At 41.4% G+C, this 115,343-nt stretch carries 94 protein-coding genes, 3 tRNA genes and 4 pseudogenes (1 of these 101 running past the window's edge); 47 read left to right on the forward strand and 54 right to left on the reverse strand.

Going from position 1 to position 115,343, the window contains the following annotated elements:
- Positions 1–280: pseudogene (locus FTU82_RS02590) on the reverse strand (IS4 family transposase); the annotation flags it as partial.
- Between the two features lie 396 nt (positions 281–676).
- Between FTU82_RS02590 and rlmH the strand changes: the two are divergent.
- The 3 genes from rlmH to FTU82_RS02605 all read left to right on the forward strand — a co-directional run bounded on the left by rlmH (position 677) and on the right by FTU82_RS02605 (position 2,952).
- A complete protein-coding gene (rlmH, locus tag FTU82_RS02595; RefSeq protein ID WP_180085185.1) occupies positions 677–1,159 on the forward strand; it encodes a 23S rRNA (pseudouridine(1915)-N(3))-methyltransferase RlmH in 483 nt (160 codons plus the stop codon).
- A gap of 110 nt (positions 1,160–1,269) precedes the next feature.
- Positions 1,270–2,046: a dioxygenase gene (locus tag FTU82_RS02600; RefSeq protein ID WP_180085183.1), complete on the forward strand. Its 777-nt coding sequence runs from the start codon at positions 1,270–1,272 to the stop codon at positions 2,044–2,046.
- A gap of 132 nt (positions 2,047–2,178) precedes the next feature.
- Positions 2,179–2,952 (forward strand): META and DUF4377 domain-containing protein, encoded by a 774-nt coding sequence (locus FTU82_RS02605; protein WP_034609074.1) that lies wholly within the window; start codon positions 2,179–2,181, stop codon positions 2,950–2,952.
- Positions 2,953–3,017: 65 nt separating this feature from the next.
- On the opposite strand, the gene gdhA is transcribed toward FTU82_RS02605, so the two are convergent.
- Complete coding sequence (gene gdhA / locus FTU82_RS02610) at positions 3,018–4,361, reverse strand: NADP-specific glutamate dehydrogenase (RefSeq protein ID WP_074383062.1); 1,344 nt, start codon at positions 4,359–4,361, stop codon at positions 3,018–3,020.
- Positions 4,362–4,708: 347 nt separating this feature from the next.
- Between gdhA and FTU82_RS02615 the strand changes: the two genes are divergently transcribed.
- A complete protein-coding gene (locus FTU82_RS02615) occupies positions 4,709–5,500 on the forward strand; it encodes an RnfABCDGE type electron transport complex subunit B (protein WP_100328793.1) in 792 nt (263 codons plus the stop codon).
- 4 nt (positions 5,501–5,504) lie between these two features.
- On the forward strand, positions 5,505–6,218 hold the full coding sequence (nth, locus tag FTU82_RS02620; RefSeq protein ID WP_100328794.1) for an endonuclease III: 714 nt from the start codon (positions 5,505–5,507) through the stop codon (positions 6,216–6,218).
- 117 nt (positions 6,219–6,335) lie between these two features.
- Here the strand turns inward: nth and FTU82_RS02625 are convergent, their stop codons facing one another.
- The 4 genes from FTU82_RS02625 to FTU82_RS02640 all read right to left on the reverse strand — a co-directional run bounded on the left by FTU82_RS02625 (position 6,336) and on the right by FTU82_RS02640 (position 9,273).
- The gene (locus FTU82_RS02625; protein WP_100534398.1) at positions 6,336–6,551 is read right to left on the reverse strand and encodes a hypothetical protein; all 216 of its coding nucleotides are present in this window, start codon (positions 6,549–6,551) and stop codon (positions 6,336–6,338) included.
- An 86-nt stretch (positions 6,552–6,637) separates the two neighbouring features.
- Positions 6,638–7,297: an adenylate kinase gene (adk, locus tag FTU82_RS02630; protein WP_005096329.1), complete on the reverse strand. Its 660-nt coding sequence runs from the start codon at positions 7,295–7,297 to the stop codon at positions 6,638–6,640.
- A 75-nt stretch (positions 7,298–7,372) separates the two neighbouring features.
- Positions 7,373–8,689, reverse strand: coding sequence for a hypothetical protein (locus FTU82_RS02635; RefSeq protein ID WP_180001165.1), 1,317 nt, complete (start codon positions 8,687–8,689; stop codon positions 7,373–7,375).
- A gap of 65 nt (positions 8,690–8,754) precedes the next feature.
- Positions 8,755–9,273 carry a hypothetical protein gene (locus FTU82_RS02640; RefSeq protein WP_180001164.1) on the reverse strand — a complete coding sequence of 173 codons (519 nt, stop codon included), beginning with the start codon at positions 9,271–9,273 and terminating at the stop codon, positions 8,755–8,757.
- A gap of 238 nt (positions 9,274–9,511) precedes the next feature.
- Between FTU82_RS02640 and mrdA the strand changes: the two genes are divergently transcribed.
- Positions 9,512–11,563, forward strand: coding sequence for a penicillin-binding protein 2 (gene mrdA, locus FTU82_RS02645; RefSeq protein WP_005171906.1), 2,052 nt, complete (start codon positions 9,512–9,514; stop codon positions 11,561–11,563).
- Position 11,564: 1 nt separating this feature from the next.
- Positions 11,565–12,122 carry a 16S rRNA (guanine(966)-N(2))-methyltransferase RsmD gene (rsmD, locus tag FTU82_RS02650; RefSeq protein ID WP_005096323.1) on the forward strand — a complete coding sequence of 186 codons (558 nt, stop codon included), beginning with the start codon at positions 11,565–11,567 and terminating at the stop codon, positions 12,120–12,122.
- Between the two features lie 92 nt (positions 12,123–12,214).
- Here the strand turns inward: rsmD and FTU82_RS02655 are convergent, their stop codons facing one another.
- Positions 12,215–12,433, reverse strand: a complete 219-nt coding sequence (locus FTU82_RS02655; protein WP_005171910.1) for a hypothetical protein — start codon at positions 12,431–12,433, stop codon at positions 12,215–12,217.
- 245 nt (positions 12,434–12,678) lie between these two features.
- Here FTU82_RS02655 and FTU82_RS02660 point away from each other — a divergent pair, with 245 nt between their 5' ends.
- The 3 genes and pseudogenes from FTU82_RS02660 to FTU82_RS02670 all read left to right on the forward strand — a co-directional run bounded on the left by FTU82_RS02660 (position 12,679) and on the right by FTU82_RS02670 (position 14,729).
- A complete protein-coding gene (locus tag FTU82_RS02660; protein ID WP_180001163.1) occupies positions 12,679–13,413 on the forward strand; it encodes a sulfite exporter TauE/SafE family protein in 735 nt (244 codons plus the stop codon).
- Positions 13,414–13,512: 99 nt separating this feature from the next.
- Positions 13,513–14,274 (forward strand): annotated as a pseudogene (locus tag FTU82_RS02665) (3-oxoacyl-ACP reductase).
- A gap of 134 nt (positions 14,275–14,408) precedes the next feature.
- On the forward strand, positions 14,409–14,729 hold the full coding sequence (locus FTU82_RS02670; RefSeq protein WP_159516441.1) for a hypothetical protein: 321 nt from the start codon (positions 14,409–14,411) through the stop codon (positions 14,727–14,729).
- 78 nt (positions 14,730–14,807) lie between these two features.
- On the opposite strand, the gene FTU82_RS02675 is transcribed toward FTU82_RS02670, so the two are convergent.
- Positions 14,808–15,356, reverse strand: a complete 549-nt coding sequence (locus FTU82_RS02675; RefSeq protein WP_171294118.1) for a 1-acyl-sn-glycerol-3-phosphate acyltransferase — start codon at positions 15,354–15,356, stop codon at positions 14,808–14,810.
- A gap of 362 nt (positions 15,357–15,718) precedes the next feature.
- On the opposite strand from FTU82_RS02675, the gene FTU82_RS02680 reads away from it, so the two are divergent.
- Positions 15,719–16,882 (forward strand): lipocalin family protein, encoded by a 1,164-nt coding sequence (locus tag FTU82_RS02680; RefSeq protein ID WP_180085181.1) that lies wholly within the window; start codon positions 15,719–15,721, stop codon positions 16,880–16,882.
- Between the two features lie 38 nt (positions 16,883–16,920).
- On the opposite strand, the gene FTU82_RS02685 is transcribed toward FTU82_RS02680, so the two are convergent.
- Entirely contained in the window at positions 16,921–18,075 is a 1,155-nt protein-coding gene (locus FTU82_RS02685) for a LuxR C-terminal-related transcriptional regulator (RefSeq protein ID WP_180085179.1), read from the reverse strand.
- Between the two features lie 228 nt (positions 18,076–18,303).
- Here FTU82_RS02685 and FTU82_RS02690 point away from each other — a divergent pair, with 228 nt between their 5' ends.
- Complete coding sequence (locus FTU82_RS02690; RefSeq protein WP_005096313.1) at positions 18,304–18,798, forward strand: copper resistance protein NlpE; 495 nt, start codon at positions 18,304–18,306, stop codon at positions 18,796–18,798.
- 67 nt (positions 18,799–18,865) lie between these two features.
- On the opposite strand, the gene groL is transcribed toward FTU82_RS02690, so the two are convergent.
- From groL to FTU82_RS02710, 4 genes are all read right to left on the reverse strand, one after another.
- The gene (gene groL / locus FTU82_RS02695) at positions 18,866–20,500 is read right to left on the reverse strand and encodes a chaperonin GroEL (RefSeq protein WP_005096312.1); all 1,635 of its coding nucleotides are present in this window, start codon (positions 20,498–20,500) and stop codon (positions 18,866–18,868) included.
- 66 nt (positions 20,501–20,566) lie between these two features.
- Positions 20,567–20,854 carry a co-chaperone GroES gene (gene groES, locus FTU82_RS02700; RefSeq protein WP_005096311.1) on the reverse strand — a complete coding sequence of 96 codons (288 nt, stop codon included), beginning with the start codon at positions 20,852–20,854 and terminating at the stop codon, positions 20,567–20,569.
- Between the two features lie 168 nt (positions 20,855–21,022).
- Positions 21,023–21,799 (reverse strand): metallophosphoesterase, encoded by a 777-nt coding sequence (locus FTU82_RS02705; RefSeq protein ID WP_005096310.1) that lies wholly within the window; start codon positions 21,797–21,799, stop codon positions 21,023–21,025.
- Positions 21,780–22,718, reverse strand: a complete 939-nt coding sequence (locus FTU82_RS02710; protein ID WP_180077224.1) for a diacylglycerol kinase family protein — start codon at positions 22,716–22,718, stop codon at positions 21,780–21,782. The genes FTU82_RS02705 and FTU82_RS02710 overlap by 20 nt, the downstream gene beginning before the upstream one ends.
- A 415-nt stretch (positions 22,719–23,133) precedes the next feature.
- Between FTU82_RS02710 and FTU82_RS02715 the strand changes: the two genes are divergently transcribed.
- Complete coding sequence (locus FTU82_RS02715; protein ID WP_100355272.1) at positions 23,134–24,963, forward strand: phosphoenolpyruvate carboxykinase (GTP); 1,830 nt, start codon at positions 23,134–23,136, stop codon at positions 24,961–24,963.
- A gap of 135 nt (positions 24,964–25,098) precedes the next feature.
- On the forward strand, positions 25,099–25,521 hold the full coding sequence (locus FTU82_RS02720) for a hypothetical protein (protein ID WP_180085177.1): 423 nt from the start codon (positions 25,099–25,101) through the stop codon (positions 25,519–25,521).
- Between the two features lie 73 nt (positions 25,522–25,594).
- Here the strand turns inward: FTU82_RS02720 and FTU82_RS02725 are convergent, their stop codons facing one another.
- The gene (locus FTU82_RS02725) at positions 25,595–26,263 is read right to left on the reverse strand and encodes a methyltransferase (RefSeq protein WP_180101000.1); all 669 of its coding nucleotides are present in this window, start codon (positions 26,261–26,263) and stop codon (positions 25,595–25,597) included.
- Between the two features lie 135 nt (positions 26,264–26,398).
- Positions 26,399–27,247 carry a bifunctional methylenetetrahydrofolate dehydrogenase/methenyltetrahydrofolate cyclohydrolase FolD gene (folD, locus tag FTU82_RS02730; RefSeq protein WP_180085173.1) on the reverse strand — a complete coding sequence of 283 codons (849 nt, stop codon included), beginning with the start codon at positions 27,245–27,247 and terminating at the stop codon, positions 26,399–26,401.
- A gap of 153 nt (positions 27,248–27,400) precedes the next feature.
- Here folD and FTU82_RS02735 point away from each other — a divergent pair.
- Both FTU82_RS02735 and FTU82_RS02740 read left to right on the forward strand, forming a co-directional pair.
- A tRNA-Cys gene (locus FTU82_RS02735) sits at positions 27,401–27,474 on the forward strand.
- 10 nt (positions 27,475–27,484) lie between these two features.
- Positions 27,485–27,570: transfer RNA gene (locus FTU82_RS02740), tRNA-Leu, on the forward strand.
- Between the two features lie 152 nt (positions 27,571–27,722).
- Here the strand turns inward: FTU82_RS02740 and FTU82_RS02745 are convergent.
- The 3 genes from FTU82_RS02745 to FTU82_RS02755 all read right to left on the reverse strand — a co-directional run bounded on the left by FTU82_RS02745 (position 27,723) and on the right by FTU82_RS02755 (position 30,189).
- Positions 27,723–28,625, reverse strand: coding sequence for a YafY family protein (locus tag FTU82_RS02745; RefSeq protein ID WP_180085171.1), 903 nt, complete (start codon positions 28,623–28,625; stop codon positions 27,723–27,725).
- A 154-nt stretch (positions 28,626–28,779) separates the two neighbouring features.
- Positions 28,780–28,983, reverse strand: a complete 204-nt coding sequence (locus tag FTU82_RS02750; protein ID WP_180085169.1) for a hypothetical protein — start codon at positions 28,981–28,983, stop codon at positions 28,780–28,782.
- 213 nt (positions 28,984–29,196) lie between these two features.
- The gene (locus tag FTU82_RS02755; RefSeq protein WP_180085168.1) at positions 29,197–30,189 is read right to left on the reverse strand and encodes an NAD(P)H-quinone oxidoreductase; all 993 of its coding nucleotides are present in this window, start codon (positions 30,187–30,189) and stop codon (positions 29,197–29,199) included.
- A gap of 127 nt (positions 30,190–30,316) precedes the next feature.
- Here FTU82_RS02755 and FTU82_RS02760 point away from each other — a divergent pair, with 127 nt between their 5' ends.
- A complete protein-coding gene (locus FTU82_RS02760) occupies positions 30,317–30,661 on the forward strand; it encodes a co-chaperone YbbN (RefSeq protein ID WP_005171940.1) in 345 nt (114 codons plus the stop codon).
- A 76-nt stretch (positions 30,662–30,737) separates the two neighbouring features.
- On the opposite strand, the gene FTU82_RS02765 is transcribed toward FTU82_RS02760, so the two are convergent.
- The 3 genes from FTU82_RS02765 to cysD form a co-directional block, all read right to left on the reverse strand.
- The gene (locus FTU82_RS02765) at positions 30,738–31,007 is read right to left on the reverse strand and encodes a hypothetical protein (RefSeq protein ID WP_180075190.1); all 270 of its coding nucleotides are present in this window, start codon (positions 31,005–31,007) and stop codon (positions 30,738–30,740) included.
- A 142-nt stretch (positions 31,008–31,149) separates the two neighbouring features.
- Positions 31,150–32,766 carry a sulfate adenylyltransferase subunit CysN gene (gene cysN / locus FTU82_RS02770; protein ID WP_100328810.1) on the reverse strand — a complete coding sequence of 539 codons (1,617 nt, stop codon included), beginning with the start codon at positions 32,764–32,766 and terminating at the stop codon, positions 31,150–31,152.
- Between the two features lie 138 nt (positions 32,767–32,904).
- Positions 32,905–33,819: a sulfate adenylyltransferase subunit CysD gene (gene cysD / locus FTU82_RS02775; protein ID WP_005096294.1), complete on the reverse strand. Its 915-nt coding sequence runs from the start codon at positions 33,817–33,819 to the stop codon at positions 32,905–32,907.
- A 311-nt stretch (positions 33,820–34,130) separates the two neighbouring features.
- Here cysD and FTU82_RS02780 point away from each other — a divergent pair, with 311 nt between their 5' ends.
- The 7 genes and pseudogenes from FTU82_RS02780 to FTU82_RS02810 all read left to right on the forward strand — a co-directional run bounded on the left by FTU82_RS02780 (position 34,131) and on the right by FTU82_RS02810 (position 42,241).
- Positions 34,131–34,673 carry a hypothetical protein gene (locus FTU82_RS02780; protein ID WP_180085166.1) on the forward strand — a complete coding sequence of 181 codons (543 nt, stop codon included), beginning with the start codon at positions 34,131–34,133 and terminating at the stop codon, positions 34,671–34,673.
- Positions 34,674–34,981: 308 nt separating this feature from the next.
- Positions 34,982–35,617 (forward strand): YqiJ family protein, encoded by a 636-nt coding sequence (locus FTU82_RS02785; protein WP_005096292.1) that lies wholly within the window; start codon positions 34,982–34,984, stop codon positions 35,615–35,617.
- Between the two features lie 37 nt (positions 35,618–35,654).
- Positions 35,655–35,807: pseudogene (locus FTU82_RS02790) on the forward strand (band 7 protein); the annotation flags it as partial.
- Positions 35,808–36,028: 221 nt separating this feature from the next.
- Positions 36,029–37,333 (forward strand): site-specific integrase, encoded by a 1,305-nt coding sequence (locus tag FTU82_RS02795; protein ID WP_180101002.1) that lies wholly within the window; start codon positions 36,029–36,031, stop codon positions 37,331–37,333.
- Positions 37,334–37,349: 16 nt separating this feature from the next.
- Positions 37,350–39,743, forward strand: coding sequence for a hypothetical protein (locus FTU82_RS02800; RefSeq protein ID WP_257221889.1), 2,394 nt, complete (start codon positions 37,350–37,352; stop codon positions 39,741–39,743).
- 8 nt (positions 39,744–39,751) lie between these two features.
- Entirely contained in the window at positions 39,752–41,755 is a 2,004-nt protein-coding gene (locus FTU82_RS02805) for a site-specific integrase (RefSeq protein ID WP_180101004.1), read from the forward strand.
- Positions 41,756–42,241 (forward strand): hypothetical protein, encoded by a 486-nt coding sequence (locus tag FTU82_RS02810; protein ID WP_180101005.1) that lies wholly within the window; start codon positions 41,756–41,758, stop codon positions 42,239–42,241.
- A 68-nt stretch (positions 42,242–42,309) separates the two neighbouring features.
- Here FTU82_RS02810 and FTU82_RS02815 read toward each other — a convergent pair whose 3' ends face one another.
- Positions 42,310–42,543, reverse strand: a complete 234-nt coding sequence (locus FTU82_RS02815; protein ID WP_180101006.1) for a helix-turn-helix domain-containing protein — start codon at positions 42,541–42,543, stop codon at positions 42,310–42,312.
- A gap of 80 nt (positions 42,544–42,623) precedes the next feature.
- Between FTU82_RS02815 and FTU82_RS02820 the strand changes: the two genes are divergently transcribed.
- A complete protein-coding gene (locus FTU82_RS02820) occupies positions 42,624–43,106 on the forward strand; it encodes a hypothetical protein (protein WP_180101007.1) in 483 nt (160 codons plus the stop codon).
- 198 nt (positions 43,107–43,304) lie between these two features.
- Here the strand turns inward: FTU82_RS02820 and FTU82_RS02825 are convergent.
- From FTU82_RS02825 to FTU82_RS02845, 5 genes and pseudogenes are all read right to left on the reverse strand, one after another.
- Positions 43,305–44,344, reverse strand: a pseudogene (locus FTU82_RS02825) (IS481 family transposase).
- 103 nt (positions 44,345–44,447) lie between these two features.
- Entirely contained in the window at positions 44,448–46,376 is a 1,929-nt protein-coding gene (locus FTU82_RS02830; RefSeq protein WP_180101008.1) for an AAA family ATPase, read from the reverse strand.
- Between the two features lie 11 nt (positions 46,377–46,387).
- Positions 46,388–49,546 (reverse strand): type I restriction endonuclease subunit R, encoded by a 3,159-nt coding sequence (locus tag FTU82_RS02835; RefSeq protein ID WP_180101009.1) that lies wholly within the window; start codon positions 49,544–49,546, stop codon positions 46,388–46,390.
- A 10-nt stretch (positions 49,547–49,556) separates the two neighbouring features.
- Positions 49,557–50,693 carry a restriction endonuclease subunit S gene (locus FTU82_RS02840; RefSeq protein WP_180101010.1) on the reverse strand — a complete coding sequence of 379 codons (1,137 nt, stop codon included), beginning with the start codon at positions 50,691–50,693 and terminating at the stop codon, positions 49,557–49,559.
- Positions 50,677–52,260, reverse strand: a complete 1,584-nt coding sequence (locus FTU82_RS02845; RefSeq protein WP_180101011.1) for a type I restriction-modification system subunit M — start codon at positions 52,258–52,260, stop codon at positions 50,677–50,679. Before FTU82_RS02845 ends, FTU82_RS02840 begins: the two co-directional genes overlap by 17 nt.
- A gap of 255 nt (positions 52,261–52,515) precedes the next feature.
- On the opposite strand from FTU82_RS02845, the gene FTU82_RS02850 reads away from it, so the two are divergent.
- The gene (locus tag FTU82_RS02850) at positions 52,516–54,126 is read left to right on the forward strand and encodes a flotillin domain-containing protein (protein ID WP_180101018.1); all 1,611 of its coding nucleotides are present in this window, start codon (positions 52,516–52,518) and stop codon (positions 54,124–54,126) included.
- Positions 54,127–54,190: 64 nt separating this feature from the next.
- On the opposite strand, the gene sucD is transcribed toward FTU82_RS02850, so the two are convergent.
- The 9 genes from sucD to sdhC all read right to left on the reverse strand — a co-directional run bounded on the left by sucD (position 54,191) and on the right by sdhC (position 66,239).
- Positions 54,191–55,081 (reverse strand): succinate--CoA ligase subunit alpha, encoded by an 891-nt coding sequence (gene sucD / locus FTU82_RS02855; RefSeq protein ID WP_005096290.1) that lies wholly within the window; start codon positions 55,079–55,081, stop codon positions 54,191–54,193.
- Positions 55,082–55,093: 12 nt separating this feature from the next.
- Positions 55,094–56,260 carry an ADP-forming succinate--CoA ligase subunit beta gene (gene sucC, locus FTU82_RS02860; RefSeq protein WP_005096289.1) on the reverse strand — a complete coding sequence of 389 codons (1,167 nt, stop codon included), beginning with the start codon at positions 56,258–56,260 and terminating at the stop codon, positions 55,094–55,096.
- Between the two features lie 172 nt (positions 56,261–56,432).
- Positions 56,433–57,863, reverse strand: a complete 1,431-nt coding sequence (gene lpdA, locus FTU82_RS02865) for a dihydrolipoyl dehydrogenase (protein WP_005096288.1) — start codon at positions 57,861–57,863, stop codon at positions 56,433–56,435.
- Between the two features lie 95 nt (positions 57,864–57,958).
- Positions 57,959–59,176, reverse strand: coding sequence for a 2-oxoglutarate dehydrogenase complex dihydrolipoyllysine-residue succinyltransferase (gene odhB / locus FTU82_RS02870; protein ID WP_180085164.1), 1,218 nt, complete (start codon positions 59,174–59,176; stop codon positions 57,959–57,961).
- Positions 59,177–59,194: 18 nt separating this feature from the next.
- On the reverse strand, positions 59,195–62,017 hold the full coding sequence (locus FTU82_RS02875; protein ID WP_005096285.1) for a 2-oxoglutarate dehydrogenase E1 component: 2,823 nt from the start codon (positions 62,015–62,017) through the stop codon (positions 59,195–59,197).
- Between the two features lie 822 nt (positions 62,018–62,839).
- Positions 62,840–63,550, reverse strand: coding sequence for a succinate dehydrogenase iron-sulfur subunit (locus tag FTU82_RS02880; protein ID WP_005171970.1), 711 nt, complete (start codon positions 63,548–63,550; stop codon positions 62,840–62,842).
- Positions 63,551–63,564: 14 nt separating this feature from the next.
- Positions 63,565–65,463, reverse strand: coding sequence for a succinate dehydrogenase flavoprotein subunit (sdhA, locus tag FTU82_RS02885; RefSeq protein ID WP_005171973.1), 1,899 nt, complete (start codon positions 65,461–65,463; stop codon positions 63,565–63,567).
- Between the two features lie 12 nt (positions 65,464–65,475).
- Complete coding sequence (gene sdhD, locus FTU82_RS02890) at positions 65,476–65,841, reverse strand: succinate dehydrogenase, hydrophobic membrane anchor protein (protein WP_005096282.1); 366 nt, start codon at positions 65,839–65,841, stop codon at positions 65,476–65,478.
- Positions 65,841–66,239: a succinate dehydrogenase, cytochrome b556 subunit gene (gene sdhC / locus FTU82_RS02895; protein ID WP_074383085.1), complete on the reverse strand. Its 399-nt coding sequence runs from the start codon at positions 66,237–66,239 to the stop codon at positions 65,841–65,843. The genes sdhD and sdhC overlap by 1 nt, the downstream gene beginning before the upstream one ends.
- A 1,008-nt stretch (positions 66,240–67,247) precedes the next feature.
- On the opposite strand from sdhC, the gene gltA reads away from it, so the two are divergent.
- From gltA to FTU82_RS02910, 3 genes are all read left to right on the forward strand, one after another.
- The gene (gene gltA / locus FTU82_RS02900; protein ID WP_005096279.1) at positions 67,248–68,522 is read left to right on the forward strand and encodes a citrate synthase; all 1,275 of its coding nucleotides are present in this window, start codon (positions 67,248–67,250) and stop codon (positions 68,520–68,522) included.
- Between the two features lie 151 nt (positions 68,523–68,673).
- Complete coding sequence (locus FTU82_RS02905; RefSeq protein ID WP_074383086.1) at positions 68,674–69,177, forward strand: hypothetical protein; 504 nt, start codon at positions 68,674–68,676, stop codon at positions 69,175–69,177.
- Positions 69,178–69,549: 372 nt separating this feature from the next.
- Positions 69,550–71,175 (forward strand): NAD+ synthase, encoded by a 1,626-nt coding sequence (locus FTU82_RS02910; protein ID WP_180085162.1) that lies wholly within the window; start codon positions 69,550–69,552, stop codon positions 71,173–71,175.
- 214 nt (positions 71,176–71,389) lie between these two features.
- Here the strand turns inward: FTU82_RS02910 and FTU82_RS02915 are convergent.
- Positions 71,390–71,466, reverse strand: a tRNA-Met gene (locus tag FTU82_RS02915).
- A gap of 176 nt (positions 71,467–71,642) precedes the next feature.
- Here FTU82_RS02915 and FTU82_RS02920 point away from each other — a divergent pair.
- Positions 71,643–72,047, forward strand: a complete 405-nt coding sequence (locus tag FTU82_RS02920; RefSeq protein ID WP_005171986.1) for a hypothetical protein — start codon at positions 71,643–71,645, stop codon at positions 72,045–72,047.
- A 240-nt stretch (positions 72,048–72,287) separates the two neighbouring features.
- Complete coding sequence (locus FTU82_RS02925; RefSeq protein ID WP_005096273.1) at positions 72,288–72,728, forward strand: universal stress protein; 441 nt, start codon at positions 72,288–72,290, stop codon at positions 72,726–72,728.
- Positions 72,729–72,781: 53 nt separating this feature from the next.
- Here FTU82_RS02925 and FTU82_RS02930 read toward each other — a convergent pair whose 3' ends face one another.
- Complete coding sequence (locus FTU82_RS02930; RefSeq protein WP_005096272.1) at positions 72,782–73,078, reverse strand: MGMT family protein; 297 nt, start codon at positions 73,076–73,078, stop codon at positions 72,782–72,784.
- Between the two features lie 198 nt (positions 73,079–73,276).
- Positions 73,277–74,776, reverse strand: a complete 1,500-nt coding sequence (locus tag FTU82_RS02935; RefSeq protein WP_005171990.1) for a sodium:proton antiporter — start codon at positions 74,774–74,776, stop codon at positions 73,277–73,279.
- Positions 74,777–75,005: 229 nt separating this feature from the next.
- Between FTU82_RS02935 and FTU82_RS02940 the strand changes: the two genes are divergently transcribed.
- A complete protein-coding gene (locus FTU82_RS02940) occupies positions 75,006–75,560 on the forward strand; it encodes a hypothetical protein (protein WP_005171992.1) in 555 nt (184 codons plus the stop codon).
- 243 nt (positions 75,561–75,803) lie between these two features.
- On the opposite strand, the gene FTU82_RS02945 is transcribed toward FTU82_RS02940, so the two are convergent.
- Both FTU82_RS02945 and FTU82_RS02950 read right to left on the reverse strand, forming a co-directional pair.
- The gene (locus tag FTU82_RS02945; RefSeq protein ID WP_100328816.1) at positions 75,804–76,709 is read right to left on the reverse strand and encodes a neutral zinc metallopeptidase; all 906 of its coding nucleotides are present in this window, start codon (positions 76,707–76,709) and stop codon (positions 75,804–75,806) included.
- 49 nt (positions 76,710–76,758) lie between these two features.
- Positions 76,759–77,685, reverse strand: a complete 927-nt coding sequence (locus tag FTU82_RS02950) for a DUF808 domain-containing protein (RefSeq protein WP_074383090.1) — start codon at positions 77,683–77,685, stop codon at positions 76,759–76,761.
- Positions 77,686–77,874: 189 nt separating this feature from the next.
- Between FTU82_RS02950 and trpS the strand changes: the two genes are divergently transcribed.
- On the forward strand, positions 77,875–78,888 hold the full coding sequence (trpS, locus tag FTU82_RS02955; protein WP_005172000.1) for a tryptophan--tRNA ligase: 1,014 nt from the start codon (positions 77,875–77,877) through the stop codon (positions 78,886–78,888).
- 352 nt (positions 78,889–79,240) lie between these two features.
- On the opposite strand, the gene lysS is transcribed toward trpS, so the two are convergent.
- Positions 79,241–80,770: a lysine--tRNA ligase gene (lysS, locus tag FTU82_RS02960; protein ID WP_180085160.1), complete on the reverse strand. Its 1,530-nt coding sequence runs from the start codon at positions 80,768–80,770 to the stop codon at positions 79,241–79,243.
- Positions 80,771–81,152: 382 nt separating this feature from the next.
- Between lysS and FTU82_RS02965 the strand changes: the two genes are divergently transcribed.
- A complete protein-coding gene (locus FTU82_RS02965) occupies positions 81,153–81,647 on the forward strand; it encodes a YqiA/YcfP family alpha/beta fold hydrolase (RefSeq protein WP_180001518.1) in 495 nt (164 codons plus the stop codon).
- A 40-nt stretch (positions 81,648–81,687) separates the two neighbouring features.
- Here the strand turns inward: FTU82_RS02965 and FTU82_RS02970 are convergent, their stop codons facing one another.
- Positions 81,688–82,230, reverse strand: a complete 543-nt coding sequence (locus tag FTU82_RS02970; protein WP_005096259.1) for an adenine phosphoribosyltransferase — start codon at positions 82,228–82,230, stop codon at positions 81,688–81,690.
- Between the two features lie 488 nt (positions 82,231–82,718).
- Here FTU82_RS02970 and rubA point away from each other — a divergent pair, with 488 nt between their 5' ends.
- From rubA to FTU82_RS02995, 5 genes are all read left to right on the forward strand, one after another.
- On the forward strand, positions 82,719–82,883 hold the full coding sequence (gene rubA, locus FTU82_RS02975) for a rubredoxin RubA (protein WP_005096258.1): 165 nt from the start codon (positions 82,719–82,721) through the stop codon (positions 82,881–82,883).
- Between the two features lie 96 nt (positions 82,884–82,979).
- Entirely contained in the window at positions 82,980–84,158 is a 1,179-nt protein-coding gene (gene rubB / locus FTU82_RS02980) for a rubredoxin reductase RubB (protein ID WP_100328821.1), read from the forward strand.
- Between the two features lie 57 nt (positions 84,159–84,215).
- Positions 84,216–85,154, forward strand: coding sequence for an esterase EstB (estB, locus tag FTU82_RS02985; RefSeq protein WP_218947722.1), 939 nt, complete (start codon positions 84,216–84,218; stop codon positions 85,152–85,154).
- A 13-nt stretch (positions 85,155–85,167) separates the two neighbouring features.
- A complete protein-coding gene (gene oxyR / locus FTU82_RS02990; protein ID WP_005172010.1) occupies positions 85,168–86,076 on the forward strand; it encodes a LysR family transcriptional regulator OxyR in 909 nt (302 codons plus the stop codon).
- A gap of 254 nt (positions 86,077–86,330) precedes the next feature.
- A complete protein-coding gene (locus FTU82_RS02995) occupies positions 86,331–86,912 on the forward strand; it encodes a response regulator transcription factor (RefSeq protein WP_180085157.1) in 582 nt (193 codons plus the stop codon).
- 61 nt (positions 86,913–86,973) lie between these two features.
- Here the strand turns inward: FTU82_RS02995 and ppk1 are convergent, their stop codons facing one another.
- Positions 86,974–89,055, reverse strand: coding sequence for a polyphosphate kinase 1 (gene ppk1, locus FTU82_RS03000; RefSeq protein ID WP_005172015.1), 2,082 nt, complete (start codon positions 89,053–89,055; stop codon positions 86,974–86,976).
- A gap of 111 nt (positions 89,056–89,166) precedes the next feature.
- Complete coding sequence (mtgA, locus tag FTU82_RS03005) at positions 89,167–89,841, reverse strand: monofunctional biosynthetic peptidoglycan transglycosylase (protein WP_005096252.1); 675 nt, start codon at positions 89,839–89,841, stop codon at positions 89,167–89,169.
- 78 nt (positions 89,842–89,919) lie between these two features.
- Between mtgA and FTU82_RS03010 the strand changes: the two genes are divergently transcribed.
- Positions 89,920–90,738, forward strand: a complete 819-nt coding sequence (locus FTU82_RS03010) for a rhomboid family intramembrane serine protease (protein WP_180085155.1) — start codon at positions 89,920–89,922, stop codon at positions 90,736–90,738.
- A gap of 51 nt (positions 90,739–90,789) precedes the next feature.
- Here FTU82_RS03010 and FTU82_RS03015 read toward each other — a convergent pair whose 3' ends face one another.
- Together FTU82_RS03015 and FTU82_RS03020 are read right to left on the reverse strand one after the other, a co-directional pair.
- Complete coding sequence (locus FTU82_RS03015) at positions 90,790–93,282, reverse strand: ABC transporter permease (protein WP_180085154.1); 2,493 nt, start codon at positions 93,280–93,282, stop codon at positions 90,790–90,792.
- A gap of 1 nt (position 93,283) precedes the next feature.
- Complete coding sequence (locus tag FTU82_RS03020) at positions 93,284–94,009, reverse strand: ABC transporter ATP-binding protein (RefSeq protein WP_180085152.1); 726 nt, start codon at positions 94,007–94,009, stop codon at positions 93,284–93,286.
- Between the two features lie 11 nt (positions 94,010–94,020).
- Between FTU82_RS03020 and FTU82_RS03025 the strand changes: the two genes are divergently transcribed.
- Positions 94,021–94,650, forward strand: coding sequence for an arylesterase (locus FTU82_RS03025; RefSeq protein WP_005096245.1), 630 nt, complete (start codon positions 94,021–94,023; stop codon positions 94,648–94,650).
- 43 nt (positions 94,651–94,693) lie between these two features.
- Here the strand turns inward: FTU82_RS03025 and FTU82_RS03030 are convergent, their stop codons facing one another.
- Positions 94,694–95,308, reverse strand: a complete 615-nt coding sequence (locus FTU82_RS03030) for a carbonic anhydrase (protein ID WP_005096244.1) — start codon at positions 95,306–95,308, stop codon at positions 94,694–94,696.
- 309 nt (positions 95,309–95,617) lie between these two features.
- On the opposite strand from FTU82_RS03030, the gene FTU82_RS03035 reads away from it, so the two are divergent.
- On the forward strand, positions 95,618–96,655 hold the full coding sequence (locus FTU82_RS03035; RefSeq protein WP_180085150.1) for an alpha/beta fold hydrolase: 1,038 nt from the start codon (positions 95,618–95,620) through the stop codon (positions 96,653–96,655).
- Positions 96,656–96,669: 14 nt separating this feature from the next.
- A complete protein-coding gene (locus tag FTU82_RS03040) occupies positions 96,670–97,671 on the forward strand; it encodes a hypothetical protein (protein ID WP_180085148.1) in 1,002 nt (333 codons plus the stop codon).
- A 37-nt stretch (positions 97,672–97,708) separates the two neighbouring features.
- On the opposite strand, the gene FTU82_RS03045 is transcribed toward FTU82_RS03040, so the two are convergent.
- Both FTU82_RS03045 and nfuA read right to left on the reverse strand, forming a co-directional pair.
- Positions 97,709–99,808 (reverse strand): TonB-dependent receptor domain-containing protein, encoded by a 2,100-nt coding sequence (locus FTU82_RS03045; protein WP_180085146.1) that lies wholly within the window; start codon positions 99,806–99,808, stop codon positions 97,709–97,711.
- Between the two features lie 193 nt (positions 99,809–100,001).
- The gene (gene nfuA, locus FTU82_RS03050; RefSeq protein WP_005096238.1) at positions 100,002–100,640 is read right to left on the reverse strand and encodes a Fe-S biogenesis protein NfuA; all 639 of its coding nucleotides are present in this window, start codon (positions 100,638–100,640) and stop codon (positions 100,002–100,004) included.
- A 159-nt stretch (positions 100,641–100,799) separates the two neighbouring features.
- Between nfuA and FTU82_RS03055 the strand changes: the two genes are divergently transcribed.
- Together FTU82_RS03055 and FTU82_RS03060 are read left to right on the forward strand one after the other, a co-directional pair.
- The gene (locus tag FTU82_RS03055; protein ID WP_005096237.1) at positions 100,800–101,417 is read left to right on the forward strand and encodes a rhomboid family intramembrane serine protease; all 618 of its coding nucleotides are present in this window, start codon (positions 100,800–100,802) and stop codon (positions 101,415–101,417) included.
- Between the two features lie 219 nt (positions 101,418–101,636).
- Positions 101,637–103,178: a hypothetical protein gene (locus FTU82_RS03060; RefSeq protein WP_180085144.1), complete on the forward strand. Its 1,542-nt coding sequence runs from the start codon at positions 101,637–101,639 to the stop codon at positions 103,176–103,178.
- Between the two features lie 163 nt (positions 103,179–103,341).
- Here the strand turns inward: FTU82_RS03060 and FTU82_RS03065 are convergent, their stop codons facing one another.
- The gene (locus FTU82_RS03065; RefSeq protein ID WP_005096235.1) at positions 103,342–104,961 is read right to left on the reverse strand and encodes an inorganic phosphate transporter; all 1,620 of its coding nucleotides are present in this window, start codon (positions 104,959–104,961) and stop codon (positions 103,342–103,344) included.
- Positions 104,962–105,494: 533 nt separating this feature from the next.
- On the opposite strand from FTU82_RS03065, the gene metH reads away from it, so the two are divergent.
- Complete coding sequence (metH, locus tag FTU82_RS03070) at positions 105,495–109,181, forward strand: methionine synthase (RefSeq protein ID WP_180085142.1); 3,687 nt, start codon at positions 105,495–105,497, stop codon at positions 109,179–109,181.
- A 55-nt stretch (positions 109,182–109,236) separates the two neighbouring features.
- Here metH and FTU82_RS03075 read toward each other — a convergent pair whose 3' ends face one another.
- Entirely contained in the window at positions 109,237–111,351 is a 2,115-nt protein-coding gene (locus FTU82_RS03075; protein ID WP_180085140.1) for a nuclease-related domain-containing DEAD/DEAH box helicase, read from the reverse strand.
- A gap of 286 nt (positions 111,352–111,637) precedes the next feature.
- On the opposite strand from FTU82_RS03075, the gene dhaK reads away from it, so the two are divergent.
- Positions 111,638–113,368, forward strand: coding sequence for a dihydroxyacetone kinase subunit DhaK (dhaK, locus tag FTU82_RS03080; RefSeq protein ID WP_180085138.1), 1,731 nt, complete (start codon positions 111,638–111,640; stop codon positions 113,366–113,368).
- A 117-nt stretch (positions 113,369–113,485) separates the two neighbouring features.
- Here dhaK and FTU82_RS03085 read toward each other — a convergent pair.
- Positions 113,486–114,561 (reverse strand): IS3 family transposase gene (locus FTU82_RS03085; protein WP_104487443.1). Its coding sequence is split into 2 segments (ribosomal slippage): positions 113,486–114,309 and positions 114,309–114,561, totalling 1,077 coding nucleotides; the frame shifts between segments, so codons are not numbered across the junction.
- Between the two features lie 85 nt (positions 114,562–114,646).
- Positions 114,647–115,343, reverse strand: the 3' portion of a protein-coding gene (locus FTU82_RS03090; protein ID WP_180085136.1) for a glutaminase. The gene runs 578 nt beyond the window's last position; 697 of the gene's 1,275 nt are visible here — the last part of the coding sequence; its start codon lies beyond the right edge, outside the window; it ends in the stop codon at positions 114,647–114,649.

Consider the following 115,343-nt stretch of genomic DNA (forward strand, 5'->3'; position numbering starts at 1 on the left):
TTCTATCTAAAGTCAGTTGCACTTGGTCGAATGAAAACATATTGAAAATCAACTGAGAAATTTGACGATAATCAAAATACTGACCTGCAAAGAAGCGCTGCATACGTCGATAAAATGATTGTGGTAAACACTTGATGGGCAAGGCTTTAGATGCAGAAGAAAGATTACATGTTTGCTTTAAAATAATCACAAGCATGATGAGCGCAAAGCACTTTAAATGTGACTTGTTCCATTTTAGAGATTTGTTTAAGATAAGATATAACTCATTGAGATGTGTCATAGTATTCGTCGTTAGAAAACAATTATTGTGACATTATTTCAATGAGTTATCTATTTTTGTCGTGTACAGAGAACATTCTTGTAATTTCGAAATTCATCGACACTCATGATCTGGCTGAAAAACAATTCCAGATGAGAAATTTGAGCGCGTGTGTTGGTATTGGCAGCACTGAAACTTGAGCCGATTAGACCGGTGACCAACAGCAGCAAAGTACAACATCCTTTTATGATGACCTTAGTCCGCATTTATTATTATCCATTCCTTTATCAAGCGGAGACTTGAACTCAGGACATTAAAGCAGCACTAAATCCTTCATTTCAATTTCAATTTGTTTCCTGACTCAACTTCGTGTTGTTTGATCGTTATAATGAAGTATCCAATTATTGATCTGTCTGTATGAAAATCCGTATCCTGACCATTGGTCAAAAAATGCCAGCATGGGTGCTGACTGGTTTTGAAGATTATTTCAAACGTATTCAGCCTTTTGTGCAGACCCAGATTATTGAACTGCCAATGGCCAAGCGTGGTAAAAATGATTCTGAAGCGGATGTTCTGAAATACCGCAATATTGAGGGCGACAGCATTTTAAATGCGCTCAAGCAGAATGAAACCCTGATTGCGCTTGAAGTGGGCGGACGCGAATTCAGTACTGAAAAACTGGCTGAAACCATGAAAGGCTGGATGCTGGAAGGCAATGATGTAGTACTTGCGATTGGCGGGCCGGATGGTCACTCAGAAGCCGTACGTAAAGCCGCGGCATGGCACTGGTCACTTTCCAAGTTAACCCTGCCGCATCCACTGGTACGTGTCATGCTGATCGAGCAGCTTTATCGTGCTATGAGCATCAATAACAACCATCCTTATCATCGGGCAGGCTAATGATTTTGCTGAAGCGTTCTTTATATGCAACGTGTTGTTGAATAATCTCTCCTGCTCTTATTTCTATTTTTCATGCATTATTGAGGCATCTTCCAGATGTGGTTTGAATTATGAACTTACAAACGTTGCCCGGCTTATTTATTTCTCATGGCTCTCCTATGCTGGCGCTGAATCCTGAGCAAGTGGGTCCTGCCTTGCATCGTTTGAGCGAAAATCTGCCACGCCCGGAAGCGATTATTATCATGTCAGCGCATTGGGAAAGTGATGCGCTGGAAGTCAGTAGCGCAATTCGCCCAGAAACCTGGCATGATTTCCGTGGTTTCCCGCCAGAGCTGTATCAATTACGCTATCCTGCACCGGGAAATCCTGAACTGGCCGAGCAGATCTTGGGTTTGCTGGCCAATGCCGGTTTTGCCGCACATGCCAATAGTACTCGTCCACGTGATCATGGCGTGTGGATGCCGCTGCTGCATATGTATCCGGATGCGGATATTCCAGTGGTTGAAATTTCCTTGCCCATGTCGATGAGTGCCGATGAAATCTATAAAATTGGTCAAAGTCTGGCACCGCTACGTGAGCAGCAAATCCTGCTGATTGGTTCAGGCAGTATCACGCATAACCTACGTGAACTGTCTTGGGATGGAACGGCGGCTGATGTACCGGTATGGGCATCAGATTTCCGCAATTTTGTCGTCCATAAACTGGCCCATAGCGATTATGATGCGATACTGGACTGGTCCAATATTCCACACATGGCGCGTAATCATCCAACACTGGAGCATTTTGCCCCGATCTTCTTTGCGATGGGGACCGGAAGCCGTTTTAGTCTGGTACATAGCAGTTTTAGCATGGGTTCTCTGGGCATGGATGTTTACCGCTTCGATTAATCTTGATTGAAAACTTAAAATTTTAACTTTTAAATTTGGATACATTTTGCAACCAAAATCTGCGATATGTATCCATATCTTTTAGAAATGCATCCGTTATCATTTCAATTCTTTGTTCTTTATTATAAATCCATGAAATTAAAATTTATTGTACTGGCATTATTACCTTTAACTTTTGCAGCCTGTCAGTCTGGTGATATTCAGCAGGCTGGAGATCGTACAGTGGCTACCCTACAACAAAAAAGTGCAAATCAGCTTCTTTCTGCCTACCACTGGCAACTAGATCGCGGGCTGGAACGGCCAATCGTGCTCAGTTTCGATGCTCAAGGCCGCCTGAGTGCCGTGACGGGCTGTAATGGACTCAGTACAAACTGGTCAGTGAAAGATAATATTATCAGCACCAGCGAAGTCATAGGAACCGAAATGGCCTGCGATACCGCACTGATGCAACAGGAACGCTTTGTCAGCCAGCTTTTACAAAAACGTGCAATTCCTTTTGCGCTCAATACCACGAACCTTGACCAGCCGACCCTAACGCTTTCCGCTGCCGATGGTCAAAAATATGAATTTACCGGGAAAATGACTCCGGAAACCAGATATCAGGGGCAAGCTGAAACAATTTTTCTGGAAATTTCCCCAGATACCAAATCATGTACCGGTGTGGCTCAGCAAAGCTGCTTGCAAGTTAAACAGGTTAAATATGATCAAAACGGTCTGAAGACCCAGGTCGATAAGGACTGGACATTATTCTATGACCAGATTGAAGGTTTTCAGCATTCACCGAATGAACGCCAGATTATTCGGCTAAAACGTTTTGAAATTAAGAACCCTGCGGCAGATCAATCTAAATATGCTTATATTTATGACATGGCAGTCGAGCGCGAAGCCGTGAAAGGTTCATTATAAAATATCTATCCATAAAAAAACCGAGGCTATGGCCTCGGTTTTTTTAAAGCGACACTCAATCAGACTTAGAATACGCCTTGAGCAAGCATTGCATCAGCCACTTTTACGAAGCCTGCAATGTTGGCACCGTCTACATAGTTCACAGTACCGTCTTCTTTGGTACCGAATTTTACGCAGTTACGGTGAATTTCTTTCATGATCGCATGTAAACGCTCATCAACTTCCTCAAAGGTCCAGCCTAAACGCAATGCATTTTGCGACATTTCCAGACCAGAAGTGGCAACACCACCTGCATTTGATGCTTTACCTGGCGCATAAAGCGTTTTCGCTTCAATGAATTTCTCTACAGCAGCCAAGGTTGAAGGCATGTTTGCACCTTCAGCGACACAGATCACGCCATTTGCGAGAAGCTTTTCAGCATCCTCCGCATCCAGTTCGTTTTGAGTCGCGCATGGCAGTGCGATATCACATGGAATACCCCAAGGACGTTGTCCTTCCAGATATTCAAAACCATGTTTAGAGGCAAATTCTGAAATACGACCCCGTTTTACGTTTTTAAGTTCCATCACTTCAGCAAGCAATGCTTCAGTGAAACCGTCTTTGACGTGAACCGTACCCGCAGAGTCAGAAAGTGAAACCACTTTCGCGCCCAGATACAACGCTTTGTCAGCAGCATATTGCGCAACGTTACCAGAACCTGAAATTGCGACAACTTTGTCTTTGAAGCTTTCGCCACGAGACTTGAGCATTTCCTCAGCGAAATACACAGTACCGTAACCCGTTGCTTCCGGACGCGCCAATGAACCACCGAAGGTTAAACCTTTACCGGTGAATACACATGCAGTGTCGTTACTTAATTTTTTCATCATGCCGGCCATATAGCCCACTTCACGACCGCCCACACCAATATCACCTGCAGGGATATCTGTGTTCGCACCCAGGTGACGATATAGCTCGATCATTAAAGCTTGGCAGAAACGCATGATTTCGCCTTCTGATTTGCCTTTAGGGTCAAAATCAGAACCGCCTTTACCACCACCCATAGGAAGTGTGGTTAAAGCATTTTTAAATGTTTGCTCAAAGCCTAAGAATTTTAGGATTGAAAGATTCACTGAAGGGTGGAAACGCATACCACCTTTAAATGGACCGATCGCTGAGTTGTATTGTACGCGGAACGCACGGTTTACCTGAGTTTGACCTTGGTCATCTACCCAAGAAACTCGGAACTGGATCGCACGTTCTGGCTCAACTAGACGTTCTAGCAAACCATGTGCTGCGTATTGTGGATTCTTTTGAATGAATGGCCACAAACTGGTCATCACTTCTTCGACAGCTTGAAGAAATTCTGGTTGGTGTGCATCACGTGATTTTACGTAATCTAGGAACTCATTAAGTGTGTTGTATTTCAACGCTTAATCCTCAGCAGAAAATGGATCAAAATTGGTCAAATTTACAATCAATGTTAAATTTTGGCGCAAAATATTAAATATCTTTTGTAACTAATCTACAATACTTTTTTTGAAAATACTTTAAAATTAATTTGATAACAAATATTTATATTGATTATGAATATTTTTTCTATGTCAGGAAATGCCAATTGAATCAAGGCTTAGATTCAGATTTATGCCTAGTAATAAGGCATAACTTGACCCTTAATTGCGCACGACTTAGGAGTTTAAAAATATGTTAAAATGCATAACTCGACATATTTTGTTTCACTTACTGCAAAGCTCAGCATGAGCAGCTCTGGTTATTCATGAATTCGCCAATTTCTCTGGTCCAATCGATTGATGCTTTACTCCCTCAAACCCAATGTGGACTCTGTGGTCATCGTGACGGATGTTTACCTTATGCCCAGTCGATTGCTGAGGGTGAAAATGCCAATAAATGTGTGCCAGGCGGACAGCCTGTTGCCGATGCTTTGGCTGCATTATTAAATCGTCCTGAACTTGTGGCAGAAGAAAGTGTCTGGCCCATTCAAGCCGACGGTCGCCCGCAGCGCATCAAAGCCGTAATTCGTGAAGATGAATGTATAGGCTGTACCAAATGTATTAGCGCCTGCCCGGTCGATGCGATTATTGGCGCCGGCAAACTGATGCATACAATTCTGACCGATCTGTGTACTGGCTGCGAACTGTGCATTCCACCGTGTCCGGTTGACTGTATCGATCTGGTCGAAGACCCACAGCCTTTGCCGACTGAAGCACAGCGTATTGCTGAGCAGGACGATTTACGTCAGCGCTATTATGCGCATATCCAGCGTGAAGAAAAACGCCGTACTGACCGCAAGGGCCCAGTCGTCCGTGCAGAAATCAATACTGCCCTGTTTGCCCAGTTCTCTGCTTTAAATGAGCAGCTTCCTGTGATTGAAGTTGTGAATAAGCCGGCGAATACTCCGATTACGCTAGATTCTAAAACCACGATTGAACTGGCAAAACTACGCACCCAAATTAAAAAGCTGGAAAAACAGCTTTCGGTTCGTGAAGATGCCAGCAAACGCCTGCAACTGACAGAATTAGCTGAAAAATTACAGACCTTACAGGGATAAGTACATGACCACTGCGAGCACAAAACCTGTAAAAAACATGACCAAAAAACAGATTCAGACCTTTTTTGAACGCCTGCGTGAACAGCGCCCCAATCCGAAAACCGAGCTGAATTATGCCAATCCCTTTGAATTACTGGTCGCCGTGACTCTGTCTGCCCAAGCCACCGATGTCAGCGTGAATAAGGCCACGGACAAACTGTTTCCAGTCGCCAATACACCGGAAACGATTTATGCGCTTGGTGTGGATGGTTTAAAGGAATATATCAAGACTATTGGTTTATATAACTCAAAAGCAGTTAACGTAATTAAAGCCTGTGAGATGCTGATTCAGAAGCACAACAGCGTGGTACCGGATAATCGTGCGGATCTGGAAGCCTTGCCGGGTGTGGGACGCAAAACGGCCAATGTGGTGCTGAATACTGCCTTTGGTCAACCGACCATGGCGGTGGATACACATATTTTCCGGGTTGGTAACCGTACCGGATTGGCTACAGGTAAAAATGTGCTTGAAGTTGAGCATCGACTGGTCAAAGTGATTCCGAAAGAATTTATCATTGATTCTCATCATTGGCTGATTTTACATGGCCGTTATTGCTGTATTGCCCGTAAACCGAAATGTCATGAATGTGTGGTCGCCGATGTGTGTAACTGGCCTGATCGTTTTGAATTTGGTGCAGCGCGCGCAATTGCAGTGAAGAATATCGCTATTTCTGAATAGAATTGCAGAACTAAACTAAGACCGAAAAAAAGGTGATCAATACCTCACCTTTTCTACAATTTTCAACATACCGCTTTTATTTAAAACTGGACTCAGCTTCCACTAAAGCATGCCGAATTATTTATTCTGATCGTGTTCAGCCTGTTCCTGTTCTTTTTTGCGCTGTTCAAGCTCCGCCTGCAATTTCGGGTGCAATTGGCGTTGTGGATGCTTGGCTGCATTTTCTGCACGTTCTTCCTGACGTACTTTATTCAGTATTTTAAAACTCATATAGAACAGACCCACCAACACTGCCAGAAATATAATCATTAACACCAACACGCCAAATTTCATAGCCACAGCACCTGTTCAAATACGCAATAAAAAAGAGCCCTAATATGACTTAGGGCTCTTCGATTGTCAAAATCATCGTTAGCCGATTATTTTGCTTGATCCAGAATCGCGAAAAGCTCAGTCTGAACCTGATCGATTGGACGCAGACCGTTTAACTTGTTGTAAGTCGGTGCATTTTCACCTGATGCTGCACGGCCTTGGTAGAAGCCCACCAGTTGCTCAGTTTCAGTATGGTAAGAACCTAAACGTTTACGAATTGTCGCTTCCAGATCATCTGGACGCTGAACCAGATCTTCACCCGTTTCGTCATCTTTACCTTCCACTTTTGGCGGGTTGTAAACGATGTGATACACACGGCCAGATGCCGGGTGCTGACGACGGCCAGAAAGACGTTGTACGATCTCTTCATCTGGAACATCGATTTCAATCACGTGATCGATGTTGATACCTTCGTTTTCTAAAGCTTCTGCTTGAGGAATGGTACGCGGGAAACCATCAAAAATACAGCCATTTACACAATCAGGTTGCGCAATACGCTCTTTGACCAGACCAATGATCAACTCATCAGAAACCAAACCGCCATTGTCCATGACACTTTTAGCTTGTAGACCTAATTCAGTTCCTTCACGAATTGCAGCACGGAGCATATCACCGGTTGAAATTTGTGGGATATTGTAGCGCTTACAGATCAACTGAGCTTGTGTACCTTTACCTGCTCCAGGTGGTCCGAGTAAGATAATGCGCATATATAAACATCCTCATTTAAACAATATGTATGACGCCACGACCACAATCGCCCGATTGTGTCCCCCGGCATCTCATTATAAGAAAGCCACAAACAAATGGATTAAACCCGCGACAAAACCGGTTACCCCACCCAATAAAATCAGAATCCATTCATCTTCCTGAAATGCAGGACGTAAAAGATTCTGAAACTCCTTCGGAGTCAACTCGCGTATGCGGTCTCTAAACATTTGATAGATTTTCTGTGCACGGCTCGCATTAAATGCTGGGTCGCATACAGGCACCATCGTAATTTCAATCGAGCGATCGATCAAGTCCGTCTTGAGTTTTGCATACTCTTTTGGCCCTAAAGACAGCTGTAAAGAGGTCCGAACCAGGGGTGTTTCCATAATTTCATTAATATGACGTTTGACAATGCGGCGGGTTTTGTCTTTTTTCCCGCCATACATCATCTCGGTCATGATCGATTTTAACGTAATCAGATCTTCTGTGACTACACTTGCGAAAACATCAGAGACTTCATCCTGACGTTTCATAAATGCGCCTTGTATGTTATAGGTGCCAATACGCGGAATGACAGGTTTAATCCATGGAAACTGGCGACTTGTGGTACGGCTAAAGAATTGCGGGTACTTTACCGGGTGCGGATAGAGCGGGTTGAATACCATCCAGATTGCAATCCAGTTGGTCAAAAAGCCCCAGATGGCAGCCCAGAACGGGACAGTCCAGTGCCACGGCACCACGAACCAGACAATCATCTGGAAAATACCAAAGAACATGCCGATGAGTGCACTGATATGCCAAATAAAATTGATTTCTTTTTGGCCCACTTTCAGGAACATACGCACCATTAACCGACGGTCACCTTCCATCTGGCTGACCACCATTTCACGCATATCGACAAGTGACTCGACGTTCATGGTCAGCTCGGTCACCAATTCACGCAAAATTGCCGGCATTTGTTTTTGTGCCTGTGCATAAATTCTGCGTTTGATGGCAAAAGGCAGGTTTTCCCAAAGGACTGCATTACGATCCATCATCACTTCATCAATCAGATGTTCAAGTTCGAAACCGACCTGTTCACCAATGATCCGTGCCATATCATCTGGATCCATCGCCTCTAAAAACTCGCGGATGGAACCTAGTTTAGACAAAGTGTTATCGGTAATAATGCCTGAAATACGGCCAGCTTTGCGTGGCACGATCCCCTGCCAGCCGACAGGTACAGGACCGAGATGGACACCCCAAAAATTGATCGGATAAAACACCATTTTCAGTGCCATCCAGACGTGAGCCCACGTTACAAATGCGGTCACCGGAATAATGCTGAGCACGGCCCAAAAATCCGGGCGATTCACAAAGGTTTGCCACAATTCGTTGACGTACTCAAGCATGCATAAGTTCCATATTTAATTTTTTGTTCACAGAATACACATATTTATAAGGTCAAATATTTTGTCTATAAACCGATACTTAAAGTATAGGAAAATTGTAGTCGCGGTTCAGTTTCGGCCACCACACGACCATTTTGATCTTCAAATTTCTCTCCGGCACCAATGCCGACACTAAAACTGCTGATTCGCTCTGAACTCAACAAAACATAGGCCAAATCAATTCCAGCACCTAAGCGGGCCTTGTATTCATTGTCGACGCGTTTGCTTTCAATATGACCCGCATAGCCTCCGACATAATACCCATTTTTATCCTTGCCGGTCAGATGTGCAGGATAACGAAAGCCTACTTGTCCCCCTATCGTTCGATCATCATCCAGAAAAACCCCACCTTTCACATAAGCAATCCCATAAGGATTAACCCATTCAGTATTTAAATGTACCAGCTTCCGGGTAAAACCAGCCCCAACATTAAAGGCTTTTGCCTGAGTAGCTTCTACTTTATCTGCAGTATTATTGATTTGATCATGTGCATAGGCCCCGTTCGCCCACAATGCAAACGCCAACAAAGGGTAAACCTTGTTCATTCCTTCACCATCTTCCTTAATTATAGTTTTTGGTATAGTCCTATTTTTATTCGATTTTACTGTATCAGAATTATCACAACTCTTATATACAGCACTTTACAATTTTCATGTCTGCAAAGTCAAAGCTTAAAGGAACTGATCGTAATGGCAGTTTTTCATTATCAAATCAAGTCCAGTTGCGTTAGAATATTCCACTTTGATTCTTTCCTCCTTTCCTCAGGTCTCAAGTCGATCGCGTATGAAGCAGCACTTTCCTTTAAAAAATGCACAACAAGAAAAGCGCATCTATCGTAGTCGAGTATGGATTTCTGTTGGAATAGTCATCTTTTTTATGCTGCTGCTGGTTAGCCGCTATGCCTATTTACAACTCTTTAATTTCGAGACCTTCAGTACCGCTTCTGACCAAAACCGGATTCGTCTGCAACCTCTGCCTCCAGCGCGCGGTTATATTTATGACCGTAACGGCGTATTGCTGGCCGATAACTACCCGGTTTTTACCGCAACTTTAAGCCGCGCCGATGTGCAGGATATTGACCAGACTTTGGAACGTCTGAAGCCTATTCTGGAGCTGACTGAAGAAGATATTGAACGCTTCCAAAGCCGGATCAAAACAGCACGTAGAACCGAACGGGTTTCGATCAAGCTCAACCTGAATGAAAATGATATTGCCCGTTTTAGCGAGGTCAAATATCAGTTTCCGGGCGTGAATATTGAAACCCAGATGACCCGCTATTATCCGCATGGCGACCTGTTTGCCCATGTGATTGGTTATGTGGGCCGGATTAATGACAAAGAACTCAAAGCCATTGACAAGGATCTTTATGCCGGGACCAACCTGATCGGGAAAATTGGGGTAGAAAAATCCTATGAAGAACTTCTGCATGGGGTGCCAGGAAATGAATCGGTAGAAGCGGATGCTTTTGGTAATGTGCTACGGCATTTGGGCCGTAAGGATCCGGTGCGCGGTAATGATCTGTTCTTGTCACTGGATTATGGTTTGCAGGTGGTGGCTTCAGAGCAACTGGCTGGACGCCGTGGTGCGATTGTGGCGATGAATCCGAAAACTGGGGAAATTCTGGCGCTGGTTTCCAGCCCAAGTTTCAATCCAAATCTGTTTGTGACCGGTATCAGTCATAAAGATTATAGTGATCTGCGTGATAATCTGGATCAACCTTTATACAACCGCGCCGTGCAAGGGGTTTATCCTCCTGGTTCAACCATTAAACCGATGTTTGCATTGGGCGGCCTGCATTATGGTCTGGTGGACTGGGATACCACTATTTCTGATCCGGGCTATTTCAGTCTGCCGGGCGATAGTCACCGCTTCCGTGACCATAAAAAATCCGGGCATGGCGCAGTCAACATGCACAAAGCTCAGGTCGTTTCTTGTGATACTTATTTCTATGTCATGTCCTACCGCATGGGCATTGAGAAAATGAACACCTGGATGCGTCAGTTTGGTTTTGGTGAAAAAACCGGCGTGGATTTACCAAGTGAAAGCTCAGGACTGTACCCGAACCCGGAATGGAAGATGCGTACCCGTAACGCCAAATGGTTACGAGGTGAAACTATTTCGGTGAGTATCGGTCAGGGGGCTTTCACTTCAACGCCGTTACAACTGGCCATGGCAACGGCCATTACCGCCAACCATGGCAATAAAGTCATTCCGCATGTGTTACGTGAAAGTCGCGGTGCCAAAACGTTCAAGGTACATAATGGTACCCACGGCAAAATCGATTTTAATGGTCAGGAAGAAGACTGGATCAAGATGCGTGATGCCATGGTCGACGTGATTCAATCTGGTACAGGCCGAGGCATCAAAAGTGGCTTACAATATTCCATTGCAGGTAAAACTGGTACAGCTCAGGTGAAGAGTATTGCTCAAGGCAAGCGTTATAATGAATCCTTATTGACCGACCGTCAGCTGGATCATGGCCTGTTTGTCGGTTTTGCACCTGCTGAAAATCCTGAAATTGCGATTGCGGTCATTCTGGAAAATGGTCGTGGCGGTAGTGCAGCCACTGTGCTGGCTCGTCCGATTTTTGATTACTGGTTGCTGCATAAAGATAAGAAGCCGGTACGCCCGCAAGGTCATCAGCTCAGTGGTGGTCTGATGACAGCCGGAATCAAGCCTGCTGAATTGCCAAGTGGTGCAGGCATGTTGAGTCAAGATGCAGCAACTGTAGCTCCAGCCAATATTCAGCCACCAGATCCTGCCACCAATCCATCTGCAAATGCAGCTGCTCCAGCTGTAGCGCCTCCTGCTCCCACACCGGTAGAACGAGACTAAAATGAAAAACCAACTTCGAATTATTGGGGGTGACTGGAAACGTCGTCAACTACCTTTTGCCAGCATTGAGGGTTTACGCCCGACGCCTGATCGAGTACGCGAAACCCTGTTTAACTGGCTTATGTGGGACGTACAAAATGCACAGGTTTTGGACATTTGTGCAGGATCTGGTGCCTTGGCTTTTGAAGCCTTATCGCGTGGTGCGGCCTCAGTCGTCATGATTGAACCGGATCGTACTCAGGCACAATTCCTGACCCAGAATCTTGAACTATTACAAGTCACCAAAGCACGCGCCCAATTGAAAATAGCAACGGCGCAGCAAGCTTTAACCAGCCTGCAAACACAATTTGATCTGGTTTTTCTCGATCCACCGTATAGCCTGAACTTATGGGAAGAGCTGGCATTACAGGCGGATCATCTGGTGAAAAATAATGCTTATATTTATGTGGAAGCAGACCGTGATCTACAGTTGCTTAAATTACCAGCGTCATGGCGACTCATTAAAAATACCAAAGCCGGCACAGTGCGTGCAGGGCTTTATCAAAAAAGTGTTTCTTAAATAAAGTTACAATTAAGACCCATTAAAAAAGGATTCCACCGCGGAATCCTTTTTTGTCAATAATAGTCAAACTGAAAGATGCGAGAATCATTTTAGTCACGATCACGGCGCCAATCACGGTTGTCACCTCTGTCACGCTTCCAATCCCGATGATCTCTATGCTCCCGATTTTTCCAGTCACGATCCTTGTGGTCTCGATCATAATGTCCGTTGCGATCCCGGTGATCACGAGAACCATCATCCCATGGATCAACCACACAACCAGTTAATGACACTGCCAATACAGAAAGTAAAATCGCTTTTTTAATCATGTCCCTAATCTCTTTACTGCACCCTATCAGTATCAGGCGAGTTCATGGAGACTAAACGAACTCATTGTTGCTCTGTTGTAGTGATTTATGCATTTTTTATGCAGGAATAAAAAACTCATTCCTTATTTTCGTTTTAATATTTTACGCACATTTGAACTTTAATTTGCATAAATACAGCTAACTAAAAGCTTGGCTTTTTCCCTGATCTTTAGAATACTGCTGCCTTTCCTTCTGACCTTACCTTTATGACCTGGCTGTTATTTATTCTTGGTGCAATAGTCGCTGGTTTCGTACAGGGGCTGACCGGTTTTGCCTTTGCCCTGATCGCCATGTCTTTCTGGGTCTGGGTGCTGCCTCCGCAACTGGCCGCGCCCTTGCTGGTATTTGCCTCGATCTGGAGTCATGTGATTTCACTCAGTCAGGAAAAAAAGCAGCTAGTTTTATCCAGGCAGTTGGTGCTGCCTTATCTGATTGCTGGTCTGATTGGCGTGCCGCTGGGTACTTATCTGTTGCACATCATCCAAGCTGATACATTTAAACTGGTTTTGGGCATTTTTCTGGTGCTCTGGTCTCCGCTGATGCTGCTCAATCCACAAATCAAAACCATTCAGCGCTCGGGAAAGATAGCCGACAGTAGTATCGGATTGATGGGTGGAATATTAGGCGGACTTGGTGGTTTTTGTGGAGCCGTCCCTTCAGCATGGGTGATGTTGAAACAACTCCCGAAAGCCCAGCAACGCTATATCTTGAGGCATTTTAATTTTGCAGTTCAGGTCTTCGCACTCGGTACCTATCTATGGCAAGGTATGATCGATCAAAGTCATTTACCCTATATGGCAGTGTTAATAGTTTTTGTCAGTATTCCGGCCATTTTAGGGGCAAAACTCTTCTATAAAATTTCTGAACTGCTGTTTAAACGTATTATCCTAAGTTTGCTGTTCAGCGCCGGCTGTTTTCTTATAGCGTCCCAATTCATTTAAGCCCAATCTCATGCAGAGTTGGTTTACTTTGCCTCAGGCTTGAATCCGCTGACATAACTGCTATGTTAGGGCCAATATTTCGTAATATAGATCATCATTATGCAGATTCGTGATCAGATTGTTCTCGTTACCGGCGGAGCACGTGGCTTGGGCTTGGCGATTACTCAAGCCCTATTGGCAGAAGGTGCTCGCGTCGTCGTCAATTATCATAGCAGTCAGCAAACCGCCGAATAGCTCGCGCAGCAGTATTTCGAGCAGGTCTTTATTTATCAGGCCGATGTCACTCAGGCTGATCAGGTACGGACTTTATTTGCTGCGGCAAAAAACCATTTCGGGGAAGCGATTCATGCGGTCGTCAATAATGCGCTGATTCAGTTTGAATTTAATGGGGATGATCGTCCTAAGGTTGAAGATTTGACTTGGGAGACCATGTCACGTCAATTCAGTGGTGCAGTACAGGCCGCCCTCAATACCACACAAGCCGCACTAGATGATATGAAGCACGCGGGTTTTGGCCGGATCGTGAATATTGGTACAAACCTGGTGCAAAATCCGGTGGTTCCTTATCATGACTATACCACCGCCAAAGCTGCATTATTGGCCTTTACCCGCACCACGGCGCAGGACTTGGGACAATATGGCATCAATGTGAATATGCTCTCTGGTGGCCTGTTACAAACCACAGATGCCAGTAAGGCCACACCTGACATTGTCTTTGACCTGATTGCTCAATCAACTCCTTTACGCCGCGTGATTACACCAGAAGAGTTTGCTGCTGCAATCCTGATGTTTTTATCGCCTTATTCACGTGCAGTAACCGGACAAAACCTGATTGTGGATGGTGGCTTGGTTAAAGGTTAACTGACCAGAGAATAGACCGGGATTTTTAGATTCTATTGTTCTATTTTTTGACCATCTGGTAGATTAAAAAGGTTTTGTGACCGGGTTTTACTTCTACAATACGGTGTTCCCATAAAACCTTTTGTCTATTTTCTATGAAATTTATCACGACATTGCTCAGTACCTTATTGCTGGCAAGTTGTATGTCTAGCGATCTGAAAAAATCGGAACAGCTGCTGCAAAATTTCCAGTGCTCCCAGATCGAGATGTCACAGATGTCGCATACCAGCATGACCGATTATTATCAGCATTCGCTCTATAGCACAAAATCCAAGGCCGAAGCGTATATCGAGCATTATCACCAAGGTGAAAAGTTATTTGATATTCCCTTATCGGAAGTTGTGCAACAGCAATATGAGCTGTATAAAAGTGCCTGTCAAAGCCTCGGTGGAATTTTACCCGCTTCTGAAAACTAAGTAGTATTTGTCTGATATTCTTAATTCTTAGGCAATAAAAAAGCAGGGAAAATACCCTGCTTTTTTTACAATGCAATTTTAATTCTGATAATAACGCTGATCGACACTGAAACATTCAGGGAATTTTGGCTGAATATCTGCATAAAATGCCATAATTTCCGCCATATCTTTTTCATAATCCCCTGTCGGATAAACAATTTTACCTACACCAGTTTTTTTCTTGGCATAGTCCATATAAGCCAAAGCAATCGGTACACCCGCATTGATGGCAACATGATAAAAACCGGTTTTCCACTGTTCCTGTTTGGCACGCGTTGCTTCTGGTGTGACCAGCATGACCAGTTTGGGATGGGTCTTAAATAAATCCGTCATCACCTGTACCATGCTCGGACGCGGTTCACCCGGCTGCTTAGGTCGACGGTCAATCCCGATTCCGCCCATCGCCCGTACAAAAGGCCCCAATGGAAATTTCATATAACTGTCTTTAATGGTTAAGCGAACATTCACACCTAACGCTTTCAAAGCCAGACGCGCATAGAGTGCATCCCAGTTACTGGTATGAGGAGCAGCAATCATGACACATTGCTCTAAATCTAGTGGCCAGTGATTATCAATTTCCCAACCCATCATATTCAGACTTTGTTCTGCTAACTTCTCAAACACCTTATGCACCAGTTCTATTCAAATCTGCGCGAATTTTAGCAACCTCGGCAAATATAGATAGTGCTCTATGATCAATAAATAAACAATTAATCTATATTTGTATAATTAGAATTTTTAAATGAATAGTTGATTATTTTTTCCACCTTCAACTTATCTCATACATCAATTTACGGATAGTTCAGATTGCTTCCCCATATAAATAGGAATTTCTTTCCAATATAAAGGATTCATACATTAAAAAGCTCTTAACCTCCTAATTTTGGGATATGGCAAATATGAGGGTCTTTTTATACTGAATCCACATTATAAATTTCAGGAAGATTCTAATGAAAAAAACTTTACTTTGCCTTGCTTTAGCGGGGTTACTTAGTGCCTGCGGCGGTTCGGATGATAACTCAAGTACACCTCCTGCAAGTAATATTGGAACCCAGACAGGGGTGCTGACGGATGCTGTGATTTCTGGAGTACGCTATGTCACAAGTAGTGGTGCTACAGGTTTTACCAATGACAATGGTGAATTCAACTTCAATGAAGGAGAAACGGTTAAATTTTATATTGGTGATGTTCAACTCGGTGATGAAATTGAAGCCAAAGAACGTGTTACCCCTTTGGATTTAGCTGAGACTGAAAATGCTCGCCTTAACTTACTGGTATTTTTACAATCCTTAGATGGAGATGATAACGATGACAAACTTCAAATTAGTACGGCCACTACAGATGCCTTAAAAAATCAGAGTATTAATTTTGACCAACCTTATAATGACTTTAAAAATGAAGCTATTGTCAAAACAGTAATTCCTGAAGAAAAGTTAGTGAATGAAGAGGATGCTAAAGCACACTTTCAAGCGACCTTCTACAAAGATATTGCCGGTACGTGGGAGATTAACCGTACCGATAACACTGCTGTATTGATTCACATTCTGGAAGATGGACGCTATGCACTAGGTGAAGCAGAAGCCAAAGATGAGAGTGGTCAAGCAGGTATTGAAATGGGCCGCTTAAAATGGAATGCAACAACAACCGTGATTGAACCGGAAATCCTGCTTGACACCAATGGTGAATGGGGACTTTCACATCCTGCCGAGAATAAACCTTATTCTTTAAACTTTAATGGAACTCAATTAATTCTTACTGAACCGGGCGTTAATACTGAATACCGTTTAAATCGAGTTAAGCAGTCTAATAGTCTCGTCGGCACGTGGCGACTCAATGAAACGCACCTATTTGCTTTCTTTGATAATAACTATTATTTCTTCCTAGACACTGAAGGCGGAGATGATTGTGGTTGGCCAGGGATTGAATATGGCAAATATACATTGTCAGCAAATACTCTCACCACCACTGAAGTCTTATTCGACACCAATGAGTGTGGCGGATTACAAGACAGTTGGGATGGCAGCAAAACGATTGCATCTATTAATATCTCTGGCAATACCCTTGTCCTCCACCCGCAAGGTGAAGGTCCTGTAAGCTTGCAACGCGTTAAATAACCCATATAAACCGGCTTGAATATGAAATTCAGGCCGGTTTAATCAATATGTTCAAATTGAATGGTACAACCCATCAATAAATGCATCAGTTCGATTTGCGAACAACATTGGGTTTTTTCATAAATATTTTTAAAATACGTCCGTACCGAACTCAACGTAATGCCACACTGTTCTGCAATATCTTCTATTTTATAACCATTAATTAACAACTCGCATAAATCAAACTCTCTTTTGGAAAGCTGGTAACACTGTTGTAGGTAAGCTCTTGACAGGGAATAATGCTGGTTTTTATCTGTCATAAATAAGGCAATCTGATGCTGAGCAGACTGTAAATGTTGCATATTTCTTAATTTTTTAAATGGCACCACCGTCAGCATGAATTGTGAGCCTGCCCCATCACTCAACGCCAAGACTCCACCTACTTCAGTCTGAATGGTCGTATCTTCCAGCAAAGCACTTTCCAGAAGCTGATCAAAACGTACCTGCTGAGCATAATTGGTTTTTAGACGGTTATGTATATCGAGATCCAGACATGAACTCTGATCAAGCATCTTTTGCGCAACAGGATTGGAATAACTTAAACACAGGTTTTGATCGAGCAGTACAATCCCGGTTTTTAAACTATCCAATACGGTATACAAGCTTAAATTATCTTGTTGAATCAAGTTGATTTGCCGGTGAATTTGCAAAGCCCGGCGTAAATGAATACTGATGCGTCTTAGAAAATCCAGCTCTGCCTGTTCAAAAGGCTGCACCTCAGGCGCACGATGGATACCGAGTACGGCCCAGCGATAATGACCTCGATCGAGCAACACGCCTGCCAGATAGCAGACACCTGTTGGCTTTAAACATTTTTCATAAAATACATAATGATCCGTACCGGGCCGCTCTGCATAATGCTGACAATTCTGATTTAGCGCATCCCCCATCTCAATATCATTCCATAAGGGCATATGGAGCTTCATATCAATCACTCTGATACGCTCATCCTGATAGGCAGCCAAACTTTCATTCGGGATATTATACGTGTGAACAAAATCATAGCCTGGATTAAGCTGATCCAGACCGGTAAAAATTGCACTCTTACTTTTAGTATAGCTCACGATATCTTTGATCACGTCCAGCCACAGAGATGGCAATACAGCAGCATCATAAATTTTTGCAATCAGATTATTTTCTTGTTCTAATTTCATTATCCCCTCCGCATTATCATTATTTTCTAATCATAGCGTTCAGAATTAGTTAACGAAACAGCATAAAGTGACTTTAAACTTGACTAAAAATTCTTAAGTCCTGCTCACTTATCAATAACTCTGGCCTGATTCACCTAATGAATCAAACTTTAACAAGATTGCCCTATTTATCTGTACTGACTACTTTTAATGTAATTAGCTAACAAATAAATCCATAGGATCAAAACAATGAAGAAATTTATATTCACCGCTGCGATGGCAGTCGCTATTTCATCAACGTTGACAGCATGTTCAAAACAGAATGACAATGAGCCAATGAATCATAATGCACCATCCAGCCCAGCGATGACGGAGCAAAATAACCCCGGTACCAATCTGACTCGGGCTGATAGCGCAGAGACCTCATTAGATTGGGCAGGTGAATATGAAGGTGTATTTCCTTGTGCCGACTGTGAAGGCATTAAAGTCGAGTTACAGCTTAATTCAGATAAGACTTATGAACTGAGTGAAGAATATTTAGGGAAAGCTAATAATAATGAATTTGAACTCAAAGGCAGTTTTAGTTTTGATCCTCAGGATCCGTCACTCATCACATTAGATAACAAAGCTGAAAACCGTAAATTCTTTGTTGGCGAAAATTTTATCGAAGCACGTGATGTTGAATCAGGTAAAAAAATTGAGAGTAATTTAAATTATAAATTAGTTAAAAAGTCTTCATCATAATTTTGTAAAGAATAAAAAAATCCCCGCTATTGCGGGGATTTTTTTAAGATCGGATGATCAACATGAATTACATCATGCCGCCCATACCACCCATGCCGCCCATATCAGGCATTGCAGGCTTGTCTTCTGGAATATCCGTAATCATACATTCAGTTGTCAACATTAATGCAGCAACAGAAGCAGCATGCTCAAGTGCAGAACGCGTTACTTTTGCTGGGTCAAGAATACCCATTTCGAGCATATCGCCATAAACACCTGTTGCCGCGTTATAACCGAAGTTGCCTTCGCCATTTTTCACAGCATTGATCACCACTGAAGGCTCATCACCCGCATTCGATACGATTTGACGAAGCGGCGCTTCAATCGCACGACGTAGAATGTTGATACCTACATTTTGGTCATCATTCGCGCCAGTTACGTTATCCAATACTTTCGCTGCACGTACCAGTGCAACACCACCACCTGCAACCACACCTTCTTCAACCGCAGCACGCGTTGCATGAAGTGCATCGTCTACACGGTCTTTCTTCTCTTTCATTTCAACTTCAGTCGCAGCACCGATTTTGATCACTGCAACACCGCCTGCCAATTTAGCAACACGTTCTTGAAGTTTTTCTTTGTCATATTCAGACGTAGATTCTTCAATTTGCGCACGGATTTGCTGAACACGTTCAGAAATTTGACCTGCATTACCCGCACCATCCACAATCACTGTGTTTTCTTTAGATACAGTCACTTTATGTGCAGTACCTAAATGTTCAAGTGCAGTTTGATCTAGCTGCATGCCAATTTCTTCAGAAATCACCGTACCGCCAGTCAAGATCGCAATATCTTGCAGCATCGCTTTACGACGATCACCAAAACCAGGTGCTTTAACTGCACATACTTTGATAATGCCGCGCATGTTGTTGACAACCAAAGTTGCCAACGCTTCGCCTTCAACATCTTCAGCAATGATCAAAAGCGGTTTACCAGTTTTCGCGACAGCTTCAAGTACAGTGATCAATTCACGAATGTTGCTGATTTTTTTGTCAACCAGAAGAATGAACGGATTTTCAAGCTCCGCAGTTAACGTGTCTTGCTTGTTTGCGAAGTATGGCGAGATGTAACCGCGGTCAAACTGCATACCCTCTACCACATCTAGAGAATCTTCAAAGCCTGAACCTTCTTCTACAGTGATGACGCCTTCTTTGCCCACTTTTTCCATTGCTTGCGCAATCAGTTTACCTACAGTGGTGTCAGAGTTTGCAGAGATCGAACCGACTTGTTCAATCGCTTTAGAATCAGACGCAGGTTGAGCAGTTGCTTTAATTTCAGCAACCAAAGATTTAACTGCAATATCAATACCGCGTTTCAGGTCCATTGGGTTCATACCCGCTGTCACTGACTTGATGCCTTCGTTCAAAATTGCTTGAGCCAATACAGTTGCAGTGGTTGTACCATCACCTGCGATGTCATTGGTTTTAGAAGACACTTCACGAACCAGCTGAGCACCCATATTTTCGAATTTATCTTTTAGGGTGATTTCTTTGGCAACCGTTACACCATCTTTGGTGATGTGCGGCGCACCGAAAGAACGGTCGATCACAACGTTACGGCCTTTAGGACCTAGTGTTACTTTCACTGCATCTGCAAGGATGTTCACACCAGCAATCATTTTGCTGCGCGCTGAATCACCAAATTTTACGTCTTTAGCTGACATTTTTGACTCCAAATACTTTTAATATCTTTTAAATTCTGATGAACATAAGACGACTTTAAACGGAAATTAAGCAAATACCGCTAAAATGTCAGATTCTTTCATAATAAGAAGTTCTTCGCCGTCAACTTTCACAGTTGTACCCGCATACGTACCGAACAATACTTTATCGCCAACTTTTACATCTAGTGCACGTACACCATTGTCAGTGATTTGACCATTACCTACAGCAATGATTTCACCTTGAGCTGGTTTTTCTGCAGCAGAACCAGGAAGTAAAATACCGCCAGCTGTTTTAGTTTCTTCTTCAACACGACGAATAACAACGCGGTCATGTAATGGACGAATGTTGCTCATATTTAACTCCATCAGACTAAGTCTTCTTTAGGTCACTGATGACGACTTAATTATTCCATGGGTCATCATCAAAAATTTTTGATGTCACTTTTATGGAGATGGAATAAAACGCTTCAAGGGCAAAAATGAAAAAAAATTGCTTTTTTTTAACGAATACTGATTTTTCGTCTATTTATTCAACATATCAGGCTTTAACAGAAAGGACTGGGTCACGTCATCGAATAAATACTGGGAAATTTTTCCTGATGCATCAATCAGATTAAAACTATTTGGCTCTTTTTTATGTAGCCGATGCGAGGCTGAAGTACCTGCATGTACATCATAAACAGGATGATCTGCCCCTAACTCAAAGATCAGGTTCAAATCATAAACCGCAGGTTGATGCAGATGTCCATGCAAGACTGCAAACAGGCCATGTGCTGCCCAAGCTTCTAAAGCAATTTTGGCCATCAATGGACTATCCTTAAAACCGCGCTTATTTTGAAAAGGCACATAGAACGGTTGATGGCTGACAATAATTTTTAATTTGGAAGAAGGCGCTTGGCCTAATTTCCGATCAATACGCTGAATCTGCTCAAGCGATAAATGCCCTTTGGTGTGATAGCGGCGCCGGATTGAGTTCACACCCACCAGATAAAAGTTGTCTGTTTCAAGTGTGGGTTCAAGTTCACCAAAAAAAAGCTGATAACGGGTAAATGGATTGAACAGCCGATTCCATAAATGATAGAGCGGAATATCATGATTACCCGGAATTACCAGATAAGGTGTCTCAAGCTGATCTAAAAACCGTTTACAGGCCAAAAACTGGCTTAAACGTGCGCGTTGGGTCAGATCACCACTGACGACGACCGCTTCCAGAGGATGAGTCTGACAGAACTGTCGAATTGCCTCTAAACACTCGGGTTTTTCTGTCCCAAAATGCAGATCAGACAGATGCAGGATCATGCGGCACCCTTACACTCAGGCTGTTTTTTAAAACAGAAATATTGAGGGGCGGCGCCATTTCTACGATTTCGCCATCAATCGCCACCATCAATTTCTTGGATCTAGATTCGATACGGACTTGATCGGCTGCAAAACTGTAAACATCCGAAGCCTGATCAATCTTGCCACGAACCAACTGATACACAAGCTTAAATAAAGTTAGCTTATCACTTTTAGAAACCACTACTCCTGCGACTTTACCCTGCTCTGCTGCTTTGGCAATCTGCATTTTCATATCTGCCAGTTGCAAGGGATTGTTGCCAAAAAAGATCAGGGGTGTTTTTACCGGATATTTCTTGTGATCTACCCAGATTTCCAGTTTCAGTTCCTTACGGTCGCGAATCAGCACATCCAGTGCGGAAGTATAGGCATGTAACGGCAATCGACCAAACCGCCGGTTATAATCTTCACGTTTTTTGATAAATAAGGGATACAGACCCAAACTGGCATTATTCAGATAAATATCCTGATTAATTTGGGCTACATTGATACGTTTAGATTGTCCCGTGGCAATCACTTTAGCGGCTTCAATTAAATCCAGGGGAATATCTAATAATTTGGCTACATAATTAAAAGTACCCAAGGGTAAAATTCCGACAGAAATTTGCGTATTCAATAAATGTTTGGCGACTGTATTTAAAGTACCATCCCCACCTGCTGCCACCACGATGCCTGCTTCATCCGACGCTAAATGTCGTGTCAACACCTCCGCCATAACGTGATCAAATTGCTGTGAATCATTGATTTCATAAGCTTTAGTCTGATAACCTTGCGCTGAAAATATTTCAGTCAGTTGTTCATAGATCCCTTCTGGCCCTTGTATGCGAAAACCAGCATTATGATTATAAATAAGCGATAAGGGTTTAGATTGATTAGACATTTTTCGCACAACTTTATGAAGCCTATTGGCATTTTGTCCAATTCATAGACAATTAACAGTAGCTTTATGTAAAATTCAAATGGCAACCATTTATTTAATCAATAACGAATATGAGACGTGCTATAAAATTAATAAATTGATTTTATTAATAATTTTTAAAATAAATACCACACATAATTAAAATGAATAACCAAGGTAATTCAAATATTTAGTTTTATCTTATTGTTTTCATTATATTTACAAATAAAATAGCATTATATGCCAAAAGAAATCTAGTGCTTCTTTGGTCTTATTTTTTTTATCATTTTATGCTTTAATACAGCCACTTTTTTTCATATATCATCCGGGCAACATTTTTATTGCTCGGATTGTACTTTGTACATCCTTTTTGTACACATTTGAGATAGGCCTCACCATGACCCAAGTGAACGCACCAGAATTCGTTCGTCACCCTAAGCTTATTGCTTGGGTGGAAGAGATTGCTAAATTAACAAAACCAGCAAAAATTGAATGGTGTGACGGTAGCGCAGAAGAATATCAACGTTATATCGACTTGATGATCGCTAACGGCACAATGCAAGCACTGAATCAAGAAACTCATCCTGGTTCTTATCTTGCGAATTCTGATCCTTCTGACGTTGCTCGTGTTGAAGGTCGTACTTACATTTGCTCTGAAAACAAAGAAGACGCTGGCGCAACCAACAACTGGGAAGCACCTGCTGAAATGCGCGCTCGCCTCAACGGTTTGTTTGATGGTTCTATGAAAGGTCGTACTTTGTACGTTGTGCCTTTCTCTATGGGGCCTTTAGGTTCTCATATTGCACACATCGGTATCGAATTAACAGATTCTCCTTACGTTGCTGTAAGCATGTCTAAAATGGCTCGCATGGGTAAAGCTGTTTATGACGTTCTAGGTACTGATGGCGAATACGTTCCATGTGTACATACTGTGGGCGCTCCGCTAGAACAAGGCGAAAAAGACGTTGCATGGCCTTGCAACCCTGAAAAATACATCGTGCATTATCCAGAAACTCGTGAGATCTGGTCTTACGGTTCTGGTTACGGCGGTAACGCATTGCTTGGTAAAAAATGCCTGGCTTTACGTATTGCATCATTTATGGGTCGTCAACAAGGCTGGTTAGCTGAACACATGCTGATCCTTGGCGTGACGAATCCACAAGGCGAAAAACACTATATCGCAGCGGCATTCCCATCTGCATGCGGTAAAACAAACTTCGCGATGTTGATTCCACCAGCGGGCTACGAAGGCTGGAAAATTGAAACTGTAGGTGACGATATTGCTTGGATCAAACCAGGTGAAGATGGTCGCTTATATGCAATTAACCCTGAAGCTGGTTTCTTCGGTGTAGCGCCGGGTACAAATACCAAGACCAACCCGAACTGTATGGCAACATTAACTAAAGATGTGATCTATACCAACGTTGCTGTAACTGACAACGGCGAAGTATGGTGGGAAGGTCTTTCTAAAGAAGTACCTGCTAACCTGACCAACTGGAAAGGTCAACCTCACACTGGCGAAGAAAAAGCTGCGCATCCAAATGCTCGCTTCACTGTTGCTGCTGGTCAATGCCCTTCGATTGACGCTGACTGGGAAAATCCAGCAGGTGTTCCAATTTCTGCGTTCATCTTCGGTGGTCGCCGCGCGGACACAGTGCCTCTAATTTCAGAAGCATTTGACTGGGTTGATGGTGTTTACAAAGCTGCAACCATGGGCTCTGAAACCACTGCTGCTGCTGTTGGTCAACAAGGTATTGTTCGTCGTGACCCGTTCGCGATGCTTCCTTTCGCTGGCTACAACATGGCGGATTACTTCACGCACTGGTTAGAAATGGGCGAGCAAGTTGCTGAGAAAGCTGAAGCTGCTGGCAACAAACTTCCTGGGATCTATAACGTGAACTGGTTCCGTCGTGACGCTGAAGGTAACTTCGTATGGCCTGGTTTCGGTCAAAACATGCGCGTTCTTGAGTGGATCATTGACCGCTGTGAAGGTCGTGCAACTGCTGTTGACACACCAATTGGCCGCGTTCCAACTTATGAACAATTGAACTGGACTGGTTCTGACTTTACTAAAGAACAATTTGACCTTGTGACTGCTCAAGATAAAGATCAATGGATCAAAGAGCTTGAAAGCCATACTGAATTGTTTGACAAGCTGGGTGAGCGTTTACCGGAAGCGTTAAAAACTCGTCAAGCAGAACTTATTGCTGCGGTTAAATCTGCTTAATTGCTGATTTAATTCCAAAAAGGTCGCGTAAGCGGCCTTTTTTATTAAATGGATAAACAATTGATCACAATTGACCAGAGCAGCAGTTGAAGCAAACTATGGCATAATTAGCGCAAGACTTCAGGAACTATAAATATGAAAAGAACAACAGTCATTTTAGCTCTGGCTGCAAGCAGCTTCATGTTGAGTGCGTGTCAGACTGCACCACATCAGTTCAACGGAAAAAGTGGCTATGAAATTCTGGAACGTTCAGGCAATACAGCAACCTTGAGCTATACGCTTTCAGGACGACCAAGCCAGGATGAAAACCGCTTGCAAGCTGCCTGCAGACACGTATTAGGAAATTCCAAAACTTACAATATCCAGATTTTAAGCACCAATGAAATTTCCAATCCAACTGCGGAACAGGAAAATTATGGCCGCCAACTGGGTAATAGCCGCACGCAAATCAGCTTAAGCAATACGCCTGATTTACATAATAGCCAGAACCCGGGTGCACGCGAAGCCTTAGAAGCCCGCCCAACAACCATGCGCGTTATTCGTTATACCTGTTCTTAACATCTGATACTTAGTTACTTAATCAGAGTAAGACAATCAAAAAGGGCTAACTGCCCTTTTTGATTGTCCAACTTTAACGTGTTTTATAGAAACTGACATTACGAAATTCTGGTGATTCATCCAGGTCTGGCCAGGTCGTCGCGCTACGTTCATCCAGCTTTATATACTTTGGATGACTAAAATTTTTGACTCGACTGTCTGCCACCCATACTTCAGGTGCAAATTTTAAAAATTCATCCAAGAAAAAACGGTTACACTGGTCATAGAGCACATCTGCGGCTAATAAAATATCCACCTTCTCTGCCTTATATAGGTCATCCAGATATTCAAGCTCGACATCATTTAGCTCTGCATTGGCACGACAGGCATCCAGACTAACTTGATCGATATCACAGCAGATCACACGTTTTGCACCTGCCATTTTCGCCGCAATGGCAACTACGCCCGATCCCGCCCCAAAATCCAAAACTACTTTGTCTTTAACATGATGCGGCTCTGCCAATAGCCACTGCGCCATCGCCAAGCCTGAGGCCCAGCAAAAGATCCAGTATGGTGTATCATTCCAAATGCGACGAATCACCTCATCATCCAGCTTATCTGTTGGGAATACTGGCGGAATCAGCCACAGGGAAATGGGTGTATCCGGCAATTGCTGTGCATGTAGCTCACAGTGTGGAATCACATCATGCAAGGCTTTTAGTAGATGTTCTGGGGCTTGAGGGAGTCGGAAGGTGCAGCTCATTAGATTTCTTTTAATTAGTATTAATGTCTTTGAAGAATCTCCCCTAGCCCCTCTTTAAAAAAGAGGGGGAAACTCCATCCAAAAATAGTGATCAGAGTTCCCTCCTTTGAAAAAGGAGGGTTAGGGAGGATTTGATTAACCTAAAGCTTTTTCAGCAGCTTCAACCGTTTGACGGATTAAAGTGGTAATCGTCATTGGACCTACACCACCCGGAACTGGTGTGTAAGCAGAAGCAATTTCTTCAATGCCAACAAGTTGGATATCACCTACCCCACCGCCATCACGTGGATGGAAACCAGCATCAACAACCACTGCACCTTGTTTGATCCAGTCTTTTTGAATTAATTCTGCTTTACCTACCGCACCGACAATGATATCTGCTTGCTTAACAAAGCTTGCAAGATCTTGAGTACGTGAATGGCAAATGGTTACGGTTGCATTCGCTTCTAGCAGCATCGCAGCCATTGGTTTACCCAAAATTGCAGAACGACCTACAACTACCGCATGTTTACCCGCGATTTCAATGTTGTTCTCTTTCAGGATAGTCATAATACCCGCAGGCGTCGCTGAACCATAGGCTGCCTCACCCATTGCCATACGACCATAGCCCAGGCAAGTGACACCATCTACGTCTTTTTCAAGCGAGATTGCATCGAAACAGGCACGCTCATCAATTTGCGCAGGAACCGGGTGCTGAAGCAGAATACCGTGCACATCAGGATTTGCATTTAATTTTTCAATTTCAGCCAATAATTCTTCAGTTGTGGTTTCTTTAGGAAGTTCCACTTTGAGTGAATCCATACCAACACGGCGGCAGGCATTGCCTTTCATGCGAACATAAGTTGCAGATGCGCCATCGTCACCTACCAAAATCGTCGCAAGAATTGGAGTACGACCTGATTTTGTTTTCAGCGCTTCTACGCGAGTAAACAAGTCAGCTTCAATTTGCTTCGCCAATGCACGACCGTCTAGAACTAATGCCACGGCACTTCTCCCAAGTGTTGATATGAATCAATTTTGCACATTCTACATGAATAATTTAAATATTTTCCGCCAGATGATGTTTTTATGCGCATACAGATGAATACACTATTGTTTTTTTTTCTGAGCTTGCTAATATACGCATCAACAAGACGCGGCGGGGTGGCAGAGTGGTCATGCAGCGGACTGCAACTCCGTGGACGCCGGTTCGATTCCGACCTCCGCCTCCATCTTGTTAAAGCCCGAGTGGTGAAATCGGTAGACACAGGGGATTTAAAATCCCCCGCCCACAAAGCGTGCCAGTTCGAGTCTGGCCTCGGGCACCATTCTTCTACTATAGAAAGATGGTGCAAATAAAGAACCCAGCGAAAGCTGGTTTTTTTTATGTCTGTAATTTAGTTAGTCAAAAAATAAGTAAATTAAATTTCCATTTAAAGTGTCATCATTAATCAGGCCCTCCTGCTCTGCTTTCTCAATATCATCCAGCTGAACGTAAATATCCTTGCAAATCCTGTTCCAGTTTTTGCTGGAAATGAATCGGCTCAATAATTTTCACGTATGGCAACCAGTAACGTACCAAAGGCAATAACTGCATTTCGTGACGAATCTGGCAACTGATCACTAACTCTCCAGTCTCGGCTTCCTGCTCAATCTGCTGTTCTGGAAATAAACGGCGCTCTTTAAAAAAAACCGTGACTTCAGGTTGTACCCTGATTAAGACCTGCTGCTTTTGCTGTCCAAACCAGATGCTGTCTTCATCTGCCAGCATTTTCAGCACTTCAGGATCATGCGCAAAGCTCTCCGCCTCAAAAACCAGCTCGAGCTGTTGTAACTGACTTAAGCGGTAAGTGCGCAGCTTGTTTTCACTCACAGCAGCCAAGTACCAGATGCCATGATGGTGAATCAGACGATAGGGCTGGATGATTCGCAATTGATCTGAATATTGCAGCTTAACCTGCTGACGTTTATAGATTGCGCCTGCAAGCAGCTTGAAATGCTCGGCAAACTGTTTGGCATCCTCAAAATGATAGCCTTTGGCAGAAAAAACCAGATTGGCGCGATCATCCAGCAATTCACGTAAAAAGGACATATCTAGTGCGGGATAAAGCTCACTGATCCCGGAAAGCTGGGCAAAGGTCTGGATATCCTGCAATTTAAAGCGCCCTAAATAAGAGGGTTCCAGATAATATCGTTTCTGCTCATCTTGAAGTAAGGGCAAGTAAGAGCCTAGACGATCAAAATCACGCTCAATGGTGCGGGTGCTGACCTGAAATTCTGCAGCTAGCTCTGCAGCCCGGAGTTGATATCCGACATTTAATTTGGTCAAAATTCTGGCTAAACGCTCTGCAAGACGCTCATGTGTTGAAGCTGGGCGCTTCATAAATCCCCACTTAATACATTCACATGTACTTATTTATCGCTAGATACTTAATGATTATACTAAATACCAATAAGTGAATCATATTAGGACAAAGTCTAAGATATTTTTTGAGATCAGATCTTGACCCTTTATTCCCCTCTAAAAATACAAGATCTTATTTGGATTTTCTGGATGCTTTCTTACTTGAAGGACGATTCTGGAGCGTTAATCTTTCCATATAACGCTCCAAATGCAGCATCGCTCGATACATTTTATGTAACTCTGCCCAACTCATGCTTCCGCAAATAATCATTTTATGAATACGTCGTAATGCTCTTAAACTATGTTTTGAACTGTATGCTGTTGAAATAATTTTCATCTTATTTTCCCTCTCACATTCATGTGAATGTTTAACCATTTGGTCGGAATTATCAATAGATGCAATTTACGTGTCACAATTGACAGGTTGTGTCGAACAGTTAACATTTTTTAATTTTTATTCAAAATTTTATATATTTATTTGTAATAAGATTTTACTCAAAATTAAAAAAGCCAGTAAAATTACTGGCTTTTTTAAATCATTTATCTCGTATTAAATAATTTCAACCACAACTTTACCTACATGTTCTCCCGTATCCATTGCGGCATGAGCATCGTGAATTTGATCAAACTTAAACGTTTTATAGATCATCGGCAGACATTCGCCTTTTGCCCATAATGGTGCAATCTGCTCTTTCAGACCTTGTGCAATTTCCGCTTTTTCAGCCGTGCTACGTGCACGCATGGTCGAACCCGTAATGGTCAGACGTTTCATCATGATAGGACCTAAATTAACCTCTTTGGCTTTACGACCGCCCAAAAAGGCGATATACACCAGACGTCCATCACGACGCAGCAAATTCAGGTTCCGCTCTAAATATGGCCCACCCACCATATCCAGAATGACATCGACTCCGCCATTGTCAGTTGCTTCATTAATCACTTGCTCAAAGTCTTGCGTCTTATAGTTAATCGCATAAGTTAACTCTGAAATAGCTGCAACCTTGTCATCCGTACCGACAGTCGCAAAGCTTTTAATTCCAAGTGCTTTACATAACATTAAAGCAGTAGTGCCAATGCCGCTGCTCCCGCCATGAATCAGCACGGTTTCGCCTGCTTTGGCCTGCCCCATCTGGAACACATTGGCCCACACGGTAAAAAAGGTTTCAGGAATGGCTGCCGCCTGTGTAAAGCTTACACCTTCCGGAATATTCAAGGTCTGGCTTTCTGGTACGACACAATATTCTGCATAACCGCCACCATTGGTCAGGCCACAGACTTTATCACCAACTTTAAACTGGCTTACCTCAGTACCGACTGCAATCACTTCACCCGCGACTTCAAGGCCCGGGACTGGTGTTACGCCTTTTGGCATTGGATACAAACCTTGACGTTGCAAAATATCTGGACGGTTAATTCCGAAAGCATGGACTTTCACCAGAACTTCATCTGCTTTGGCTTCGGGGATTGCAACCGTTTCATAAGCCAATTTATCGATATCACCCGGTTCTATAATAATAATCTGTTGCATGCTTGCTTGTGACATATATTTCCCTGCTTATTGAATATTCAAGATACTTGGCTTTATTTGAACATAGTTAAGCTGAGGAATGAAGCCAAGTCGGACTTATGTATAATCAAGTCACTATTCAAAAAATTGATAGGAGATGGATATGAGCGAGATCATTGAGTATAACGAGAATAATTACAGTAATTTTGAATGGTTCGAAGGTTTTGCAGTCATTCGCTTTTATGCCGAATGGTGTAAACCTTGTATTCAGAATTTTCCGGTCTTTAATGAACTGGCAGCGCAATATGCTGAAAGCAAGCCCGAAATCAAATTTGGCAAAGTAAATATCGACCAATCTCCAGTATTAACCTTGCGCTATCATGTTTATGGCCTGCCTTCTACGCTGATTTTTAAAAATGGCACAATCATTAAAAGGATTGCTGGCGCAAAAAGTCTAACGGAGATAAAGACGATTCTATCTCAATCCCTAACTGATTTTTCTGAATAATTAAAGCATACATATCTGAAGATAAACTGTAGAGAAAATTTCGTTTTTACCCCTCGGTAAAATCCGGACTTGGTAATTAACCACGGCTTTTATACTCTTTGACCATCCGATCACTGACATCTTCCGGATAACACAAAGGTGCATGCCCACCCGCCCGATTATATGCACTACGTTTACCATAGCGACTGCCATTACTGGCCGTATTGTAAGGACATGGACAATTCCCCGGATAACGATCAATCGACTGCTGGATAATTTTTTGCTTAATTGCATCTGTACTGGTCGCCTGTTTAGCGTCCACCCCAAAAGCCAAACACAACCCGATTAAAATAAATATTTTTTTCATAAACACCCCTCAATATTTGTATTATATCGAGAAGAAATTTAAGTGAAAGTTCAACATTCACACGGCTGCACATTATTTACATACTTAAAAGCATCCAAATAAAAAACCCGCTTTACAGCGGGTTTTTTAAATCGACTCAGTCTTATAATCGAACCAATTCTACAATTTTATCAGCAAGCTCTTCGACTGCTTCCATAATTAAAGTGGTGTCCGTACCTTCAGCAGTATCGGTAATCACCACCACACCTGTTTCACGAAGCAATGCAACTTGTGTAACATCAAGACCCGCTCTGGCAATTGCCACGATGCCTTGCTGAATCAATAAACTTTCAAGTGCCTGAGCATTTTCCAAAGCTTTTGCCGAGACAGTCAGCGCAGCAGGTTTTTGCCCCAAACGCGCAGCACGCACTTCAGCAGTCACGGGCTCATCATGTGCAGACCATTCAACTGATTCTTCCACCATACCTGCACCAATCGTCACGTTATTTAAACGATCAATAAAGATAAATGAACCGGTATAACGGCTGTCTTGATAACGGTCAAAGACCACGGGCGCATCAAATTCAACAGTCACATTGGCAATCGCATTCAGCTCAAGATTTTCGACCTGAACTTTCTCCAGTGTGTTGACGTTGGTACGGTAATGAATCGCTGTCACTTTTGCAGGAACAGTCTGTGTACCAATCTTAATGTTGTACAGCTTGCCAATCACCAGCGCTTGATCTGCCATCCACACCACAGTCGCTTGAACTGAACGAGAAATATTTGGAACCGCTTGATCGGCACGAATTAATACGTTACCACGTGAAATATCAATTTCATCGTTGAGCGTTAAAGTCACCGCTTGACCTGCAACAGCATGCTCAAGATTGCCATCAAAAGTAACGATTTCTTTTACTGTTGATGATTTACCTGATGGTAAAGCCGTTACGGTATCGCCAACGTTGATATCACCAAGTGCAATCGTGCCGCAGAAACCACGGAAATCGAGGTTTGGACGGTTGACATATTGCACAGGAAAACGAAAATCTGCTTTTGCCGAAGTACGGTTAATTTCTACCGACTCAAGCGTACCCATCAATGTTTCACCGGTGTACCACGGTGTATTGGCGGACTTGTTCACCACGTTATCGCCATTCAATGCAGAAATTGGCGTAAAGATGATGTTCGATGGTTTACGATCACCCAACTGCGCAACGAATGCTGCATATTCTGCCTGAATTTCATTGAAGCGGGCTTCAGAGAAGTCCACCAGGTCCATCTTATTGATCGCAACAACAATATTTTTAATACCAAGTAAGCTTGCAATAAAGGTATGACGACGGGTTTGAGTTTGCACACCATAACGCGCATCAATCAAGATAATCGCAAGGTCGCAGGTCGATGCACCTGTTGCCATGTTACGGGTGTACTGCTCATGTCCCGGAGTATCGGCAATGATGAACTTACGCTTTTCAGTCGAGAAATAACGATAAGCGACATCAATGGTAATGCCCTGCTCACGTTCTGCCTGCAGACCATCTACCAGAAGTGCCAAGTCAGGTGCATCGCCTGTGGTACCAACTTTTTTCGAGTCACGGGTGACGGCTTGCAATTGATCTTCATAAATCAATTTTGAATCGTAAAGCAGTCGACCAATTAGAGTCGATTTACCATCATCTACGTTACCGCAAGTCAGGAAACGCAACAGGTCTTTATTTTCATGTTGTTTCAAATAGCCCAAAATATCTTGGCTAATCAGTTCTGATTGATGAGACATTGCCCAAAGCTCCACATATTCTTTAGAAATCGGTTTTGAATCCCTCTAAATCTCCCTTTATAAAAGGGAGACTTCCTCCACTTTTAAGCCCCTCTTTCTCAAAGAGGGGTTTGGGGAGATTTTTAGGGGGAGATTAAATTAGAAGTAGCCTTCCTGCTTCTTCTTCTCCATCGAGCCTGCTTCATCATGGTCAATCATACGACCCTGACGCTCAGAGCTGGTTGCCAAGAGCATTTCTTGGATAATTTCCGGCAAGGTATCTGCAGTTGATTCAACTGCACCTGTTAATGGATAACAACCTAAAGTACGGAAACGTACCGATTTCATTTGTGGAACTTCACCTTCTTTTAAAGGCATACGTTCGTCATCAACCATAATAAGTGTACCGCTACGCTCAACCACAGGACGTTCTGCAGCCAGGTAAAGTGGCACAAGTGGAATACTTTCCAAATAGATGTATTGCCAGATATCCAACTCGGTCCAGTTTGATAACGGGAATACACGAATACTTTCACCTTGATTCACTTTACCGTTGTAAAGGTTCCAAAGTTCAGGGCGTTGGTTTTTGGGATCCCAACGATGTTTATCATCACGGAATGAATAGACACGCTCTTTGGCACGAGATTTTTCTTCATCACGGCGCGCACCACCAAAAGCAGCATCAAACTTGTATTTATTTAAGGCTTGTTTTAAACCTTGGGTCTTCATGATGTCAGTATATTTTGAACTACCATGATCGAAAGGATTGATGCCTGCCTCGACTCCTTCTTTGTTTTGATGCACGATCAAATCAAAACCATGTTTTTTTGCCATGTTGTCACGGAAAGCAATCATGTCTTTAAATTTCCAACCCGTGTCTACATGCAGTAGCGGGAATGGAAGTTTGGCTGGATAAAACGCTTTCAGTGCAAGATGCAGCATGACTGCTGAATCTTTACCAATGGAATAAAGCATGACTGGATTTTCAAATTCAGCTGCTACTTCACGGATAATATGAATACTCTCAGCTTCAAGCTGTTTGAGATGAGTAAGTCTTTCCTCATTTAACGACATGGACAACACCAGCTTAGAAAAACGTGTACTTATGACACTTTTGAAAATTTATATTCATTATAGTGATTTACTTATCTTAGCCATTGCTTGTTTTATGATATTGATATATCAAAAGCTCATATAAAAATTCACTAATAACAAATATCAGTTTTTATGAATCAATAATGAACGTCACCACATCTGACTATTTTTGCTGTATTAATTTTTAAAATCACCCATAAAAGTATAGATAAATAATCTAAAGTAGTGGTTTCCAAGATGCTGAAAAATTAATAGAGTAGGCTAAATTCTCCCTTTGATATATTTTGCTTATGGCTTATAGCGCTTTTGATCTCTCCACTCTAAAAACTCGCCTAGAACAAGCAGAGCTTGCAGGTTACATTTATCAGCATCAGCAACACATTTTAGTCTTACAAGAACCTTTCAGTGAAGACGGCAAGCCTTTAAATATCTATTTGCAACATGAATTGACTGCCGACCAGATCGGATTACAGTTTGGTCTGCGTTTGCAAGAAGGTCATTGGGAATTCCTACTGGGTGTGACGTATAGCAACCAGAATGCAGCTTATGAAATCGGTACGGGCAATCTCAAGGGTGATCAAAAAGCCTTTAACCTACTCTATGCATTTTACAATTACCCTAAAGCATTCTATCTGGTGGCGTTGCCTTTAACCAGCAATAGCCAGATGCTGGAGCAGACTTTGGAACAGCAACTTTTCAGTCAGCCGAATCTGCATTTTCTGGATACTGCGATCAAGGTGAACCCGATGGGTGAACAGATCACATGGATAAAAAACTATATTCTGCAACAGACTCTGGATATGAAAGTCCGGATTCAGACTGCCTTACTCTAAGTCTTTAAGAAAGAAATATAGAGATACTAAGGCACAGTATTTCTATATTTCTCAGAAAAACCAATCCACACAACCTTAAAATTCACACAACATATTGAAAATAATTAATTTTTTAGCAGATCCTAAATAAACTTATAGTTTACTATTAACTTTAATAGTTCAATAACTATTAAATACATAATATATTCAATCCTTGTTTATAAGGTTTTTTGTTATTTTTTTGCATACAAAATTAATAATTACTGCTATCGTTATAGCATCAGAGGCTTCCTTACACTTTTCCTAAAACATAATTATAGAGATAAAAAATGTGGGAACTGTTTACTCATCCGTCAAATATCGTATTTAGTATCAGCCTGAGTCTGATGCTGATGTTTGCTGCACTGGAATGCATATTACTGCTGCTCGGTGGCGGCTCGCAGAATATGTTAGAACAGTTTTTGCCTGAAGACCCCCTGCAACCAGAAATTAATCCAGATCAACATCCCGGCTTTTTCACCAAAGTATTTGACTGGTTATATCTGGGACGTCTGCCTTTATTTATCTGGCTCATCATTTTTCTGACCAGTTATGGCCTGAGTGGCTTATTGATTCAGGGAATATTTGAACGCCTGACCAGCCAGCTCTTCAATGTATGGCTAATTTCCCCAGCCTGTCTGTTTCTGTGTATGCCGATAGTGCGCTGGCTTGCCATGGCTGCCAGCAAGCTTATGCCTCAAGATGAAACTTCTGCCATTTATAGTGACGAGCTTATTGGGCGTACCGCAATCATTATTCTGGGTGATGCCAAAGTCAACTCTCCTGCACAAGCCAAAGTCCGGGATCAGCATGGCCAGACCCATTATGTTTTAGTCGAACCAGAAACCAATCAAATTTTAAATCAAGGTCAGAATGTCGTACTGACCCATAAAACCAAAAATGGCTTTCAAGCCACTGCACTCTAATTTTATTCAGCCAGAACCAAACTGAGACTTTATAATAATGTTAACTTTTGATTTATATAATATTTTAATTATTTCTGGAATTATTTTTGCAGCACTGGTGACCTTCGGTCTCATCATTGCGCGCCTATACCGCCGCTCCAGTAAAGAAATCTCCTTTGTGCGTACCGGTTGGGGTGGTGAAAAAGTGATAAGGTCATATTGAAAGTGTTAATAAAAAGGTCATATCAAAATAATTAATTAAAGTGTTAATTCAATTAAGAACAATTAAAGTAAAAAAGACACCAATTAAGGTGTCTTTTTTATTTCTTTTTGGGATATTTTATAACACTTTATAGTTAACAATTTTGATTTGACATTACACAAATAAGGGGTAAAATATATATTATGCTTTAAAAAGGTAATGTTAAATTCATGAAAACAAAGCCCATTTCACTAAATATCTTTTTAAGGGATTGTCAGTATGAAATATTTGGTTCAGACAATATTAGAATCTTGTCTGAACAAAGACCTGAGCATCAAGAGTATTCAGACTTCCCCCAACTAATTAATTTAGACAACATTGAAACAAGTATTGAATTCAATTTATTCTTAATTGAAAAATTTCGCTTTAATAATTTTTCTTCAAAAAAAATTAAGCGAGGAAAATATATAACAAAATTAAGAATTAAAAGCTTAATAACCTCATTAACTGTTTTTTTAAATTGGTTGACCGAAAATAATGTTAATTGGAAAGATGAATCTTATATAGATGATGAAGATCCAATTAACTTGTTTAAAAGATATTTAATAGATCGAATCACATCAAAAGAAAATCATATTGAATATGATTCAGCAAACGCATATTTACGTGATGTCAAAATGCTTTATGAATGGGCAGCTCATAATCATATTGTTAATCGCCTACCATTTGAATATTATGCAGATTATTATGTTAATGATAAATCCAAGAAAATCACATCAAAATTAGCATCACCCATTCAGGTTATTTCATCAACCATATCTATCCCCAATAAATATAAAGGAATAAAAAGAAAAGTTTTAAGTGCATATACACCTACAGAATATAACCTTCTCATTAATTCTAAATACTGTCAAAATCAAGGCAGACAAATTTGGATTAAATTAGCAAAAGAATATGGGCTAAGAAGAACAGAAATTATCAATATAAATGAAGATATATTGGATGAAGATAAACATGGCTTATACACAGTTATTGGTAAATTTAGCAAACAAAGAGAAATCTATTTTAAAGAACCAATTTTGAAAGAAATTTCAAAATATTGTAATAGTGATGCTAGAAAACTCGCATTGCAAAAGCATTATGAAAAGAATAAATATACAACCGAACCACCATTGTTTTTAAATAATCGCGGCGAAAGAATATCACATTCGACTATCACTAATATTATTTACCCTGTAAAAGCGGAATTAAAAGAAGCTGGATTTAAATTTAATAAAACTTTCCATGATCTAAGATCTACTTATGCAGTTGAACGAGTGATAGAACTGTTGAAACAAGGCGAGGATTGGGATCATATTGAATTCGTAATTACAGACGAACTAGGTCATAGCTTGTTCACAACAACTAAGAAATATCTTAATACTAGAAGTGCCAGAGAAAGTTGGATTTCTCAAAGTGGTATCGGTGAAGCTTTAAAATCGAATGGCATTTTTGGTGATGCAGAAGAAAAGGAAATTTTTGATGACTTTCTATGATTATGTAATGAGATTCATGAATGAGTATGATCATGTCTTGAATGCAGAAAAGACAATAATTAGATATTGCTTTGAAATTAGAAAGTTAGCTGATAATTTACCGATTGAGTTTAGAAATGAACTAAACAGAGATATTGATTTGTTGATCAATGATCAGAGCTATCTTCTTGAACTAGAATTGAGGCTTCATTCAGAATTTTCTGAAATTTATAAAAATAGATTTTCCTTTATTTTAAAGGTTTTATCACATTATAGCGATAAAAAAATTACGAGGACATCCTCATTTTTTATTGGAGATAATGAATTTAGAGCTATAGAGCTATATGCTTTAAATAAATGTCTTACAGTTGAATTAATAGATCTATTATCTAAGCTGTATCAAAAACTATCTCCAAAATCACAAAAAGCACATTTTAAGTCACTACGGAAAATCATTCTTGATTCTAATCAATTAAGTGTTTCAAAATCCTTAGAAGAACTCGCTAACCGTATCGAATCTAATATTGAGACAACAGTAAATACGCGATCTACAATTAATAAATTACGAGGAGAAAAGGTCACAATTGAATTATCTGGAAGTCCACATGACATTACAAGGTATTATAAATTAAACCCTATTGTTCTTTCACAATATCAAAAAATTCAAAAAAAGATAACGAATAAAACTGAGATTAGACGCTTTCAGAGGTTTACGACTGCTTTAAATAATCACTGTGATAGATACCCTACTGATGAAGCTCTGATTAAAAAACATGGTTTACTTGCATTAGTAGTTAATGATTATGAAGTCTTAATTAAGCTTAGATCATATTTAAACACTAAAATTTTTAAATATGTTGTCTATATTGTCGAAATATTGACTGGTGAAGAATTTAACTATGCCAAATATGATAATAAATGTTTATATATACCAACAAAGTACGGCAACATGTCAACAGTTCGTCTTAACGTACTTTATGCAAAATCTGAAAGATTTGCCAAAGAATTTTATAATTTCTTTAAAAAATATATTCAAGATATTAAATATCATGATGCCAATGAGGTATCGCTTCAAAGCAATATATCAATATTAAAATATATATTTAATACTTTTTCTACTGAAAAAGCACTTGATGAAAATGGGCTTAATATCTTATCTGCTGATAATCATTCACATTTCAGAGTCATTAAAGCAAGAATTAATGATTTAGCTTTAGAGGGAAAAATTCAACCAGTTACTCAAAATGGTTATTATGCTGTTTTAAAATGGTTTTGCATTCAAACAAAACAGAGATATATAAAAGATTATGATCAAGCAGTATCCCAAAGTAAATTTCTTGCTAGTCAAGATCTTCTTACGAGAAGCTATACTCAAAAAGAGTTAATGATTATTCTTAATCATGTAATTAATGCTATTAAAGTTAATAAAGATGATTATAGTAGATTAATGGTGGCTTATTTTGCACTTATTCAAATTACTACTGGTTTAAATATTTCCACTTTATGCAGCCTTCAAGATACAGAAGATCATATTCATATTGATGACAACAATGAAAATATTTTCTATTTTAATTTCATAAAGCCAAGAGCTGCACATAATACAGAAACTCATGTTTACTTTAAAAATACAGAAGACAAAATACTCTATTTATACTTATATGTCCGTGAAAAACTGAGGAAACAAGTTATTGAGAAGGCTATAAATCCTGCGTTTAAAACAGATTATTTTTTTGTTTTTTTATCAAAATCAGGAGAATTACAAGTTGCCAACCATACAAATATTATAAAAAAAGTCAATGAGTTGCTTGCAGAAGATGGATGCCACATTCGTTATAACTCTAAGCGAATTCGTAAAACTGTTTCCAACAGAGTCTATAAAATAGTTTTGAAAAAATTCTCTGTTTATCGAGAATTAGTCCATCATGATTTTGATGTGTTTGTGCGACATTATGAGGAATTGAATATAGCTGAAAGTATCCAAAAACTGGATAAAGGTACAAAGGCTTTACAAATATTTCTCAAAAATAGGAAAATTAGCTTAGATACGCCTGAAATAAAACAGAATATCTCAGAAACAATTGAAATCGAAGATAGCAATATTATTCAATTTACCCCACTTGGTAATTGCTCTGAAGAACAGAATGATAATAAACCGATGTGCTCTGATTATTTAGCTTGTGTTTTCTGCAAAAACTTTAGTATTGTTAATAGTCAAGCTCAAATTCATAAGCTTCTAGATTTCAAGAATATCTGCATATCACAAATGAAGGAAATTTCTTCCTCATATAATTCTGACTCTTCAACTGGTATTGCAATCAAAGAGTTTAATAGTCGTGTTGATTATATTCTGAACTTATTAAAACAGAATGACTCTAATTTATATAGTATCTCTGTAATTAATTACGAACCAAATCAATTTTTCTCCCTATAGGTTTTATAATGTCTGAACTCAATCATGTTCTTGAATCTATCACTATTATAGATGGTGAAGGCAATATATCTTTTAAAAATTATAGTCCTAATTTATTAGCAGAATTAAACAATAGAATTATTTTCAAAAACCCTCAAAGAAGAGATAGTCTGCATCTAGTAAGCTTCAATGATAATAGATGGATTATACGAGATGAAACTAAAATCGTGTCATTCGCTTCATTAACCCAAGAACTAGAATATGAACTTAAAGCAATATTTTTAAGTTCAGTTTTTATCGGAAGAAAAAGGAATTTCAAAAAAATAAAATGGAGTTCAATGGCTTCAAAATTTAATATATTAAAGTCTTTCGCACTAACTTTAATGGATAATAAATTAAATTCGTTTACTGGTTTGAATAGTGTAAAACCATTAAATTTACAAGTAATCGCTAAATCTTTCTGCAATTCTTATGATACTAAATTGGACATTCTAGAAACCGTATGTTTTACATTAGAAAACTATAATTTAATTACACCAGAAACCTATGACACACTAATTTCAAGCAGATCTAATGAAAAAATTGACGATAAACAAATTTCTTCTTATAAATCTAATAGTTTTCCTATTATACCTGACCATGTTTTATTACAAACTTTTGATGCAATTGAAAAATATAAAAAACAATTCAATGAAAAATATAGATTATGGTCAAAATATAATGAAGAGGAAATTAAAAATATTAAAAAAGGAATTTATGAGGTTGAAAAAGGTGAATATTTATCTCGTAGAGAACATGATTCTCTAAATAGTGGAAATTTTATTGACTTTTTAAATAAATTTAGAAAGATCGTAGTTTTTAATACACTTTTATTTACTGGTATGCGCAAAGATGAAGTTAAGGAGCTTAGAAATACCAGTTTATTCGAGGATGAAGGGATTTTTTACGTAACTTCATCGTTAGGTAAAACTGTAGAAAATAGGTTGCAGCTTTCTTGGATCAGCTCGCAAGCTTGTAATGAAATGCTTAATCTTCTAGTCGATATAAATAAAAAGGTTAAACGTAGAGTTCAGGCTGTTATTGATACTAATAACCCTCTTTTTAATAAAGAATATATTACTCATTTGAAAACCAATCTAGCTGATGACAAAATATTTAGCTTTAATTACTCATTAAACTTATGCCGTTTTGATACTTTGGCTTACATTAAGAAAACTGAGATGAATAAAAACAATTCAGTTTTTAAGATTGCTGTAGATAAGCATGACATTGATCAACTTGAATTGTTAAACTGCAACTATAAATCTACAGTGAAAGGTTCAAATAACTATATGCTCAAATATGAGGAAGGCGACTATTTTAATTTTAGTCCACACCAATTTCGCCATACATTTGCCTATTTCATGATCTCAAATAATTTATGTACAATTAGAGAAATAAAATATCAATTCAAACATTTGCGAAGTTCAATGTCTTTTATCTACTCTCGGCGCGGTATTTATGCGGAATTAATTAACCATTCTAAGTCTATTGATGAAACTATTAAGATGAAGTCCCTTATGGGTTTTTCAAACTCTATAGCCCAACAACAAAGTGTGGGTGGTGGTGTTAAATTTATTTTAAATGCTCTAAAGCTTAAAGACTTTAAATACAATATTTCAGTAGATCCAATTGCATTTAAAAATCTTGATAAAATTAATACATATCTAACCCAGAACAAGGATTCAATTAACTTCTTACCTCATGGTTTTTGTATGAATGGTTCTGATTGTTCCCTAAAATCAGTTGCAGAACCTTTAAGCTGTATTAACTGTCATGGCTATGTCACTACTAATCAAAATCTTCCTTTTTGGAAGGGATTATTAGAGGATATTACCGTTAAGTTATCTAAGATGTATCAGTTACCTATTGATAGAAGAGAAAAATTCGAAAATTTAATTTTAAATCTTGAGAAAAAACGAAGCCAATTAATTGAAATTATTGGAAAAATTAGTAACCAGAAAATCTCTGTAAATGAAATTGAGGTAGTTTAAATGAAGTCGGATCTAAACAAAAATATTAATAGCTTAATAAAGTATTTGGAACTTAATTCTATTGAAGATTTAAGAGCATTGCCTATTGATAATGATTTAATAGGTAAAGTCGGCAATTATCTTTTAGAATCTAAAGAAAAGATCACTACCTCTAAAGTAGCTGATTTATTAAGTATCAATCGTGCATCTATCTATAATACCTACCCTAAATCCGCTCAATACTTACAAGCACTTATTGCTCAACAAAAAGCAATAAACAATCAAAAGAAACTGAGTAAAAAATTTAAACCTACTAAAAAAATTAATGAGCCAACGGAAGTTCTAAGCAAACTAGATAAAGAGCGAATAGAGAAATTTATGTCAGTTATAATGAGTCTTGAATTTCAGAAGAAAATACAGGAAAAACAGATTAATAATCTTAAATCTACTGTTGCAAGTTTACAATCTGAGATTCGTGAATATAAAAAATTGCTTGGAAATGAGTAATTTCAATCCATCCATTATAATTATGAGTAGACTACTTATTTCACTTTAAAACCTACCACTTAAAATTCTTAACGCTCAAAACAGCATGCTAAAAACTCATCAATAGGTTTATCTAAAACCGACAACCAGTCATGCAATTCTAATATATCAATTCTTCTCTCAAAGTTTTCGACTTTAGCTATGTATGATTGTGGCTTTTTTAAAGATGCAGCAAGTTCTACCTGAGTAATATTTTTCAACTCACGTATTTTAATTAATTCTTTGATCAAGTTTTTGTATCGAGGGTCATGTATTGAGCTCATAGCCCAAGATGTTGTACTATTAATGAAAATATCCCAAAATAGGATATTTATTCATTAATTTGTCAAATCGGTACATCTATATGTCTACAAATCATCAACTTAAAAGCTGTTTGTTTGATTTTTTGTCAGATAGGACATTCTCAGGTTATGAATTCAAGGACTTAAGGCAGCTTTTTATCTTCTTCTACCCTGAATTTAGTTCGAAGAGATATTATTCAAAAATCTATCAATATGTTAGAGAGTTAGTTTCATCAAATTTAATATTAGCTGATACATCTACTTGTACATATAAATACACTTCAAATTACACTCGATCAGAATTATTAAATTTTAAAGAATTGAATGAGTCAGATCAGATCAAAGGAAAACTACTACTAGAATATGATAGGGTTTTCTCAAATATGGATCAGCTACGTAATGAACTTCATATTTATGAATCGTATCTTGATAAATTCCCTGTACTTTCAGAAATTATTCAGAAATTTATCAATAAAAAACGAAATGAAATAAGTCTCTTACAGTGTGAGATACAAGCGATCAACAGTTTGTTAGAAGCTTGTTAAAACTCTAGGAAATCGTTTGAGTTATAAAAATTGTCGCAATTTGATTAATACAAAAGAACCTGACTTGCTTTAATCTGAGTTGAATGCAATAAAGAATAGATAGAAAGAAGCCTATTAGGCTTCTTTCTACAGGCATATTTAGCTGTACTAGCTCAAACCTGATCTGACAGTTACCCATTTTTTATTGTGCCTGTCAGGTTAAATTTGAGCTAAATTTTTCTCAGCCCAAATCCGTTTTCCATCAAGTAAAGCTTCAAGTGGTGTACGACCACAGCACATTTTTCCTTGATGAGTCCGTTCAGTATTATAGAATTTCAGCCAATCGTCTAGATCAACTTGCAATTCTTCCAATGAGCTATAAAGCTTCTTCCTAAACGTAATTTGATAGAACTCCTGCAAAATTGTCTTATGGAAACGCTCACATATACCATTTGTTTGCGGGGAAGCTGCTTTTGTCTTCGTGTGATCAATATCATTGACTGCCAGATACAACTCATAGTCATGTTGTTCTACCTTACCGCAATACTCAGTACCTCTGTCTGTAAGGATGCGAAGCATTGGTAAGTCCTGAGATTGATAGAATGGCAACACACGATCATTGAGTAAATCAGCCGCTGTAATCGGTGTTTTTGTTATATAGAGCTTGCAATGAACGACCTTGCTATAAGTGTCGATGAATGTTTGTTGGTAGATTCGTCCAACACCTTTGAGATTCCCGACATAAAAGGTGTTTTGCGCGCCTAAATAGCCTGGATGAGCTATTTCGATTTCACTACAAGCAACGTTATCCTCATGCTTACGTTCAAGTGCCGCAATCTGCTGATCATTTAATTCAATACCATCCTGTGCCACTTTAGCCTCAAGTGCTTTTAAACGCTTCTTAAAGTTCTCTAAATCGTGACGAAGCCATATAGAGCGAACCCCACTCCCTGAAACAAATACACCCGTCTTGCGTAATTCATTACTAGTACGGTGCTGACCATATGCGGGATATTGAATTGCGAAATCAATAACAGCCTGTTCAGTAGCATCATCTACACGGTTTTTAAATTTGGTACTCGACGGGACTTATTAATCAGTGCGTCAATATCACCAGACTTCACTAACTCTTGATAGCGATAAAATGTATCTCTTGAAACACCCATCACTTTGCATGCTCTGGATACATTCTGAAGCTCTTCAGCTAAATTGAGCAGACCTACTTTGTGTTTAATGATTTGATTGTTAGTATGCAACATAAGAAAGTTACCTTTGTTTGATTAAGATTTCGACACCTTTATCAAAACGGGTAACTTTCTCTTTTTCAAGAAGAATGTACGATCAAGTCTGAACTAATACAATTTAGCCGATTGATATAGTTTTAATAATTTCAAATATTTTTTTAAAATTTGAAAATTGAATTCCAGAAAAACCTGCATCCTTGTTTAAAATATATTCTGCAAAATTATTTTTGCTTAAAGCTATTGAACTTTGCCAGTCAAGATCATCAGCCTTAAAAACTCCGCTATCAATAATCACTTGTTTATCTGTTTTGCTTTTCTCTTGAGTCTGAAAATTTCCACACTTACTGTTACCGCTTTTATGAAATTCTAGACCATCAAATAATCGTCTTCCATGTTGATCTTCTTTCTGTAAATCAGAAGCAGGATAGTAATATTCAATAGATATCTGATCTAATTCTTCGCTTATCTTAGGGATACATAATGCATATACATTGTTTCCTAAATCAGTATAAAGATCTCCACCATACTCCTTCAAAATTGGAGGTTCGTCTCTATCAAATATGCCAATTATTTTTCTAGATTGAGGAACTTTCTTTAAGTTTTCTAACATAGTTTTCAATGCAGATGATCCCATTTTAAGCTCATCGCCATATTTAAGAAACTCTATATCAAGCTCATCATATTCTTCACTTAACTGCTCATACGCAGCTACCAAATGTTTCCAGTCAGTTTTTCCTTCTGTAATGATCAAAGGTTTATTGGAACGTAAAATTTCATCTTTGAGAATATTTAATTCTTCTTTATGTGCATTCGTAATATCTTGGAATAGGCTATAAGCCTTTGTAAATTCCTCAAAATCATCAGCTCTTTCAATAAGTACTCCATCTGGCATATTAACCATGAGGTAGTCATCTGTTTGAAAATTATTTGAAATTCCTGCAAGTAAGAAAGGCGAGTGAGTTGTAATAATAAATTGAACTTTTGGAAATAGCTGAATTAACTGTGGTAATACTTGATATTGAAGTTCAATATGCAAATGAAGATCCACTTCATCAATAATTACAATTCCCTGAATTTCGTGTACATCAATGCTCTTAGAAATGTGTCCTCTATCTGAATATTTAATAACAGTAGCAAAAATACCTAAAAGTGTACTTTGACCTGCTGATAAATTATCCAAAGTAGGTGAAAATACATTGCCTGAACTTTTTTCAATTAACTTAATACGGGAACGCCCTTGTCCCCTGAAGTTTAGATCTATAAAAATATTTTTTTGGACAATTTTTGAAATAATATTTTCAATATTTTCAATAGATTTTTTCAACAGCCTTAATGTTTCTAAATCTGTTTTCGTAGAAACATTACCTTCATGAAAAATTAGATCTGCTCTTGAGTCTAAAAATACCTCTAAAATCCATTGTTTTATATCATCAATAGATCTACGAACCAAAATCTCGCGATCTAATTGATTACTAAATCTTTTGATATCAACAAATTGTTCATTTTGTTTTATCGTTTCTCTATTTAGCCAATATGGAAGTTCATAACGATCTGAGGGGAAATAACAATATGAATTTGAGGAGAAATCTTTTTTAAATTCTGAATTTTCCGCAGTATCTGTTATTTCTTTAAAATTACCATCTTCATCAGAGATATTAATTCTTAATAAATTTTGAGTTTTTTCTCTTAGAAGGCTTGATGATATTTGACCATTTTTCTCAATATATTCATATCTATGATTATCTGTATTTTTATAGTCTATATAGGCAAATGCATAGCTCGAATCCACTCGCATATTGGAAGCACCAGAGATACGAAAATATCTATAGCCATTACCATTTTTGGGTAAAATATCGCTAAATGCCCTATTAGATAACTCATATAATGAATCTACTATGCTCGATAGTAAGGTTGTCTTACCTGTACCATTTTTACCGACAAGAATCAGGGTTTTAGGAGATTGATCAGGTTTAATTAATTGATTTGATGTAAGTTGGAGTTTTTCAATCGCCCCCATGTTTTCTATAAAAATATTATTTATATACATTTTCTACTCATTTAATTTTCTAAAATTACTGAATACTTTTTAAAGTTTTCCGCTTGCTCAAAAATTTCTTTATACACTTCATCATGATCAATCGGTGGATATCCAAATTCAGCAAGTAAAACAATCAGATCAACTTTTAGCTCAGCTCGAATATCTTCTCGATCATTCCAATCAGGATAGCTAGATTTGTCATCTACTACGGCTTTAACTGCTTTGGCTAGATCTAATAGCTGATCTTCAGGATAAGTGAAATCATATTTCACAGCCAAAGATTGAAGGATGTCATAGAAAGCTTTCTCTTCAATGCCAATCCCAAGATCGGCAAATGAGCCCATTTCTTGTTTTAAATCTTGAAGTAGATTCATAATTTCATTTGAAAAGTCTTCAAGAACACCACTGACTAAAATGCTGTCTTCTTTACGTTCGTTATAGCTATCAACCAAAGCTTTGAAGCGTTTGGAGAAATCAATAGATTTAGTTCTGTTTACCTGTTTGAATTTACCAATAGCTTTAGCTAATAATTTTTGCAACAGTTTAATCTTAGTGTTTGGGAGCTTAATTTTTTCTAGCTTAGCTAAGTAATCATCTCCGAAGATATCAATCTCACTAGACTCCTCTTCACCAATCTTAAGAATTTCGTCAACGCCATCCGCTTCTAAAGCGTCTGCAATCATCTTTTGTACTTGCAGATTCATTTGAGCAGTATCAGGAGCATCACCCTTCGTTAATTTAAACACGATAGAACGTACAGCTAAATAGAAGTGAATAAAATCTCGTTCATCCTGACTAATCTTTTCTGAGCCATTACAGACGTCATACGCTGCTTTTAAACGCTTCACAAGCTGCATAAAACGATGTTCTAGCTCTTTGGTAAGTTGAACATACTCAGATGCTTTATTTAAGCACTGAAGCTGTTTTAAAGGCTCTCCCGAGAAATAAGGTGATGTATCAAATTTATTAAATAGATCCTTCAATAATTCTAGATGATCTTTGACAACAATGATGGATTGTTCAACATCTTCAAAATTTTTCGCATCAGATTTATTGTAATGAGCTAAAGCCAACTTCATTTGGTTTTTAATGCCAATGTAATCGACGACCAAGCCTTTCTCTTTAGTTTCAAACTTACGATTCACACGAGAAATCGTTTGAATTAAGTTATGCTGTTGAATCGGTTTATCAATATAAATGGTGTCTAGGAATGGAACATCGAATCCTGTCAGCCACATATCGACAACAATCGCAATTTTGAAGTTGGACTTTGGATTCTTAAACTGTCTGTCGTGCTCTTTGCGATCATCCTTAGTACCACACAGATCATAAAGCTCTTTCTCATCATCTTTATGTCTTGTAGCAATTAGTTTGATTTTCGCATTTGGCTTGATTTCTTTTCTTTCTTGTTCAGTTAAAGCGATGCCATCATCCGCTTCTTTGACTTCAGCCCATTCAGGTCGAAGCGCAATGATCTCTTGGTACAGATTAAAAGCAATTTGTCTTGATGCACACACAAACATTGCTTTACCCATGATTGTAGAGCCTTCACTCACACGGGTTTCATAATGATCTACAAAGTCTTCAGCAATAGCTTTAATTCGGTCTGAGTTGCCCAAAATCAACCGCATGTTTGCCATAGCTTTCTTACTTTCTTCTACCGCATAAGTTGAAGCACCATCATTTTCTTGACACTTTTTATAATACTCTTCAATTTCTTGAATTTTTTTATTATCTAACAACACTTTAGCAGCACGACCTTCATACACAAGTCGCACGGTAATCTCATCTTGTACTGATTCATTCATTGTATAAGAATCAATCACATCACCGAACACATCTAAAGTTGCATCTACAGGCGTACCTGTAAAACCAACATACGTTGCATTAGGCAATGAATCATGCAGGTATTTAGCAAATCCGTATGTTTTCTTAACACCGTCTTCTGTGACACGGATTTTTTGATCTAGATTAATTTGACTACGATGAGCTTCATCTGAGATACAAATGACATTTGTACGTTCAGATAGCAACTCAATATCTTCGGTGAATTTATGAATCGTGGTTAAGAATACACCACCACTTTTTCGACCTTGAAGCAGTTCTCTAAGGTGCTGTCTACTTTCCACACTTATAATTGTTTCATCACCAATAAAGCCTTTTGCATTGGTGAATTGAGCAGAAAGTTGATCATCCAAATCTGTTCGATCCGTGATTACCACAATGGTTGGGCTTTCAAACTCTACACTTTTCATAATTAAGCGTGATAGAAACAGCATAGTGAAGCTTTTGCCACATCCAGTTGCTCCAAAATAAGTACCACCTTTACCATCACCTAAAGGCTTACGATGTTTCTTAATATTTTCAAATAACTTATTTGCAGCATAATACTGAGGGTAGCGACAAACGATCTTATCGTCTCGCTTGGTGGTGTCAGGAAAATAAATAAAGTTACGAATGACATCAACTAATCGTTTAGGATCAAATAATCCTTCGATCATTGTATGCAAGGAGTCAATGCCATTCTTTTCGAGAGTTTCATTGCCCGTAACTTTTCGCCATGCATAGAAAAACTCATAAGGTGCAAACAAAGACCCCATCTTTGTATTTATCCCATCACTAATTACGCATAGGGCGTTGTACTTCATAAGCTCAGGGATATCACGCTTATAACGTACTGTTAACTGTTGATAGGCATCATAAATTGTCGCATCTTCACGTATGGCACTTTTAAATTCGAAGACAACTAATGGAATGCCATTTATATATAGAATTGCATCTGGAATTCTAAGTGAATATCCTTCAACTTCTAATTGAGTAACAACAAAGAAAGAATTTTCTTTTATATTTTTATAATCAATTAACTGAATATAGAGATCTTTTTTAGATCGATCTTCTCTTGTTAAAAGAAAGCCATTTGAAATTAAATTAACAATACTTCTATTTGAATTATAAATATCTGAAATTCCATGACTTTCCAATTTTCTAATTATTGAATTAATTTCAAATTCAGTAATGTCATCTTTTGAATACCGTTTATTTAGAAAATTATACAAAGTTTCCTTAAATAAAACCTTGCTAGTATCTCTTATGATAGTTTTTCCATCTATATGATGAATTTCTTGAAGAAGCAAAAGATCAATAATAGCTTTTTCAAGAATACCCTCTGTAAATTTCATTTTGTTTAACTCAAGCAGCTAATTTTGAAAGAATATTATTTAAAATTTCTTTAAGTATATTATTCTCTTTAGAATATTTTTCTATAGAAGTAAAAAATATTGCAGCGATTCGATCAAAGTCTTTTATAGTTTGCTCAGGTATTTTTTTCAAAGGAAATACTTTGAGATATTCATGTTGGACACGTAATCTGCCATCAGAACCAGACATACTAGAAATTGCATAAGATCTGAAAAATTCATTTCTAGATAAGCAGTAATTGAAATATTTACTCCCATTTGCTGTAGGTCTCATAACTATAAACTCAGTTGAACCAAATCCTACTTCGTCATTATCCAATTGGTTTACATAAGCTACTTTTCCATTCTCCATGCATGGTGTAATTCGAGCTAATAATGTATCCCCATTTCTGAATTTAGATCCTGAAGTATATGGTCTACTGATTAAACCTGTAATATTCATTTGATTTTGTTGAATATCTGACATTTCAATATATTTTGTTAGTGACTCTCTTTTTATTGATTCAGTCGGATTAAAGTCTATGTAATAAGATAGTTCTGTTGAATCTGTATCATCTTGAAGACTCAAAAAATCAGAAAAAACTTTATTAAAATAAGAAATTAAAATGCTTTCTAAGCAAGCTATAAGTTGAATATTATTATTCATCCTATTCTTAATTTTATTATATTCAGATACAACCTTTTTTTGATTCTCCATAGAAACGATTTTAATTTTTAGTTCACAAAAGTCATCCCATGCTAAACCACCACGGACACTACTATCAGTAGTAAACCAACAATTTCTATCAAACTCGCTACGTCTACACCACATCATTAAGTATTCAGGATCTAATAAAGTATTATCAATTACATCAAATACAACATAGGCTGGCGATACTATAATTGGATCATCATTCTGCCATAAAGATATAGGTAGAACTTCATCTCGCCCAACATGCATAGGGTTAAATGCGAATTGTCCTTTACGGACAACTTTATACTTTGAAAGATCTGTACCATTAATATTAGCTACGGAAGGCATAAATTCCTTATTAATATTAATACCTTTAAGATCTGTGATTTTTAAACCTTTATTACGACTATTAGCTTGACGGATGTAATTACCAAGATTATTAAAGTTTGATTTCATATCCTAGCTCTTTAAAAATATTTAATAAGTCTTGTTTTGAATCAGCTTCAGTCTTCAAAAGCTCAGAAAAATCTGCTTTTAACAATGACATTTTTTCATCAAAATCAATATTTTCATCACGATTCGTAAATTCAATATACTTACTTGGCACTAGGCAATAATCTTTAGATTTAATCTCATCAATTGTCGCTGAATAACAGAACTCAGCGGTATTCTTATATTCAGTATCAAAGGACTTCTGTTGCCATGCATGGAATGTTTGAGAAATTTTTTCGATATGTTCATCGGAGAATTGAATAAATTTTTTCTCAAATGGTTCACCAATTTTTCGAAGATCTAAAAACAGAACTTCATTCTCACGATTTCGATAGTTACGATCGAGATCAGCATGTGAAACATTACGTTCTTTTTTATTCCGATTTAAAATCCATAAAGACACACTAATGTCTGTTGTATAGAACATTCGCATTGGTAATACAGCAATCGCTTCGACTAATTTGTTTTCAATTAGCTTCTTACGAATTTCTTTTTCTGTACCATCTCCAGATAATGCACCATTGGCAAGAATGAAGCCTGCAACACCATTTTGAGAAAGTTTAGATACCATGTGGAGAATCCAACCATAGTTAGCATTTCCAGTAGGAGGAACTTCATATCCATCCCAACGAGGATCTTTGGTTAACTCATCTGCTCCACGCCAATCCTTTTGGTTGAAAGGAGGGTTTGCCATAATGAAGTCAAATTTTTGATCTGGGTGTTGATCCTTCGCAAATGTATCTCGGGCTGCTGCACCCAAATCTGCACTGATACCACGAATCGCTAAGTTCATCTTAGCGAGCTTATAGGTCGCTGTTGTTTGTTCTTGACCAAAAATCGAAATATCTTTTCTATTGCCTTTATGATTTTCTACGAATTTCATAGATTGAACAAACATACCACCTGAACCGCAAGCAGGGTCATAGACACGGCCTTTATATGGTTCAATCATAGAAGCAATCAGCTTAACGATACTCTTAGGTGTATAGAATTCACCTTTACCTTTACCTTCTGCTAAAGCAAAGTTTCCGAGGAAATATTCATATACTCGACCAACAACATCTTCATGCTGATTGGAGATTGTTTGAATCCCATCAATTTCAGATAGTAAAGCCGCAAGTTTACTTACTTCTAAATCAATTCTTGAAAAATAGTTATCAGGCAAAGCTCCTTGTAAAGCCTTGTTTTTCTTTTCAATAGTCTGTAAAGCAGTATCAATTTTTAGAGCAATATCTTCTTGTCTAGCATGTGCAATGAGATAGCTCCAACGAGATTCTTCTGTTAGATAAAAGACATTATCCTGATGATAAAAAGCTTCAATCTCTAAGAATTTTTCAGCATTAGCACCATGCTTTTCAGCAATCTTTTTACGTTGAGCTTCAAATGTATCACTTACGAATTTCAAGAAGATCAGCGATAAAACAATATGTTTATATTCAGAGGGTTCAACACTACCACGTAACTTATTGGCACTATCCCATAAAGATTCTTCAAAACTTTTTACTTTTGATTTGGTAGGTTTTTTAGCCACTGACTGTATTCCTAAAAATAATACCCTAATTAAAGCAAATTTTTGATAAGAATAGTATTAACTACCTTTTATTTGTTTCCAATGCCCATTTTTTATCCAACCATGTCGATTAGACTTAAATAACACACCTATTTACTAGTTAGACTTTTATCTTCTGAAATAGCGTTAAATTTTTTGATATTTTTTTAATTGAACCTGATACTTTTATAAAAAGTGTTAAGAAAACTGTTAATTTTGATTTTTTCAAGATTAACAATATATATTAAATACTTAACAAATATATTAACAATTCAATATGACATTAAAGTGATTTTGGGTGGAGGAGCAATCGTGCTCCCAGTCTTGCATGAAATCATTCAAGTCAATATGAACACCCTGCGTCTTGAAGTGCGCCGTGCAGATGATCAGGCACTGATTACCCGTGACCGTATGCGCGTGGATGTCATGGCCGAATTCTATGTGCGGGTCAAACCTACTGCTGATTCAATTGCAACAGCTGCACAAACGCTCGGGCAAAAGACCATGTCACCGAATGAATTAAAAAATCTGGTCGAAGGCAAATTTGTCGATTCACTGCGTGCAGTAGCAGCAGAAATGGCCATGGAAGAACTGCATGAAAAACGGGTCGACTTTGTACAAAAAGTACAACAAGTGGTTTCAGAAGATTTGCATAAAAATGGTCTGGAACTGGAAACCGTTTCCCTGACTGGCCTGGATCAAACTGGATTTAAATATTTCAATCCACAAAATGCCTTTGATGCTGAAGGCCTGACCAAGCTCACTGAAACCATTGAAGATCGTCGTCGCAAGCGAAATCATATCGAGCAGGATACCGACCTGGCGATCAAAACTAAAAATCTGGAAGCAGAACAGGCGCGCCTGCAAATCATTCGTGAAGAAGAATATGCCAAGCTGCAACAGGAACGCGAAATTGCCATTCGCCGTGCCGAGCAACTGGCTGAAATTTCTGCTCAGGAAGCCGGTAAAAAACGTGAAGCAGAAGAAGCACAAATTGCTGCTGAACGAGAAGTCGACCTCAAGCGTATTTTAGCGGCCCGTGATGTAGAAAATGAGAATATCCAAAAAGCGCAGCTGATTCAAAAAGCCCAAGTCGAACAAAAGAAAACTATTGAGCTGGCCGAACAGGATCGTGCCATTGCCATTGCAGAAAAATCTCGCGCCGAATCTGAAGCCAAAGCGCAAGCCGATCAGGCACGTGCTCAAGCGGTAAAAGCGGAAGAAGAAGTCATCACTGTACGCCAAATCCAGCAGGCAGAGCGTCAAAAAGCGGTTGAGCTGGTCGCAGCCAAAGAACACGCAGAAAAAGATGCAATTGCGATTACGGTTGCCGCTGAAGCCGGAAAACAAGCCGCAGCAGATGATGCCGAAGCAGTACGTATTGCTGCTGAAGCTGAAGCCGAAAAGGTTCGTCTTAAGGCCAAAGGTGAAGCGGACGCAAAAATTCTACTGGCTCAGGCGATGGAAAAACAGTATCAGGTCGATGCAGAAGGTACCCGTGCAGTCAACGAAGCCAATAATGTGCTGTCACCTGAACAGGTCGAAATGCAGATTCGCCTAGCCATGTTGAAATACTTGCCTGAAATTATCCGGGAAAGTGTTAAACCGATGGAAAATATTGATGACATCAAGATTCTTCAGGTCAATGGCCTGCATGGCAGTCATGCCGGTTCCTGTCAGACAGATGCACATCATGAAAATGGCAATGTTGCCCTGTCAGATCAGGTGGTAAATAGCGCCCTGCGTTATCGCAGCCAAGCACCCTTAATTGACAGCCTAATGAATGAACTTGGTATTCAGGGTGGTGATATTAATGGTATGACCCAGAGTCTGAAGGCTAAAACTTAAAAATAGAATGAGATATAAAAAAGCTCCCAACTGCGAGCTTTTTAGTGCATGTTTAATCTATAAATCAAACCAAACCTTTATCTTTCAATACTTGCAACATGGTTGAACCAAGTTCCGCAGGACTGCGGGTATATGCCATACCCGCACGCTCAAAGGCAGCAAATTTTTCTTCAGCAGTTCCTTTACCACCTGAAATAATTGCACCCGCATGCCCCATACGCTTGCCTTTAGGTGCGGTAACACCTGCAATATAACCGACCACAGGCTTGGTGACATGAGCCTGAATATATTCCGCTGCCTCTTCTTCTGCGGTACCACCAATTTCACCAATCATAATAATGGCTTCAGTCTGAGGATCGTCCTGGAACAGTTTCAAGCAGTCAATCTGGTTCATGCCCGGAATCGGATCTCCCCCGATCCCGATACAAGTAGACTGACCCAGTCCAAGCTTGGTGGTCTGCGCTACGGCTTCATAGGTCAAAGTCCCTGAGCGCGAGATAATTCCAATTTTACCCGGCTGATGAATATGACCCGGCATGATCCCGATCTTACATTCACCCGGCGTAATAATGCCCGGACAGTTTGGCCCGATTAAACGCGTGCCATTACCATTGGTTTCCAGATAACGCTTGGCTTTAAGCATGTCGATGGTCGGTACACCTTCAGTGATTACCACAATTAACTCAATGCCCGAATCAACCGCTTCAACAATAGAATCCAGCACAAATGGTGCAGGAACATAAATCACCGAAGCATCTGCGCCAGTTTCTTTCACCGCTTCGCGCATGGTATTGAATACTGGTAATTCCAGATGGGTTTGACCACCCTTACCCGGTGTTACACCACCGACAACTTTGGTGCCGTAAGCCAAAGCCTGCTCAGAATGAAATGTGCCGTTTTTTCCTGTAAAGCCCTGTACCAATACTTTGGTGTCTTTATTCACTAATACGCTCATGATTGATACTCCTTAAGCTTTTACAGCAGCAACGATTTTTTCTGCAGCGTCAGCAAGACCATTTGCAGAAATCAATTTCAAACCTGATTCATCCAGTAATTTTGCACCCAGTTCCGCATTGTTGCCTTCGAGGCGAACAACCACAGGAACGGTCACATTTACTTCCTGAACCGCCGCAATAATTGCTTCTGCAATCATGTCACAACGTACAATTCCACCAAAAATATTAATCAACACACCCTGCACAGAGTGATCTGCCAGAATAATTTTAAAAGCTTCAATCACGCGCTCTTTGGTCGCACCACCACCGACATCGAGGAAGTTGGCAGGTTGACCACCATAAAGCTTGATAATATCCATGGTTGCCATCGCAAGACCGGCACCATTCACCATACAGCCAATGTTCCCTTCCAATGCCACATAGTTCAGATCAAATTCAGATGCTTTGAGTTCACGTTCATTTTCCTGAGACTTATCACGTAGCGCAGCCACTTCAGGCAAACGGTACAGTGCATTCGAATCAATCCCGATTTTGGCATCCACACACAGAATATCGCCATTTTCACGTACCGACAGCGGATTGATTTCAAAAAGTGCAAAATCATTGTCTACAAATGCCTGATAAGCAGCAGTCATGACTTTAACAAATTGATTAATTTGGCCATCTTTGAGTTTTAGGGCAAAAGCCACTTCGCGAGCCTGAAATGGCATGAGCCCCACTAAAGGATCAACTTCAACTTTAATAATTTTTTCAGGGGTTTCTTCGGCCACTTTCTCAATTTCAACACCGCCTTCAGTCGATGCCATAAAAGTAATGCGGCGGGTTGAACGATCGACCACCGCACCCAAATAAAGTTCGCGCTCAACAGGATAAACATCCTCAGATACTAAAATGCTATTTACCGGCTGACCATTGGCATCGGTCTGATAAGTTACCAGGTTTGAACCGATGATCTGGTTGGCATATTCAGCAGCCTCGGTAGCCGATTTAACGACTTTTACACCACCGGCCTTCCCACGACCACCTGCATGCACCTGAGCTTTCAGTACTGCGAACTTTCCACCTAACTGCTCAAAAGCATGTACCGTTTCATCGGCATTGGTGGCAAGTATCCCTTCCTGTACCGGCATACCATATTTTTTTAATAGCGCTTTTGCTTGATACTCATGTAAATTCATTCAATAACCTTTTATTACTTCTTTGCCTTGTTATAAACCCACCAGTACCCAGACGTCCGTCAAAGCAGTACCAGCATTTCTTAAAATCGTTATCTTTATTTTTAGATGATTGTTCCCATAAAAACAACCATGAAATGTAAAAAGAGCGACCTAAGCCGCTCTTTTTTTAATTTTATTTACGTTTGCGTTGAATCGCATGAATCGCACGACCATCGACCGCAAGTGCAGCTTCGTGTACCACTTCAGAGAAAGTTGGATGACCAAAAGTCATCAACTGTAGATCTTCAACTGAAGATACAAACTCAAGTGCAATCATACCTTGGTGTACGATGTCAGACGCAGCAGGTCCAATCACGTGCATACCCAATAGACGATCTGTTTTCGCATCAGCAACAAACTTCACAAAACCAGCATTTTCGCCAGCAGCCATTGCACGGCCGTTTGCCGCAAAACCGAATTGACCGGTTTTCACTTCGTGACCTTTGTCTTTGGCTTGCTGTTCTGTTAAACCAACCCACGCCGCTTCCGGATGGGTATAGATGACAGAAATAATCGTGTCGTAGTTGACTTGAGCGGCATGACCGTGAATACGTTCAACGGCCATTACGCCTTCTTCCATGGCTTTATGCGCAAGCATAGGACCACGAACCAAGTCACCAATTGCGTATACGCCGTCCACAGACGTTGCACACCAATCGTTCACTTCAACCAGACCACGCTCAGTCAGTTTAATGCCGCAATCATCCGCCAATAAACCTTCAGCATAAGCACGACGGCCTACACATACGATTAACTTGTCGAAAGTTTGAGTCTTGTCTTCACCGCCCTGAGTGTACTTCACAGTCACTTCAGAACCGTTCACTTCAGTACCAGAAACTTTCGCACCAACGCGAATATCAAGACCTTGCTTAGTCAACAGTTTTTGGTAGTCTTTTGCCAAGGCTTTATCAGCCATTGGTAAGAATGCATCCATTGCTTCAAATACAACAACTTCAGCACCCAGACGACGCCAAACTGAACCTAATTCAAGACCGATAACGCCCGCACCAATTACGCCTAATCGTTTAGGTACTTCTTGGAATTCAAGTGCGCCAGTTGAGTCAACAATAATGTTTTGATCAACAGGTGCAGATGGGATATTGATTGGCACAGAACCAGTCGCAAGAATCACGTATTTTGGTTCTAAAATTTGAGTTTCGCCTTCATGAGAAACGAACTCAACTTTTTTACCGGCAAGTAATTTACCTGTACCTTTTAACCATTCGATGCCGTTGCCTTTCAGCAAGCCATCAATACCCATGGTCAATTGGTCAACGATTTTGTCTTTACGCGCTAAAAGTTTAGCAAGATCAAATTTCACTTCACCCGTGGTAATACCGTGATCATCTAGATGCTGCACTGTATCTTCGTAACGGTGAGAAGAATCAAGCAAAGCTTTAGACGGGATACAACCCACGTTTAAGCAGGTGCCACCTAAAGATGGCTTGCCTTTATGAATACGTTTTTCGATACACGCAACTTTGAAACCAAGTTGAGCTGCACGAATTGCTGCTTCGTAGCCGCCCGGGCCACCACCAATTACGACTAAATCGAATTGAGACATGTTTATCTCCAAATAATCCCCTTTAATCTCCCTTCAAAAGGGAGACCTAAGCCCTCTTTTTAAAAAGGGATTAGGGAAGATTCTTAATAAATAAATTACAGATCAAGGATAAGACGCGCTGGCTCTTCTAACAATTCTTTGATTGTTACAAGGAAACCGACTGCTTCTTTACCATCGATTAGACGGTGGTCATAAGACAATGCAAGGTACATCATAGGCAAGATTTCTACTTGACCATTCACTGCCATCGGACGTTCCTGGATTTTATGCATACCCAGAATCGCAGTTTGTGGCGTGTTCAAGATCGGAGTAGATAACAATGAACCGAAAGTACCACCATTGGTAATCGTGAATGTACCGCCAGTCATGTCTTCGATGCCTAATTTGCCATCACGCGCTTTCGCAGCGTATGCACGAATACCGTTTTCAACTTCGGCATAGTTCATGCGGTCTGTATCACGAAGTACAGGAACCACCAGACCACGCTCAGATGAAACTGCAACACCAATGTCATAGTAACCGTGATAAACAATGTCATCGCCATCGATTGATGCGTTCACTGCCGGATAGCGTTTTAGCGCTTCAGTTGCTGCTTTAACAAAGAATGACATGAAGCCAAGACGTGCACCATGACGTTTTTCAAACGCATCTTTGTATTGAGCACGCATTTCCATGATTGGTTTCATGTTCACTTCGTTGAACGTGGTCAACATTGCAGTTTCTTGAGTCGCTGCAAGTAAACGTTCAGCAACACGCTTACGAAGACGTGTCATTGGAACACGTTTTTCGATACGTTCGCCCACAGCAACGCTTAATGGCGCAGCAGCAGCAGGAGCAGCTGGTTTCGCTTGGTGGTTTGCCACATCTTCTTTGGTGATGCGACCGCCACGACCTGTACCCGCAACATCAGCTGCTGCAACACCAGATTCAGTCAATGCTTTACGCACTGCTGGCGCTTGGTCTTGTACTTGCTGACGTTCAACGATTGGTGAATTACCTGCTTCAGTATTCGCCGCAGCTTGTTCAACTTTCTCTTCAGACTGAACTGCTTGAGTTTGAGCAGCGCCAGAAACAGCACCTTCTTCAAACTGTGCAATGACTTCAGCTGAAAGTACAGTGTCGCCTTCATTTTTAATGATAGAGGCAATTGTACCGTCTGCAGGAGCAACAACTTCTAAAACAACTTTATCAGTCTCAATATCACAGATCACTTCATCACGTGATACTGCTTCACCTGGTTGTTTGTGCCAAGTTGCGATCGTACCGTCCGCAACTGACTCTGGGAATACCGGTGCTTTAATTTCGGTTGCCATTACTTAGAATCTCCTGGATTATTCAGCGTCGATCGCAAGCGCGTCGTTGATGAGCTGAGCTTGTTGTTTTGCATGCAAATATGGTGAACCACAAGCCGGTGCAGCAGATGCTTCACGGCCAGCGTAGCTAATACGGACTTGTTTACCCGCTTTCATCACATCGTCATATAGACGCGGAGCGATGAACAACCAAGCACCTTGGTTTTTAGGCTCTTCTTGTGCCCAAACCAGTTCTTTCACATTTGGATATTGTGCAAGGACTTCTGTCAGGCGTTTTTCTGGGTATGGATATAATTGTTCAATACGCACAATCGCAGTATTGTTCAATTCTTTTTCACGACGTTTTTCAATCAGGTCGTAATACACCTTACCACCACACAGAACCAGACGGGTTACATCTGACTTGTTGATGTTGTCCACTTCATCAATCACGGTCTGGAAGCTACCGTTTGCAAGTTCTTCTAGCGTAGACGTTGCAAGTTTGTGACGAAGAAGAGACTTCGGTGAAGTCACGATCAATGGCTTACGGATTGGACGAATCGCTTGACGACGTAAAGCATGATAAATCTGTGCAGGTGTGGTCGGTGTGATCACTTGCATGTTGTCTTCAGCACATAGCTGTAAGAAACGCTCTAAACGTGCAGATGAATGTTCCGGACCCTGACCTTCAAAACCGTGTGGAAGAAGCATGGTCAAACCACAGACACGTTCCCATTTGGTTTCACCAGACGAGATGAACTGGTCAATCACAACCTGTGCACAGTTCGCGAAGTCACCGAATTGCGCTTCCCAAATGATCAAGCTCTTAGGAAGAGTCGTCGCATAACCATATTCAAATGCCAATACCGCCATTTCTGACAACAATGAGTCATAGATTGCAGTACGCGGCTGGTTTTCTTTCAGGTTACACAGCGGAAGATAAGTTGAACCATCGACCTGGTTATGCAGTTTTGCATGACGGTGCGAGAAGGTACCACGACCTACGTCTTCACCGGTTAAACGAAGCAAGTAACCATCATCTAGTACAGTTGCATACGCCAGAGTTTCAGCAGCACCCCAGTTCAGTGGCATTTCACCCGTTTGCATTTTCAGACGGTCATCGATCACTTTCGCAACCTGACGCTGCATCACGAAGCCTTCAGGAAGTTCGCGCATTTTCGCGCCAAGTTCTTTTAGACGCTCGATCGGGAAAGTCGTATCCCATTCGTCTGTGTAGTCATGACCCAAGTAAGGCGTCCAGTCCACAAACATTTTCTTGTTCGGTTCAAGTACCAGCGCATTGGCAACGTGATTACCCGCTTCCAGATCTGCACGGTAATTTTCAACCATTTGATCTGCATTTGCACGATCAAGAACACCCTGTTGTACCAGTTGATCCGCATAAAGCGTACGCGTGGTCGCTTTCTTGCTAATCACTTGATACATCATTGGTTGAGTTGCAGCTGGCTCATCCGCTTCGTTATGACCACGACGACGGTAGCAGAACATGTCAATCACAACGTCTTTACGGAAAGTATGACGGAAGTCATGTGCCAATTGTGAAATGAACACCACAGCTTCAGGATCATCCCCATTGACATGGAAGATCGGCGCCTGAATCATTTTCGCGATATCAGTACAGTATTCTGTAGAACGCGCATCACGTGGATCAGAAGTGGTGAAACCCACCTGGTTATTAATCACAATGTGCACTGTACCACCCACGGTATAACCGCGAGTTTGTGACATCTGGAAAGTTTCCTGGTTGACGCCCTGACCTGCAAATGCAGCATCACCATGTACGATTAATGGCAATACGTCATCGCCGCCAATGTCTTTACGACGTACTTGACGTGCACGTACCGAACCCTCAACCACAGGGCCAACGATTTCCAAATGTGACGGGTTAAACGCCAATGCCAAGTGAACTTCGCCACCTTGGGTCATCACGTTTGAAGAGAAGCCTTGATGGTACTTAACGTCACCAGAACCTTTCTTGTGAATCGATTTACCTTCAAACTCACCAAACAGGTCAGCCGGGTTTTTACCCATGATGTTAACCAGAAGGTTTAAACGGCCACGGTGAGGCATACCGATTACAACTTCTTTACAGCCAACAGAACCTGCACGCTGAATAATTTCGTTAACCATCGGGATGAATGATTCACCCCCTTCAACGCCAAAACGTTTTGCACCAACAAACTTATTACCTAGATATTTTTCCAGGCCTTCAGCTGCGGTTAAACGTTCAAGGACATGTTTCTTTTGTTCAGCATTAAAACCATATTGACCGCGTGCACTTTCCAGACGTTGTTGAATCCAACGTTTCTCTTTGGTGTCCACGATGTGCATGTATTCAGCACCGATTGAACCACAGTAAGTGGCTTCCATTGCCTGAACCATCTCAGCCAAAGTCGCTTCTTCTTTACCGATCGCCAGGTTGCCAGTATTGAATACCGTATCTAGGTCCGACTGAGTTAAACCATGCGCAGCAAGATCTAGATCAGGCACAACTTCACGTTTCGCCAAACCTAATGGATCCAGTTTTGCTTTCTGGTGACCACGATTACGGTATGCAGCAATCAGCTGTAACACGCCAATTTGGCGACGTTCATGCTCTGAGCTGACAGTTGATTGAACAACAGGCTGAATACGGCTTGAATTACGACCTAAAAGTAGGAATTGCTCACGTACATTACTGTGTGGTTGATCACCTTTTGGGAATTTACCGAAGTATTCTTGCCAGTCAGCACCTACTGAATCCGGAGCCGTCAAATACTGCTCATAAAGTTCTTCAATATACGCTGCACTATCAGCGCTAAGTTCAGTGTCAAGACGCAGAGCGTCAGCAACTTCTTGCATTTGTGGACCCATTTCCTATTGCAAAAACATTTTCAGGATGCTTTTTAAGCAAAACCCAGGATTATTAGCGTCAGATTGGTAATATGACACTAGTCCCCCATAAGGCATAAGCCATGAGGCGTTATCACCACACCAAGAAAATCTTGATATGTTTAATGAACAATAACACCCCTCAGCGGTATCATTACTCATTGAATACCCGATCGAAACCGGGCAATTTTTTGCAAATCGACTTAGAAAAAAACAAGTAGGAACAAAGATTTTTTCTAAAGCGACTCAAGCCTACCTTTATATACCAGTCCCTGGTTATGCAATGTTTAAAAAATGTACCTGAAATGGCATTTTCTAAAGATAGTCATAGGCTAAATGCTAACATGTTCTCAAGTTTTCAATTGATTTTTTTGACACATACCTTTCATAAATTGGCTAAATACAGTTCAGATATTTTACTCTAACCTATGGTGCTTTATCTCAAAAATAGATTCAATGTAGACTTAAGTCCTAAGCATTTCCGATAAATAAAAAGAGAGCAAACCTTTCAATCCACTCCCTCCTTAAATTTCCGTTATATAATAACATCGTTCTTGTTATTTTTCAGGTCAGTTTTACAGCTAAAAATCATAAATACCCCAAATAATTACATGTTCTTGTTCTATGGCACTTAACATCACCCGTCATTTCCTGACTACCTGACTCAACTTTATACATTTTAAGTATAGTATCTTTATTTTTATCTGATGATTTTTTATTTTGCTTCAATGGTTTGCACAAAAAAAGCACACCTTGTGGTGTGCTTTTTCCCAAACTGCTATCAGCAGCCTATTAACCTGCCATATCTAAAAGCATATTACGGATGTGACCGATTGCTTTAGTTGGGTTCAAACCTTTAGGACACACAGATACACAGTTCATGATGCCTTTACAACGGAACAATGAGAATGGATCGTCAAGACGAGCCAAACGCTCTTGTGTTCCAGTATCACGCGAGTCAATGATGAAGCGGTAAGCGTTCAACAATGCTGAAGGACCTAGGAACTTGTCCGGATTCCACCAGAATGACGGGCATGAGGTTGAACAACATGCACATAGAATACATTCATACAGACCATCAAGATGCTCACGCTCTTCAGGAGACTGTAAACGTTCCTTTGGAGGCGCAGGCTGGTTGTTGATCAAGAATGGATGGATCTTGTTGTACTGATCGTAGAACTGGTTCATGTCAACCACCAGATCTTTCACTACAGGAAGACCAGGCAATGGACGAACAGTAATTTCATTTGGTAAATCGTTCAGGTTCCAAAGACATGCCAAACCATTTTTACCATTGATGTTTACACCATCAGAACCACAAATACCTTCACGACATGAACGACGGAACGTTAAAGATTCGTCTTGTACTTTTAATGCTAGAAGTGCATCAAGCAACATACGGTGCTTGTCAGTCAATTCCAGTTTAAAAGTCTGCATGTACGGTGCTTTATCCTTGTCAGGATCATAGCGGTAGATATGAAATGTACGAGTACCTCTACTCATCTGAATTCTCCTGATTAGAATGTACGTGGTTTAGGTGGAATCGCGTCAACCGACAATGGACGGTAACGAACTGGCTTGTACTCAAGACGGTTGTCCACAGAGAACCATAATGTGTGCTTCATCCACTCATCATCACGACGACCATATGGATAATCCGCATGATCCGGTGACAATTCGAAATCTACCACAGTATGCGCACCACGACATTCTTTACGCGCAGCAGCTGAAATTAAGGTCGCTTTTGCAACTTCATACAAGTTTTCAACTTCTAATGCTTCAACACGTGCAGTATTAAATACTTTAGATTTGTCTTTCAAATGAATATTACGAACACGTGGCTCAATTGCAAGAATCTGTTTTACACCTTCTTCAAGTAGTGCTGATGTACGGAATACACCTGCATGATCTTGAACAATGTCACGAATCGCATCTGCAACTTCCTGAGCATTCTCACCTGTTGTGGATTCGTCAAGTTTACGAATACGCGCAACCGTTTGCTCAAGTACAGTTGTTGGTAGTGGCTCGTACTCATCACCGTGATGTTTAGTCACATAATCGATGATGTGTTTACCCGCAGCCTTACCAAATACCACCAAGTCAAGCAGTGAGTTGGTACCTAAACGGTTTGCACCATGTACAGATACACATGAACACTCACCAATTGCATAGAAACCTTTCACTGGCTTAGTGAAATCACGTTCGGCTGCATTGGTCGAATAAACATCGGTATCCTTGTTGTAATGTGCCGCCAGCGCTTCAGTTTCGCGTGACTCAGGCACAACAACCTGACCATGAATATTGGTTGGAATACCACCCATTTGGTAATGGATTGTTGGTACTACTGGAATTGGTTCTTTGGTGATATCCACGTTCGCGAATTTCTTGCCAATTTCGAATACCGATGGCAGACGCTTCATGATCGTATCCGCACCTAAATGCGTCATATCAAGCAGGATATAGTCACCTTTAGGACCACAACCACGACCTTCTTTGATTTCCTGGTCCATAGAACGTGATACGAAGTCACGTGGCGCCAAGTCTTTCAAAGTTGGAGCATAACGCTCCATGAACGGTTCGCCATCTTTGTTACGAAGGATTGCACCTTCACCACGACAGCCTTCAGTCAACAATACACCTGCACCCGCAACACCCGTAGGGTGGAACTGCCAGAATTCCATATCTTGCAATGGAATACCTGCACGCGCCGCCATGCCAAGACCGTCACCAGTATTGATATAGGCATTGGTAGATGCACGGTAAACACGACCCGCACCACCGGTAGCAAACAATGTGGCTTTACCTTGGAATACAGCAATTTTACCAGTTTCCTGGTCAATTGCAGTGACACCAAGTACGTCGCCTGCTTCGTTACGGATCAAATCAAGTGCGATCCATTCTACGAAGAATTGCGTACCCATTTTCACGTTGCTTTGATAAAGCGTGTGAAGAAGTGCGTGACCTGTACGGTCGGCAGCAGCACATGCACGTGGCACCGCTTTTTCACCGTAGTTCGCAGAGTGACCACCGAATGGACGCTGGTAAATTGTACCATCAGCGTTACGGTCAAATGGCATACCCAAGTGTTCTAATTCGTATACCACTTGAGGTGCTTCACGCGTCATAAATTCGATTGCGTCTTGGTCACCTAACCAGTCCGAACCTTTTACTGTGTCGTAGAAATGGTAGTGCCAGTTATCTTCTTGCATATTACCAAGAGATGCACCAATACCACCCTGCGCTGCCACAGTGTGAGAACGGGTTGGGAAAACTTTGGTCAGTACCGCAACTTTCAAACCAGCTTGAGCAAGTTGGTAAGACGCACGCATACCTGAACCACCACCACCCACGATGACTGCATCGAAGGTTTCGTGTGGAATATTTGTGTAATCTTCTTTAGGGTTTATAGCGCCCATGATTGTTTCCTATCAATTCGCCCAAAAAATCTGGATCGCCCAGATTGCATATGCCAACACAGCAATAATCACTGCTGAAGTCAGTACAATACGCAAACCATTCGCCGAAGGACCCATTTGACGAGTCGTCACATAGTCTGTGAAAACTTGCCACATACCAATCCAAGCGTGTGCAACAAGAGATAAGACTGACAATAAAGATAGAATCTTCATTGGAGTTGTCATCATGAAGCCATACCATTGTTCATAGCTGAATCCACTGTTACACAGGATCCAACCCAAAATAACAACGGTATAAACAGCCAAAATAACAGCACTAACACGTTGGAGAAACCAATCGCGAGAACCTGAACCTGTTAAACCAGTAGCGCTTTTCATTAGAGTACGATCCATACAAATGCTGCAACGATACCGATTGCAGACAAGATTAATGCGATAGTAGATGCGACACGGCCACTTTCTAATTCTTCAGCAACGCCAATGTCAGCAAGTAAATGCTTAACACCCGCAATAAAGTGAAAAATCAAGCCGGCGACAAATACCCATACAATGAAGCGAACAATGAAACCATTCATGATTTCTTGAACTTGCGCAAAACCTTCAGGTGAAGACAGTGATTTGTCTAAAATCCAGAGAAGGACCGGTACGAGTAAGAATACGATAACACCTGAAAGACGGTGTAGAATTGATGCAATAGCCACGGGCGATTTTAAGTTTACTTCTAAAACTTGACCCATGGACAAATTGACAGGTCTGTTGCTTTTCACAGCGGGCATCCTGTAAGTAAAAACTCCATCCGGAGTTTGTTGGAATTAATTCGAAGGAAAGCTGGCATTCTTAGGCAAATACATGCCTAAAATCAAAACGACACTGAATTATAAAACGTCAACTATTAAAACACAAACAGATGGATTTGGCTTTTTCAAGAAAAACCCTTTAAATAAGAATCATTAACAACAACACATGAGGTTCTTTAGTGACTAAGAATCCACTAACCTTCATCTATATAATTGTTTTTAAATAATTAACTTGATCAATTTACTCTGTTATTCTTTTTAAAGCCAATTCCCGCTATTTAGACTAAAGATGCACAGTTGCAGCACAAATCTTATTTAAAATCTCGATTTAATTTAAATGGAAATCAAGCTCATACAGGTAGTGCAGCAGTTATTAAGATGGGTCTGCTTTCAGGTATAATTATAACCTGAGCTTAAAGAGTCACTTAGACTGCACTTGATGATGGGTTTTTTGATCGCTTTAGAGGATTTGGATTCGAAAAATCACTCATTTATTTTTAGACTGGGGACCTTTGCTGCAAAGTTGGCCATTTATTAAGCTATTTTTTAATCAATTGAATCAAGTCAAAAATTTAATTAATTGCTTTTATTTATAATTCTGCATGTGCAAAGGAAATGAGTAAAAACTATGTAAGTTATGAGATTTATATAGTTTTAACAACTCCCAATAAGATCAGCGATACTTTTTCGCAGCATTTCTTAGTCTGAAAAAACGCTTACAAATAATTCAGGCCCTCTATTTTTTTCTGCACCTCTGTTTAAATTTGACTTATTATAGAGGTTTGATGCTGTGATTTTACTGAACTTTTTATACCAAGATGGTGTGACTAAGCCGCTGTGCAAGCGTCATTTTTTCATCCATAAGTATAATTGACAAAATTTCAGTACTCACTAATCTTATAGCAAATTTTTGATCCATCCGTTTTGTGCATTAAAAGATTGATAGACAACTCGGATATACATTCACCAGGACAGGAGATCTATTGAATGTCTGAAGCAACTGGCAAGAAAGCCGTTTTACAGCTTGATGGCAAAGAAATTGAACTACCAATTTACAGCGGCACATTGGGCCCAGATGTAATCGACGTTAAAGATGTGTTGGCTGCAGGTCACTTTACTTTTGATCCTGGTTTTATGGCAACAGCGGCGTGCGAGTCTAAAATCACCTTCATCGACGGTAACAAAGGTGTACTTTTACACCGTGGCTACCCGATTGATCAATTGGCGACTAAAGCTGATTACCTAGAAACTTGCTACTTACTTCTTAATGGCGAACTTCCGACTGCTGAGCAAAAAGAAGAATTCGACGCTAAAGTACGTAACCACACAATGGTTCACGACCAAGTTAGCCGCTTCTATAACGGTTTCCGTCGTGATGCGCATCCTATGGCGATCATGGTGGGTGTTGTTGGTGCGTTATCTGCGTTCTACCACAACAATCTGGACATCGAAAATGTTGATCACCGTGAAATCACAGCGATCCGTTTAATTGCGAAGATCCCTACTTTAGCGGCTTGGAGCTACAAGTACACAATCGGTCAACCGTTTGTTTACCCACGTAACGACTTGAACTACGCTGAAAACTTCCTTCACATGATGTTCGCGACTCCTGCTGATCGTGATTATAAAGTTGATCCGATTCTTGCAAAAGCAATGGATCGTATCTTCACGCTTCATGCTGACCATGAACAAAATGCCTCTACGTCTACAGTACGTTTAGCTGGTTCTACTGGTGCTAACCCGTATGCATGTATTGCTGCTGGTATCTCCGCACTTTGGGGCCCTGCTCATGGCGGCGCGAACGAAGCTGTTCTTAAGATGCTTGATGAAATCGGCTCTGTAGAAAACGTTGCTGGCTTCATGGAAAAAGTGAAGACTAAAGAAGTTAAACTGATGGGCTTCGGTCACCGAGTTTACAAAAACTTCGATCCACGCGCGAAAGTCATGAAAGAAACTTGTGACGAAGTTCTTGGTGCGCTTGGCATCAACGATCCACAACTTGCTTTGGCTATGGAACTTGAACGTATTGCGCTTTCTGACGAATACTTCATCAAACGTAACCTATACCCGAACGTAGACTTCTACTCAGGTATCATCCTTAAAGCGATTGGTATCCCGACAGAAATGTTTACTGTGATCTTCGCGCTTGCACGTACTGTTGGCTGGATCAGCCACTGGTTAGAAATGCACAGCGGTCCTTACAAGATCGGTCGTCCTCGTCAGCTTTATACTGGTGAAGTTCAACGCGATATCGCTCGTTAATTCGAACGGCGTTGCAAGACAGAAAAACCACCCTTTGGGGTGGTTTTTTTAGTGCTGACAAAATCCTACATATAGCCTCTTTAATCCATTTTAAAATGCATGAACCTCGACCATATTCATAGATTGAAAATTTGAACAGGATCTGTGCTTGATGTTGTTGTATGCCCTACCGTTTATTTTAAGATTCATCCGTTTTGAACAGTTTAAGTGCCGTAACTTAACGGCCGGTGAAATCAGAATCTGTCAGCAGGTATTTGGCAATCTGATTGACTATTCGGCAGTCAGAATCATGAATCACCCTTATTTACCCTGGCAATCCAGCCATGTGATTATGGCGCCCAGTGGTTATATCCATGCACGAAATTTAAATTATCGGGAAGACTATTCATGTGAAAGCTTGGCCTATCAAGCACTGTTTATTCATGAGATGACCCATATTTATCAATACCAACAGCAGATTAATGTGGTTTTAAAAGGCGCATTTCTACAAAGTGCTTATTTTTTAAGCTTAGGGAAATATAATCCTTACAAATATCAATTTAATCCCAACAAGTCATTTTCACAGTATAATATTGAACAACAAGGTGATATTGCCCGAGATATTTTTCTTAAAAAAATACCCAATATTATTTTAGATAGCCAAACAATTGTTTGATATATAATCATTTTTATTCAAAATATCATCTTGATTTGGCATTTTGAAAATTAAGGCCATGAATAAATGATTTAAATCCTGAGATTTATTCATGTGCAGAAAACCTACATATTCTTTATTTTTGGATAATAACTTTTCATTTCAACATTCATTCTCGCAAAACAGCTCTAGCTTCTGGATTAAATTTCGATAAAATAACCCAAGTATGATATTTTAGCTCGCAGATCAAGATTTAACGATCATGTGATAAAGACGTTTTTTCTTTTGCCATTTGGCATTTTTTTAAGTATCAAAATGCACTCAGCTGGATAATTAGAATTATAAAAATCAGTGATTTAGTGTATTAACCTATAGGAATAGGATTTAATTGGAATGAAAAGTTTTAAAATTGCGATTGCTCAGCTCTCTCCACATGTGGGCAATTTGGATGCAAATACTCAAAAAATGATTGATCAGGCCAATCAGGCTAAAAAAGATAAGGCTGATCTGATTATCTTCCCTGAGCTTGCAATCTTGGGCTACCCTGCAGAAGATCTATTAATTCGTCCAAGTCTGGCCAAACACACCAAAGCTGCTTTTGAAAAACTGACTGAAGTCAAAGATATTGTGATGGTCTTCGGTTTTGTAAATCAAACTGAAGATGGCCAGCGTTATAACTCAGCAGCCGTCATGAAAAATGGTGAGGTGCTGGGTATTTATAACAAACAGGTGTTGCCAAACTATGGTGTATTTGATGAAAAGCGTTATTTCAGTGAAGGTCATCAACATCTGGTATTTGAATATCTCGGACACAAATTTGGTGTGCTGATTTGTGAAGACGCATGGTCTTTAGCTACTGTACAGCAGCTGGCAAAACTCAATATCGAAACTGCTTTGGTACTGAATGCCTCTCCATATGAAGTGGGTAAACCACAACACCGTATCGAGACCATGGCAGCTCTGGTAAAACAGCTGAATATCAATCTGGTCTATTGTAACCAGGTCGGTGGTCAGGATGATCTGATCTTTGACGGTACCAGCTTTGTGTTAAATAAATCTGGCGAAGTCGCGCTACAGGCCCCAAGTTTCCAGGAAAGCCTTTCTATCGCAGAATATGATGCTGAACAGCTTCAATTTAGCAAAGGTACAATTACACCTGCGCTGGACACCATGGCTGAGATCTATCAGAGCCTGGTGATGGCAACCCGTGATTATGTACAGCGTTCTGGCTTCCCCGGCGTGATTCTGGGCCTATCGGGTGGGATCGATTCTGCCCTGACCCTTGCGATTGCTGCAGATGCCATTGGTGCAGACAAAGTTCAGGCGGTCATGATGCCTTATACCTATACCGCGCAAATCAGCGTAGAAGATGCGGCTGAACAAGCAAAAAATATGGGTGTAACTTTTGGTATTGCCGAAATCAATCCGGTAGTAAACAGCTTTATGCAGGTACTCTTCCCGTTCTTTGGAAGCACCCCGGCAGATGCGACTGAGGAAAACCTGCAAGCACGTTCGCGTGGCACCTTATTAATGGCGCTTTCCAACAAGTTCGGCAATCTGGTGCTTGCGACCGGAAATAAATCTGAACTGGCTGTAGGTTATTGCACACTGTATGGTGACATGGTCGGTGGCTATGCCGTCTTGAAAGATGTGTACAAAACCATTGTGTTTGAACTGGCGAAATATCGTAACAGTATTTCAGAAACACCCGTGATTCCAGAACGTGTCATTACTCGCCCACCATCAGCAGAATTGCGTCCAGATCAGGTCGATCAAGACTCTTTACCTTCGTATGACATTCTGGATGCCATCCTGTATTCATACATCGAAGAAGACATGAGTCAAGACGATATTATTGACAAAGGTTTTGATGCCGAGGTGGTGAAAAAAGTCATCCGTCTGGTCGACATGAATGAATACAAGCGCCGCCAAGGTGCAATTGGACCACGAATCAGTTCACGTTCTTATGGGCGCGAACGTCGTTATCCAATCGTCAATGGCTGGAAAGCAGGTAACTAAGCCCTTTTCTTAGTCATTTAAATCGAATCGCCCGAGTGAATACTGGGGCGATTTTTTTATATCGACGCTAAAAGTAGAAAATTAATCAACAATCATAGAAAAATAATTTTGGAAATATCTGAAAATTTACTGGATGCTTCAAATAATTTTTATCATGCGCCATACTTTTTAAAAGACAAAAAAGAGACCAAGCTGAGAGCTTGGTCTTTTAAAATGGTGGCTATGACGAGACTTGAACTTGTGACCCCCGCATTATGAGTGCGGTGCTCTAACCAACTGAGCTACATAGCCGTAAACTGTGTGCGCATTATCGTAATTTCAGGTGCTATCGTCAAGCATTTTAAAACACAAATGTTCAGTCTTTATGCAAATGAAGAATAAACTCTTAAACTTTAAACAATATTAGATTTTTTATTTGGTATTTCACATATTCTTATGAAGAACTTTAATGCTTGGAGCTTTCACCGATGTACAAAATTAACATACTGATTCTTTTGCTTAGCACTTTAGCAATCACCGCCTGCCAGGTGATTTCTCCTATTTTTGTCAACTACAATGGAGTACGTCGCGATGTGGCACAGTGGATTAATCATCAACAATTCATGAGCATGCAACAGAAACGCACCTTGGCGCAATTAAGTCGGGCTCAACAGCAAATCAAGCGTTATCCGGAATATGATCAGACTCAACGACTGGCCATTGCCAAAGAAAATCAGATTGCATTCTATTGTGCACGTTTGCATGTGAACGAACATAAAATCCAGCAACTGCAACAACAAATTTTCGCACCTGAGACGCAGGCGATTTTAAATCAATATGAACAACTGGCACCACAAATCAAATTGGACCCGGCATCCATTCAATGTGATTGATAATCAGCTTGAATATTTCTATAAATCCATATAATTCAATTACTTAAAATCAATAAACCATGAAGCTTAAAACTCAGAAACCTGCGCTTAACTGTTTAATCTATTAGACATTATACCTATGTATTTACTTGGTTTTATTTTTATACAATACAGGCTATGATCAAAGTATAAACAACTATTCGTACTCGGTTTAACGCGTCATCATTTTTATAACACTTAATTCCCAACAGGAGAATTCTAATGCCTTTTGAACATATTTTAGTTCCTATTGACGGTTCGGAAACATCTTATGCTGCCGTTGATAAAGCAGTCGAAGTTGCCAAAGCATTTAACAGTAAAGTGACAGTGGTACAGGTACTGACACTCGACCCTTATATTGCTGCGGAATATATCTCTGCAGCGCAAACCAACGACCTGATTGAACGTGCCCGCACCTCGATCTTAAAAACTCTGGATGAAGCCAAAGCAAAATTCTCTGGTGCAGGTGTTGAAGTAGATACCCAGCTACTTGAAGGCCAGGTGATTTATAGCGAGATTGTCAAAGCAGCGAAAGATTTAAATTCTGACCTGATCATAATTGGCTCACATGGCCGTACTGGCTTCAAGAAACTGTTCCTGGGCAGCGTAGCTCAAAGCATTCTAGGTCAGGCCGATATTCCAGTGATGGTTATTCGCAAGTAATCCGTGCATCAAACTTAAAATCCCCACTTTCTAAAAGCGGGGATTTTTTATATCTAGACCCAACCATCCCACTGATAGCGTTTTAAATCCACACGATCACCGTCAAGTACAATCCCTTCCTGTATCAGCTTTTGTTGCTGAATATTCTGGCCAGATGAATCAAGCTTGTTCAGACTGATTTTAGCTTGTGCATTGATCACCCGATACCAGGGAATGTCGGTATTTTCTTCCAGATGACTTAAAACCCGACCCACTAAACGTGCATGTTGAGGTAAACCGGCCAGTCTGGCAATCTGCCCATAGGTTGCAACTTTTGCATAAGGGATCTGACTGACCACAGTCAAAATCATCTCTGCCATTTCCTGACTGGCTGAACTTGTCTTGCTGCATTTCATCTGTTCAATAGTACCTTTAAATAAAAGATCACGCCCTGATCCCCCTATTAACAGCTATAGTAAAATAATCACGCCTGATTAAATGCTGAGTCAAGCGATCTCATTTCACTATTAAACATAATCCAGTAGCGCTTTATCTTCTGGATTTTATCTTTAGAAATTATCTGGATTTTCCAGCCGTTTTACCTCTTGAACTTTGTCTGGATGATGTACAGTAGCAACACCATCGATATCTTTCTGATCAATCAGAATCTCTGGCTGAAAAATAGTGATGGTTTCATTTCCTTTGACATCTTCTCCAACAATATATTGAAAACCCTTACGGTTCAGCTTGTGGCACATACGCTGGTACCAGCCTTTAAAGCCCTGTGTGTCTTCCTCGGGATTATAGTAAAAAGCATTCATCACCGCAGGTAAGCCCAGACCACACACCAGACCCGACAAGAGCACCACAATAAAGGTATAGCCCACCAAAATACTGCTATAAGCCTCTAGCTGAGGAATATTGGCCACCGCCAGAATAAGCGCCAGGGAAATCCCGCCACGCACACCGCCCCAGGACAAAATCGTTAAACTGCCGTTATAGCTTTTTCGGCGTATTTTGGGGAACATGGCAAATGCCAAGTGATTGGCAGCAAAGCGCGCTAGATGTAAAATAATAAATGCCACAATCCCGCCCAAGACCAGACTGGTACTCAGGTCAAGAATAAACAACTCCAAGCCAATCAGAGTAAACAGGAAGGAGTTAATAATCCCTTCAACCGTATGCCAGAAATGGTTCACGTCACCAATATCGGCATCGGCCAGAATTTCTTTCCATTTATTACCGACGATTAAGCCACCAATGACACAGGCAATCGGTGCTGAAGCATGGGCCAATAAAGCAATAAGATAAGAGCCACATGCCAATAAAGCAGTGGTCAGAATCAGTGACTCCATTTCATGCTTGCCACGCAAGATTCTTAATATTGCAAAGCCAAATCCCAGACCAATCAGTACGGCCACCACAATCTCATACAATAAAGTTTGCATGACAGCCAGTACCGTAAAGTTTTCGCCTTGCAGAACATTGAGCAGGGTCATAAATAAGGCGATACACATGGCATCATTAAATAACGATTCGCCTTCCAGCTTGACAATCAGATGATGCGGTGCGCGAACTGAACTCAATACGCCTTTAATGCCGATCGGATCAGTCGCCCCCAAAGCCGCACCAAGTAATAACAACACCAGTAAATCCACATGATTACCAATCAGGAACTGATAGCCATATAAAACTGCACCAAAGAACACCGCACAAAAGACCAGCGCTAAACTTGCCAAAATACCAATCGGTCGCCAATGATTACGTAAATCTGAAACCTTAAACTTCAGTGCAGATGAGGTCAGAATAAAGCAGATCACCCCATTGATCAGAAAGTCATAAAAATCGATATTACGAACAGCCTGCTCGATATTGTCAATATTAATACTAAAGAATGGATTACCTTGTAATAAACTGGCGCCCCATTGCAAAATAAAAACAAAGATGGCCGAAACAATCGGAACACCGATCGCTTGCGGAAAACCTAAAACACGCTTATTAAACATAGTGGTGGCAATGGAAAGTGCAAAGACCACCGTGAGTAGCTGAAGAAAAAAGAAATTTCCCATTCGGTTTCCTAAAGTCGGGCGAGATGGAGCAATATGCGCCGAGCGGCATGGTCAAAATAGAGATTTGAATAGCAGAGCATTAATAAAAAGGCATTCTAGCAAAACAAGTTTAATCCTCTTTTTATCGAATTGAGTTAAGTTTCTTTTCAGTATTTCCGAATGATGATTTAACATACAGATCAGCACTCGGCTTTTGCTTTCCCATCTTTCTATTTTGAATTTTTCTCCCATGCACCAAACTGTCAAAACCATTTTTCGTCTTTGTTTTGCGAGCGTGATTTTTCTGATCACCTTATCCTTATGTTTTACCTGCTTCGCTAAAATTCAGGAGATTCTGCAGGCAGAACAGCATTATCAGCAGGCAACCCGTATTCCCTTGAAAAGTACAACTGGCGAACAGTATGTTTTGGTATCTAATAACCAGCGACCGGACAATGCCATTTTCATTCTGATTGCAGGAAATGGTTATGTAGCCAAAATCAATTGTGAGCATTACAGCGCTTTATGTAGTGATGAGGACAATCAATCACATACCCGTCAAATCCAGAGCGTCCACCTAATTAAAGCGGGAAATCTGTTTTATATTGAAAAAATTCAATTTAGAGATAGCCGGACTGGCAAAGTCACGGCTCTCGAATATACCAACCATGATATGCAGCAGTTCTATCAAAATGACATCAACAATCTCAAATATACGGTCTTTGCCATTGCCTTGTTTGCTTTGGCCGCCTTATTTGTCAGTATCAAGATATTAAGAAATTTCCGGCGTTTTCTGCATAAATAAAAAAGGATTGCCTGCTCCACAGCTGCCCCACAATTGAATTAAGTAGATTTTGGAGATGCGAGTGTGACAAGGAGGTCACACCTTAGCCATCACGACAAGCATGTTGTGTATGGCGAACAAAAGACTTTTGCCTGCTTTTGACCTGTCAAAAGCAGGATTTCATGACGTCATAGATTCAAACTATAACCAAAGTTAAAATGATGAGAAGCAGTGGTACCTGCTCCTTTTTTATCTGGAAACAAGCTAAATATTTTGGTTAAAGGTATCGCAATTCGAAACCTGACCCGATTTCAAGCCGGTATTAAACCACTGTACGCGCTGCGCACTGCTGCCATGGGTAAAGCTGTCCGGTACCACCTGCCCGCGAGCACGTTTCTGTAAATAGTCATCACCAATTTTATGTGCGGCATCCATAGCTTCCTGCACATCTCCCTGTTCCAGAAACTGGGTGCGCTGATGATTATGGTAGGCCCAGACTCCGGCCAGACAGTCTGCCTGCAATTCTTGGCGCACTGAAAGCTGGTTACTCTGTACTTCGCTTGCCTGCTGACGTGCCTGCTGTACTTGAGAGGAAATCCCCAAAATGGTCTGGATATGATGACCTACTTCATGGGCCACCACATAAGCCTGCGCAAAATCTCCGGCCTGATCATTACGGGAGAGTTCGGTGGCATTCTGTTCTCCACCAATCCCCATCTGAGTACGCATATCTTTAAAGAATGCGGTATCGATATAAACTTTCTGGTCTGCCGGACAGTAGAAAGGCCCCATCGCCGCCTGAGCCGTACCACAACCCGAATTCACAATGCCATTGAACAAAACCAGTTTTGGGGGAACATACTGCTGATTTAACTGCTGCTGAAACACCTGAGTCCAGGTATCTTCAGTATCTGCTAGTACGGTGCCGACAAAATCAATCGACTCCTGCTGTTCCGGCGTAGGATTTTCCAGACCCCGTGTTTCCGCCGCACCCGATACGCCTTGGGTGACCTGTTTGGTGGTTTGATAAGCTTGCTGTGGATCGACGCCGAAGAATTTCCAGGCCACAAAAGCCACAATCAACCCGACAATACTGATACCACCAGCTTTGGCACCACCACCGCGACGGTCTTCTACATTACTACTGACACGACGACCTTTCCAACGCATAGTTTTTTTCCTTTTCTTCATCTGCTCAATTTGCAGATATTTTTGCATCTTAAGCTTTTGATGATTTGGGCCAGATTTTTTTAATCAGGCTGATGACCAGCATCACCAGCAGACCCGCTAAAATTCCCACGGCGAAATTAATCAAGGTCGGTGTTACAGCACCTACAATATTTCCGATACTGGGAATATCCTGTACATAGCTAACACTATCTTCAGTAAAGTGGTGAATAACAGGAATAGCATGATTAATAATTCCCCCACCGACCAGGAACATCGCTGCAGTTCCAACAACTGATAAAATTTTCATCAGAATCGGGGCAAATGCCAACAAGCCGCGTCCTATTTGTTGCTTAAAATCGGACTGCTGCTCGGTCAGATGCAGACCGATATCATCCAGTTTGACAATCAGGGCAACAAAACCATAGACCCCGATGGTCATCACGATCGCGATCAGGCTTAAAACGGTAACTTTGGTCAGCATAGAGGCTGCTGCTACCGTCCCCAAGGTAATCACGATAATTTCAGCCGAAAGGATAAAGTCGGTGCGAATCGCGCCTTTGACTTTTTCATTTTCAAACTGGTGCAAATCTGTTTCAGTCTGGATCAGTTGCTCACGGGCCTGTTCAGCATCCTTGGCCTTCGGTGTATGCAAGGTGTGTACGATTTTTTCCACGCCTTCATAACACAGAAACAAACCACCCAGCACCAATAAGGGGTTAATCAGCCAGCCGGCAATAAAGCTGATTAACAAGGCCAGCGGCACTAAAATCAGCTTATTGACAAAAGAACCTTTGGCCACTTTCCAGACTACCGGTAATTCACGATCTGCCCGTACGCCTGACACTTGCTGTGCATTTAAAGCCAGATCATCACCGAGGACGCCTGCTGTTTTTTTGGCTGCCATTTTGCTCATCACAGCCACATCATCCAAGACCGTCGCAATATCATCTAATAATAGTAATAAACTGCTCGCCATACTTATTATCCTTATCATATTTCAGTTTATTTTAATCAAAATTCTTAAAAATATTGTATTCACTTGTTTAATTAATAAGATTTTTTTAATACAGCTTTTTTTCTGGCTGACAATCAAAAACAGAATACCGTACAATATTGCCATTCGTTAAAATACAGCTGTAGTACTGACTACCCTTTGGAATAAATAATGAGTAATCAAGATAATCGTCCAGTGATCTTGACGGGCGACCGTCCTACCGGACAACTTCACCTCGGCCACTTTGTCGGTTCATTACGCTCTCGTGTAGGCCTGCAAGATTCTCACCATCAACACTTGTTACTTGCTGATGCTCAAGCACTCACCGATAATGCCGATAATTTTGAAAAAGTACGTCGTAACATTATTGAAGTGGCAACGGATTATCTGGCTGTCGGTATTGATCCAACTAAAACTACAATTTGTGTTCAGTCATGTTTACCTGCCTTAAACGAACTGACGATGCTTTACCTCAATTTCGTGACGGTGTCACGTTTAGAGCGTAACCCGACCATTAAATCTGAAATCCAGATGCGTGGTTTTGAGCGCGATATTCCAGCAGGTTTCTTGTGTTACCCGGTGGCTCAGGCTGCCGACATTACAGCATTCAAGGCCACTGTTGTTCCTGTGGGTGAAGATCAGATTCCAATGATCGAACAGACCAATGAAATCGTGCGTCGTCTGAACCGTCAAATCGGTCATGACCTGTTACCAGAATGTAAAGCGCTACTGTCTAATGTCGGCCGCCTCCCTGGTTTTGATGGCAAAGCGAAAATGTCAAAATCTTTGGGCAATACCATTGTGCTGGATGCGACAGATAAAGATATTAAAAAAGCCGTCAATGCCATGTATACCGATCCGAATCATCTTCGTGTGGAAGACCCAGGTCAGGTTGAAGGCAATGTAGTATTCACTTATCTGGACGCCTTTGATCCAAACAAAGAAGAACTGGAAGAGCTTAAGGCATACTACCGTCGTGGTGGCTTAGGCGATGGTACAGTGAAAAAACGTCTGGAAGGCATTCTCAAAGAATTGATTGGCCCAATCCGTGAGCGCCGTATGGAGCTTGCTAAAGACCCTGACTATATTATGGATATTTTAAAGACCGGAACAGATAAATGTCGTGATATTACCCAGGCGACTTTAGATGAAGTGAAAACCGGTTTAGGTGTATTCCGTTTCTAAACATAAAATGACCACCTAAAGCTCTTCATATGAAGGGCTTTTTTATTGCGAGGTGTTTATGCACGATAAAGCAGCAAACTCGCCCATAGAATCTCCATAGTTTTAACCTTAATTAACATCTATTAACATGAATACTGCTGAGTCAAGCCTTACCGGGTCGTATTATAGCTACATACAGTAAGGAATCAAATTTAACTCTCTCCACAGTTAAGCTTGATGTAGTTTGAAAAAACATTCCTTTTTCTACGCAATGATCACCCCAATCATTGCGTTTTTTTTGTCTTTAATTTTTTAGTATAGCGATTTAAAGCATAAAAAAACCCGCCTAAGCGGGTTTTCTAAAATTCAGCACTTATGCATTTTTATGACGCATATGCGGGAACAAGATCACATCACGGATACTTGCTGCATTAGCAAAGATCATCACCAGACGGTCAATACCAATACCTTCACCGGCTGTTGGCGGTAGGCCATATTCCAGTGCTTCTACAAAGTCTGCATCATAATGCATCGCTTCATCATCACCCGCATCTTTTTCCGCAACCTGTGCCTGGAAACGTTCCGCCTGGTCGATTGGATCATTTAATTCCGAGAAGCCATTTGCCAGTTCACGACCACCAATAAAGAATTCAAAACGGTCGGTGATGTGCGGATTATCATCATTACGACGTGCCAATGGAGAAGTTTCCGCTGGATATTCCGTAATGAATGTTGGTTGACGCAGTTTGGTTTCAACTGTTTCTTCAAACACAATCGTTTGCAGTTTACCCAGACCAAAACCTGGCTTCACTTGCTCTTTCAATTCTTCTTGAAGGAATTTTGCCAGGAACTCACGGTCATTGACATTTTCCGGAGTAAATTGCGGGTTATTTTCCAGAATTGCATCAAACATTGAAATTTTCTTGAATGGCCCTTTGAAGCTATACACTTCATCACCATAAGGTACATCGGTCGAACCCAAGATATCCAGCGCCAGTTTTTCCAGCATCTGCTCGGTCAATTCCATCAGATCTTTATAATCTGCATAGGCTTGATAGAATTCAATCATGGTGAATTCTGGGTTGTGACGCGTAGATACCCCTTCGTTACGGAAGTTACGGTTAATTTCGAACACACGTTCAAAACCACCCACCACCAAACGTTTTAAATAAAGCTCTGGCGCAATACGCAAGAACAATGGCATATCTAGTGCATTATGATGCGTTTCAAACGGACGCGCAGAAGCACCGCCTGGGATCACATGCATCATTGGCGTTTCAACTTCCATATAACGTTTTTCAGTCAGGAAGGCACGAATACCTGCAACCACTTTGGCACGAATTTCAAACGTTTTACGGGTTTCTTCGTTCACGATCAGATCAAGATAACGTTTACGATACTTTACTTCAGTATCATTCAGACCGTGGAACTTGTCTGGCAGCGGACGCAATGATTTGGTTAATAATTCAAAATGTTCGATGTGTACATACAGATCGCCTTTGCCTGAACGACCGATATAACCTTCGATTGCAATAATGTCGCCAAGGTCTAAACCTTTGATGGTCGCAAGTACATCTGCAGTGAGTTCTTTACGGGCGACATAAAGCTGGATACGACCTGTCATGTCCTGGATCACAATAAATGAACCACGGTTTAACATCACACGACCGGCAACTTTGACGTAGACCTTTTCGCCTGCTTCAATTTCTTCTTTAGATTTATCAGCGAACTGGTCTTGTAAATCTTGGGCATAATGCTCACGCTTAAAGGTATTTGGCCATGGGCTTTTACCAGTTTCTTGTGCCTGAGCTTCGATTTGCTTTAACTTGGCATGACGCTGTGCAATTAAATCGTTTTCGGAAATGATTTGTTCAGAAGTCGATTGAGCGTTAGTTTGCGTCATCTCTGCCTCGAATAAGATTAGTTAAAAAATAGAAGTTGCATAGAATAGCAGAAATCCTACCCAAATCGTAGCTTAAACACTCTCAGGAAGCGGCTTTTCTTTGGAAAAATCCACTATCTCGGCATTTTCCCAACCTTATCCCCTCAATCTAATCCACTCTACCAATACAATTCAGCTCGATTTGGAGCCGATTATGCGATTACTTAGATGAAAGTCCTAGTGTGTGACGAGGTAGAGCCAATCACTGCACAAAAAAATGCTGGCTTAGACCAATAGCTAACTGCCTTGGATGTCCACACGTTCTACAATGATGCTCAGATTGAAGATGATGTGCCAATCAATAAATACCAATATGGCATGCCCCATAAAAATGAGTAAGATTATGTCTAAGATTTTGTTTTTACATGGCTTAGATTCCTCCAGAGAATCCACCAAGTTTCATGCAATTGATGTCGTGCATAAATATTGTATTGATGTCGATTATCGTAATCTGAGCTATAATTCGGTCGCCAGTTTTTATCATGAGATGATTGAAACCATCAAACCGGATATTCTGGTGGGTCATAATCTTGGCGGCTATTGGGCACTGAAAATGTCGCAGGCTTATCACCTTCCCTGTGTGGTGGCGAATCCCATTTTGCAACCCAATTTCAGAGATGATTATCCGGCAATTTGTCATGGCGATTTACAGCATGATATTCCGCAGTTTGCCTATCTAGAACTGGGCGATGAAATTCTGGATATGCATGCGGTTCAGGCACAGCTGGAAGATTATATGCAGATTCAGGCAGTTGATGGCGGACATCATCGTCTGGAACACCCAGAACAGGTGAACGAGCTGATTCAGGAAATCGAATATCATTTTATCCGACAATAAAAAAGCCCCAATATCCGGGGCTTCTTTATATGCTTTAAGCTTAGGCTACTGCAGCTTCAGGCTGGGATTTATCATCCAGTACTGACCAGATATCCAGACCTAATTCAGCATGCAAATCAGGAAGATCAAGAAAGATACTTGCACCTAGTACTTCATGCTGACATTTGAGTGCCAATTCATTTACCGCTTTTAAAGTTCCGCCTGTTGCCAGAACATCATCAACAATGATGACTTTCTGAGACTGAACTTCCGCAGACATTTCTAAACGATCCAGACCATATTCCAGGCTATAACCGACACCCACGACTGGAGGCGGCAATTTTCCTGCTTTACGCACCAATAACAAGCCTTTGCCGGTACGTTGTGCCAACAGGCTTGCCAACACAAAACCACGCGCTTCCACTGCGATAAAGCTTTCTACTTCTGCCAGTTTGTCAGCAGGAATGCTGGCAATCAGGGCATCAGTCAATGGACCAATATTGCTCATGAAAAGTGGGGTCAAATCATAAAAGCAAATTCCTGGTTTTGGAAAATCTTGGACCGTACGAATGTGAGACCACAAAGAAGTAGACAAATTGCTCATGGGAGATCTTAAAAAAAGAAAAGGAATATGCGAATATTAAACCTATTTCCAGCCAATGAACAAGCCGAGCTGTATAATAAAAACTCAATATTTAAGCACAAGTTATTGATTTTATTAAATTCATTTATTATAAAAATATTTAATCCAGACTTTACTGATTCTAAATTATATAAAAACCTCAGTTTTTACTGCACGACTTTGGTCTATAACGCCTCATTTAAGCTAAATTTTGCCACAGCAGCCGCTTCATCACTCCACAGCATTTGCCAGCAAAGCCGATTTGACTCATTTTCAGAGAAATACTGAATCCCAAAGTCATTCTGCTGCTAATTTCGCTGATTAAGCTTTTATTCACTTTACTTTCTGAATAGAACTGCGTAAAAATTTAGCCAAATATGTTCACTGTTAAAAAGTCATATTCTTTTAGAGTCTTGCCATTTTATGGATTTTAAGCTGACGGTTACACTTGCTCAGTTTTGGAGAGTTACATGAAAAAGTATCAATGCATCGTTTGTGGATGGATTTATGACGAGGCGGAAGGTTGGCCTCAAGACGGCATCGTGGCGGGAACCAAATGGGAAGATATCCCGGATGACTGGACCTGTCCAGATTGTGGCGTGTCTAAAGTCGATTTCGAAATGATCGAAGTCTGAGCACGCCCAGTTAAAGACCATGTCGATATGGTCTTTTTTTATGTCCTTTTTATCCTCATATAAAACAGCATGGAGCCCTACAGCATGGAAACGACTATGCATCCTATCGTTATTATTGGTTCAGGTATGGCAGGTTATGCTGTAGCACGTGAATTTCGCAAACTTAATCCAGAGCATGAACTGCGGATGATTTGCGCGGATGATGCGATAAATTATGCCAAACCTACCCTTTCCAATGCTTTGGTTGGCAAAAAAGCGCCTGAACAGATTGCATTGGGCGATGCTGCAAAAATGTCGGCACAACTGAATATGCGGATTGAACAGCAGACTTGGGTCAAAGCCATTCATCCGGAAGATCATCAGCTGGTACTTGAGAAAGATGGTCAGGAAAGCACGCAGAATTATTCCAAACTGGTCTTGGCGGTCGGTGCCAACCCGGTACGTTTAGCCATTTCCGGTGATGCCAGTGATGACATTCATGTGGTGAATAATTTAAGTGACTATAAGACGTTCCGCAGCAATCTGGCGGCACGTGAAGATAAACGCGTGGTGATTTTAGGCGCAGGCCTGATTGGCTGCGAATTTGCCAATGACCTGCAAAATACCGAGCATCAGGTCACAGTGATCGATCTGGCACCTCAACCGCTGGGCCGCTTATTGCCAGAACATGTTGCTACAGCATTCCAGAAAAACCTTGAAGAAACCGGCATTCATTTCGTCTTGGGCACCACGGTCGAGAAGGTCTCTCGTGCTGAAAATGGTGACTATTTGGTCATGCTGGCCAATGGTCAGTCTCTCGTTGCTGATGTGGTTTTGTCTGCGGTAGGTCTACAGCCGAATATTTCTTTGGCCAAACAGGCAGATGTTCATACCAGTCGTGGAATTTTAACCACGGCGCAACTGGAAACCAATCATGCCGATATTTATGCCGTAGGTGACTGTGCTGAAGTGAATGGTACCTTATTGCCTTATGTCATGCCCATCATGCAACAGGCGCGCGCGCTGGCAAAAACCCTGAATGGCGAACATACGGCTGTACATTATCCGGCTATGCCAGTGGCAGTGAAAACGCCTGCTGCACCTTTAACTGTCCTGCCTGCACCAGTCGATGTTGAGGTCACCTGGGAAACTGAAGAGCTGGAAGATGGCATGCTGGCCAAAGCCATCGACGGTAGCGGCACTTTACGTGGCTTTGTACTCTTGGGTGCAACTGCGGGCAAACAACGTCTGTCTTTGACCAAGCAGGTTCCTGACTTGATTCCTGCTGTGGTTTAGAGGTTTAATACTCAGGATATTTTTTAAACAAAATATCCTTTAATTAGGACAGCAATTATGCACAGCGCATTACAGTTTAATCTTTCTCCATATAGTTCTTTCATGCGTGAAACCAGAGTTGATCTGGGTAATGGTGTGGAATTACATGTCGAGGTGGGCGGAAATCCGGAAAATCCTACGCTGCTCTTGATTATGGGACTGGGTGCGCAGGTGCTGTACTGGCCTGACTTTTTTTGCAAATCATTGATTGATCAAGGTTTCCATCTGGTACGTTTTGATAATCGCGATATTGGCCTGTCTTCAAAATTCCATAACAAGGGTCCACGCCTGAACACCCTGAAAATGATGAGCCGTTTTGTGCTCGGTCTGGGCAATCAGGGTGCACCTTATGACCTGTATGATATGGCTGAAGATGTCAGTCTGCTGATTGAAAAAATGGGGCTGGATCAGGTTGATGTATTGGGTGCATCCATGGGTGGCATGATTGCCCAGATTCTGGCGGCACGCTATCCGGACAAAGTCAAAAAACTGGGTTTACTGTTTACCAGCAACAATCAGCCGCTGTTGCCACCGCCCTTTCCCAAGCAACTCTTTAGTTTGATTGACAAACCGGCTTCAACAGATGAAGATGGTATTGTAGATCATAGTCTAAAACTGTTTAACATCATCGGTTCGCCAGGTTATGTCAATCATCTGGAAGCGGTGCAGACCGCACGTAAATTATATAAACGAAGTTACTATCCTGCCGGTGTACTTCAACAGTTTTTAGCAATATTATGTACAGGTTCATTGCTGCAACTGAACAAGCAAATCAAGCAAGAGACCCTGGTGGTTCATGGTGCTCGTGATCGATTGCTGCCTCCCAGTCATGGCAAGGCCGTTGCAAAAGCGATTCCAGGGGCTAAATTTGAATTAATTGATGGAATGGGGCATGATATCCCACCGCATTTTATTCCATATCTTAGCGAATTATTTGCTGATCATTTTAAATCATAAACATTAGGACACTATGGCTGCACTACCCTCCTTAAGACAGCTGTCATACCTCGTAACACTGTCAGAGACGCTACATTTTACAGAAGCTGCTCGCCGCTCATTTGTCACCCAGTCAACTTTGTCTGGCGGCATTATGGAGCTGGAGCGTTTACTCGGTGGCGTACTTGTTGAACGCGATCGCCAGAATGTTCGTTTAACGCCTCTTGGTGAACAAGTGGTTGCACGCGCACGTGTTCTACTGGCTGATGCTCAGGACTTGATGCGTTTAAGTCGTGAGATGAGTGAACCCTTAACCGGTGATTTACATCTTGGCGTGATTCCTACGATTGCTCCCTTCCTGCTGTCACAGCTGCTAGAAGAAGTGCATAAACAATTACCAAAAATCCAGTTGCATCTGCATGAAGCACAAAGCGAAAAAATTGTAGAAAAACTGGAACATGGCAACCTGGATATGGTGGCCTTGGCGCTGCCTTTCGATACACGTGGCCTGAAAGTGGCCGAGATTGCCAAAGAGAATCTGTATCTGGTTTATCAAAAATCAGATCAACACGCTGCACAAGCGAATTCTCTGGAAGATCTGGATCTATCTCGCCTGATGTTACTTGAGGAAGGTCATTGCTTACGTGATCATGCCCTGAGTGCCTGCCCGATTGGTGAGCGTAAAAATGATCATCGTTTAAAAGCCAGCTCTTTGCCGACTTTAATCGAAATGGTCTCTGCAAATCTTGGTTTTACTTTATTGCCAGAAATTGCGATTTATACCAATATGATCAAAGCCAACCCTGAGATTCTGGTCAAGCCAATCAACTCTGCGCCAAGTCGCACCCTGGCATTGGTGACGCGTAAAAGTACACCGCTACAAAGCGAATTTGATGTGTTATTACAGATTTTCCAAAAAATCACTCAGCACAATGCTGCTTGAGCTAAAATTTTAGATGATTAAAAGGAGCACACCCGTTGCTCCTTTTTTTATATCTCAAAGTGGATATAGCCAACCATCATAGACCTGCTAAAGTCTCAAACTGACTGTTGCTGTCATCGGTTTTAATCTGCAATAAATGCTATTTAAGACGAAGATGAGGTAATTATCGTTAAATCCCTATTTTTTGGGATATTCATTTTATTTTGCTTCATTCACAGTATAGCCTTCTCTCAGAATCAACAGGATTGAGCTTATTGGCTGCCCTCTTGCCTGCACCGGTTTTAGTCATCACTTCATTTACTGACCTGAACCTGTCCAAAACTCAGACTGTGCTGCAACAACTGGGCTATCAACCAGATATGCTGCTATATGCAGACAATTTCCAATCTGCACAAGAGATGATTGCCGAACATCTGCCTAACTTGATTCTTTATCACCTGACAGAAGCCTCACAGATTCATTTCATCGGCCAGATGAAACTGCATAACCCAAATACACCTGTAGTTGCCGTACTCAAGAGTGAATCCACAGCACTCATTTATTCAGCAATCTTATCTGGTGCAAATAGCTATATCCAACCTCAGGCTTCATTCATCCAGTTTACTGAAAGCCTGAAAATTGTCTTGCGTGGCGGTGCCTATATCCATGCTGAACTGGCAGAACATATCCTGTACCAGCTCACTGACAAAACCTGTCTCAAGGTAACCGAATTGCAGCTCTTACACTTACTCAGCCAGCAAAAAACCCCAGTAGACATACAGCTCCAGCTGACTGACTATCAGATGTATGCCCAGGTCAAACAGATCTATCGCAAACTGCTGATATCCTCTGATTAAAACCCTTGAATGCTATTTTCTGGATAAAAAAGAGGCTGAATTTTCAGCCTCTTGAGAGTATTTATTTAAACAAGTCCAATAAAATGCGTTGAGCATTATGTGGCTTTTCACCTTCTTGCAGCTGTGCCCGCAGCCAGGTTCCATCCCCTTGTAATAACCAGGATTGCTGATTATCTTTCAGATAGTTAAGTAGCCCCTGTTGATAGATGCGTTTTTTCAACGCTTCATCTTCTACTGGGAAGCAGGCTTCGACCCGGTTAAACAGGTTACGATCCATCCAGTCTGCGCTTGAACAGTAAACCCGTGCATTACCGTTATTGCTGAAATAATACACGCGGGTATGTTCCAAGAAACGCCCGACAATCGAACGTACCCGAATATTTTCAGACAAACCTGGCAATCCCGGACGCAAACTACAAATCGAGCGGATAATCAGGTCAATTTGTACCCCCGCCTGAGAAGCTTCATAGAGTTTATTGATCAACTGCATCTCGGTCAGCGCATTAACTTTGACAATAATCTGCGCCGGCTTGCCTGCCTTGGCATTCACGATTTCATTATCAATATAATTAATGAGTTGGGTATGTAAGGTAAATGGCGCATGTAACAGCTTTTTCAGCTTGGCCATTTTTCCCATACCGGTCAGCTCCTGAAAGATACGGTGCACATCTTCACACAGGTCTTTATCCGTGGTGAGCAAACCATAATCGGTATAGATTCGCGCATTGCCGGCATGATAGTTGCCGGTTCCCAGATGCACATAGCGCACCAGTTTATTATTTTCCCGGCGTACCACCAGAATCATTTTGGCATGGGTTTTATAGCCAACGATGCCATAGACCACTACCGCACCGGCTTCTTGCAGGACATTGGCCACTTCGATATTGGATTCTTCATCGAAACGTGCACGCAATTCAATCACGGCCGTGACTTCCTTGCCATTGCGGGCAGCTTCCGCCAGCACCTGCACGATTTCAGAATCCGGGCCACTGCGGTACAAGGTCTGTTTGATCGCCAGCACTTGTGGATCACGTGCAGCTTCACGCAACAATGAAATGACCGGTGCAAAAGACTCAAACGGATGATGCAGCAAGATGTCCTGTTTTTGCATGGCACTAAAAATATTTTCAGATTTTTTCAGTACTTTGGGAATAATCGGGGTATGTGAATCATAGCGTAAATGCGGGCGCTTGAAATTAGACAGTAAGCGCGCCAGATTGACTGGGCCTGCGACTTTATAAAGCTGCTCTTCTTCCAGATCAAATTCATTCAGCAGATATTCATAAATATGCTGCGGACAGTTTTCTGTCACTTCCAGACGTACAGCACGGCCAAAACGGCGTGAACTGAGTTCGCCTTTAAGCGCCTTAGCCAAATCTTCAACATCTTCATTCAGGGCCAGATCGGCATTCCGCGTGACACGGAACTGATAGCAACCGGTCGCTGTCATGCCTGGGAACAGATCCGAAACATGTTCATGAATAATCGCGGACAGCATCACATGATGCTCTTTGCCATCGGTTAATTCATCTGGCAGACGTACCACGCGTGGTAACGAACGCGGCGCTGGCACCACAGCCAGATCAATCTGACGGCCAAAGGCATCTTTACCTTCGAGAGTCACAATAAAGTTCAGTGACTTATTCACCAGACGTGGAAACGGATGTGCAGGGTCTAGGCTAATTGGCGTCAGGACAGGCGCAACCTGTTCCTGAAAATATTTTTTCACCCAGGCCGATTGTGCCGGAGTCAGTTCACCACGGCGCAAGAAACAGATATCTTCCTCACGCAGTTTTGGCAAAATTTCTTCATTTAAAATACGGTACTGGCGTTCAATCGCAGTATGTGCAGTTTTGGAAATCTGTTCCAGCACCTGCTTTGGGGTCAGGCCATCCGGACTGCGACTTTCATTGTCCAAATCTAACTGTTCCATCATTCCTGCGACCCGAATCTCAAAAAATTCGTCCAGATTACGCGAGAAAATTAACAGGAAATTCATGCGTTCAAGCAAGGGATGTAAAGGATCGACAGCCTGTTCCAGGACGCGTAAATGGAAGTCTAAAATAGACAGTTCACGATTTATATAACGATCATTATATGTATATTCGGGCTGTGCTGAAGTAGTGCTGGCTGCCGTATTCATATCAAACCTATGCGGATTTAAAATTGTGCTTATCAGTTCAAGTATGCTTCAAATTGATGACAATTTCATAAAAAAAAGCCCAAAAACTGGGCTTTTTCTTTAAATAATTATTTAAGGCAATTCTGCATAACGCATATAACGCTGAATCATGCGCTTGCGTGCATTTAAGGCAGAGGAGTTGCGATGATCCTGAAAATATTTTGGATTGGTCAGAATGGCCGCCAGAAAGATCGCTTGATCCTGAGTCAGGCTTTGCGCAGTTTTGCCAAAATAATGTTTGGCTGCGGCTTCTACGCCATAGATATTGTCACCAAATTCAATCGAGTTTAAATAGACTTCCAGAATCCGCTGTTTCGACCACATACGTTCCATCATCCAGGTCGCCACCGCTTCCTGGCCTTTACGTACAAATGAACGCTTATTAACCAGAAATAGGTTTTTCGCCAGTTGCTGGGAAATGGTAGAACCCCCAGCCACCACCCGGCCTTGATCCCGGTTTTTATTCAGCGCAGTTTGAATACCGTCCCAGTCAAAACCATGGTGATGAATGAATTTTCCATCTTCGGCAGTGACAATGGCACGTTTCAGATTCAGGCTGATCTCATCATAGGGACGCCATTGATGTTGAATGGCTTTGGAAGGTTCCGTCCAGTAATCAATCCGCATCATCATGGTGGTATTGACCGGATTGGTTCGCCACCAGGCCAGACTGGCAAAGATCCACAATTGAATCAGTAAAATCACACTGACGATGACTAATATCGTGCGGATCAGAAAGGCTTTCATGTCAGTGCGTTACTCCTGAAAATTTGATTTTTCGTGTTAAGCTTATTCGAAATATACAATCACAGCAAAAAAAATAGCATGTCTGAATACGCTCCCCCTGTCGTACACCGCAAACTTGAAATGCAGCTCTGGTGGATCACGGCCATTTTAATCGCGATTAATGTCGGATTATTTGGCTGGCAGGCCATCAATGGTATGGATATCAGCCAGCCGAGTACCCGAGATGCGATTCTCTGGGGTGCCGATTATGCACCTTTAACCTATTTAGCGGAACCCATGCGTTTGTTTAGCAGCATGTTTTTCCATTTTGGCCTGATTCACCTGATGTTGAATATGTGGGCCTTGTATATTTTTGGTAGTGTTGCCGAACAACTGTTTGGCCGGATGTATTTTATTGGCTTATACCTGTGTGCCGGCTTAATGGGCAGTTTGCTCAGTGGCTATATGAACATTCAGGACAGCTATGATCTGATTGCAGGGGGTGTGGCCAACCCAAGTTTATTGCCGGCGGTCAGTGCCGGTGCATCCGGTGCGGTGATGGGACTCGGCGCTTCACTGACGGTATTGGCCCTGTTGCCGATGCTGCCCCAGCAACGTTTTATTCTGGATAAAAAGACCTTGGTGATGGTGATGGGTCTGAACCTGGCCATGGGCTTTATGATCAGCGGAATCAACAATGCCGCACATATTGGTGGCATGTTGATGGGCGCTTTTTTAACCTTGCTGTGGTATGCCGGACAAAAAATGCAGCGTAGCCGCCTGATCAACCTGATCGCTTTAGTGATCGGTTTCGGCCTCTGTGTGCTGCTTTATCAACATAACTTGGCCTTGATCGAAGCAATTCGCCCACTGTGGCAAGATATTCTCGACCTGATGCGACAACAATTGCAGCTTTAAATCATTACCGCTTTAAATGCCAGCGAATTTAAAAAGCCATGGAGATGAATCTTACTGATTCATCTCACGCAAGCTTTGTAAGGGCGGAATGTCCGACAGATAGCTCAGACGATAACGGCCAATCAGCGCACATAACACAGTCATGAAAATCGGCAGGATAATCCAGATTTCCCAGTGTGGCTGAATCATTAAATCCATACGATAACTGGCGATTGCGCTAATCACTTCGGCAAACAGACAGGAAACCACTCCGGCAAACAGTCCGATAAAACCAATTTCCAGACTCATCATGGTTTTCAGTTTTTGTTTGGAGCTGCCAAATGACCGTAGCAAGGCCACTTCACGTTTGCGTTCATCCATGAGCAGGTTCAGACAAGCCATCAGTACCAGAAAACCGGAGATACTAACCAACACGGCCAGAATCGTCACGATCTGCACCAGTACATTCACAATACGCTTGATCTCTTCCAGAATCAGGCTGACATCAATAAACACCGTATTGGAAAATTGCTGGATCACAGACACCAGTTTGTCCTTATCTTGTTCCGGCACATAGAAACTGCCCAGATAACTTCCGGCATTGGCATCCATGCTATTCGGGGCAAAAATAAAGAAGAAATTCGGACTAAAACTTTCCCACTCGACCGTTCTTAAATTGATAACCTTCGCTTCCAGCACACCTTCGGGCAAACTAAAACTGAGCTTGTCGCCAATCTTGATGCCTAATTCTTCAGCAGTATTGGCTTCGACCGATACCGTGCCGACCTGTTGCAAAACTGCGTCACCACGAATAATCACATTATCCTGTGGATAGCTGTCGGACTGGGTCAGGTTCAGCTCGCGTTTTAAAGTATTATTGCTTTTGACTAATTCTGGAGCAAAAGGCTGATCATTTTTAGCCACCAGACGCCCACGAACGTTCGGATACAATGGTGTACTTTTCCAGCCATTCTGCTCAATTTGAGCTTTTAGGTCTGGCATGTCAAACGGCGGCAAACCATACACAAACTGATTTGGTGTACCTTGCGGCAACTGTTGCTGCCAACGCTCTAATAGGTCTGTGCGCAATACGGCTAATACTGTAATCAGACTAAGACCCAAGGCTAAAGCGGTAATCTGTAAGGCTGTTTGAGATGGTGTTCGTACATAGGCTGACAGATTCAATTTCTGATTGCGCAGCAGTTTTAAGATCAACCATACCGTCAGATACAACACTGCACATAACACAATAATCGCGCCAATCACCCAGGCAGTCAGGAGCAGATTTTCGGTTAGAATCACGCTAAAAATAATCAGGCTCAGCGTTCCGGTCAGCAGCATCCACAGCATGGATTGCACTGATTTTTCCTGCTGGCGGATTACTCGAATTGGTGGCGTGTTCAACAGTTGCAATAGGCTCGGCATGACAAAGCCCAACAGCACCACCGCACTGGTCAGCATCGCGACTGGTAATGGCCCGAGCAACATTGCTAGGGCTGAAAATTCAATCTGAAAATTTGGAATCAGCTGCAACATCAACTGTAACAGGCCATAGCCCAGACTGATCCCGACCACAGTGCCAATCAGCATGGCAATCAACAAGACCAATCCCAGCAAGGCCAGATAGGCGGCTAGAATCTGCTTTTTAGTCGCGCCGATACAACGCATCAAGGCAATATGATCCTGATTCTGCTGCACATAACGCTGCGCGGTTAAGGCGATGGCAATGCCGCATAATAAAATGGTCAGAATATTTGCCAGTTGCAGGAAAGTGTCCAGATTGGCAATCGGCTTCATTAAACGGGTATTTCCTTCACTGGCATTACGTAATCTGAGGCTACTTTGCTCCTCAAACTCCTGCTCTTGAACTTCCGCTGGTGTTTCAGCAGAACCGTTTGTTGACTTGACCTGCTGTTTAAATAAGGCTTCATATTCTTGAGTATGCTCAGGAGAGCCCGCCATCAGTAAGCGATATTCAATTCGGCTTCCCACCTGAATGGCATTGGTTCGCGGCACATCAGTCTGAGAAATAATCACAGTCGGTGAAAAGCCGGAGAATCCAAGCTCCTGATTGGAATCCTGTTCAATTTTGGCGGTGACTTTAAACGCGGCATCGGCAATATTCAGTTGATCGCCCAGTTGGACTTTGAGTAAGTCCATGGCGCGTGGACTCAGCCAGATTTCACCCGGCTGAATCGCGTTTTTTGCTGGCTGTAGCTGCAGCTCACCACGCAAGGGAAAAGCCTGATCAATGGCTTTAACATTGACCATGACAAACTGTTCATCGGTATAGGCCATAGTGCTAAAGAAGGTGACTTCTGACTGCTTTAAATCCAGCTGCTTGGCCTGATCACGCCACTGCTCTGGCAAAGGCTCATTGTCTGAAAGTACCAGATCACCGGCCAGCATTTCCGCTGCCTGCAAGGCGACTGCATTTTGAATCTGTTCATTGCTAAACTTGAGTGCCGTAGTGGCACTAATTGCCAAAGTCAGCGCAATGATTAAGAGATAAATCCCTGTACTTTTAAAGCTTTGCGTCAGTAAAGGACGAAATAATGGATTCATTTCATCCTCCACTCGGATGTTCAATCAACTGACCATTCAACAGTTCGAAATGCCGCTGACATTGCTGCGCCAGTTTCCGGTCATGGGTGACCAGCACCAAGGTCGTACCCAACTCCCGGTTCAGTTGAAACAGCAATTGTTCAATTTCTTTGGCAGTTTCACCATCCAGATTGCCCGTCGGTTCATCAGCAAAAATGATTTTCGGTTCACTGACCAATGCACGCGCAATCGCCACACGCTGCTGTTCACCGCCAGACAGCACTTTCGGGGTTTGCTGTGCCTGTCGATCCAGCCCTACCTTGTGCAACAGTGCCAGTGCCTTCTGCTCAGCGTCTGCATATTTAAAATCAGGCTGTAAACGCAGCGGTAGCATCACATTTTCAAGCGCAGTCAAATGTGGCAACAGCTGAAAAGACTGAAACACAAAACCGATATTTCTCAAACGGACCAGCGCGCGTTGTTCTTCATTCAAATGAGACACCGATTCACCGCAAACCATGAGTTGCCCGGCACTGGCCTGATCCAGAGTCGCCAGAATCCCCAGTAAAGTAGATTTTCCAGAACCGGAACGACCGGTAATTGCCACCTGCTCGCCTGCCATAATCTCCAGATCAAGATCCTCAAAAATAGTCAGCTGTTTTTGTGAAAGTTGTATCTTTTGTGTCAATTTCTGGGCAGAAATAATCGCCTGTGGCATGATGTTCGAATCGTTGCTACTTTGAATCATACGTGTCCTATATGAAAGATCTTAATCAGAAAACTCGGGTATTGTCTTACTTGTTTTTGCTCAGTCTGTGCCTGTTACCGCTCGGGGTATCAGCAAAGACGATTATGATTTTAGGTGATAGTTTAAGTGCTGGTTACGGTATTCAGCCACAACAAGGCTGGGTACATTTATTACAAAAACGTTTAGAGCAACAGTATCCGAAACAGCATAAAGTGGTCAATGCAAGTGTCAGTGGAGAAACCACCAGTGGAGCGCTGGCCAGACTGCCGAAACTGTTGCAGACGCATCGTCCAGACCTTGTAGTCATTGAGTTGGGTGGTAATGACGGCTTACGCGGACAGCCGCCGCAAATGATTCAAAAAAATTTAGCCAGCCTGATTCAGCAAAGCCAGAAAGCCAAGGCCAAAGTCGTGGTATTTGGTATGAAGATGCCGCCTAATTATGGACAGGCCTATAGCAAGGCCTTTGAAAATAATTATAAGGTAGTGAGCCAGCAATATAAGGTGAAATTGTTACCGTTCTTTATGCAGGGTGTGGCCGGCAATAAAACCCTGATGCAAAAGGATCTGATTCATCCAAATGCCAAGGCACAAACCATCCTGCTAAATAATGCCTATCCATACATTAAAGGCGCTTTATAAAGCGCCTTTAAATTATTTTAGATTGTATTTAAATAAATTTTGCCTAAAAATCAAAGAACAATACTTCACCTGTTTCCAGTGAATATTCAGCACCGACCACTTTGAGTTGTCCTTGCCCAATCAGGTTTTCTAATACTGCTGAACCATGACGTAGTTGGTTAACCGATGCAAATACGTTAGAACGCACGGCATGCTTGGACAATTTTGCCAAGTCATTTTTCAGTTCAGTTTGCATTAAGGTTTCAACAGAAGGACGTACTCGATTTACAATCGACATCAGGTTTGCCGACGGCGGGCAATCTGGGCACATTAAGGTATCAATGGTGGCCTGGATCGCGCCACAATGACTATGACCTAAGACTACAACAATAGCGCAGTCATAGCGTTCCGCCGCAAATTCAACACTCCCGACCTGTGATGGTGCGACAATATTGCCTGCAACACGAATCACAAAAAGATCACCGAGACCCTGATCAAAAACCATTTCAGCCGGGACACGCGAATCTGAACAGCCCAGTACAATTGCAAATGGGTTCTGATCCTCTGCCATTTCTGCGCGCTGTTGGTGGCTCAGTTGTTTTGGATGCGAGGTATCACCGCTGACAAAACGTTGGTTCCCTTGTTTAAGACGTTCTAAAGCTTCTTGAGCTGTGAGCATTCTTTTCTATCACCGATGTTTTAGTTGCAATATTTTACTGCCAGTTTTTTTGAATGTCACTTGCAAAAAATCTTAGCTGCTTAAATTTTTAACATTTATCTAATTTCATTTCAGCAGGGGTTTTATGTGCAGCACATCACATTTTCCAGTCATTTAATGCAATCTAGCAAAAAACTAATGGGTGACAAGCGCCAGGATTGATTTAAAATAGAATGAAGAATAATGTTTTTATTTGACTGAAATAGCAAATTTACAACATGGAAGTATTTGAGCAATTTGCTCGCTGTGTATTTTTTGGGGAATGTGCCAATGAAGAAAATAATAAAGTTGCGCTCGAAAATAATCTGCTCGACCTTAGTCGCGTTTACGATGGCATTGCCGAGCTTTGCACATAGTCAATATATGTTTAGCCAGCTGAATGAAAAGCCTGCCAAAATATTACAACAACATCTGCTGCAGGAACGAACACAGGCTGGACTTCAATCCAAGACACTTAAAATCGGTGATGTGACCTGGAGCTACAGTGAAGGTGGTGCCAAGAACAAGCCTTCAATTCTGCTGATTCATGGTCTGGCAGGAACGCGAGATAACTGGAATCGGGTCGCACAGTTTCTGACTCCACATTATCATGTGATTATTCCTGACTTGCCGAGCAACGGCGATACCAAGGTTCCGGAGAATTTCGATGTTTCTGTGCCCAATGTGACTTTTCAGATGCGTTTATTCATTGAAACCTTAAATGTAGACGAGAATTTACATATTGCCGGACATTCCCTGGGGGGATCGATTGCCACGGTCTATGCCTCACAATATCCCTTCGATACGCAAAGCCTGTTTTTAATCAATAGTGCCGGCCTGTATAAAATGGGCAATACGCCCTATACCAAAGACCCGCAAGCCCTAAAAGACCTAATCGTCAGCAAGCCCGGTGATCTGCAAGATGTCTCCAGACAGCTGATGCAGAACCCGCCGGTGATTCCTTATCAGCTCCAGTATGCACAGGAAAAACTGCTGATTTCACGTTCTGAGCAGACCAGTAAATCGATTGATCAGGTCGTGATGCTGAACCGGATTTATACACCAGAAACCTTTGCCCGCCTGACCCGCACAGTTGAAGCACCGACCTTGATTTTATGGGGCAGACAGGACCGGATCATCAATGTCGAAGTGGTTAAAGAACTGCATGCCCTGTTGAAACGTGCCGAAACGCCGGTGATTCTGAACAATGTCGGGCATATGCCGATTCTGGAAGCAGAAAAACAGGTGGCACAACATTATTTGCCTTTTCTGGCCAAGACCCAGACCCTAAAAAACCCGCTTGCTGATAAACTCATTCCTTTAAATTAAGTTTCAGAGCCGTTATGCAGAAACACCCGATGATTGAGCAGTTGATCGATGCTCAACTTGATTTTCTCGATCAGGCATTTTCTCAATCTGAAACGATTCAAACTGAGTTTCATGCGTTTTATCTGTGTTTACGTAAACAGAACCTGAAAGATCTATGGAGCTGTGATCTGATTCATCAGCTTTTACAAAAACAGATTCTGGATACTGCTGCCAGCAGCTTTCTGATTGAGCAGATTGCTGAGCATATCCGTTTTGCACTGGTACATCCGGCCAACGATACGACCAAAATTGCCGATGTGATTCCAGTCCTGACCGTGGATAAAATCGCACAATATGTTGCCAGTAAAAGTGGCCATCGTCAGCGTCTGATTAAGACCGTCGTGAATAATCCGGCATTTTCGGCCATGATCACGCAACTGATCCAGCATTCCATTCAGGATTATCTGGATAATTCTGTCATCGCTAAAAGCGTGCCCGGGGTTTCCCGTTTTATGAAAATGGGCAAGTCGGTACTGGAAAATGTCACCGATACGGATCTGGACAGTACTATTGCGCGTTATCTGCAAAAGAATATTTTAAAACTGAGCCAGATGAGTGAACATGTGCTGAACCAGCACTTTGATGATGAAAAACTCTATCATTTTCAGGCCAATCTCTGGCATAAAATTAAAGATATGCCGGTATCGGTATTGAAAAATTATATTGAGCTTCAGGATTTAAATCAGACAGTCGGTTTAGGACATGAGATCTGGGATCATTTACGTCAGACGGATTATCTAAAACAGCAAGTTCATGATGGAGTTCATACCTGGTATGTACGCAATCAGGAACATACTTTTGACAGCTTGCTGCGTGATCTGAATATTGATGAAGCCTTAATCCAGCATGAATTACAGCAATTGTTGAACCCGATCATTCAACAGATGGTTTCACAAGGTCATTTACGTGAACGTACACGCAGATATCTGGAACAGTTTTATTATTCAGAAGATACTTTGAAGATTCTTAAAGTATAAAGTTTAAAAAGCCGCTCGAGAGCGGCTTTTAAATTGTTTAGAAATTATAAGTCAGTCCGACAAAGACTTCCTGACGATCCAGATAATAATCATTTGAAGCATTTACTAATTTTTTATCAAATAAATTATTGAGACCACCTCTAACAGTCACTTGATCGTTCACTTCATAATTCGCAGATAAGTTAAATACCGTATGTGGTTTTTGCATCACCACCGTATCTTCAATACTTGCCGTATATTGTTCACCGGTATATTGCGCTGCAAGTTCCAATGAAAGTGGATCAGTGGGGGTCCAGTTGAGTGCACTATAAACGGATAACTCGGGAATCGTTGAAAGATTTCTGCCAGTTACTAAGTTTTTTGATTCAAAATAATAGGTTGCATTGGTCTTCCAGCTTAAATTCTCTAAAAGTGGTAATGCCACACTTGCTTCCAAGCCCCGTACACGCGCTTTTTCAGCATTTTGATATTGTGTCCACCACACCCCATTAATTTCTCCTAAAGCACGATATTCAATTTTATTTTTAAAATCTGTGTGGAAATAAGTTAAACCGAGATCAAAATCATTTTGAGCAAAATTAAATCCAAGTTCATAGTTGGTACTTTCTTCAGGCTGCAGGTCTGCATTACCCGCCATATAACATCCGCCCGATACATAGCCTAAAGGTTTCAAGGATGTACATCCATTCCCCCCTGAACGCGTCGCTGCACCTGCAGTATTCTCTTTGAGTGAAGGAGCTCTAAAGCCCTGAGCAACACCACCTTTAATGGTCAATGCATCATTTGGTTGCACCACCAAATAAGCACGTGGACTATTATGTGTGCCAAATTTATCGTGATGATCAAAACGATTACCAAGGGTCAAATTGACTTGATCATTAAAAACAATTTTATCTTCAACGAACAATGCCCAAGTATCTCCTTCTAGCTCTGAACCATATTCTTTGCCGTCATAACTTGGAATAGCCAGCCCAATATTACGGGTATTAACCAGTTCTTCTGATTTCCATTGACCTCCCACTGTCGCAACATGCTCCACACCTAATTTAAACGGAATATTGAGATTAGCTTCTACAATGCTTTCCTTGGATTTTTGTGTGGTCGGCCCAGTCTCTGTCACCTGACTTTGATCATAATCATTGTAGTAAGCCGTAATTTTTGAATCACCGAAACCCCATTGAGCATCATGTGATAGAGACACTGAACGATGTTCTAACTCAGATGGACCCCATGCTAATAAAGCCTGTTCTTTACCATCCACCACCTGAGGCGTGGTCGAGGCATTATTCTCTTGCAAGCCATAACCCAGCTCTAAAGATAAGCTATGAATATCGTTCGGCGTATAATCAAACTTTAAGTTCGCATTCTGATCACGACTACCCGATTGTCCGGTTGCTTTACTTCCTGCCATTCCGGGAAGATTACGGTCAGAGGTTTGATAGCCTTGATCCGCTTCCTGTTCAGTGATCCCGACTGTGGCACGCATACCTAGTGTATCGGTTAAAGGGCCATATCCCACGAGTCCTGATTGAATGGTTCGCCCTAAATCCGAAGATGTCGTTGGCATGGTATGGTTTAAGGTCAATGAGCCACCCCATTCTGAAGGGATTTTTTTGGTAATGATGTTGATCACTCCACCCATCGCATCAGAGCCATATAAAGAAGACATGGGTCCACGTACAACCTCAATACGTTCAATCATTTCTGGTCTCACCCAGTTTAGATCTTGATGTCCTAGGTTTGCACGATAATTGGTATCTCGAGAAGAGCCCACACGTTTACCATCAATTAAGATCAGCGTGTAATTGTCAGGCATCCCGCGTAATTGTATTTTTGAACCTGCCCCATTTGAACTTAGGCCCCCTGTTACGCCGGGCACGCGTTTCAAGATATCGGCCAGACTTGAAACAGGCTGTTTCTGTATGTCTTCTGCCGTAATGACACTAATTGAAGCTGGCGCAGATTTAACATCAACTGCCTGTCCACTCGCAGTCACCACAATCGTTTGTAATTTGGTCGCATCAGCCTGTACGATTCCCTCTTTTTCTTCAGTAACTTGGTCTTGCGCTTGGACTGAAACAGTCATTGCTGTAAATACTGCGAAAGCTAAAGTTGTTTTTAAGAAGGGCTTATTCATACCTTGCACGTCCTAAGAGTTATGAAGAGATCATGTTTATTCGGTTGCGAAGTGTAACAGGGATTTCCACAAATGCAATTACTATTAATAATTATTATCATTAACATTTATTAAACTTAAAGCCAGATATAAAAAAACCTCGAAAGTTCGAGGTTTTTTAGAATGCGATAAATGAACTGTTCTATAGAACAGCTTATTTCATATACGCACCTTCAGATTGGCTATGATCCGTTTCATCAACGACATGCATCAATTCAGGAATATGCTGCTTTAGCGTGGTTTCTACCCCTTGTTTCAAGGTGATATCAATCGCTGAACAACCCTGGCAACCACCACCAAATTTAAGCACCGCCGTTAAGCCATGCTCTGGGTCTTCTTTGACTTCAACCAGGGCACAGTTACCGCCATGGCCTGCCAGACCCGGGTTAATTTCAGACTGCAATACATAGGTAATACGCTCTTCTACCGATGCATCTGGCCCCACACGTGGCACTTTAGAGTTTGGCGCACGGAAGGTCAGCTGACCACCAAAACGGTCTTTGTTGTAGTCAATCACGGCATCAAGTAAATACGGAATAGATGGCGAGTCGATAAAAGCAGGGAACTCAGGATATTCCTGCTTATAATCTGTCGGTACAACTTCATCAGGTGCACTATAGGCCATGCAACATTCAGCGCGAGGAGTACCCGGATGTTCTACAAAAACACGCACACCAATACCCGGGGTGTTCTGTTTATCCAGTAAATCCTTTAAATACTCTTGTGCTGTTGGTGTAATCAATAAGTTGGGAATTTCACCAACAACTGGAGTGCTGCTGTTCTCAGTCGACATAACAATAATTTCCTCAAGCTCAGACGGCTATTTTAACTGAAGATCGGGGGGAATTTTTAAAAATCAACTAAAATTGTCGGATTTATTATAAAAGTACAACTTTAGTGCAATTTTAATGGCATCATAATTGGCAAATAGGCACCATTAGAATTACTTTATATGCTTGATTTACCTTTTAATCACACCGTTACCATTATTCTGATCACCTGTATTGTGTCCTTTATTGCCTTCTCTAAAGAGACGGTGATGAATCGCCTGATTTTCTGGCCACCGGCACTGCAACGTGGACAATATGACCGCTTTATTAGCCATGGTTTTATTCACGCCGATGGAACTCACCTGCTATTCAATATGATTACCCTGTTCTTTTTTGGCAGTGTGATCGAGAGCTTTTATCGTCAGTATTTATATGATCTGGGTTTTATTCTGTTCTATCTGGGCGGTCTGATTGCAGCTATTATTCCAAGTTATCTGACCCATAAAAATAATCCGCGTTGGGCCAGCCTTGGTGCATCAGGTGCAGTCTCTGCAGTGCTGTTTGCCTATATTCTGTTTGAGCCGTGGAAGCTGATTTTTGTGTTCTTTATACCGGTTCCTGCGATTATTTTTGCCGTGCTCTATGTGGCCTATAGCATCTGGTCAGGCAAAAAAGGCAATAGCAACATTAATCATAGCGCGCATTTGTGGGGAGCAGCCTACGGCGTGATCATGACCATTATTCTGGAGCCACGCCTGATTCCGCATTTCCTGAATAAACTGATGCAGGTTCCGTTTTAATCAGGGTTATTGAAGGCTAGAGAAATAAGGCTACATATAAGATAAGCTTGATATTTCCGCTAAAAATAAATGAGAGCGCCATGGCTCTCTTATTTATTTGAAACATCTCGTAATATATTAAAAAGTCATGATGTCACTTATTGCCAATCTTGGAGTGAATTTTGCAGCGATAATGTATACATCTGTATATTAATTACTGTCATTTACGAGATATTTTGCATGTCCACTACACCAGACGGTCTTCAATTTCCGCTTCAGTCCAATCAACAAAAACCAAGTAGCTCAAAAACAGGACGCGCGATCATCGCAGCAGCTTTGGCCAATGTGAATCAGCACAGTGCTGCACAGGCACAATCAGAAAAAAACTGGCGCAAACAATATACCGTGCATTTTAAGCAACTGGTCGAGCAAGGGCTAAGCTCGCCTGAAGCCAGCCTGAAAATTGCTGAAGATGGTCTGGCACAGGCGCATCAGACCTTTGAATTTTACCGTGATGGCCAGAAGCATTTACTGAAAGATGCCCTTACCTTGCCCGCCGATCAACTACATAGCTTTAAATTGACGGGAAGCAGTCAGGCTGCACCAGAATGGTATGTGCCCTACCACGGCCAGAAGCTGCAAGGCTATGCCTTATTGGAGCAGATTGAACGTTGGGAAAACCAAGGTATTATGGAAAGCAGCCATGCCAATGCCCTGCGTGAATGTGTGGCGCGCCCAGAATGGTTTGATTTGTCAGATCGAACCATGGTGCTGTTTGGTGCTGCATCTGAAGCTGGCCCTTTGACCTGGCTGGCAAAATGGAAAGCCAATATTGTGGCGATTGACCTGCCCAGTACCCGGGTCTGGGGCAAGATTGTCGATACCATCAGCCAAGGCAATGCCACGCTGTATGCACCCTGTACTGAAGCACTTGCAGAAGATACGCCTGACGATGTTCTAAAAGAAAAACTCGGTGCCAATCTTTTGACTCGGATTCCCGAGATTGCTAAATGGCTATTACAGTTTGAGCCGGATCTGGATCTGGCCGCAATTGCCTATCTGGATGGCGAGAAGCATGTCCGTGTTTCGATGGCGATGGATGCCATCATGAAATATGTCAGCGAACAAAAAGCCAATACCAGCCTGATGTATATGTGTACCCCGACCGATGTCTATGCGGTTCCAAGTGAAGTGATTGAAGCATCAAAAGTGAAATATGCGGAGCGCTCGAAAGCACAGACACTGATTTCCAAAGGTGTATCGACTGTAAGCCGCAAACACTTTTTTCAGAAAAATGCGCATGAGCTGATTCAATCTGGTGACCAGTCTTATGGGATTTGTGACTGTCTGGTGGTAGAACAAGGTCCAAACTATGCACTAGCCAAACGCATTCAACAATGGCGTGCTACTTTAGCTCGCGCTCAGGGTCAACGTGTCAGCATCAATATCGCTCCATCTACAACCACGTATTCAGTCACCAAGAATCCGCTATTAAAAGCCGCGTTCAACGGTGCCAGTCTGTTTGATGTCGAAGCTTTTGCACCTGAAACCACAAATGCACTGATGGCAGCCCTGTGGATTCATGATCTGCGTAATGCTACCTCTGTGGCCAATCCTGAAGTGAAGCTGAATCATCCACTGGAATTGATGATGCAGGGTGCGAATCATGGTGGTTTGTGGCGAGTGGCTTATCTGGCGCGAACTGCATTACCTTTTGCTGCCCTGTATGGTTTTGCGACAGAGAAGTTACCCAAGGGATTATTGAGTAAGCTTAAGAAGTAATTGATTTCCTTGACTCTACCCTTCTCCTAGAGTCAATATTATTTTTATTCAAAATTCTCCCCCTCTCTCCAACCCTCTCTCCAACCCTCTCCAAGGGAGAGGATTTTAAAAAACTTCATAAAAAAACGCTGCCGAAGCAGCGTTTTTTACTTATCTAATAATATTAGAAAACTTTAAGTAACAACCAGTACAAAGTACCTGATAAACAAATTGTGGCGGGTAAAGTGAAAACCCAGGCAGACAGAATGGTTTTCACCATCTGGAAGTTCAGACCTGACTTATTCGCCACCATGGTACCTGCAACCGCAGAGTTCAATACATGAGTGGTCGATACCGGCATCCCAAAACCATCCGCAGCCGCAATGGTCGACATCGCCACCAGTTCAGCAGACATCCCCTGACCATAGGTCATATGCTGCTTACCAATACGCTCACCGACTGTCACCACAATACGCTTCCAGCCAACCATAGTACCCAGACCCAGCGCCAGAGCAACAGCCACTTTCACCCAGGTCGGGATGTATTGCAAGAATGAATCCAGACTGTCGCGGTATTGATCTACCGTTTTGTCCTGTTCAGCCGTCATTGCTGGTAAAGCTTCTGCTTTGTCCAAACGCTTGAAAGCTGTGGTACTTAAGTACATGTCATTCCGGAATTCTGAAACCTGTGCTTCAGGCACTTCCCTAATGCTGCTATAGCTACCGACTTTTTCACCTAAATGATCTGTGAGGCTCGCCAATGCAGGCACCACTTCAGGGGTGATTTCTTTGGTTTGGATATAAGTCGTGATGATCTGACGCGCTTTTTCATCTTCAATATCCGCATGGTCTGGATAAATCGCATTGGCCGTTTGCGCAGACAATTGACCAAAAGTCTGGATATGCTGTTGATCTAAGTTTTTGTTGAGTGAGTACGCCATTGGTACACAGCCAATTAAAATCAACATGATCAGCCCCATGCCTTTTTGACCATCATTTGAACCGTGCGCAAAGCTGACACCGGTACAGGTAAAGATCAAAATGGCACGAATTAAAGGGGGTGGCGGTTTATTACCTTCAGGTGGCTGGAACAGCTCCACCTGTTTCTTGAAGATTTTTTTCACCAGCAAGAACAGCACAGCGGCAAATGCAAAACCGATTAAAGGCGAAAATAACAGCGCCTTACCGACTTTCATCACCTGCTCCATGTCTATACCCGATGCACCGCTGCTCGCGTGCAGAATGTAGTTCATGATGCCCACCCCCAGAATCGAACCGATCAGGGTATGTGAGCTTGATGCAGGAATACCAAGAAACCATGTTCCCAGGTTCCAGACAATCGCAGCGATCAGCATGGCAAACACCATGGCAAAACCTGCTCCGGAGCCGACATTCATGATCAGCTCAACAGGTAACAGTGCAATAATACCGTAAGCTACCGCACCACTGGCCACCATAACCCCAAGGAAGTTACAGAAACCGGCCCACATTACAGCGACAGGCGCAGAAAGTGCATTGGTATAAATGACCGTGGCAACCGCATTGGCAGTATCGTGGAAGCCATTGACGAATTCAAAGCCCAGCGCAATAAACAATGCCGTCGCCAGGAGAATAATTGAATATAAACCCAGTGCAGGAACATGCGCTAAATCGGCAGACAATTGAAAACCGATATAAATAAGAGTAGAGATAATGACAGTTAGAAAAACTGGCATAAAGAATTTTGGTGTCGGCACGTGAACATTGGTCGACTTGTGCGAAGCCGACTCGTGTGCTGAATCTATGGGAGTTTGATTAGGATTCATGCAAGCAGGAATAGAGGATTCAAGAATTCCCCTATTGTTCAGTTAAATTGTGACAATTATATGACAAACTGCTGTCATATGAAGCAATAATTTAGATTTTCTTACTGCTGTTCGTCCTGTTTAATCCCGAGTAAAACACTGCTGTTTGATTCAATAAATCATCAACTTAAGATAAAATTCCAGCTTTTCAAAACTCAAAAACGTGTCCTGTTTTTGCGCTTAAAGCTTTGAAACTCCCTCTACGCTTAAGATGACAATAATTTCTATGTACAGAGCATAGTCAATAAATATGACAATTTCATGAATAAAAGCATCAGCTTAATTTTTCAAATATATTTTTGCCAGTTTTAGCCAGATCCCATTTTAAAGTTGAATACTGCATAGACCGGATAACAAAAACCTGTCTTGTTCTAACTGACTTATCAAATTTTCATATCATGTATATCCATCATTCTGAGAAAGGAGGCGCAGAATTCAAGCATTAATTCTGCTAATATGGCCGATGTTTTTTGATTTCTACTGAGAAAGTTTGAATGTCGACACTTGCCACCTTAAAAGAACTTCTTGCCAAGAAAATTTTAATTATCGATGGTGCGATGGGTACCATGATCCAGCGCCATAAACTGGAAGAAGCCGATTACCGTGGCGAGCGTTTTGCTGATTGGGCTTATGATCTGAAAGGCAATAACGACCTGCTCGTTTTGACACAACCACAAATCATTCAAGGTATTCATGAAGCTTACTTGGAAGCTGGCGCCGACATTATTGAAACCAATACCTTTAACGGTACGCGGGTTTCGATGTCTGACTATCATATGCAAGATCTGGTTCCCGAGATTAACCGTGAAGCCGCGCGTCTGGCCAAAGAAGCCTGTGCCAAATATTCAACCCCAGAAAAACCACGTTTTGTGGCAGGTGTGATTGGTCCGACATCACGTACCACGTCTATTTCTCCAAACGTCAACGATCCAGCCTTCCGCAACATCACTTTTGATGCCTTAAAAGTGGATTATATTGAATCAACCAAAGCGCTGATTGAAGGTGGTGTCGACATCATCCTGATTGAAACCGTATTCGATACTTTAAATGCCAAAGCTGCGATCTTTGCGGTGAAAGAAGTCTTTAAAGAACTGGGCTATGAACTGCCAATCATGATTTCAGGCACCATTACCGATGCATCTGGCCGTACCTTAACCGGTCAAACCGCAGAAGCGTTCTGGAACTCGATGCGTCATGCAGAACCGATCTCGATTGGTTTTAACTGTGCGCTTGGTGCAGATGCGATGCGTCCACACGTCAAAACCGTGTCGGATGTAGCGGATACTTTTGTTTCAGCACATCCTAACGCTGGCTTGCCAAATGCCTTCGGTGGATATGATGAAACACCGGAAGAAACTGCAGCTTTCATTAAAGAATTTGCGGAAAGCGGTCTGATCAATATTACCGGTGGTTGCTGTGGTACCACACCGGATCACATCCGCGCAATTGCACAAGCAGTGGAAGGCATTAGCCCGCGTCAAATTCCTGAGATTGCGCCTGCCTGTCGTTTAAGCGGTTTAGAACCATTTAACATCACCCAGGATTCATTGTTTGTGAACGTCGGCGAGCGTACCAACGTCACCGGTTCGAAAAAATTCCTGCGTCTGATTCGTGAAGAAAACTTCGCCGAAGCACTCGATGTTGCCCGTCAGCAGGTTGAAGCCGGTGCACAAATTATCGATATCAACATGGATGAAGGCATGCTGGATTCACAAGGTGCCATGGTGCACTTCCTGAATCTGATTGCGTCTGAGCCGGATATTTCACGTGTGCCGATCATGCTCGATTCTTCTAAATGGGAGATTATCGAAGCAGGTTTGAAATGCGTGCAAGGTAAAGCCGTGGTGAACTCGATTTCCTTAAAAGAAGGTTATGACGAATTTGTCGAACGTGCCCGCCTGTGCCGTCAGTACGGTGCAGCAGTGATTGTGATGGCATTTGATGAAGATGGTCAGGCCGATACAGCAGCACGTAAAAAAGAGATCTGTAAGCGCTCTTATGATGTGCTGGTCAATGAAGTGGGCTTCCCTGCTGAAGATATTATCTTTGACCCGAACGTGTTTGCGATTGCGACAGGGATTGTAGAACATAATAACTATGCGGTTGATTTCATTGAAGCGACTGGCTGGATTAAAGAAAATCTACCCCATGCCATGATTTCAGGTGGTGTCTCTAACGTCTCGTTCTCATTCCGTGGTAATGAGCCAGTACGTGAAGCGATTCACTCAGTGTTCTTGTACCATGCCATTCAAAAAGGCATGACCATGGGGATTGTGAATGCCGGTCAAATGGCGATTTATGATGACATTGATAAAGAATTAAAAGCTGCCGTTGAAGATGTGGTTCAAAACCAGAATCAAGGCGAAAGTGGTCAGGATGCAACAGAACGGCTGCTGGCTGTCGCTGAAAAATATCGTGGTCAAAGTGGTACGCAAAAAGCCGAAGAAAACCTGGAATGGCGTAATGAATCTGTTGAAAAACGTCTTGAATATGCACTGGTCAAAGGCATCACGACGTATATTGACCAAGACACTGAAGAAGCCCGTTTAAAATCAACCCGTCCACTGGATGTGATTGAAGGCCCATTGATGGCAGGTATGAACGTGGTTGGCGACCTGTTTGGTGCCGGTAAAATGTTCTTGCCGCAGGTGGTAAAATCTGCGCGTGTGATGAAGCAGGCAGTGGCTTGGCTGAATCCGTTTATTGAAGCTGAGAAAACCCAAGCTGAAGCCAAAGGTAAAATCCTGCTCGCGACGGTAAAAGGTGACGTACACGACATCGGTAAGAACATTGTCGGCGTGGTGCTGGGCTGTAACGGTTATGACATCGTGGATCTGGGCGTGATGGTGCCGTGCGAGAAAATCCTGCAAACCGCAATTGATGAAAAAGTCGATATTATCGGTTTGTCTGGTTTGATTACACCGTCTCTGGACGAAATGGTCTTTGTTGCCAAAGAAATGCAGCGTAAAGGCTTTAATATTCCATTGATGATTGGTGGTGCAACCACCTCTAAAGCCCACACCGCTGTAAAGATTTCACCGCAATATCAAAATGATGGTGTGTACTACACAGCTGATGCTTCACGTGCCGTGGGTGTGGCAACACAATTGCTTTCTGCCGAGATGAAACCAAAACTGGCAACGGACTATGCGGCGGATTATGAAAAAATCCGTACACGTTTAGCCAATAAACAGCCGAAAGCCGCCAAATTGTCTTATGCAAAATCAATTGAAAATGGCTTTAAAATTGATTTTGGTGCACACACTCCAGTAAAACCAAACTTCATTGGTTCGAAAACTTTCACCAATTATCCACTTGAAACCTTGGTGGAATATTTTGACTGGACACCGTTCTTTATTTCTTGGAGTCTGGCGGGTAAATTCCCGAAAATCCTGGAAGATGACGTAGTGGGCGAAGCAGCACGTGACTTGTTTGAACAAGCACAAATTATGCTGAAAGATATCATCGAGAATAAACGTTTCGATGCGCGTGCCACCTTCAGCATTTATCCTGCCAACCGTGTGGCAAGCGACACTGTTGCTGTGGCAGATGAAAATGGCAATGTGACCCATACTTTTGAACATCTACGTCAGCAGTCGGATAAAGTGACAGGCAAAGCCAACTATTCTTTGGCGGACTTTATTGCACAGAAAGATGTGGCTCAGGATTATTTGGGTGGTTTTACAGTTTCAATCTTTGGTGCGGAAGAGCTGTCGCAAGAATACAAAGCCAAAGGCGATGATTATTCTGCAATTATGGCGCAGGCTTTAGGTGACCGTTTTGCGGAAGCATTTGCTGAACATTTGCACCAGCGTATCCGTAAAGAATTCTGGGGCTACCAAGCAGATGAACAATTGTCGAATGAAGATTTGATTAAAGAGAAGTATGTCGGTATTCGTCCTGCACCGGGCTACCCTGCGTGTCCTGAACATTCTGAAAAAGCGCCACTCTTTGACTGGTTAGGTACAACTGACAAGATTGGAACTTACTTAACCTCTAGTTTTGCAATGTGGCCACCTTCATCAGTCAGCGGTTTCTATTATGCAAATCCTGAAACTGAATACTTTAACGTGGGTAAAATCTCTGGCGACCAGTTGGAAGATTATGCGAAGCGTAAAGGTTGGACGCTGGATGAAGCGAAACGTTGGTTAGCGCCGAATTTGGATGATTCGATTGTTTAAGAGTCATCTAGTTTAGAGAAGAAAAATCCCCTCGATTGAGGGGATTTTTTATTTTTCAATCAATTAGTCTTAACTTTCTCAATCGCGAACGAATACCACCCTCTTTACGTGAATGTCGTTTTGCAATTTCTTTAATAGACAGCTTTTCATCCATAAATGCATCAATCAGACGAACTTCCTCATCTTCTGTCCACTTTTGCCCAATCATTGAATCATTGATATTTTCTATATCTTCTTGGGAAATGGTTACTTCAGATTTTTCAATACTAACTTCCACCGAGCTTTCTTCGACGTCCAATAAACTAGTTGTTTGCTCATAGATCTTTTTAACATCGGCAAGAAATCCTTTATTTTCACATCCCAGGATAAATAGTTTATTTTGTGCACGAGTCATACCCACATAAGCAAGTTTTCGCTCGGAATCTAAATCACGATTTTCACCGAGTCGTGGCATGTAATCTAGCCCGACGAAAAAAACATGTGGAAACTCCAAACCTTTGGATGACTCCACATTCATAATTTTAATTGAATTTTTATTTAAGTCTAATGCCTTCTTCTCTACGCTGCTAAAAATAAATTCTGCTTCAACATTTGGTATATAAGTATTTAATTTTGACTTCAACTCACTCACAAAAATATCGTATACGGCTGATTTTGCCTGTAATACAGCAATCTCCCTTGATGCAGTTTCTGATTGCAACAATTGACGAATTTTCCGAGCGATCAAATCGGCCAAGTGACGGACATCATTTTTATGATAAATACTTGGATATTCTCCTGTTTTACATTCGCCTGTGTCAGGATCTAAAATACGATCGTATTCGTCATTATTTTGTAAGCTATCCGGTTGTTTAGAATTCAAAAATGCTTTGGCAATATCTAAAATTTCTTTAGTATTACGATAACATTTATATAGTTCTACTGGTTTTTTACCTTGAACCTGCAAGCCAACAGAGCGCCAGCTTGGCTTTTTGCGGTTGAAAATATTTTGTGCAGGGTCATAACAGAACAAAATATTGTTACTCTCAGATTTCACTAGTTTAGATAGCCCAATAATCCATTCCTGCGCAAAGTCTTGTCCTTCATCAATCAGAATAGCGTCATATAATTCAGCGTCTAGTACATCCTTCTTTTCCAGGTAATCCAGTAAAATGTGCCCCACCCGGGTATTATATTCGGACTGCTTTTCCTGAAGCAGCATAGATAAATTCGCTCCAGTTAGCTGCTTGACAAGGCTATGAAAATTAAGAACTTCAATTTTCTTATTAAAATCATCACCGAACATATGCTTTAAATGGTTGCATAAAGAATTGTTATAACAAACCACTAAAATCTTATAGTCAGGATAAATTGTTTTTAGATACTTGGCACGGCATGCTAAAACCAAAGTTTTGCCACTTCCTGCTACACCTTTTAAAATACGATGCCCATCACCAATATTTTTGGCAATTGATTCTTGTGTTAAATCTAAAGCTTTAATTTCTTGTGGCTCTAAGGCAAATAGCTCATCTTGTTTAAACTCATTGACACGAATTTCCGGAAAAATCATATACCGAAGAAATTTCTCTTCCGCCTGAGTTAAAGGTTCAAATGGAAATGCAACATCTTGGAAAGCCTTAATTAATTTTTGTTTAAACGTTTTATTTTCGGCAACTAAACGTAAATCATCCTTGTATATGGTCTTATGCTCGGAGCTAATAGCTGGAAAGCTGAGTCCAATCCCCTTAGCATCCTCTTGTTTTAATTCAGTATAAATCACACAACTACTGATCGGAAACTTAACATTTCCTTGATAGGGACCACTCTTTTGTAAAAATATCGCAGTCTTTTTGAATTGATTTAAAATATTTAGCATGCACTTACGTACTTGCATTTCAGGATTCTGAACAGACACTATTTTAGTGTCATTTTTATTATAAAAATGTCCTGTGAATGTATCTGGATTTAGTGTTTCAAATCGTTCTTTTGACCAATCCTTGACTTCAACTACTAATAAACCATGCTTTGGCAACCATACCAAAAAATCAGTATAACGATTTAATGCTTTCGGTTCATACCAGATAATAGCATTTTCATCTTGAAATATATGTTCCAATAATTGGTAAACTTTCCTTTCCCCACTACTGGCAGATCTTAAGTGTTGTATATTTGGAGGAATGAGTTCAGCCACGATAATATTTTCTCTAAATCTTAATTAATAAATTGAATGATATATCAAAGAAAGCTCACTAATCTAATAGCACAATCAAATTCCAGTTCATCTTTGTAAAAGGTAATAGGTTTTACTTCTTAATAGAGAAATTAAATCAAACAATATACATATCAAAAACGTTATTTTTCTGACTCATTCATTAAAATTTATCCGCTTTTACATTTTTAACTCTGCAAAAATCATTACTTTCTATAATAATAGAGCAATAAATTTATCTCCCAAATCAATCACTCTTGGTGTTCCAATGAAAAAACTCATCAACAACCCTGAAAACCTGGTTGTCGAAATGTGCAAAGGCTTTGTCCTCGCTCATCCAGAACTCGCATTTACCGAGTCACACAAAATCATTTCAAGAAAAGCAAAACATAATAATGTCGCACTGATCAGTGGTGGCGGCAGCGGTCATGAGCCGGCACATGCAGGCTTTGTCGGCGCAGGTATGTTAGACGCAGCCGTATGTGGCGATGTCTTTGCATCTCCATCACAAATTCAGGTCTATAAAGCATTGCAGCATGTCGCAACAGACAAAGGCGTGCTGATGATCATCAAAAACTATTCTGGCGATATGATGAATTTCCAGAATGGTGCAGCGCTTGCAACAGATGACGGCATTAACGTGGATTACGTCAAAGTAGCAGATGACATTGCAGTCAAAGACAGCTTATATACTGTCGGTCGTCGTGGTGTTGCCGGTACAGTATTGGTGCATAAAATTGCCGGTGCAGCTGCATCAAAAGGTTTAGAGCTTGCGGAAGTCAAAGCTGTGGCTCAAAAAGCTGCGGACAATGTCATTAGTCTTGGTTTTGCTTATAGCTCATGTACCGTTCCTGCCAAGGGCACACCAACCTTTACTCTTGCCAATGATGAAATGGAATACGGCGTGGGCATCCACGGTGAACCAGGGATTCGTCGTGAAAAAATATTGCCATCAAAAGAACTGGCACAACGTATTATCGATGACCTTTTTCTTGACCGTCCTGACCTGACTGAAGTAGCGGTATTGGTCAATGGTTTTGGTTCAACGCCAATGCAGGAGCTGTATGTCTTTAACAACGATGTTTGCGAACATTTGGCACGTAAAGGCATCAAAATTTATCGTACTTTTGTCGGTAACTACATGACCAGTATCGACATGAACGGTGCATCGGTATCTTTACTTGCTCTGGATGCTGAACTGAAAACCTATTTAGATGCAGAAGCCAATACCCCTGCATTTAAAACGGATGGTTCACCTGCACTACCTTTTGAATTTGCAGCAAAAAATGCAGCAGCTGAACGCAGCGCCAATACCGAAGTTGAAACCCAACCTGAACATGCAATAATCAGCAATGAGCAATTCACGATTGAGAATATGCGTTATGTCGTCGATGTCATGGCGGCTTGCATTATTAAAAATGAAGTGCCTTTCTGCGAGCTAGATGCCCATGCCGGCGATGGTGACTTTGGCATGAGCGTGGCCAAAGGCTTTAAACAGCTGAAACGTGAATGGCAAAGTCTGATTCAAGCGCAGCATATGGATGAATTCATGCTGAACTGCTCAATGATCATTATGGAACACTGTGGCGGTGCATCAGGTCCAATCTGGGGTTCAGCCTTCCGTGCCGCGAGTAAGGCCATTCAAGATAAAACCAGTTTAACTGTCACTGACTTTGCTGAAATGTTGCAGGCGGCAGTCAAAGGCATTCAAGTGACCGGTGAGCGTTCATTTGGTCGTGGTGCCGTGGTGGGGGATAAAACCCTGATTGATGCCCTAGTACCATGTGCAGATTCATGGTCTGCCAATACCGGCAAGACTTTTAAAGAAAACTTTGTCTTGGGTGCAGCGGCTGCGGTAAAAGGTGCAGAATCGACTCAAGAGATTGTAGCACGTATGGGGCGTGCCGGTACGGTCGGTGACCGTAGCTTGGGCTATCCGGATGCCGGTGCACATGGTTTAGGTGTGATCTTTAGCGACATTGCAGCACATATTAAATAAATCATTTATTAAAAAAGCCTCGAATCATCGGGGCTTTTTTTATTTCCAGGATACAGCCGGTGCTCAAGCAAGACAGCAGGTAATCCTCCCATAAATAACCGAAGTTAAAAGTAGAGGTTAAGCAGCCATTAGAGGTGGCCTTCCTTTGTTTGCTTGGTGTGGTCTTTCATAGTTGTAATGCCACAGCCAACTCGTTGCATAATCTTGTACTTCTTCCAGTGTGTCAAATAGATGCTTGCTTAGCCAGCTATAACGTATAGTCCGATTATAACGTTCAATATACGCATTCTGCTGTGGCTTACCTGGTTGAATATATTCAATACGAATACCTTGTTCAGTTGCCCAGCGTACAAATTCATGACTGATAAACTCCGGGCCATTGTCACACCGAATAACTAACGGCTTTTCTCGCCACTCCAGCAACTGATTCAACGTACGAATAACTCGGATTGTAGGTAATGAGAATCCTGCTTCAATCGCTAAGCCTTCTCGACGGTAGTCATCAATCACATTTAATAATCGGAACTTTCGACCATCGATCAGCTGATCATGCATAAAATCTAATGACCAGACCTGATTTTCTCGGATTGGTTCTTTCAATGGTTCAGGCGCGTGCCGTTTTAGTCTTCTTCTCGGTTTAATACGCAGATTTAGTGCCAACTCACAGTAAATGCGGTAAACCCGCTTGTGATTCCAGCAGTGATTCTCAACATGTCGTAAATATGAGAAGCACAGACCAAATCCCCAATCGGAATTTTCCTCAGTGAGTTCAATGAGCTGTTTAGCAATTAATGCATTGTCATCGCAAAGTTTAGCCTGATAACGGTAGCAGGTTTCACTAATGCCAAATGCAGAACAAGCTAAACGGATACTAACCGCATGCAGGGCAACGGCTTGTTGAGCCATCTGACGTCGGCAAGATGGCTTCACCACTTTTTTGACATTGCTTCCTGAACAATCTCTGCCTTTAATCGCTCTTCAGCATACATTTTTTTTAGTCTGGTATTTTCTGCTTCCAGCTCTTTCAGTCGAGCCATCAATGAGGTATCCATACCGCCATATTTGGCACGCCATTTATAAAACGTGGCATTACTCATGCCATGTTCACGACAAAGGGTGGCTACAGGTGTGCCAGACTCCGCCTGTTTTAAAATGGACATGATCTGGCTGTCAGTAAATTTAGATGTTTTCATGCAGAATCTCCTGCTTGTATCTTAAGAGAAAATTCTACTTTTAGATCCTTTTATTTTTAGGGGGGATTACCAGCAGAAAGAACGTCTATTGAAATTTTTCTAGATACTTGTTCAGGTTTTCTTTGACCACGACCCTTTTATTGCCCTTCATCTGTGCTTCACTCAAAATTCCTTCCGAGTCAACCACCACAACAGGATGACCATCCTTTTTCAAACGCGCCACGCCTTCAAATAACATGCGGGCGCCGACATTATGAATTAGGGTCAAATTGGTCAGATCCAGTATAATTCGTTTTTTGCCTTCCGGTTCATCTTCCAAAATACGCAGCAGCATTTCCGATTCAGTAAACTGCAATACGCCACGCAGTTCATACACCACCACATGATCGCGTTTTCCAGTGAGATAACGGTTTTGTAAAATGGTTTGTGCCGACGGCGTTCCTTCCATTAAATGTAGCCCCATTTCCCGGGATATACGTTCAAAGATATCGACCCCACGCGCGCTATGCCCATGTTCATCAATTCGTGGAGAAAATACGGCGATGCCCACCTGTCCAGGCAATACGCCAATAATGCCGCCTGCGACCCCACTTTTTGCCGGAATGCCCACCGTGGTCAGCCAGTCACCGGCAGCATCATACATCCCGCAAGTAAGCATCACGCTCAGGACTTGCCGCACCACAGAACGATCCAATAATTTTTTACCGGTCTGCGGCTGAATCCCACCGTTGGCGAGTACCCCGGCAATCATCGCCAGGTCTTTGACCGTCACCTTGATTGAA

The organism is Acinetobacter sp. YH12151 (genome assembly GCF_013418355.1).
Lineage (GTDB): Bacteria > Pseudomonadota > Gammaproteobacteria > Pseudomonadales > Moraxellaceae > Acinetobacter > Acinetobacter pseudolwoffii.

What these genes read in the sequence shown, in the direction of transcription:
- rlmH (WP_180085185.1), top strand. Translation starts at nt 677, where the DNA reads ATGAAAATCCGTATCCTGACCATTGGTCAAAAAATGCCAGCATGGGTG.
- FTU82_RS02600 (WP_180085183.1), top strand. Translation starts at nt 1,270, where the DNA reads ATGAACTTACAAACGTTGCCCGGCTTATTTATTTCTCATGGCTCTCCT.
- FTU82_RS02605 (WP_034609074.1), top strand. Translation starts at nt 2,179, where the DNA reads ATGAAATTAAAATTTATTGTACTGGCATTATTACCTTTAACTTTTGCA.
- FTU82_RS02615 (WP_100328793.1), top strand. Translation starts at nt 4,709, where the DNA reads ATGAATTCGCCAATTTCTCTGGTCCAATCGATTGATGCTTTACTCCCT.
- nth (WP_100328794.1), top strand. Translation starts at nt 5,505, where the DNA reads ATGACCACTGCGAGCACAAAACCTGTAAAAAACATGACCAAAAAACAG.
- FTU82_RS02625 (WP_100534398.1), bottom strand. Translation starts at nt 6,551, where the DNA reads ATGAAATTTGGCGTGTTGGTGTTAATGATTATATTTCTGGCAGTGTTG.
- adk (WP_005096329.1), bottom strand. Translation starts at nt 7,297, where the DNA reads ATGCGCATTATCTTACTCGGACCACCTGGAGCAGGTAAAGGTACACAA.
- FTU82_RS02635 (WP_180001165.1), bottom strand. Translation starts at nt 8,689, where the DNA reads ATGCTTGAGTACGTCAACGAATTGTGGCAAACCTTTGTGAATCGCCCG.
- FTU82_RS02640 (WP_180001164.1), bottom strand. Translation starts at nt 9,273, where the DNA reads ATGAACAAGGTTTACCCTTTGTTGGCGTTTGCATTGTGGGCGAACGGG.
- mrdA (WP_005171906.1), top strand. Translation starts at nt 9,512, where the DNA reads ATGAAGCAGCACTTTCCTTTAAAAAATGCACAACAAGAAAAGCGCATC.
- rsmD (WP_005096323.1), top strand. Translation starts at nt 11,565, where the DNA reads ATGAAAAACCAACTTCGAATTATTGGGGGTGACTGGAAACGTCGTCAA.
- FTU82_RS02655 (WP_005171910.1), bottom strand. Translation starts at nt 12,433, where the DNA reads ATGATTAAAAAAGCGATTTTACTTTCTGTATTGGCAGTGTCATTAACT.
- FTU82_RS02660 (WP_180001163.1), top strand. Translation starts at nt 12,679, where the DNA reads ATGACCTGGCTGTTATTTATTCTTGGTGCAATAGTCGCTGGTTTCGTA.
- FTU82_RS02670 (WP_159516441.1), top strand. Translation starts at nt 14,409, where the DNA reads ATGAAATTTATCACGACATTGCTCAGTACCTTATTGCTGGCAAGTTGT.
- FTU82_RS02675 (WP_171294118.1), bottom strand. Translation starts at nt 15,356, where the DNA reads ATGGGTTGGGAAATTGATAATCACTGGCCACTAGATTTAGAGCAATGT.
- FTU82_RS02680 (WP_180085181.1), top strand. Translation starts at nt 15,719, where the DNA reads ATGAAAAAAACTTTACTTTGCCTTGCTTTAGCGGGGTTACTTAGTGCC.
- FTU82_RS02685 (WP_180085179.1), bottom strand. Translation starts at nt 18,075, where the DNA reads ATGAAATTAGAACAAGAAAATAATCTGATTGCAAAAATTTATGATGCT.
- FTU82_RS02690 (WP_005096313.1), top strand. Translation starts at nt 18,304, where the DNA reads ATGAAGAAATTTATATTCACCGCTGCGATGGCAGTCGCTATTTCATCA.
- groL (WP_005096312.1), bottom strand. Translation starts at nt 20,500, where the DNA reads ATGTCAGCTAAAGACGTAAAATTTGGTGATTCAGCGCGCAGCAAAATG.
- groES (WP_005096311.1), bottom strand. Translation starts at nt 20,854, where the DNA reads ATGAGCAACATTCGTCCATTACATGACCGCGTTGTTATTCGTCGTGTT.
- FTU82_RS02705 (WP_005096310.1), bottom strand. Translation starts at nt 21,799, where the DNA reads ATGATCCTGCATCTGTCTGATCTGCATTTTGGGACAGAAAAACCCGAG.
- FTU82_RS02710 (WP_180077224.1), bottom strand. Translation starts at nt 22,718, where the DNA reads ATGTCTAATCAATCTAAACCCTTATCGCTTATTTATAATCATAATGCT.
- FTU82_RS02715 (WP_100355272.1), top strand. Translation starts at nt 23,134, where the DNA reads ATGACCCAAGTGAACGCACCAGAATTCGTTCGTCACCCTAAGCTTATT.
- FTU82_RS02720 (WP_180085177.1), top strand. Translation starts at nt 25,099, where the DNA reads ATGAAAAGAACAACAGTCATTTTAGCTCTGGCTGCAAGCAGCTTCATG.
- FTU82_RS02725 (WP_180101000.1), bottom strand. Translation starts at nt 26,263, where the DNA reads ATGAGCTGCACCTTCCGACTCCCTCAAGCCCCAGAACATCTACTAAAA.
- FTU82_RS02745 (WP_180085171.1), bottom strand. Translation starts at nt 28,625, where the DNA reads ATGAAGCGCCCAGCTTCAACACATGAGCGTCTTGCAGAGCGTTTAGCC.
- FTU82_RS02750 (WP_180085169.1), bottom strand. Translation starts at nt 28,983, where the DNA reads ATGAAAATTATTTCAACAGCATACAGTTCAAAACATAGTTTAAGAGCA.
- FTU82_RS02755 (WP_180085168.1), bottom strand. Translation starts at nt 30,189, where the DNA reads ATGTCACAAGCAAGCATGCAACAGATTATTATTATAGAACCGGGTGAT.
- FTU82_RS02760 (WP_005171940.1), top strand. Translation starts at nt 30,317, where the DNA reads ATGAGCGAGATCATTGAGTATAACGAGAATAATTACAGTAATTTTGAA.
- FTU82_RS02765 (WP_180075190.1), bottom strand. Translation starts at nt 31,007, where the DNA reads ATGAAAAAAATATTTATTTTAATCGGGTTGTGTTTGGCTTTTGGGGTG.
- cysN (WP_100328810.1), bottom strand. Translation starts at nt 32,766, where the DNA reads ATGTCTCATCAATCAGAACTGATTAGCCAAGATATTTTGGGCTATTTG.
- cysD (WP_005096294.1), bottom strand. Translation starts at nt 33,819, where the DNA reads ATGTCGTTAAATGAGGAAAGACTTACTCATCTCAAACAGCTTGAAGCT.
- FTU82_RS02780 (WP_180085166.1), top strand. Translation starts at nt 34,131, where the DNA reads ATGGCTTATAGCGCTTTTGATCTCTCCACTCTAAAAACTCGCCTAGAA.
- FTU82_RS02785 (WP_005096292.1), top strand. Translation starts at nt 34,982, where the DNA reads ATGTGGGAACTGTTTACTCATCCGTCAAATATCGTATTTAGTATCAGC.
- FTU82_RS02795 (WP_180101002.1), top strand. Translation starts at nt 36,029, where the DNA reads ATGAAAACAAAGCCCATTTCACTAAATATCTTTTTAAGGGATTGTCAG.
- FTU82_RS02800 (WP_257221889.1), top strand. Translation starts at nt 37,350, where the DNA reads ATGAATGAGTATGATCATGTCTTGAATGCAGAAAAGACAATAATTAGA.
- FTU82_RS02805 (WP_180101004.1), top strand. Translation starts at nt 39,752, where the DNA reads ATGTCTGAACTCAATCATGTTCTTGAATCTATCACTATTATAGATGGT.
- FTU82_RS02810 (WP_180101005.1), top strand. Translation starts at nt 41,756, where the DNA reads ATGAAGTCGGATCTAAACAAAAATATTAATAGCTTAATAAAGTATTTG.
- FTU82_RS02815 (WP_180101006.1), bottom strand. Translation starts at nt 42,543, where the DNA reads ATGAGCTCAATACATGACCCTCGATACAAAAACTTGATCAAAGAATTA.
- FTU82_RS02820 (WP_180101007.1), top strand. Translation starts at nt 42,624, where the DNA reads ATGTCTACAAATCATCAACTTAAAAGCTGTTTGTTTGATTTTTTGTCA.
- FTU82_RS02830 (WP_180101008.1), bottom strand. Translation starts at nt 46,376, where the DNA reads ATGTATATAAATAATATTTTTATAGAAAACATGGGGGCGATTGAAAAA.
- FTU82_RS02835 (WP_180101009.1), bottom strand. Translation starts at nt 49,546, where the DNA reads ATGAAATTTACAGAGGGTATTCTTGAAAAAGCTATTATTGATCTTTTG.
- FTU82_RS02840 (WP_180101010.1), bottom strand. Translation starts at nt 50,693, where the DNA reads ATGAAATCAAACTTTAATAATCTTGGTAATTACATCCGTCAAGCTAAT.
- sucD (WP_005096290.1), bottom strand. Translation starts at nt 55,081, where the DNA reads ATGAGCGTATTAGTGAATAAAGACACCAAAGTATTGGTACAGGGCTTT.
- sucC (WP_005096289.1), bottom strand. Translation starts at nt 56,260, where the DNA reads ATGAATTTACATGAGTATCAAGCAAAAGCGCTATTAAAAAAATATGGT.
- lpdA (WP_005096288.1), bottom strand. Translation starts at nt 57,863, where the DNA reads ATGTCTCAATTCGATTTAGTCGTAATTGGTGGTGGCCCGGGCGGCTAC.
- odhB (WP_180085164.1), bottom strand. Translation starts at nt 59,176, where the DNA reads ATGGCAACCGAAATTAAAGCACCGGTATTCCCAGAGTCAGTTGCGGAC.
- FTU82_RS02875 (WP_005096285.1), bottom strand. Translation starts at nt 62,017, where the DNA reads ATGCAAGAAGTTGCTGACGCTCTGCGTCTTGACACTGAACTTAGCGCT.
- FTU82_RS02880 (WP_005171970.1), bottom strand. Translation starts at nt 63,550, where the DNA reads ATGAGTAGAGGTACTCGTACATTTCATATCTACCGCTATGATCCTGAC.
- sdhA (WP_005171973.1), bottom strand. Translation starts at nt 65,463, where the DNA reads ATGGGCGCTATAAACCCTAAAGAAGATTACACAAATATTCCACACGAA.
- sdhD (WP_005096282.1), bottom strand. Translation starts at nt 65,841, where the DNA reads ATGAAAAGCGCTACTGGTTTAACAGGTTCAGGTTCTCGCGATTGGTTT.
- sdhC (WP_074383085.1), bottom strand. Translation starts at nt 66,239, where the DNA reads ATGCCCGCTGTGAAAAGCAACAGACCTGTCAATTTGTCCATGGGTCAA.
- gltA (WP_005096279.1), top strand. Translation starts at nt 67,248, where the DNA reads ATGTCTGAAGCAACTGGCAAGAAAGCCGTTTTACAGCTTGATGGCAAA.
- FTU82_RS02905 (WP_074383086.1), top strand. Translation starts at nt 68,674, where the DNA reads ATGTTGTTGTATGCCCTACCGTTTATTTTAAGATTCATCCGTTTTGAA.
- FTU82_RS02910 (WP_180085162.1), top strand. Translation starts at nt 69,550, where the DNA reads ATGAAAAGTTTTAAAATTGCGATTGCTCAGCTCTCTCCACATGTGGGC.
- FTU82_RS02920 (WP_005171986.1), top strand. Translation starts at nt 71,643, where the DNA reads ATGTACAAAATTAACATACTGATTCTTTTGCTTAGCACTTTAGCAATC.
- FTU82_RS02925 (WP_005096273.1), top strand. Translation starts at nt 72,288, where the DNA reads ATGCCTTTTGAACATATTTTAGTTCCTATTGACGGTTCGGAAACATCT.
- FTU82_RS02930 (WP_005096272.1), bottom strand. Translation starts at nt 73,078, where the DNA reads ATGATTTTGACTGTGGTCAGTCAGATCCCTTATGCAAAAGTTGCAACC.
- FTU82_RS02935 (WP_005171990.1), bottom strand. Translation starts at nt 74,776, where the DNA reads ATGGGAAATTTCTTTTTTCTTCAGCTACTCACGGTGGTCTTTGCACTT.
- FTU82_RS02940 (WP_005171992.1), top strand. Translation starts at nt 75,006, where the DNA reads ATGCACCAAACTGTCAAAACCATTTTTCGTCTTTGTTTTGCGAGCGTG.
- FTU82_RS02945 (WP_100328816.1), bottom strand. Translation starts at nt 76,709, where the DNA reads ATGCGTTGGAAAGGTCGTCGTGTCAGTAGTAATGTAGAAGACCGTCGC.
- FTU82_RS02950 (WP_074383090.1), bottom strand. Translation starts at nt 77,685, where the DNA reads ATGGCGAGCAGTTTATTACTATTATTAGATGATATTGCGACGGTCTTG.
- trpS (WP_005172000.1), top strand. Translation starts at nt 77,875, where the DNA reads ATGAGTAATCAAGATAATCGTCCAGTGATCTTGACGGGCGACCGTCCT.
- lysS (WP_180085160.1), bottom strand. Translation starts at nt 80,770, where the DNA reads ATGACGCAAACTAACGCTCAATCGACTTCTGAACAAATCATTTCCGAA.
- FTU82_RS02965 (WP_180001518.1), top strand. Translation starts at nt 81,153, where the DNA reads ATGTCTAAGATTTTGTTTTTACATGGCTTAGATTCCTCCAGAGAATCC.
- FTU82_RS02970 (WP_005096259.1), bottom strand. Translation starts at nt 82,230, where the DNA reads ATGAGCAATTTGTCTACTTCTTTGTGGTCTCACATTCGTACGGTCCAA.
- rubA (WP_005096258.1), top strand. Translation starts at nt 82,719, where the DNA reads ATGAAAAAGTATCAATGCATCGTTTGTGGATGGATTTATGACGAGGCG.
- rubB (WP_100328821.1), top strand. Translation starts at nt 82,980, where the DNA reads ATGCATCCTATCGTTATTATTGGTTCAGGTATGGCAGGTTATGCTGTA.
- estB (WP_218947722.1), top strand. Translation starts at nt 84,216, where the DNA reads ATGCACAGCGCATTACAGTTTAATCTTTCTCCATATAGTTCTTTCATG.
- oxyR (WP_005172010.1), top strand. Translation starts at nt 85,168, where the DNA reads ATGGCTGCACTACCCTCCTTAAGACAGCTGTCATACCTCGTAACACTG.
- ppk1 (WP_005172015.1), bottom strand. Translation starts at nt 89,055, where the DNA reads ATGAATACGGCAGCCAGCACTACTTCAGCACAGCCCGAATATACATAT.
- mtgA (WP_005096252.1), bottom strand. Translation starts at nt 89,841, where the DNA reads ATGAAAGCCTTTCTGATCCGCACGATATTAGTCATCGTCAGTGTGATT.
- FTU82_RS03010 (WP_180085155.1), top strand. Translation starts at nt 89,920, where the DNA reads ATGTCTGAATACGCTCCCCCTGTCGTACACCGCAAACTTGAAATGCAG.
- FTU82_RS03015 (WP_180085154.1), bottom strand. Translation starts at nt 93,282, where the DNA reads ATGAATCCATTATTTCGTCCTTTACTGACGCAAAGCTTTAAAAGTACA.
- FTU82_RS03020 (WP_180085152.1), bottom strand. Translation starts at nt 94,009, where the DNA reads ATGATTCAAAGTAGCAACGATTCGAACATCATGCCACAGGCGATTATT.
- FTU82_RS03025 (WP_005096245.1), top strand. Translation starts at nt 94,021, where the DNA reads ATGAAAGATCTTAATCAGAAAACTCGGGTATTGTCTTACTTGTTTTTG.
- FTU82_RS03030 (WP_005096244.1), bottom strand. Translation starts at nt 95,308, where the DNA reads ATGCTCACAGCTCAAGAAGCTTTAGAACGTCTTAAACAAGGGAACCAA.
- FTU82_RS03035 (WP_180085150.1), top strand. Translation starts at nt 95,618, where the DNA reads ATGAAGAAAATAATAAAGTTGCGCTCGAAAATAATCTGCTCGACCTTA.
- FTU82_RS03040 (WP_180085148.1), top strand. Translation starts at nt 96,670, where the DNA reads ATGCAGAAACACCCGATGATTGAGCAGTTGATCGATGCTCAACTTGAT.
- FTU82_RS03045 (WP_180085146.1), bottom strand. Translation starts at nt 99,808, where the DNA reads ATGAATAAGCCCTTCTTAAAAACAACTTTAGCTTTCGCAGTATTTACA.
- nfuA (WP_005096238.1), bottom strand. Translation starts at nt 100,640, where the DNA reads ATGTCGACTGAGAACAGCAGCACTCCAGTTGTTGGTGAAATTCCCAAC.
- FTU82_RS03055 (WP_005096237.1), top strand. Translation starts at nt 100,800, where the DNA reads ATGCTTGATTTACCTTTTAATCACACCGTTACCATTATTCTGATCACC.
- FTU82_RS03060 (WP_180085144.1), top strand. Translation starts at nt 101,637, where the DNA reads ATGTCCACTACACCAGACGGTCTTCAATTTCCGCTTCAGTCCAATCAA.
- FTU82_RS03065 (WP_005096235.1), bottom strand. Translation starts at nt 104,961, where the DNA reads ATGAATCCTAATCAAACTCCCATAGATTCAGCACACGAGTCGGCTTCG.
- metH (WP_180085142.1), top strand. Translation starts at nt 105,495, where the DNA reads ATGTCGACACTTGCCACCTTAAAAGAACTTCTTGCCAAGAAAATTTTA.
- dhaK (WP_180085138.1), top strand. Translation starts at nt 111,638, where the DNA reads ATGAAAAAACTCATCAACAACCCTGAAAACCTGGTTGTCGAAATGTGC.